113 protein-coding genes (2 of these 113 running past the window's edge) are annotated in these 112,356 nt (G+C 69.5%); 49 read left to right on the forward strand and 64 right to left on the reverse strand.

Features of this window, described 5'->3' with window-relative positions:
• Positions 1-351: the 5' portion of an MFS transporter gene (locus AOM45_RS09100; protein ID WP_030464962.1), read on the reverse strand. It extends 393 nt beyond the left edge of the window; the window shows 351 of its 744 coding nt (coding positions 1-351); the start codon lies at positions 349-351; the stop codon falls past the left edge of the window.
• Positions 352-539: 188 nt separating this feature from the next.
• Here AOM45_RS09100 and AOM45_RS09105 point away from each other — a divergent pair, with 188 nt between their 5' ends.
• The gene (locus AOM45_RS09105) at positions 540-1,340 is read left to right on the forward strand and encodes a S1 family peptidase (protein ID WP_030464963.1); all 801 of its coding nucleotides are present in this window, start codon (positions 540-542) and stop codon (positions 1,338-1,340) included.
• Between the two features lie 55 nt (positions 1,341-1,395).
• Here the strand turns inward: AOM45_RS09105 and AOM45_RS09110 are convergent, their stop codons facing one another.
• The 8 genes from AOM45_RS09110 to AOM45_RS09145 all read right to left on the reverse strand — a co-directional run bounded on the left by AOM45_RS09110 (position 1,396) and on the right by AOM45_RS09145 (position 8,758).
• Complete coding sequence (locus AOM45_RS09110) at positions 1,396-2,190, reverse strand: alpha/beta fold hydrolase (RefSeq protein WP_162185594.1); 795 nt, start codon at positions 2,188-2,190, stop codon at positions 1,396-1,398.
• Positions 2,191-2,300: 110 nt separating this feature from the next.
• A complete protein-coding gene (locus tag AOM45_RS09115) occupies positions 2,301-2,753 on the reverse strand; it encodes a MarR family winged helix-turn-helix transcriptional regulator (protein WP_063756951.1) in 453 nt (150 codons plus the stop codon).
• Positions 2,754-2,799: 46 nt separating this feature from the next.
• Entirely contained in the window at positions 2,800-3,408 is a 609-nt protein-coding gene (locus tag AOM45_RS09120) for a nucleotidyltransferase family protein (RefSeq protein WP_030464966.1), read from the reverse strand.
• A 278-nt stretch (positions 3,409-3,686) separates the two neighbouring features.
• Complete coding sequence (locus AOM45_RS09125; RefSeq protein ID WP_030464967.1) at positions 3,687-4,196, reverse strand: regulatory protein RecX; 510 nt, start codon at positions 4,194-4,196, stop codon at positions 3,687-3,689.
• Between the two features lie 13 nt (positions 4,197-4,209).
• A complete protein-coding gene (gene recA, locus AOM45_RS09130; protein ID WP_030464968.1) occupies positions 4,210-5,256 on the reverse strand; it encodes a recombinase RecA in 1,047 nt (348 codons plus the stop codon).
• A gap of 146 nt (positions 5,257-5,402) precedes the next feature.
• Positions 5,403-5,597 (reverse strand): DUF3046 domain-containing protein, encoded by a 195-nt coding sequence (locus AOM45_RS09135; RefSeq protein WP_030464969.1) that lies wholly within the window; start codon positions 5,595-5,597, stop codon positions 5,403-5,405.
• A 9-nt stretch (positions 5,598-5,606) separates the two neighbouring features.
• The gene (locus AOM45_RS09140; RefSeq protein WP_030464970.1) at positions 5,607-6,857 is read right to left on the reverse strand and encodes an MFS transporter; all 1,251 of its coding nucleotides are present in this window, start codon (positions 6,855-6,857) and stop codon (positions 5,607-5,609) included.
• A gap of 53 nt (positions 6,858-6,910) precedes the next feature.
• Positions 6,911-8,758: an Hsp70 family protein gene (locus tag AOM45_RS09145; RefSeq protein WP_030464971.1), complete on the reverse strand. Its 1,848-nt coding sequence runs from the start codon at positions 8,756-8,758 to the stop codon at positions 6,911-6,913.
• Positions 8,759-8,868: 110 nt separating this feature from the next.
• Between AOM45_RS09145 and AOM45_RS09150 the strand changes: the two genes are divergently transcribed.
• The gene (locus AOM45_RS09150) at positions 8,869-13,413 is read left to right on the forward strand and encodes an ATP-dependent helicase (protein WP_035908840.1); all 4,545 of its coding nucleotides are present in this window, start codon (positions 8,869-8,871) and stop codon (positions 13,411-13,413) included.
• Positions 13,414-13,694: 281 nt separating this feature from the next.
• Here the strand turns inward: AOM45_RS09150 and AOM45_RS09155 are convergent, their stop codons facing one another.
• The 4 genes from AOM45_RS09155 to AOM45_RS09170 all read right to left on the reverse strand — a co-directional run bounded on the left by AOM45_RS09155 (position 13,695) and on the right by AOM45_RS09170 (position 16,462).
• Entirely contained in the window at positions 13,695-14,681 is a 987-nt protein-coding gene (locus AOM45_RS09155) for a 1-aminocyclopropane-1-carboxylate deaminase (RefSeq protein WP_156093536.1), read from the reverse strand.
• Positions 14,678-15,313 carry a GntR family transcriptional regulator gene (locus tag AOM45_RS09160; RefSeq protein WP_030464974.1) on the reverse strand — a complete coding sequence of 212 codons (636 nt, stop codon included), beginning with the start codon at positions 15,311-15,313 and terminating at the stop codon, positions 14,678-14,680. The genes AOM45_RS09155 and AOM45_RS09160 overlap by 4 nt, the downstream gene beginning before the upstream one ends.
• Positions 15,314-15,416: 103 nt before the next feature.
• Positions 15,417-15,941 carry a GNAT family N-acetyltransferase gene (locus AOM45_RS09165; RefSeq protein WP_051782750.1) on the reverse strand — a complete coding sequence of 175 codons (525 nt, stop codon included), beginning with the start codon at positions 15,939-15,941 and terminating at the stop codon, positions 15,417-15,419.
• 32 nt (positions 15,942-15,973) lie between these two features.
• Entirely contained in the window at positions 15,974-16,462 is a 489-nt protein-coding gene (locus AOM45_RS09170) for a YbaK/EbsC family protein (protein WP_030464976.1), read from the reverse strand.
• A 203-nt stretch (positions 16,463-16,665) separates the two neighbouring features.
• Between AOM45_RS09170 and AOM45_RS09175 the strand changes: the two genes are divergently transcribed.
• Together AOM45_RS09175 and AOM45_RS09180 are read left to right on the forward strand one after the other, a co-directional pair.
• Complete coding sequence (locus AOM45_RS09175) at positions 16,666-17,070, forward strand: SAV_6107 family HEPN domain-containing protein (RefSeq protein WP_035908895.1); 405 nt, start codon at positions 16,666-16,668, stop codon at positions 17,068-17,070.
• Positions 17,067-17,813, forward strand: coding sequence for a maleylpyruvate isomerase N-terminal domain-containing protein (locus AOM45_RS09180; RefSeq protein ID WP_030464978.1), 747 nt, complete (start codon positions 17,067-17,069; stop codon positions 17,811-17,813). Before AOM45_RS09175 ends, AOM45_RS09180 begins: the two co-directional genes overlap by 4 nt.
• On the opposite strand, the gene AOM45_RS09185 is transcribed toward AOM45_RS09180, so the two are convergent.
• On the reverse strand, positions 17,790-19,367 hold the full coding sequence (locus AOM45_RS09185) for an alkaline phosphatase D family protein (protein WP_030464979.1): 1,578 nt from the start codon (positions 19,365-19,367) through the stop codon (positions 17,790-17,792). The two genes, AOM45_RS09180 and AOM45_RS09185, sit on opposite strands and share 24 nt — an antisense overlap.
• A 24-nt stretch (positions 19,368-19,391) precedes the next feature.
• On the opposite strand from AOM45_RS09185, the gene AOM45_RS09190 reads away from it, so the two are divergent.
• Positions 19,392-19,886 carry a VOC family protein gene (locus tag AOM45_RS09190; protein WP_051782714.1) on the forward strand — a complete coding sequence of 165 codons (495 nt, stop codon included), beginning with the start codon at positions 19,392-19,394 and terminating at the stop codon, positions 19,884-19,886.
• Positions 19,887-20,299: 413 nt separating this feature from the next.
• Here AOM45_RS09190 and AOM45_RS09195 read toward each other — a convergent pair whose 3' ends face one another.
• Positions 20,300-21,952, reverse strand: coding sequence for a DUF885 domain-containing protein (locus tag AOM45_RS09195; protein WP_030464981.1), 1,653 nt, complete (start codon positions 21,950-21,952; stop codon positions 20,300-20,302).
• 108 nt (positions 21,953-22,060) lie between these two features.
• Here AOM45_RS09195 and AOM45_RS09200 point away from each other — a divergent pair, with 108 nt between their 5' ends.
• Positions 22,061-22,714: a DUF3153 domain-containing protein gene (locus AOM45_RS09200; RefSeq protein WP_081901814.1), complete on the forward strand. Its 654-nt coding sequence runs from the start codon at positions 22,061-22,063 to the stop codon at positions 22,712-22,714.
• Here AOM45_RS09200 and metF read toward each other — a convergent pair.
• Positions 22,711-23,592: a methylenetetrahydrofolate reductase [NAD(P)H] gene (gene metF, locus AOM45_RS09205; RefSeq protein WP_030464983.1), complete on the reverse strand. Its 882-nt coding sequence runs from the start codon at positions 23,590-23,592 to the stop codon at positions 22,711-22,713. The two genes, AOM45_RS09200 and metF, sit on opposite strands and share 4 nt — an antisense overlap.
• 68 nt (positions 23,593-23,660) lie before the next feature.
• On the opposite strand from metF, the gene AOM45_RS09210 reads away from it, so the two are divergent.
• The 3 genes from AOM45_RS09210 (at position 23,661) to AOM45_RS09220 (ending at position 27,289) form a co-directional block, all read left to right on the forward strand.
• Positions 23,661-24,764 carry a polyprenyl synthetase family protein gene (locus tag AOM45_RS09210; protein ID WP_081901789.1) on the forward strand — a complete coding sequence of 368 codons (1,104 nt, stop codon included), beginning with the start codon at positions 23,661-23,663 and terminating at the stop codon, positions 24,762-24,764.
• A 204-nt stretch (positions 24,765-24,968) separates the two neighbouring features.
• Positions 24,969-26,417, forward strand: a complete 1,449-nt coding sequence (gene mptB, locus AOM45_RS09215) for a polyprenol phosphomannose-dependent alpha 1,6 mannosyltransferase MptB (protein WP_030464985.1) — start codon at positions 24,969-24,971, stop codon at positions 26,415-26,417.
• A gap of 11 nt (positions 26,418-26,428) precedes the next feature.
• On the forward strand, positions 26,429-27,289 hold the full coding sequence (locus AOM45_RS09220) for a phytoene/squalene synthase family protein (RefSeq protein WP_236703255.1): 861 nt from the start codon (positions 26,429-26,431) through the stop codon (positions 27,287-27,289).
• An 8-nt stretch (positions 27,290-27,297) separates the two neighbouring features.
• On the opposite strand, the gene AOM45_RS09225 is transcribed toward AOM45_RS09220, so the two are convergent.
• Both AOM45_RS09225 and AOM45_RS09230 read right to left on the reverse strand, forming a co-directional pair.
• Entirely contained in the window at positions 27,298-27,699 is a 402-nt protein-coding gene (locus AOM45_RS09225) for a hypothetical protein (RefSeq protein ID WP_156093538.1), read from the reverse strand.
• A gap of 69 nt (positions 27,700-27,768) precedes the next feature.
• Positions 27,769-28,134: an Rv2175c family DNA-binding protein gene (locus AOM45_RS09230; protein ID WP_030464988.1), complete on the reverse strand. Its 366-nt coding sequence runs from the start codon at positions 28,132-28,134 to the stop codon at positions 27,769-27,771.
• Between the two features lie 77 nt (positions 28,135-28,211).
• Between AOM45_RS09230 and pknB the strand changes: the two genes are divergently transcribed.
• Positions 28,212-30,239, forward strand: a complete 2,028-nt coding sequence (gene pknB / locus AOM45_RS09235; RefSeq protein ID WP_030464989.1) for a Stk1 family PASTA domain-containing Ser/Thr kinase — start codon at positions 28,212-28,214, stop codon at positions 30,237-30,239.
• A 73-nt stretch (positions 30,240-30,312) separates the two neighbouring features.
• On the opposite strand, the gene AOM45_RS09240 is transcribed toward pknB, so the two are convergent.
• Positions 30,313-31,701: a class II 3-deoxy-7-phosphoheptulonate synthase gene (locus tag AOM45_RS09240; protein ID WP_030464990.1), complete on the reverse strand. Its 1,389-nt coding sequence runs from the start codon at positions 31,699-31,701 to the stop codon at positions 30,313-30,315.
• A gap of 157 nt (positions 31,702-31,858) precedes the next feature.
• Between AOM45_RS09240 and AOM45_RS09245 the strand changes: the two genes are divergently transcribed.
• Complete coding sequence (locus AOM45_RS09245; protein ID WP_030464991.1) at positions 31,859-32,866, forward strand: DUF2891 domain-containing protein; 1,008 nt, start codon at positions 31,859-31,861, stop codon at positions 32,864-32,866.
• 252 nt (positions 32,867-33,118) lie between these two features.
• Here the strand turns inward: AOM45_RS09245 and AOM45_RS09250 are convergent, their stop codons facing one another.
• From AOM45_RS09250 to AOM45_RS09260, 3 genes are all read right to left on the reverse strand, one after another.
• Positions 33,119-34,147, reverse strand: coding sequence for a 6-phosphofructokinase (locus AOM45_RS09250; protein WP_030464992.1), 1,029 nt, complete (start codon positions 34,145-34,147; stop codon positions 33,119-33,121).
• A gap of 76 nt (positions 34,148-34,223) precedes the next feature.
• Positions 34,224-34,736 carry a polyadenylate-specific 3'-exoribonuclease AS gene (locus tag AOM45_RS09255; protein WP_030464993.1) on the reverse strand — a complete coding sequence of 171 codons (513 nt, stop codon included), beginning with the start codon at positions 34,734-34,736 and terminating at the stop codon, positions 34,224-34,226.
• A gap of 22 nt (positions 34,737-34,758) precedes the next feature.
• Complete coding sequence (locus AOM45_RS09260; RefSeq protein WP_030464994.1) at positions 34,759-35,493, reverse strand: lysophospholipid acyltransferase family protein; 735 nt, start codon at positions 35,491-35,493, stop codon at positions 34,759-34,761.
• Positions 35,494-35,668: 175 nt separating this feature from the next.
• On the opposite strand from AOM45_RS09260, the gene AOM45_RS09265 reads away from it, so the two are divergent.
• Together AOM45_RS09265 and AOM45_RS09270 are read left to right on the forward strand one after the other, a co-directional pair.
• The gene (locus tag AOM45_RS09265; RefSeq protein ID WP_236703257.1) at positions 35,669-36,163 is read left to right on the forward strand and encodes a hypothetical protein; all 495 of its coding nucleotides are present in this window, start codon (positions 35,669-35,671) and stop codon (positions 36,161-36,163) included.
• A gap of 445 nt (positions 36,164-36,608) precedes the next feature.
• Positions 36,609-38,303: a M16 family metallopeptidase gene (locus tag AOM45_RS09270; protein WP_035908848.1), complete on the forward strand. Its 1,695-nt coding sequence runs from the start codon at positions 36,609-36,611 to the stop codon at positions 38,301-38,303.
• A 128-nt stretch (positions 38,304-38,431) separates the two neighbouring features.
• Here the strand turns inward: AOM45_RS09270 and AOM45_RS09275 are convergent, their stop codons facing one another.
• Genes AOM45_RS09275 through AOM45_RS09305 form a run of 7 tightly spaced genes read right to left on the reverse strand, consistent with a single transcriptional unit; the run spans position 38,432 to position 42,949 of the window.
• Positions 38,432-38,662, reverse strand: coding sequence for a hypervirulence associated TUDOR domain-containing protein (locus AOM45_RS09275; protein ID WP_030464997.1), 231 nt, complete (start codon positions 38,660-38,662; stop codon positions 38,432-38,434).
• 53 nt (positions 38,663-38,715) lie between these two features.
• Positions 38,716-39,675, reverse strand: coding sequence for an ROK family glucokinase (locus AOM45_RS09280; RefSeq protein WP_030464998.1), 960 nt, complete (start codon positions 39,673-39,675; stop codon positions 38,716-38,718).
• A gap of 14 nt (positions 39,676-39,689) precedes the next feature.
• On the reverse strand, positions 39,690-40,055 hold the full coding sequence (locus tag AOM45_RS09285; RefSeq protein ID WP_030464999.1) for a hypothetical protein: 366 nt from the start codon (positions 40,053-40,055) through the stop codon (positions 39,690-39,692).
• A 26-nt stretch (positions 40,056-40,081) separates the two neighbouring features.
• Positions 40,082-41,290 carry an ArsA family ATPase gene (locus tag AOM45_RS09290; protein WP_030465000.1) on the reverse strand — a complete coding sequence of 403 codons (1,209 nt, stop codon included), beginning with the start codon at positions 41,288-41,290 and terminating at the stop codon, positions 40,082-40,084.
• Positions 41,287-41,727, reverse strand: a complete 441-nt coding sequence (locus tag AOM45_RS09295) for an SRPBCC family protein (RefSeq protein ID WP_030465001.1) — start codon at positions 41,725-41,727, stop codon at positions 41,287-41,289. Before AOM45_RS09295 ends, AOM45_RS09290 begins: the two co-directional genes overlap by 4 nt.
• A gap of 22 nt (positions 41,728-41,749) precedes the next feature.
• Positions 41,750-42,538 carry a metallophosphoesterase family protein gene (locus tag AOM45_RS09300; protein ID WP_030465002.1) on the reverse strand — a complete coding sequence of 263 codons (789 nt, stop codon included), beginning with the start codon at positions 42,536-42,538 and terminating at the stop codon, positions 41,750-41,752.
• A gap of 30 nt (positions 42,539-42,568) precedes the next feature.
• On the reverse strand, positions 42,569-42,949 hold the full coding sequence (locus AOM45_RS09305; protein ID WP_030465003.1) for a hypothetical protein: 381 nt from the start codon (positions 42,947-42,949) through the stop codon (positions 42,569-42,571).
• A 98-nt stretch (positions 42,950-43,047) separates the two neighbouring features.
• Here AOM45_RS09305 and AOM45_RS09310 point away from each other — a divergent pair, with 98 nt between their 5' ends.
• Complete coding sequence (locus tag AOM45_RS09310; RefSeq protein ID WP_030465004.1) at positions 43,048-44,844, forward strand: AMP-dependent synthetase/ligase; 1,797 nt, start codon at positions 43,048-43,050, stop codon at positions 44,842-44,844.
• A 248-nt stretch (positions 44,845-45,092) separates the two neighbouring features.
• A complete protein-coding gene (locus AOM45_RS09315; protein ID WP_051782716.1) occupies positions 45,093-47,969 on the forward strand; it encodes an AfsR/SARP family transcriptional regulator in 2,877 nt (958 codons plus the stop codon).
• Positions 47,970-48,014: 45 nt separating this feature from the next.
• On the opposite strand, the gene AOM45_RS09320 is transcribed toward AOM45_RS09315, so the two are convergent.
• The 4 genes from AOM45_RS09320 to AOM45_RS09335 all read right to left on the reverse strand — a co-directional run bounded on the left by AOM45_RS09320 (position 48,015) and on the right by AOM45_RS09335 (position 52,307).
• A complete protein-coding gene (locus AOM45_RS09320; protein ID WP_030465006.1) occupies positions 48,015-49,118 on the reverse strand; it encodes a glycosyltransferase family 4 protein in 1,104 nt (367 codons plus the stop codon).
• A gap of 10 nt (positions 49,119-49,128) precedes the next feature.
• Positions 49,129-49,896, reverse strand: coding sequence for a hypothetical protein (locus tag AOM45_RS09325; protein ID WP_051782717.1), 768 nt, complete (start codon positions 49,894-49,896; stop codon positions 49,129-49,131).
• Between the two features lie 10 nt (positions 49,897-49,906).
• On the reverse strand, positions 49,907-50,911 hold the full coding sequence (locus tag AOM45_RS09330) for a C40 family peptidase (protein WP_035908850.1): 1,005 nt from the start codon (positions 50,909-50,911) through the stop codon (positions 49,907-49,909).
• Between the two features lie 64 nt (positions 50,912-50,975).
• Positions 50,976-52,307, reverse strand: coding sequence for an NYN domain-containing protein (locus tag AOM45_RS09335; RefSeq protein WP_051782718.1), 1,332 nt, complete (start codon positions 52,305-52,307; stop codon positions 50,976-50,978).
• Positions 52,308-52,490: 183 nt separating this feature from the next.
• Here AOM45_RS09335 and AOM45_RS09340 point away from each other — a divergent pair, with 183 nt between their 5' ends.
• Complete coding sequence (locus tag AOM45_RS09340; protein WP_030465010.1) at positions 52,491-54,191, forward strand: DEDD exonuclease domain-containing protein; 1,701 nt, start codon at positions 52,491-52,493, stop codon at positions 54,189-54,191.
• Positions 54,192-54,462: 271 nt separating this feature from the next.
• On the opposite strand, the gene AOM45_RS09345 is transcribed toward AOM45_RS09340, so the two are convergent.
• Positions 54,463-55,260, reverse strand: coding sequence for a dioxygenase family protein (locus AOM45_RS09345; RefSeq protein ID WP_051782720.1), 798 nt, complete (start codon positions 55,258-55,260; stop codon positions 54,463-54,465).
• Positions 55,261-55,399: 139 nt separating this feature from the next.
• On the opposite strand from AOM45_RS09345, the gene AOM45_RS09350 reads away from it, so the two are divergent.
• The gene (locus AOM45_RS09350) at positions 55,400-55,687 is read left to right on the forward strand and encodes an Lrp/AsnC family transcriptional regulator (protein ID WP_030465012.1); all 288 of its coding nucleotides are present in this window, start codon (positions 55,400-55,402) and stop codon (positions 55,685-55,687) included.
• A gap of 62 nt (positions 55,688-55,749) precedes the next feature.
• Here the strand turns inward: AOM45_RS09350 and qcrB are convergent, their stop codons facing one another.
• From qcrB to ctaE, 4 genes are all read right to left on the reverse strand, one after another.
• Complete coding sequence (gene qcrB, locus AOM45_RS09355) at positions 55,750-57,414, reverse strand: cytochrome bc1 complex cytochrome b subunit (RefSeq protein ID WP_030465013.1); 1,665 nt, start codon at positions 57,412-57,414, stop codon at positions 55,750-55,752.
• The gene (gene qcrA, locus AOM45_RS09360) at positions 57,411-58,535 is read right to left on the reverse strand and encodes a cytochrome bc1 complex Rieske iron-sulfur subunit (protein WP_030465014.1); all 1,125 of its coding nucleotides are present in this window, start codon (positions 58,533-58,535) and stop codon (positions 57,411-57,413) included. Before qcrA ends, qcrB begins: the two co-directional genes overlap by 4 nt.
• Entirely contained in the window at positions 58,532-59,344 is an 813-nt protein-coding gene (gene qcrC / locus AOM45_RS09365; RefSeq protein ID WP_030465015.1) for a cytochrome bc1 complex diheme cytochrome c subunit, read from the reverse strand. The genes qcrA and qcrC overlap by 4 nt, the downstream gene beginning before the upstream one ends.
• A 61-nt stretch (positions 59,345-59,405) precedes the next feature.
• On the reverse strand, positions 59,406-60,017 hold the full coding sequence (gene ctaE, locus AOM45_RS09370) for an aa3-type cytochrome oxidase subunit III (RefSeq protein WP_030465016.1): 612 nt from the start codon (positions 60,015-60,017) through the stop codon (positions 59,406-59,408).
• Positions 60,018-60,110: 93 nt separating this feature from the next.
• Between ctaE and AOM45_RS09375 the strand changes: the two genes are divergently transcribed.
• The 3 genes from AOM45_RS09375 (at position 60,111) to trpD (ending at position 62,050) form a co-directional block, all read left to right on the forward strand.
• Positions 60,111-60,524 carry a hypothetical protein gene (locus AOM45_RS09375; protein WP_030465017.1) on the forward strand — a complete coding sequence of 138 codons (414 nt, stop codon included), beginning with the start codon at positions 60,111-60,113 and terminating at the stop codon, positions 60,522-60,524.
• 65 nt (positions 60,525-60,589) lie between these two features.
• A complete protein-coding gene (locus AOM45_RS09380) occupies positions 60,590-61,000 on the forward strand; it encodes a hypothetical protein (protein WP_030465018.1) in 411 nt (136 codons plus the stop codon).
• A gap of 6 nt (positions 61,001-61,006) precedes the next feature.
• Positions 61,007-62,050 (forward strand): anthranilate phosphoribosyltransferase, encoded by a 1,044-nt coding sequence (gene trpD, locus AOM45_RS09385; protein WP_030465019.1) that lies wholly within the window; start codon positions 61,007-61,009, stop codon positions 62,048-62,050.
• Here trpD and AOM45_RS09390 read toward each other — a convergent pair.
• The gene (locus AOM45_RS09390) at positions 62,040-63,074 is read right to left on the reverse strand and encodes a pentapeptide repeat-containing protein (RefSeq protein ID WP_162185596.1); all 1,035 of its coding nucleotides are present in this window, start codon (positions 63,072-63,074) and stop codon (positions 62,040-62,042) included. The genes trpD and AOM45_RS09390 overlap by 11 nt on opposite strands.
• A gap of 248 nt (positions 63,075-63,322) precedes the next feature.
• Between AOM45_RS09390 and AOM45_RS09395 the strand changes: the two genes are divergently transcribed.
• The gene (locus AOM45_RS09395; RefSeq protein WP_030465021.1) at positions 63,323-64,018 is read left to right on the forward strand and encodes a lysophospholipid acyltransferase family protein; all 696 of its coding nucleotides are present in this window, start codon (positions 63,323-63,325) and stop codon (positions 64,016-64,018) included.
• Positions 64,019-64,211: 193 nt separating this feature from the next.
• Here AOM45_RS09395 and AOM45_RS09400 read toward each other — a convergent pair whose 3' ends face one another.
• A complete protein-coding gene (locus AOM45_RS09400; protein WP_030465022.1) occupies positions 64,212-64,628 on the reverse strand; it encodes a cytochrome c oxidase subunit 4 in 417 nt (138 codons plus the stop codon).
• A gap of 14 nt (positions 64,629-64,642) precedes the next feature.
• Positions 64,643-65,575, reverse strand: coding sequence for an aa3-type cytochrome oxidase subunit II (gene ctaC, locus AOM45_RS09405; RefSeq protein ID WP_030465023.1), 933 nt, complete (start codon positions 65,573-65,575; stop codon positions 64,643-64,645).
• A gap of 182 nt (positions 65,576-65,757) precedes the next feature.
• Between ctaC and asnB the strand changes: the two genes are divergently transcribed.
• Positions 65,758-67,686, forward strand: coding sequence for an asparagine synthase (glutamine-hydrolyzing) (gene asnB, locus AOM45_RS09410; protein ID WP_030465024.1), 1,929 nt, complete (start codon positions 65,758-65,760; stop codon positions 67,684-67,686).
• A gap of 34 nt (positions 67,687-67,720) precedes the next feature.
• Here the strand turns inward: asnB and AOM45_RS09415 are convergent, their stop codons facing one another.
• Positions 67,721-68,485: a class I SAM-dependent methyltransferase gene (locus AOM45_RS09415; RefSeq protein ID WP_030465025.1), complete on the reverse strand. Its 765-nt coding sequence runs from the start codon at positions 68,483-68,485 to the stop codon at positions 67,721-67,723.
• A gap of 28 nt (positions 68,486-68,513) precedes the next feature.
• A complete protein-coding gene (locus tag AOM45_RS09420; RefSeq protein ID WP_051782752.1) occupies positions 68,514-69,446 on the reverse strand; it encodes a carbohydrate kinase family protein in 933 nt (310 codons plus the stop codon).
• 158 nt (positions 69,447-69,604) lie between these two features.
• On the opposite strand from AOM45_RS09420, the gene AOM45_RS50660 reads away from it, so the two are divergent.
• Positions 69,605-69,778 carry a hypothetical protein gene (locus AOM45_RS50660; protein ID WP_156093539.1) on the forward strand — a complete coding sequence of 58 codons (174 nt, stop codon included), beginning with the start codon at positions 69,605-69,607 and terminating at the stop codon, positions 69,776-69,778.
• An 80-nt stretch (positions 69,779-69,858) separates the two neighbouring features.
• Here the strand turns inward: AOM45_RS50660 and AOM45_RS09425 are convergent, their stop codons facing one another.
• From AOM45_RS09425 to AOM45_RS09435, 3 genes are all read right to left on the reverse strand, one after another.
• Positions 69,859-70,227 (reverse strand): HesB/IscA family protein, encoded by a 369-nt coding sequence (locus AOM45_RS09425; RefSeq protein ID WP_030465027.1) that lies wholly within the window; start codon positions 70,225-70,227, stop codon positions 69,859-69,861.
• A gap of 159 nt (positions 70,228-70,386) precedes the next feature.
• Positions 70,387-70,734, reverse strand: a complete 348-nt coding sequence (locus tag AOM45_RS09430; protein WP_030465028.1) for a hypothetical protein — start codon at positions 70,732-70,734, stop codon at positions 70,387-70,389.
• Between the two features lie 40 nt (positions 70,735-70,774).
• The gene (locus AOM45_RS09435) at positions 70,775-71,821 is read right to left on the reverse strand and encodes a glycerate kinase family protein (RefSeq protein ID WP_030465029.1); all 1,047 of its coding nucleotides are present in this window, start codon (positions 71,819-71,821) and stop codon (positions 70,775-70,777) included.
• A gap of 43 nt (positions 71,822-71,864) precedes the next feature.
• Between AOM45_RS09435 and AOM45_RS09440 the strand changes: the two genes are divergently transcribed.
• The 3 genes from AOM45_RS09440 to AOM45_RS09450 are packed head-to-tail and all read left to right on the forward strand — an operon-like array spanning position 71,865 to position 74,153.
• Complete coding sequence (locus AOM45_RS09440) at positions 71,865-72,500, forward strand: DUF3043 domain-containing protein (protein WP_030465030.1); 636 nt, start codon at positions 71,865-71,867, stop codon at positions 72,498-72,500.
• Entirely contained in the window at positions 72,500-73,132 is a 633-nt protein-coding gene (locus tag AOM45_RS09445) for a class I SAM-dependent methyltransferase (protein ID WP_030465031.1), read from the forward strand. Before AOM45_RS09440 ends, AOM45_RS09445 begins: the two co-directional genes overlap by 1 nt.
• A gap of 34 nt (positions 73,133-73,166) precedes the next feature.
• On the forward strand, positions 73,167-74,153 hold the full coding sequence (locus AOM45_RS09450) for an aldo/keto reductase family protein (RefSeq protein WP_030465032.1): 987 nt from the start codon (positions 73,167-73,169) through the stop codon (positions 74,151-74,153).
• Positions 74,154-74,167: 14 nt separating this feature from the next.
• Here the strand turns inward: AOM45_RS09450 and AOM45_RS09455 are convergent, their stop codons facing one another.
• Positions 74,168-74,368, reverse strand: coding sequence for a hypothetical protein (locus AOM45_RS09455; protein ID WP_030465033.1), 201 nt, complete (start codon positions 74,366-74,368; stop codon positions 74,168-74,170).
• Between the two features lie 17 nt (positions 74,369-74,385).
• Between AOM45_RS09455 and cobU the strand changes: the two genes are divergently transcribed.
• The 3 genes from cobU (at position 74,386) to cobS (ending at position 76,780) form a co-directional block, all read left to right on the forward strand.
• A complete protein-coding gene (cobU, locus tag AOM45_RS09460; protein WP_030465034.1) occupies positions 74,386-74,925 on the forward strand; it encodes a bifunctional adenosylcobinamide kinase/adenosylcobinamide-phosphate guanylyltransferase in 540 nt (179 codons plus the stop codon).
• A gap of 25 nt (positions 74,926-74,950) precedes the next feature.
• The gene (gene cobT, locus AOM45_RS09465) at positions 74,951-75,994 is read left to right on the forward strand and encodes a nicotinate-nucleotide--dimethylbenzimidazole phosphoribosyltransferase (RefSeq protein WP_030465035.1); all 1,044 of its coding nucleotides are present in this window, start codon (positions 74,951-74,953) and stop codon (positions 75,992-75,994) included.
• 66 nt (positions 75,995-76,060) lie between these two features.
• Positions 76,061-76,780 carry an adenosylcobinamide-GDP ribazoletransferase gene (gene cobS, locus AOM45_RS09470; protein WP_236703259.1) on the forward strand — a complete coding sequence of 240 codons (720 nt, stop codon included), beginning with the start codon at positions 76,061-76,063 and terminating at the stop codon, positions 76,778-76,780.
• Here the strand turns inward: cobS and AOM45_RS09475 are convergent.
• Positions 76,777-77,865: a branched-chain amino acid aminotransferase gene (locus AOM45_RS09475; protein ID WP_030465037.1), complete on the reverse strand. Its 1,089-nt coding sequence runs from the start codon at positions 77,863-77,865 to the stop codon at positions 76,777-76,779. The two genes, cobS and AOM45_RS09475, sit on opposite strands and share 4 nt — an antisense overlap.
• 104 nt (positions 77,866-77,969) lie before the next feature.
• On the opposite strand from AOM45_RS09475, the gene AOM45_RS50665 reads away from it, so the two are divergent.
• Positions 77,970-78,239, forward strand: a complete 270-nt coding sequence (locus AOM45_RS50665; RefSeq protein WP_030465038.1) for a hypothetical protein — start codon at positions 77,970-77,972, stop codon at positions 78,237-78,239.
• On the opposite strand, the gene AOM45_RS09480 is transcribed toward AOM45_RS50665, so the two are convergent.
• Positions 78,178-79,425 carry an APC family permease gene (locus tag AOM45_RS09480; RefSeq protein ID WP_051782722.1) on the reverse strand — a complete coding sequence of 416 codons (1,248 nt, stop codon included), beginning with the start codon at positions 79,423-79,425 and terminating at the stop codon, positions 78,178-78,180. The two genes, AOM45_RS50665 and AOM45_RS09480, sit on opposite strands and share 62 nt — an antisense overlap.
• A gap of 201 nt (positions 79,426-79,626) precedes the next feature.
• On the opposite strand from AOM45_RS09480, the gene AOM45_RS09485 reads away from it, so the two are divergent.
• Both AOM45_RS09485 and AOM45_RS09490 read left to right on the forward strand, forming a co-directional pair.
• A complete protein-coding gene (locus tag AOM45_RS09485; RefSeq protein ID WP_030465040.1) occupies positions 79,627-81,099 on the forward strand; it encodes a leucyl aminopeptidase in 1,473 nt (490 codons plus the stop codon).
• A 391-nt stretch (positions 81,100-81,490) separates the two neighbouring features.
• Entirely contained in the window at positions 81,491-81,955 is a 465-nt protein-coding gene (locus AOM45_RS09490) for an OsmC family protein (RefSeq protein ID WP_030465041.1), read from the forward strand.
• On the opposite strand, the gene AOM45_RS09495 is transcribed toward AOM45_RS09490, so the two are convergent.
• A complete protein-coding gene (locus tag AOM45_RS09495) occupies positions 81,952-82,278 on the reverse strand; it encodes an oxidoreductase (protein WP_030465042.1) in 327 nt (108 codons plus the stop codon). The genes AOM45_RS09490 and AOM45_RS09495 overlap by 4 nt on opposite strands.
• 179 nt (positions 82,279-82,457) lie before the next feature.
• Here AOM45_RS09495 and lpdA point away from each other — a divergent pair, with 179 nt between their 5' ends.
• From lpdA to AOM45_RS09525, 6 genes are all read left to right on the forward strand, one after another.
• Positions 82,458-83,846, forward strand: a complete 1,389-nt coding sequence (lpdA, locus tag AOM45_RS09500) for a dihydrolipoyl dehydrogenase (RefSeq protein WP_236703261.1) — start codon at positions 82,458-82,460, stop codon at positions 83,844-83,846.
• Positions 83,847-83,896: 50 nt separating this feature from the next.
• A complete protein-coding gene (gene sucB, locus AOM45_RS09505) occupies positions 83,897-85,639 on the forward strand; it encodes a 2-oxoglutarate dehydrogenase, E2 component, dihydrolipoamide succinyltransferase (protein ID WP_030465044.1) in 1,743 nt (580 codons plus the stop codon).
• A 119-nt stretch (positions 85,640-85,758) separates the two neighbouring features.
• Positions 85,759-86,649, forward strand: coding sequence for a TIGR01777 family oxidoreductase (locus tag AOM45_RS09510; protein ID WP_030465045.1), 891 nt, complete (start codon positions 85,759-85,761; stop codon positions 86,647-86,649).
• Positions 86,646-87,224, forward strand: a complete 579-nt coding sequence (locus AOM45_RS09515) for a phosphatase PAP2 family protein (RefSeq protein WP_059362314.1) — start codon at positions 86,646-86,648, stop codon at positions 87,222-87,224. Before AOM45_RS09510 ends, AOM45_RS09515 begins: the two co-directional genes overlap by 4 nt.
• On the forward strand, positions 87,181-87,909 hold the full coding sequence (gene lipB, locus AOM45_RS09520) for a lipoyl(octanoyl) transferase LipB (RefSeq protein WP_030465047.1): 729 nt from the start codon (positions 87,181-87,183) through the stop codon (positions 87,907-87,909). Before AOM45_RS09515 ends, lipB begins: the two co-directional genes overlap by 44 nt.
• Before the next feature lie 174 nt (positions 87,910-88,083).
• Positions 88,084-88,482: a hypothetical protein gene (locus AOM45_RS09525; RefSeq protein WP_030465048.1), complete on the forward strand. Its 399-nt coding sequence runs from the start codon at positions 88,084-88,086 to the stop codon at positions 88,480-88,482.
• Between the two features lie 179 nt (positions 88,483-88,661).
• On the opposite strand, the gene AOM45_RS09530 is transcribed toward AOM45_RS09525, so the two are convergent.
• Genes AOM45_RS09530 through AOM45_RS09540 form a run of 3 tightly spaced genes read right to left on the reverse strand, consistent with a single transcriptional unit; the run spans position 88,662 to position 90,924 of the window.
• The gene (locus tag AOM45_RS09530; RefSeq protein WP_030465049.1) at positions 88,662-89,591 is read right to left on the reverse strand and encodes an LLM class F420-dependent oxidoreductase; all 930 of its coding nucleotides are present in this window, start codon (positions 89,589-89,591) and stop codon (positions 88,662-88,664) included.
• 47 nt (positions 89,592-89,638) lie between these two features.
• Positions 89,639-90,625: a CaiB/BaiF CoA transferase family protein gene (locus AOM45_RS09535; RefSeq protein WP_156093541.1), complete on the reverse strand. Its 987-nt coding sequence runs from the start codon at positions 90,623-90,625 to the stop codon at positions 89,639-89,641.
• Entirely contained in the window at positions 90,622-90,924 is a 303-nt protein-coding gene (locus AOM45_RS09540) for an antibiotic biosynthesis monooxygenase family protein (RefSeq protein ID WP_030465051.1), read from the reverse strand. Before AOM45_RS09540 ends, AOM45_RS09535 begins: the two co-directional genes overlap by 4 nt.
• Positions 90,925-91,012: 88 nt before the next feature.
• On the opposite strand from AOM45_RS09540, the gene AOM45_RS09545 reads away from it, so the two are divergent.
• Positions 91,013-91,789, forward strand: coding sequence for a cyclase family protein (locus AOM45_RS09545; protein WP_030465052.1), 777 nt, complete (start codon positions 91,013-91,015; stop codon positions 91,787-91,789).
• Positions 91,790-91,937: 148 nt separating this feature from the next.
• Here AOM45_RS09545 and AOM45_RS09550 read toward each other — a convergent pair whose 3' ends face one another.
• The 8 genes from AOM45_RS09550 to AOM45_RS09585 all read right to left on the reverse strand — a co-directional run bounded on the left by AOM45_RS09550 (position 91,938) and on the right by AOM45_RS09585 (position 98,519).
• A complete protein-coding gene (locus AOM45_RS09550) occupies positions 91,938-92,855 on the reverse strand; it encodes an acyltransferase domain-containing protein (protein WP_156093542.1) in 918 nt (305 codons plus the stop codon).
• Positions 92,856-92,918: 63 nt separating this feature from the next.
• On the reverse strand, positions 92,919-94,133 hold the full coding sequence (locus AOM45_RS09555) for a ketosynthase chain-length factor (RefSeq protein WP_030465054.1): 1,215 nt from the start codon (positions 94,131-94,133) through the stop codon (positions 92,919-92,921).
• Entirely contained in the window at positions 94,130-95,398 is a 1,269-nt protein-coding gene (locus tag AOM45_RS09560; RefSeq protein ID WP_030465055.1) for a beta-ketoacyl-[acyl-carrier-protein] synthase family protein, read from the reverse strand. The genes AOM45_RS09555 and AOM45_RS09560 overlap by 4 nt, the downstream gene beginning before the upstream one ends.
• The gene (locus AOM45_RS09565) at positions 95,395-96,102 is read right to left on the reverse strand and encodes a beta/alpha barrel domain-containing protein (protein ID WP_030465056.1); all 708 of its coding nucleotides are present in this window, start codon (positions 96,100-96,102) and stop codon (positions 95,395-95,397) included. Before AOM45_RS09565 ends, AOM45_RS09560 begins: the two co-directional genes overlap by 4 nt.
• Positions 96,103-96,126: 24 nt before the next feature.
• Entirely contained in the window at positions 96,127-96,333 is a 207-nt protein-coding gene (locus tag AOM45_RS09570; protein ID WP_030465057.1) for a hypothetical protein, read from the reverse strand.
• Positions 96,333-97,268: an aromatase/cyclase gene (locus AOM45_RS09575; RefSeq protein WP_030465058.1), complete on the reverse strand. Its 936-nt coding sequence runs from the start codon at positions 97,266-97,268 to the stop codon at positions 96,333-96,335. The genes AOM45_RS09570 and AOM45_RS09575 overlap by 1 nt, the downstream gene beginning before the upstream one ends.
• Before the next feature lie 33 nt (positions 97,269-97,301).
• Positions 97,302-97,553, reverse strand: coding sequence for an acyl carrier protein (locus tag AOM45_RS09580; protein WP_030465059.1), 252 nt, complete (start codon positions 97,551-97,553; stop codon positions 97,302-97,304).
• 159 nt (positions 97,554-97,712) lie between these two features.
• The gene (locus tag AOM45_RS09585; protein WP_030465060.1) at positions 97,713-98,519 is read right to left on the reverse strand and encodes an AfsR/SARP family transcriptional regulator; all 807 of its coding nucleotides are present in this window, start codon (positions 98,517-98,519) and stop codon (positions 97,713-97,715) included.
• 210 nt (positions 98,520-98,729) lie between these two features.
• Between AOM45_RS09585 and AOM45_RS09590 the strand changes: the two genes are divergently transcribed.
• From AOM45_RS09590 to AOM45_RS09605, 4 genes are all read left to right on the forward strand, one after another.
• Positions 98,730-98,912, forward strand: a complete 183-nt coding sequence (locus AOM45_RS09590) for a hypothetical protein (RefSeq protein ID WP_156093543.1) — start codon at positions 98,730-98,732, stop codon at positions 98,910-98,912.
• Entirely contained in the window at positions 98,909-101,161 is a 2,253-nt protein-coding gene (locus AOM45_RS09595) for a TOMM precursor leader peptide-binding protein (RefSeq protein ID WP_030465062.1), read from the forward strand. The genes AOM45_RS09590 and AOM45_RS09595 overlap by 4 nt, the downstream gene beginning before the upstream one ends.
• Positions 101,162-101,186: 25 nt before the next feature.
• Entirely contained in the window at positions 101,187-101,828 is a 642-nt protein-coding gene (locus AOM45_RS09600) for a hypothetical protein (RefSeq protein WP_030465063.1), read from the forward strand.
• Positions 101,829-101,957: 129 nt separating this feature from the next.
• Positions 101,958-104,186: a sensor histidine kinase gene (locus AOM45_RS09605; RefSeq protein WP_162185597.1), complete on the forward strand. Its 2,229-nt coding sequence runs from the start codon at positions 101,958-101,960 to the stop codon at positions 104,184-104,186.
• A gap of 248 nt (positions 104,187-104,434) precedes the next feature.
• On the opposite strand, the gene AOM45_RS09610 is transcribed toward AOM45_RS09605, so the two are convergent.
• Positions 104,435-105,040 carry a response regulator transcription factor gene (locus AOM45_RS09610; RefSeq protein ID WP_030465065.1) on the reverse strand — a complete coding sequence of 202 codons (606 nt, stop codon included), beginning with the start codon at positions 105,038-105,040 and terminating at the stop codon, positions 104,435-104,437.
• Positions 105,041-105,151: 111 nt separating this feature from the next.
• On the opposite strand from AOM45_RS09610, the gene wrbA reads away from it, so the two are divergent.
• From wrbA to AOM45_RS09640, 6 genes are all read left to right on the forward strand, one after another.
• Positions 105,152-105,739 carry an NAD(P)H:quinone oxidoreductase gene (wrbA, locus tag AOM45_RS09615; RefSeq protein WP_030465066.1) on the forward strand — a complete coding sequence of 196 codons (588 nt, stop codon included), beginning with the start codon at positions 105,152-105,154 and terminating at the stop codon, positions 105,737-105,739.
• Complete coding sequence (locus AOM45_RS09620; protein WP_030465067.1) at positions 105,740-106,762, forward strand: ketoacyl-ACP synthase III family protein; 1,023 nt, start codon at positions 105,740-105,742, stop codon at positions 106,760-106,762.
• Positions 106,763-106,841: 79 nt separating this feature from the next.
• A complete protein-coding gene (locus AOM45_RS09625) occupies positions 106,842-107,660 on the forward strand; it encodes an SDR family NAD(P)-dependent oxidoreductase (RefSeq protein ID WP_051782726.1) in 819 nt (272 codons plus the stop codon).
• Between the two features lie 41 nt (positions 107,661-107,701).
• The gene (locus AOM45_RS09630; protein WP_051782727.1) at positions 107,702-108,817 is read left to right on the forward strand and encodes a winged helix DNA-binding domain-containing protein; all 1,116 of its coding nucleotides are present in this window, start codon (positions 107,702-107,704) and stop codon (positions 108,815-108,817) included.
• Positions 108,814-109,875 (forward strand): winged helix DNA-binding domain-containing protein, encoded by a 1,062-nt coding sequence (locus AOM45_RS09635; RefSeq protein WP_035908859.1) that lies wholly within the window; start codon positions 108,814-108,816, stop codon positions 109,873-109,875. The genes AOM45_RS09630 and AOM45_RS09635 overlap by 4 nt, the downstream gene beginning before the upstream one ends.
• A 25-nt stretch (positions 109,876-109,900) precedes the next feature.
• A complete protein-coding gene (locus tag AOM45_RS09640; RefSeq protein WP_051782728.1) occupies positions 109,901-110,737 on the forward strand; it encodes an SMP-30/gluconolactonase/LRE family protein in 837 nt (278 codons plus the stop codon).
• A gap of 61 nt (positions 110,738-110,798) precedes the next feature.
• Here AOM45_RS09640 and AOM45_RS09645 read toward each other — a convergent pair whose 3' ends face one another.
• Positions 110,799-111,389, reverse strand: coding sequence for a malonic semialdehyde reductase (locus AOM45_RS09645; RefSeq protein WP_030465071.1), 591 nt, complete (start codon positions 111,387-111,389; stop codon positions 110,799-110,801).
• Positions 111,379-112,356, reverse strand: the 3' portion of a protein-coding gene (locus AOM45_RS09650; RefSeq protein WP_051782729.1) for a GMC family oxidoreductase. The gene runs 387 nt beyond the window's last position; the window shows 978 of its 1,365 coding nt (coding positions 388-1,365); the start codon falls outside the window, past its right edge; it ends in the stop codon at positions 111,379-111,381. Before AOM45_RS09650 ends, AOM45_RS09645 begins: the two co-directional genes overlap by 11 nt.

Below are 112,356 nucleotides of genomic sequence, written 5' to 3' on the forward strand. Positions count from 1 at the left end.
GGTTTCCCCTGCGGGCTTCCGAACCTCGCTGGTGCCCGCGCTGCCGTCGACGATCTTGTCGAGTTCCGCGACGGCGGACTGCTGCGCCAGCACCGTGAAGGCGATCGCCGCGACACAAAGCGCGACGCCGACGAGCGCCAGGATCTTGCGCGTGCCGAACAGCGCGATGACGCCGAGCACGAGACCGACGAACGCCGCGATGGCGGTGAGGTTGTTGAAGATGATGACCGGCGAGCCGACGACACCGACGATCCCGAGGATCAACGCGGTCCAGGCGAGCGCACCGAATTTCGCGGGCTTCTGCGGTGCGACCGGAGGAGGGGCGTAGGTGGGTTGCGTCGGGTAGGTCATCAGGGCTCCTGGCGGGTTGCGATGTGTGACCACGACGTCGATTGGTCCGCTTCACCCGTTAGCGCTACGACCTGGCCGTCACTCGATCGAGCTACCACCGACCTGTCAGCCGACTTCCGAAGGTAGCGAGACGGCTACGATCCGTACAGGCTTGGCGTTGGATGCCACCCCTGAAAGGAACCCTGCACATGGCACGACGACTCGTCGGAACCCTGCTCGCGGCGATCGCCGCACTCGGTGTGACGACGGCACCCGCACAGGCCGCCGTCGACTTCACCGGCATCGTAGCGCTCAACAACTGCTCGGGCTCACTGGTCCGCTTGCCGAGCTCGGCACCCGCGGACAAAGCGCTCGTGCTCACGAACGGGCACTGCGTCGAACTCATGAAGCCCGGCCAGGTGATCGTCAACCGATCGGTGACGCGCAGCTTCAGCCTGCTCAACAGCTCCGGCTCGAAGATCGCGACCCTGACCGGTACCAAGCTCGTCTACGCGACGATGACCGGCACCGACGCCGCGCTCTACCAGCTCAACAAGACCTACGGCGAGATCCAGCAGCAGCACGGAAGCCGCGCGCTGGAGCTGTCGGCTTCGCATCCCGTGGCCAGGACGGAGATCCGCGTCGTCTCCGGCTACTGGAAGCGGATCTACTCGTGCCAGATCGACGGCTTCGTCAACACTCTCAAGGAAGCCGACTGGACCTGGCGCGACTCGCTGCGCTACACGTCGTCGTGCAACACCATCGGCGGGACCTCAGGTTCGCCGATCATCGACAACGTGAGCGGCAAGGTCGTCGGCGTCAACAACACCGGCAACGAAAGCGGCGGCCGCTGCACGATGAACAACCCGTGCGAGGTCGACGCCGCCGGCAACGTCACGGTCCGCAAGGGCATCAACTACGGCCAGCAGACGTTCGACTTCGTCTCCTGCTTCGGTTCCGGCACGACGCTGAACCTGTCGCTGCCGGGCTGCAAGGTCGCGAAGCCCTGACGACGTGAAGGAATCCGGGACGCCCCTGCCCGCGTCCCGGATCCCTCGTCTTCCACTACCTCGCAGCGCGCACGATCAGGTCGGCCACGATCTCCGGCTTGGACACCGCCACGGAGTGCGAGGCGTCCGGTGCTTCGACGACCGCACGGGCGTGGGCGCGCTCGGCCATCCACTTCTGCGCGGCGACCGGGATGTTCTTGTCCTTGCCCGCCACCACGAAGTACGACGGGATGGTGTGCCACGCCGGGTCGCCGGCCTTCTCGGTCAGCGCGGTGTCGTTGACCGGCCGCTGGGTGGCCGCCGCCAGCGTCGCGTCCTTGCGGGAGACGTCGGCCGCGAACTGCTGCCAGTACTTGTCCTGCTCGATCACGAGGTCCTTGCTGCCGTCACCGATGTCGATGGTCGACAGGGTGTCGCCGAGGGTGCTGCCGGGGAACTTGTTCGACAGCTCGAGCGCACTCTCGCCCCTCTCCGGCGCGAACGCCGCGACGTAGACGAGCGACTTCACGTTCGGGTTCCCGAGCGCGGCCTCGGACTGGACCATGCCGCCGTAGGAGTGTCCGGCGAGGACGATCGGCCCGTCGATCGAGGCGAGGACCTTGCGCAGGTAGCTCGCGTCACCTGTGAGCGACCGCAGCGGGTTCGCCACCGCGACGACCGGGAATCCCTTGCGCTGTAGGCGTTCTACGACACCGTTCCAGCTTGATGCGTCCGCGAACGCGCCGTGCACCAGCACGATCGTCGGCTTCTTCGCACCGTGCTTGTCGTCCGAGGCACCGGCGCCCGACGGAACAACAGCAGCCAGCGCCATCAGGGTTCCGAAAAGGGCGAACACCTTACGAACTCGCATTGCTCTCTCACTCTCTCGTCAGGCACCGGGCTGGTGCATCGCGCTCGATTAGGTCGTGCACGATGTAAATTACCCGATGAGATACCTCGCACGCGATGTGTTTCAGGCCACTAGCGTTCGGCGCCGTGCTTCACGCGGTGAAGTGCCTTGCGCAGGACGGCGATCTCGTCGTTGGTCATGCCGAGCGCCTTGCCGAGCTGGTTGGTCATCTCGGCGCCGATCCACTGCAGGTCACGGCCCTTGTCGGTGAGCTGGACGAGCACGGAACGCTCGTCGTCGGGGTGCGTGACGCGCACCAGGAGCCCGCTCTTCTCCAGCCGTTTGATCAACGGCGACAGGGTGCTGTACTCGAGGTCGAGTTCGCGGACGAGCTCCCGGATCGGCCTCGAGTCCCGCTCCCAGAGCAGCAACATCACCAGGAACTGCGGGTAGGTGATGCCCGCCTTGTCCAGGATCGGGCGGTAGAAGCCGGTGACCGCTCGCGACGTCGTGTAGAGGTCGAAGCACAGCAGATCGGCGACCGTGGGAGTCACGGAGGACGGCGCGTCGGGAGTGGTGCTCACGACTTTCAGGCTACTCGGGGCGAACCACCCCAGTGGTGATGATCGGTCACGGGGCGTCGCCGGGCCACGGAAGCACGGTGAGTCCGGGCCACTGTTCGCGCCATCGTTGAGTCTTCGCCTCGTAGACGCCGCGCGGAGCGAGCACGGGATTGGGGCGGACGACGAGATTGAACACGTCGGCGAGGCCGTGCGGTGCGTAGATGCGCCACCGGCCGTTGCCGTCGACACGGATGCCGAGACAACAGGTGGTGGCCGCGAACGAGTCGATGGCCGCTTCGGTCGAGGTGTACGGCGCGCAGGGAATGCCGAAGTGGTCCTCGTACCAGAGGTGCACGCGGACCTCGTTGCGGATCTCGACGGCCGCCGGCAGGCCGTGGAAGGCGCGCTCACCTGCCTGGATGACCGCGTTCTCCGCGTCCCAGCCGAGATCGGAGTCGTCGAAGTAGAACAGGTCGTAATCTCTGATGCCCTCGGTCGGAGGTCGACCGGTCACCACGTTCCACACGGTCTGGAACACGCACCCGGCGGTCAGGTACCAGCCGGGAAGGTCGAGCTTCACGGCACGCGCCAAGACCTCCATCAGCGGCTCGTTGCGCGCGAGGGTCGCCCGGAACGCGGCGATCTGCGCGTCCAGCGGGAGGCGGCCGAACGACATGGGAGACAACGGTTTCACGACCGAAGCTCGTCGACAACCCATGCACCATCACCTGCCGCACGCAGGACCTCGCGACCACGCCCCGCCCGCAACACGCCGACCTGTTCGCCCTTCAAGAGGCGGCCGAACCGCGTGCCCCGCACCGGTTCTACGACCTAGGCTCACCCAGAACCCAAGCCCCACCACCAGCCACACACAGGACCTCGCGACCACGCGCCGCAACACGCCGACCCAGTCGCCCCACAAGAGGCAGCCGAACCGCACACCCGGCACCGGTCCTACGACCAGGGCTCGTCCAGAGCCGAAGCCTCGTCACCAGCCGCGCGCAACTCGTCGCGGACCACGCGGTACGCGAGCCCTTCCGCGTAACCCTTGCGCGCCAACGCCCCCACGAGACGACGGATCTTCGCCGTCTCGTCCACACCGGACATCGTGCGCAGCCGTTTGCGGACCAGCTCGCGCGCCTTCTCCTCCTCGGCCTCGCCGTCGACCGCGGCGACCGCCTCGGCCACCAGCTCGTCCGCGACGCCCTTGCGGCGCAGCTCCATGGCCAGGGCGCGGCGGCCCAGGCCGTTGTAGTTGTGCCGCGACTGCACCCACATCTCGGCGAACTGGGCGTCGTCGATCAGGCCGGCGCGGTCGAACTTGCCGAGCACGGACTCGGCCACGCCGGGACTGATTCCCTTGCGCAGCAACGCCTCGTTCAGCTCGTGTCGGGAACGGGCGCGGGCGGTGAGCAGCGCGTAACAGATGTCCCGTGCTTTGCGCTGCTCCTCAGCCTCGTCCAAACCTCACGACCTCTTAGAACTCGACGGGCGCGGCGGGAGCCGTCTCGTCGGCGTCGAGCGTGGCGCCGATGCCGAGCTTGTCCTTGATGCGCTTCTCGACCTCGTTCGCGATGTCCGGGTTGTCCAGCAGGAACTTGCGGGCGTTCTCCTTGCCCTGACCCAACTGGTCGCCCTCGTAGGTGTACCAGGCACCGGACTTGCGCAGGATGCCCTGGTCGACGCCCATGTCGATGAGCGAGCCCTCGCGGCTGATGCCCTTGCCGTAGAGGATGTCGAACTCGGCCTGCTTGAACGGCGGCGCGACCTTGTTCTTCACGACCTTGACCCTGGTGCGGTTGCCGACGGGCTCGCCGCCGTCCTTCAGGGTCTCGATGCGGCGCACGTCCAGACGCACGGAAGCGTAGAACTTCAGCGCCTTACCACCGGTCGTGGTCTCCGGGGAACCGAACATCACGCCGATCTTCTCGCGCAGCTGGTTGATGAAGATCGCGGTGGTGTTGGACGCGTTGAGCGCACCGGTGATCTTGCGCAGCGCCTGGCTCATCAGGCGGGCCTGCAGACCGACGTGGTTGTCACCCATCTCGCCCTCGATCTCGGCGCGCGGCACGAGGGCGGCGACCGAGTCGATGACCAGGATGTCGAGCGCGCCGGAGCGGACCAGCATGTCCGCGATCTCGAGCGCCTGCTCACCGGTGTCGGGCTGCGACACCAGCAGCGCGTCGGTGTCGACGCCCAGCTTCTTCGCGTACTCGGGGTCGAGCGCGTGCTCCGCGTCGATGAACGCGGCGATGCCTCCGTTGCGCTGCGCGTTCGCGACCGCGTGCAACGCGACGGTGGTCTTACCGGACGACTCCGGACCGTAGATCTCGACGACACGCCCCTTGGGCAGACCACCGATGCCGAGCGCCACGTCCAGCGCGATCGCACCGGTCGGGATGACCTCGATCGGGGCGCGGCCCTCTTCGCCGAGGCGCATCACGGAGCCCTTGCCGAACTGCTTGTCGATCTGCGCCAGGGCCAGCTCGAGCGCCTTGTCCCGGTCGGGTGCTGCGGGTGCCATCTTGGGTCCACCTTTTGTCGTCTGCCGTTGCTTCGTCATGTTGGACCTGACGCTACTGGCGGGGTCTGACAATTTTGCGAAGCCGGGGTCGGAGCCACTCTAGCCGAACACGTGTTCGAGCACACGTGACACTCCGAACGGCCAGCTCAGCGACGATTTTCAGGAACTTCGAACGCGTCGCAGACCGCCAGCCAGACTTCTTTGGCGCCGATTCCGGCCTCCAGCGCCTGGTCGGCGGTGCGTCCTCCCAGCGACGACAGCACGTGGTCGTGGGCGATCATCTCGGCCCTGACCTGGCCGAACTCCCCTGCCATGAGTTTGCGGAACATGGTGATGCGCACCCGCAGACCCTAACCAACGGTCCTGCGCAGCGACGCGAAGAGGCACACGACCAGCAGCGGCAGCGCGGTGAACCCGACGATCAGCCCGAGGGCCGCGTACGACCACGCCGTCACGACGATCCCGGACACCGCCCCTCCCACGGCGCCGCCGACGTTCATCACCAGGTCGGACAGTCCCTGCGCGGCCGGCCTGTCCTCCACCCGCACGGACTCCGTCAGCAGCGCCGACCCCGACACCAGTCCGGCCGACCAGCCGAATCCGAGCAGCGTCAGTCCCGCGGCGAGCTGCGGGGCGTCGTGCGACGGCGCCATCCCCGCGACCCCGGCCGCCGCCACCACCAGCGACGCGCCGATCGCGAGCACCGGCACGCGGCCAAGCCGGTCCGCCATCCACCCGAACAGGGGGCTCGCGGCGTACATCGCGGCGACGTGCAGGCTGATCACGACGCCGACCACGCGCAACGACGACCCCGCGTGGTTCATGTGCACCGGCGTCATCGACATCAGCCCGACCATCGCGGTGTGGCACAACATCACTCCAACGAGTGCAAGTCGTGCCATCGGCCCGAGGGACCCCCAGATCCGCAGACCACCGGGAGCACCCCCACCGGAACAGTGCGGAGATTCAACCGGTCGGGTGCTTTTCACGACGACCAGCGGGTCCGGCCGCAGTCCCAGCTGGATCACCAGCACGGCGACCCCGAGCACCGCGGCCGCCAGCAGGAACGGCCCCACGCCCACCGGCAGGCCCAGCGAGGCGGCCACCCGTCCGGCGGGATCGGCGAGGTTCGGACCGATGATCGCGCCGATCATGGCCGCCCACACCACACGGGAGAGTTCGCGCGCACGGCGTTGTGGATCCGCCAGATCCGTTGCGGCATAACGAGCCGCATAGTTCGCGCTGGAGGCCCCTCCGAACAGAAGGAGCCCTACCAACAACAACTGCCACGACCCCAGCGCCACGGCGACGGCGGCGACCAACGCGCCGAGCGCACCCATGCCGTAGCCGAGGATGAGCGCGGGACGACGCCCACGCCGTTGCGCGAGACGGGCTCCGGGCAGGGCGAGCACCGCGGCACCGGCGACGGCCGCGGTCTGCGCGAGGCCTCCCACGGCGTCGGAGCCGGACAGCGACGCGGCGATCAACGTGCTGATCGCGAGGCCGATCGTCACCGACGCGGCCCCCAGGACCTGGGTACCGGTCAGCACGCGAACGACCTTGCGCTGCACGCGTTCGACCTGCGGCGCGACGGTCACCATGATCGCGATGGTGGCACGCTTCGAAGGCGCGCCGACAGGTCCATCAGGGGTGGTTACTCACCCGGTTGAACGGACTTCTCGAAGAAATCGGCCATTTCGTCCGGCTTGAGCTCGTCGGCGTTCTCCTCGGCGGTCTTGGTGAGGATGCCGAACATGGGGCGTCCCTTGGCCGTGAACACCAGCACGCCGGTGCCGCTGGACGTGGCCGCGCGGTAGTTGCCCTCCAGGCCGTTGCCGGTCCAGTCGGCTTCGACGCGGTCGGTCTGGAACGACTTCGCGATGGCCTCGGCGTTGTTCTCGGCGCCGGTGACGCTGTCGGTGAGGATGTACTGGACCGCGTAGCCGTCGCGGATCGTGCAGCTCACGACCGTGCCCTTGATCTCCTCCATGCCGGTGATCTGCGCGGAGTCGGCTTTCTCGCAGCCACCGCCGTCCGGCACGTGGCCCGCGAGCTGGCGCAGGCACTTCGTGAAGCCCTGGCCGTCCTGCGTGACGTCGTTCTTGCACTCGTCCGCGCTGGGCAGGTTCGGGCGGTTGAACGCGAACACCGCGCCGATGACGACGGCCAGCACCACCACCGCGCCGCCGATGCCGAGGAGGACCTTCTTGTTGTCCTTCTTCGGCACCTGCTGCTGCGGGAAGTTCATCGGGTAGCTGCCGCTGACGTTCGGGTTCACCTGGTACGGCGCGGTGACCGGGTAGCTGCCGCTCGCCGAGTACGGCCCGCTCACGTTCGGGTTCGGGTACGAACCGCTGATCACGGGGTTCGGGCCGCTCACGTTCGGGTTGACCTGGTGCGGACCGCTCACGGCCGGGCTGACCGGCGCCGTCACGACCGTGGGCGGCTCGACGAACTTGGGCTTGTCGTCCTCGGCCTTGAGCGTGATCGTCGCCCGGTCCACGACCTGCGCGCCGGACGCGACGATCGTCTCCGGGTGGTCCGGGTTGGTCGGGACGATGCCGACCTTCTCCGCGATGACCTGCGCGACCAGCGGCATCCGGCAGGAGCCGCCGACGAGGTAGACGTGCTCGGGCGTGACGCCGGCCTTGCGGACGGTGGAGATGAGGAGCTCGGCGCTGCGGATCAGGCTCGGCCGGATCAACGCCTCCAGCTCGCCGCGCGTGACGACGACCTTCTCGAACGGCTCCGGCATCAGCACCTCGACCTGGGGCAGCTCGGAGAGGTCCTCCTTCGCGAGCCGCAGTTCCTCGCGCAGGCCGAGGCGGGCGCGGTGGTCGTCGACGGTGGCCGGGCGCAGCAACCGCTGCCAGCCGGCCGGGTCCTTGTGCGAGACGCTGCGGCCGATGTGTTCCAGCAGCGCCTGGTCGATGTCGAGTCCGCCGACGTCGCTGAGGCTGCCGTCGGCGAGGATGCGGTGCTCGGCGTCGAGCACGGAGACGTCGAACGTGTCGGCGCCGAAGTCGTAGACCGCGAGCGGGCGGCCGCCGCCGAGCGAGGCCACCGCGATGGCCTCCGGCACGGGCACCAGGTCACCGGTCATGCCCGCGAGCCTGGCCGAGGACAGCAGCTTGTTGCGCCTGCTCGGCCCCCACTCCGCGGGGTGCGTCAGACGGATCTCGTCGAGCTGTGCACCCTGCAGCAACGGCGTGACGGCTTCCATCACGCGCGCGTAGATCGCCGCGAGGGCGTCGTTGACCGGCAGGTTCTGCTCGCCGAGCTTGATCGTCGCCTTGTCGATGTGGCGCTTGGGGTTCGCCTCGTAGCGCGACGGGTCCTGGCGCGACCGCCGCTCCGTCTCCCTGCCGACGAGCAGGGTGCCGTCCTCGTCGAGGTAGACGGAGGAGGGCATGGTCGGCCCTCCGTCCACATCCACCACACCGTGGTCGGACAGCACCGCAACCGTGTTGGCGGTGCCCAGGTCGACGGACAGGACGCGCACCGTGCTCCCCTCGCAGGACGTACTCGGGTGATCGTGCCACAGCGGGCTTCGGCGGGTGCTCGGACCTGCGCAATCAGAAATTGTCAGACCCGCTTGTCATGATGGTCGCCATGGACGTGATGAAGGCATTCTCACCGGCGACCGAGCAGTGGTTCGCCGGGGCCTTCGCCGCGCCCACCCAGGCGCAGACAGGTGCGTGGGCGGCCGCGGCGGCGGGCGAACACGCGCTGGTCATCGCCCCGACGGGCTCGGGCAAGACGCTGGCCGCGTTCCTGTGGGCGCTCGACCGGCTGGCTTCTTCTCCGGTGCCGGCGGAGCCGAAACGACGGTGCAGAGTGCTTTACGTCTCGCCGTTGAAAGCGCTGGCGGTGGACGTCGAACGAAATCTTCGCGCGCCGCTCGCGGGAATTCGGCAGGCGGCACACCGGCTGGGTCTCACCGAGCCGTCGATCACCGTCGGCATGCGCACCGGCGACACCTCTCCGGAGGAGCGGCGGGCGTTCGGCCGCACACCTCCCGACGTGCTGGTGACGACGCCGGAGTCGTTGTTCCTGCTGCTCACGTCGTCGGCGCGCGAGTCGTTGCGCGGCGTGGAGACCGTGATCGTCGACGAGGTGCACGCGGTGGCGGGCACCAAACGCGGCGCGCACATGGCGTTGTCGCTCGAACGGCTGGACGCGCTGCTGGAACGGCCGGCGCAGCGGATCGGGCTGTCGGCGACCGTGCGGCCGGTCGAGGAGATCAGCACGTTCCTCTCCGGCGGCCGCCCGGTGTCGGTGGTGCAGCCGAAGACCCCCAAGACCATCCAGGTCGAGGTGGAGGTGCCGGTCGAGGACATGGCGACGCTCGGCCAGCCGACGGGTGAGGTGTCGGGTTCGGCGGCCGGAGCCGAGCAACGCACCTCGATCTGGCCGTCGGTCGAGGCACGGGTGCTGGAGCTCGTGCGGGCGCACCGGTCGACGATCGTCTTCGCGAACTCGCGGCGGCTCGCGGAACGGCTGACCGCGCGCCTGAACGAGCTCGCGGAAGAAGCTGTGGAACTGGAGTCCTTCCCCGCCGAGGCGATCGGTCAGTCGGGTCTCACGGTTCAGAAGTCCGCTTCCGTGGCCCGTGCGCACCACGGGTCGATGTCGCGGGAGCAGCGCACGGCGGTGGAGGAAGACCTGAAGTCCGGGCGGCTGCCGTGCGTCGTGGCGACGTCGTCGTTGGAGCTCGGCATCGACATGGGCTCGGTCGACCTGGTGGTGCAGGTGGAGGCGCCGCCGTCGGTCGCCTCGGGCCTGCAGCGCGTCGGCCGCGCCGGGCACCAGGTGGGCGCGGTGTCGCGGGGCGTGATGTTCCCGAAGTTCCGGGGCGACCTGGTGTCGTGCGCCGTGGTCGCGGAACGGATGCAGAACGGCGCGATCGAGGCCGTGAGGTTCCCTCGCAACCCGCTGGACGTGCTGGCGCAGCACGTCGTCGCGATGGTGGCGATGGAGACGTGGACGGTCGAGGAGCTGACGGCGCTGGTGCGGCGGGCGGCGCCGTTCGCGGGCCTGCCGGACTCGGCGCTGCACGCGGTGCTGGACATGCTGTCGGGCCGGTACCCGTCCGAGGAGTTCGGCGAGCTGCGGCCGCGCATCACGTGGGACCGGGTGAACTCCGAGCTGCGCGGGCGTCCGGGATCGCAACGGCTGGCGGTCACGTCCGGCGGCACGATCCCCGACCGCGGGCTGTTCGCCGTGATGACACCGCCGTCGGAAAACGGCCCCGGTTCCCGGGTCGGCGAGCTCGACGAGGAGATGGTGTACGAGTCGCGGGTCGGCGACACGTTCCTGCTGGGCACCTCGTCGTGGCGGGTCGAGGACATCACACACGATCGAGTGATCGTGGTGCCGGCGCCGGGTCAGCCCGCTCGGATGCCGTTCTGGAAGGGCGACGCGCCGGGCCGTCCGCTCGAACTCGGCCGTGCGATGGGCAAGTTCCTGCGCGAAGTGTCCACGATGGAGGACTCGGCTGCTCGGGAACGGGCGGCGTCGGCGGGGCTGGACGAGTGGGCGACGGACAACCTGCTCGCGTACCTGGGCGAGCAGCGGGAGGCGACGCGGCACGTCCCGAACGACAGAACCGTTCTGGTGGAACGGTTCCGCGACGAGCTCGGCGACTGGCGGCTCGTCGTGCACTCCCCGTTCGGTGCCCAGGTCAACGCGCCGTGGGCGTTGGCGATCGCCGCACGGCTGCGGGAACGCCGTGGCGTGGAGGTGCAGGCGGCGCACTCCGACGACGGCATCGTCCTGCGGCTGCCGGACGCGCTGGACCACGAGGGCCTGGAGGTGACGGCCGGCGCCGAGGACGTGCTGCTCGATCCCGACGAGGTCGAGCAGATCGTGGTGGCCGAGGTGGGTGGCTCGGCTTTGTTCGCGGCCCGGTTCCGCGAGTGCGCCGCCCGTTCGCTGCTGCTCCCCCGCCGTGATCCGAAACGGCGCACCCCGTTGTGGCAGCAGCGGCAACGCTCGGCGCAGCTGCTGTCGGTGGCCTCGAAGTACGAGCGCTTCCCGGTGGTGCTGGAAGCGATGCGCGAGTGCCTGCAGGACGTCTACGACGTGCCGGGCCTGCGCGAGCTGATGTCGGACGTCCGCGCGCGCCGGGTCCGCGTGGTCGAGGTGGAGACCCCGTCACCGTCGCCGTTCGCCCGCAGCCTGCTCTTCGGGTACGTGGGCATGTTCCTCTACGAGCTGGACGCTCCTCTGGCGGAACGCCGTGCGGCCGCGCTGTCGCTGGACTCGACGCTGCTCGCGGAGCTGCTCGGGTCCGAGGCGATCCGCGAGCTGCTCGACCCGGAGGTGGTGGCCGAGGTCGAACGCAGCCTGCAACGCCTGTCGGAGGACCGCCGGCCGCGGCACGCCGAGGACGCCGCGGACCTGTTGCGGTTCCTGGGAGATCTCTCCGACGCGGAGGCGCTCGAACGCGGTGTGCCCCGCGAGTGGCTGGACGAGCTGGTGGCTCAGCGCCGGGCGATCCGCGTCCGGATCGCCGGTGAGGAACGCACGATCGCGATCGAAGACGCGGGCCGGGTCCGTGACGCGCTCGGTGTCGCCCTCCCCGTGGGTGTGCCGGAGGCCTTCACCGAACCGGTGGCGGATCCGCTGGGCGACCTGCTGAGCCGCTACGCCCGCACCCACGGCCCGTTCGCCGCTTCCGAGCCGTCGGCTCGCTTCGGCCTGGGCGTGGCCGTGGTGACGGGTGTCCTGGAACGCATGGCGGCCACGGGTCGTCTGGTGCGCGGCGAGCTCCGTCCCGGCGGCACGCACACCGAGTACTGCGACGCGGACGTGCTGCGCCGCCTGCGTCGTGCCTCGCTGGCCCGGCTGCGGTCCGAGGTGGAGCCGGTCGAACCCGCGGCGCTGGGCCGTTTCCTGCCGCAGTGGCACGGGCTGGGCCGCCGGCTGCGGTCGGCTCCCACGGTCGACGACGTGTTCTCGGTGGTGGAACAGCTCGCGGGGGCGCCACTTCCGGCCAGTGCGCTCGAATCTCTGCTGTTCCCGTCGAGACTGCCGGGGTACTACCCGGCGCTGCTGGACGAGCTGACCGCGTCCGGCGAGGTGACCTGGACGGGGTGCGGCGCGCTGGCCGGTGGCGACGGCTGGATCGCGCTCGCCCCGACCGACGTGGCCGATCTGCTGCTGCCCGACCTGGTGCCGGAGTCGATTCCGGAGTCACCGCTGCACACCGCGGTCCTGGAGGCCCTGTCCGGCGGGGCGCTGTTCTTCCGCCAGGTGGTCGACCGGGTCTCGCTGTCCGTGGAGTGCACGGACGCCGAGGTCGTCGGCACGCTGTGGGATCTGGTGTGGGCGGGTCTGATCACGAACGACACGTTGGGACCGTTGCGCGCGCTGGTGTCCGGCGGCGGTGCGGCGCACAAACCTCGCCGCAGCGCGCCACGGGGCCGTTACGCCCGTCTGCGCGCGGCTCGTCCGGACATGCCTTCCCGCACGGGCCCGCCGACGGCGGCGGGTCGCTGGTCGCTGGCGGTGCGACCGGCGGAGGACCCGACCCGCCGCGCGCACGCCCGCGCCGAGGCTTTCCTGGAACGCCACGGCGTGCTGACCCGCGGCGCTCTCGACACCGAACGCGTGACCGGCGGGTTCAGCGGCGTCTACAAGGTGTTGCGGGCGATGGAGGAGTCGGGCCAGGTCATCCGCGGCTACGTCGTCGAGGGCCTGGGTGCCGCCCAGTTCGCGGCACGGGGCGCGGTGGACCGCCTGCGTGCGCTGTCACGCCCACCCGGTCAGCCCTCACAGTCCGACCAGGACGCCGTGGTCCTCGCCGCGGCCGACCCCGCCCAGCCGTACGGAGCCGCGCTGGCGTGGCCGGACCCGTTGGGCGAGGGCAAGCACCGCCCGGCCCGCAAAGCCGGCGCGCTGGCGGTGCTGGTCGACGGTGTCCCGGCGCTCTACGTGGAGAGAGGAGGCAAATCGCTGCTGTCGTTCACCGACGACGACCCGACCCTGCGCACCGCCGCGAACGCCCTGAGCCGCGCAGTCCGCGACGGCTGGCTGGGCCAGCTCGCGGTCCAGCGAGCCGACGGCGAGGTCGCGCTGACCTCACACCTCGCGACAGTGCTCCAGGAGGCGGGATTCCGTGCCACGCCAAAGGGTCTGCGCTTGCGGGCCTGAGCCCCGAACCGGTCCCGCGCCTCGCCGCCGACCACTGCGCACACCGCCTGTGCGCAGGGAGTGGTGCACCTGCACGGACGCGAGCGCCTTGGCCGACGGCGGAACCCCGCACCCCGCAACCACTGCCTGTGCCAAGACCGGAACCCGGCCTGAGCACGCACGCTCTACCAGCCCCGCCGCCGAACTCCCGTCACTCGACGGACGGCGGTCGCGCAACCGACCGCGAACCACGCCGCTCGCCGGACAGCAGGTCGACCGCCTCCGCCTGGGTCTCGCCGAGGCTAGGCGGGGAACAGGGAGCTGTAGGCGTTCAGCGCGGGCTGGCCACCGAGGTGGGCGTAGAGGACCGTGGAGTCACGGTCGATCTCTCCGGACGACACCAGGTGGATGAGGCCCGCGAGGGACTTGCCCTCGTAGACCGGGTCGGTGATCATGCCTTCGAGACTGGCGCCGAGACGCATGGCGTCCACCGTGGACTCGTCGGCGATGCCGTAGGTGCCCGCGTGGAACCGGTCGTCGAGGAGGATGTCCTCTTCGGACACCGTGACCTCGCGCAGTTTCGCCGTGTTGTGCGCGATGCGGGTGATCTGGTCGCGGGTCTCGGCGGGCTTGGCCGAGGCGTCGATGCCCAGCACACGGCGGTTGGGGTCGTCTGCGAAACCGGCGACCATGCCGGCCTGGGTGCTGCCGGTGACCGAGCAGACGATGATGGTGTCGAAGAAGACGCCGAGCTGGGCCTCCTGCTGGCGGACCTCGTCGGCCCACGTCGCGAAGCCCATGCCGCCCAGCGGGTGGTCGGAGGCGCCGGCGGGGATCGGGTAGGGCTTGCCGCCGCCCGCGCGGACCTCCTCGATCGCCTGTTCCCAGGCGGGTTTGACGCCGATGCCGAACTCGGCGTTCACCAGGCGGACGTCGGCTCCCATCATGCGGCTGAGCAGGATGTTGCCGACCCGGTCGCTGCCGACGTCGGTCCAGTCGACCCAGCTCTCCTGCACCAGCACGGCTTTCAGGCCGGCACGTGCCGCGGCCGCCGCGACCTGGCGGGTGTGGTTGGACTGGATGCCGCCGATCGACACCAGCGTGTCGCAGCCGGTGGCCAGCGCGTCGGCGACGAGGTACTCGAGCTTGCGGGTCTTGTTGCCGCCGTAGGCGAGACCGGAGTTGCAGTCCTCGCGCTTCGCCCAGACCGCGGCGCCGCCGAGGTGGGTCGTCAGGCGGTCCAGGCGGTGGACCGGCGAGGGGCCGAAAAGAAGCGGGAATCTGTTCACAGTTCGTCCTCCAGGGTGCTCCAGTTCTCGTCGACCAACGTCATGGCCAGAGCGTGGTCACCCTGCTCGCACGCCTCGATGATCTGCTGGTGCTGGGTGACGGAGTGGCGGGCGTTGGGCGAGGAGAAGCGGCTGTGCTCCGCCCTGCGGATCAGCGGGGTGAAGCGGTCGATGGTGGCGGTGATCGCGAAGTTGTCGCAGCGGTGGACGGCGACCGCGTGGAACTCGTCGTCCGCGGCCAGCGCGGCTTCGGCGTCGTTGGCGTCGAGCGCCTTCTTGAAGGCCTTGTTCGCGGCGCGCATCGCGGCGAAGTCCTCGGCCGTCAACGACTTCCGCTGGACGACAGTGCCGGTGGCGAGGGAGTGCATCGACTGCACGACGACGAGAGCGTCGCGCACTGGCTCCGACTCCAGCGCGGTGACACGGGTGTAGGCGTGCGGCTTGGTCTCGACGAGGCCCTCGTCGGTCAGCGTCGCGAGCGCCTCGCGCACCGGGGTGCGGGAGAGACCGAGCTTCTCCGCCAGTTCGACGTCCTTGATCGCGGTGCCCGGTTCCAGGTCGCCGCGCACGATCGCCGATCGGATCTCGGCCGCCGCCCGCTCCTTCAGTGACCCATATCCAATATATTGCATATTGGTGAGGGTAGGGCCGGGCTTCGATGAACGCAACAAGAAGTCCCAGGCCGCGTCGCGCGACCTGGGACTCAGGGGTTCTGGGTGTTGGAGCTTCCGGGCGTCAGACGGGGAGCGTGCGTCCGAGCACGGCGAACGGCCGCGGATCGCCGGTGAACTGGTAGTGCCGCAGCACGTCGACGAAACCGACGCGGCGGTACAGCTTCCACGCCTTGCTGGGGCCTTCGGGCGTGGACAGCAGCACGCGCGACGACGACACGCCTTCCATCAGCCGGCGCAAGAGGTCCTCACCGAGGCCGCGGCCTTGGGCTCGCGGCAACACGTGCAGTTCGGTGAGCTCGAAGTAGTCGGTGAGCCAGTCCTCGACGACGGTGGGCGGCGCGACGGCCATCAGCCCGCGCCGCACCTGTTCGTGCCACCACTGACCGGCGGCGCCGCGGTAGCCGTAGCCGATGCCGACGAGCTCGTCCTGCTCCCCCAGCGCGACCACGCAACGCCAGTCTTCGCGCATCATGTGCGCGAGCCACATCGGGGCGCGCTGCTCGACGGTGCCGGGCGGGTAGTTCATCGCGGTCACGTACAGCGCGAGCGCCTCGCCCAGTCGCACGTTGAGCTCCGCGGCGGTCATCTCGACGATGCGCTCCAGGCGCGGCGAGGCGGTCACGACGACACCACCGCCACGCGTCCGCCCGTCAGTGCCACCAGGTCCGCGAAGGTCGTGGGGTAGACGGCGTGCGGATGTCCCGCGGCCGCCCAGATCTCCGGGTAACCGGACAGCGCCTCGTCCACCACGGTCTCGATCGGCGCGGGATGCCCGACCGGCGACACACCGCCGATCACCTGGCCCGTGTGCTCGCGGACGAACTCGGGGTCGGCGCGCTTCACCGCGTCCGCGCCCACGAGCTCGGCGACCAGTGACGTGTCCGCCCGGTGCGCACCCGAGGTCAGCACCAGCAGCGGAGCCGCCGCGCCGTCGCGCACCGCCGCGAAGAGCAGGCTGTTCGCGATCGCGCCGACCTGCACTCCCACGGCTTCCGCAGCGGCCGCCGCGGTCCGCACGGCGTCCGGCAGCACGACGATGCGTTCGGCGGTGGCGGGTGGCAGGGCGTCCGCGACCTTGCGGATTCCGGGGTGTTCGAGCGCACTCACATCACCATCAGACCACGACTGGCGCCCACGTGGTGGGGCGGGTTGAGGAATCCATCGGCAGGGAGCTACGCTGAGAGGGACTCGAACATGTGTTCGAGTCGCACCATGCCTCGGAGGTGGGGTGGGGGAAGCACCCCACCTCCGAGAGCCGCCGGCTTCCCCTCGGCGGAGACGTCGTTCACCGACGCCACGAGGAGGCCGAGATGACTGCCATCGACTTCCCCATCCCGTTGCCACCCGCATCCGCGCTCGCGCTGCTGCAGCAGGCTCGCGACTCGCTCGCCGAGTCCGAACGCACGCCTGAGCCTCCGGAGCGGTTCGCCACCGCCTACCTCGCCGCTTTGCGTGCTGCCGCCGCGGTGCTCGCGTTGCGCGGACGGCCCCATCGCGGACGTTCGAAGCCGACCAGCGCCTGGGTGCTGCTCGCTTCGATCGCGCCGGAGATGAGCGAGTGGGCCACGTTCTTCGCGTCGTGGTCGTCCACGCGCGCCGCAGTGCTCGCCGGCATCACCAGACACGTCAACGCGCGCACGGCAGACGATCTGGTGCGTCAGACCGATCAGTTCGTCACGCTCGTCGGCCGCACGATGGACGAGGCGAGGCGGTGAACTCGCTCGACATCCTGCGTCGTGAGGCAGAAAAGCTCGCCATGTCCGCGTTCGGTCAGCCGCCGCACAAGGGCGTGCCCGCCTGTCCTGGGCTCAACCTCGGGGAGACCGTGCGGCACGTCGGCAGCGGCTACCGCAGGACGCTGGAGTGGATCAGGCTCGGCCGCGAACCCCAGGCCGGCGAATGGCAGGACCACCCGGAAGAGGGAGAAGACCCGCTGGAGTTCATGCGTTCGGGCGCGGAGGCCGCGCTCGAGGTGCTCAGCGCGCACGACGCGAACGAACCGTGCGCGACGTGGTGGCCCGACCAGCAGAACTACGGGTTCTGGCGGCGGCGGCTCGCGCACGAGACCACGGTGCACCGCATGGACGTCCAGGGCGCGGCGGGCATCGAGGTCGGCGCGGTCGCCGACGAGGTCGCGATCGACGGCGTCGACGAGGTGCTCGCGTTGTGGCTGGGGCACAAGCTGGACGTGCTCGGGGTCCGGGGTTCGCGTGAGAGCCTCGTCGCCGTCCAGGTCCAGGACCACGTGTGGCTCACGCGTTGCGGCCCTCACGGCGCGTCGGCGTGGCGCGTCGTCGCCCCGGAGGACGCCCACGTCGCCGATGCACAGGTGACCGCCGGTCCGATGACGATGTACCGCTGGTTGTGGGGACGGCTGCCCGACCGGATGGTCGAGGTGGTCGGCGATCACGACGCCATCGCGCAGCTGTGGGCGTTACTGCGGCTCGCGACCAAGTAGCACCGAGGCGGTTTCCGCACCCGTTGCCGACAGCAGGCGGTAGCGGGCGCGGCGGCCGTCGAGGTCCAGCAGCGCCACGGAGTTCCCGAAGTGCGGGCCGCTGATCTTGCGCCAGCGCATCAGGTCGTCCGGCACCCCGGCCAGCGTCGCGAGGCGGCGGAAGACCCACGCGGCGGCGCGGGACCACGACAGCCGGAACGCCGGTTCGAACACCTTGGGCGGCTCGTTGTGCACGGGCGAGCACACCAGCTGCGTCACCAAAGCCTTGGTGGGCCTGAGGAACTCAGCCTCGGCGACATAGCTGTGGTGAACGTCGCCGGAAAGCACGCACACCGTGGCGGAGCCGTTGTTCGCGGCTTTCTCGATCATGCGGGAGAGCCGGTCGAACGACTCGCGGAACGCCGGCCAGTGCTCGAGGTCGAGCGCCTGCCTGATCTTCTCCGCGGCCCGGCCCTGCCAGCCGGGCTTGCGCGCGCCGATCTCGTTGAGGGACTGGAAGTGGCTGAGCGCGTGCGGCATCAACCACGGCAGCGACGAGCCGATCAGCAGGTGGTCGAAGTCCCCTTCGGAGTTGCGTTCGATCCAGTCGAACTCCTCGTCGCTGACCATCTGCCGCTTGTCGTCTTCGAGAATGCGGCCACTGCGCGTGTCGACCATCAGCAGCCGGGCGCGCCCGAAGTCGCGGCGGTAGCTCCACCACGTGGACTTGCGGCCCGCCGCCTCCTTGTCCGCCTCCTCGGCGAACTCCTCCAGCAGCGGCAGCACATCCGCGCCGTGTGCCTTCACCTTGGCGTACAAGGGATCCTGGGCGAGCTCGTCCGGTCCGAGGTTGCCGAGGTGCTGGTACACCCAGTACGAGGAGATGGCACCGCGGATCCTGTCGCGCCACCAGGGTTTGCTCGCCATCTCCTTGCGCCACACGGCGGACGTGTTCCAGTCGTCGCGCACGTCGTGGTCGTCGAAGATCATCGACGTGGGCACGACCGACAGCAGCCAGCGGATCTCCGGGTCGCCCCAGGTCTCGTGGTAGAGGCGGGCGTACTCGGCGAAGTGCACGACCTCGCCGTCGGGCTCCCCGGTGCCGCGCCGGTGCTCGCCCCGGTGATCTGACAGCCACTGCTTGGTGGCCTCGGTGGGTTCGTCGGCGTAGACCTGGTCTCCCAACAGGATCAGCGCCTGCGGCCATTCCTCTTCGGGTGCGGTCATGAGCCGTTGCGCGAACGCGTCGAGAGCGTCGGGGCCAACGGGCTGGTGAGGTGCGGCGCGGCAGGACCCGAACGCGATCCGGCGCACGTCGCCGGTGCGGATGACCGGCTTGGGGAAGTCGCTGCCGACTTGTGGCCAGGCGGTTTCCCCGTCCAGCCGGACGTCGTACTCGGTGCGGGGACCGAGGTTCTCCAGCAGGACGAGCGCGAAGTGCTGGGCGCCGACCTGGAACGTTCGCGCTGTGTGCCCGGCGATCGTGACGTCGCACGGGGAGTCCGTCTCGACCCACACGGTCGCCGACGAGTCGTTGACATGTCTGAGGAGCGGTCCGAGCACCAGCTTCGCCACCCGCGAGACAGTACCCTCGCACGCGTGGAAATCACGTTCGACGCAGCCGATCCCTCCGCCCTGGCCGCGTTCTGGTCCGAGTTCGCCGGTGATGAGATCGAGCTGACGTTCGTGTGGAGCGACGCCCCGAAGATCGAGAAGAACCGGGTGCACATCGACCTGGCGTCGACATCACCGGAACACCAGGCGGACATCGTGGCGAGGGCGCTGAAGCTCGGCGCCGAGCACGCCGACGTAGGGCAGCGAGACGTGCCGTGGGTGGTGCTGCGCGATCCGCAGGGCAACGAGTTCTGCGTGCTGGAGCCGCGGCCCGAGTACACCGGCGTGATCGCGGCCGTGGTCGTCGACTCCCGTGATCCGCTGGCGTCGGCTCAGGCGACCGGGCACCCGGTGGTGCGCAGCGGTGACGGGTTCGCGTCGGTGCGGCCGGAGCCGGGACCGTGGCTCGAGTTCGTGCAAACGGACGACCCGGAGCCGATCACGAACCGCGTTCGCGTGCGGTGGGCCGACCCGAGCTGATATCCGATATATCAGTTATCCGGAGATCCGCACTTGGTAACGGGTCGCCAGCGCGGTGTTCCTTCCTCGTAGTAGCGCTTCCGCCCACTCAAGTCGTCGTACCGGGAGTGTTCGCGCTGGTGATCGACTTGGCGACCGGCGCCATCGCGCTGCCGGCCCGGCTGTTCTGCCTCGCAACGTGGACGGACGTCTTGACACCCTGAGGGCAACGCTCCGTCTTGGGATTCTGGGCACCCGTGCTCGCGTTCTACGCCCTGTCCGCCGGCTCATGTTCGGCCGCTTTTCAGGCTCACCCACCTCATCCAGCGCATCCTCTAACCAGTATCCGATATATCGGTTATGCAAAAGACGTTTGCGGACGACCGCAAACGTCTTTTGCATAAGGGTGGGTTATCGCAGGTCAGAGCGTTGCGTCAGAGTGCGGCGAGACGGTCCCGCAGCGTGTCGAGGCCCATCGAGCCCATTTCGAGGGCGTCCTTGTGGAACCGCTTGAGGTCGAAGTCGGCGCCCTTGCGGGCCCGCGCGTCCTCACGGGCGGCCAGCCACAGGCGCTCGCCGATCTTGTACGCCGGTGCCTGGCCCGGCCAGCCGAGGTAGCGGTCGATCTCGTCGCGGACGTGGGCGGGCTCCGACAGCGTCCGGGTCAGCATGAACTCCAGACCGAGCTCGGGGGTCCAGCGCTCACCGGGGTGGAAGCCGGTGCCAGCGGGGATCTCGAGCTCCAGGTGCATGCCGATGTCGATGATCACGCGAGCCGCGCGGAACAGGTGCGCGTCCAGCATGCCGAGCAGGTCGCCGTCGTCGTCGAGGTAGCCGAGCTCGCGCATGAGGCGTTCCGAGTACAGCGCCCAGCCCTCGCCGTGGCCCGACACCCAGCACATGAGGCGCTGGAAGTCGTTCAGCGTCGCCGACTGATATACCGCCGTCGCGCACTGGAGATGGTGACCCGGCACGCCCTCGTGGTAGACGGTCGACGTCTCGCGCCACGTCGGGAACACCGTCTTGCCCTCGGCGATCGACCACCACATGCGGCCGGGACGGGAGAAGTCGGCCGTCGGCGGCGTGTAGTAGGCGCCGACGCCGCCGCCGGGCGGTGCGATCCTGCACTCGAGGTTCATCAGCGCGTCGGGCAGGTCGAAGTGCACGTCGCGCAGGTCGAGCAGGGCCTTGTCGGACAGTTCCTGCATCCACGCCCTCAAGCCGTCCTGGCCGTGGACCTGGTAGCGCGGGTGCTCGTCGAGGAACGCCGCGGTCTCCGCCAGCGACGCACCGGGCTTCAGCCGCGCCGCGACCTCCTTCATCTCGGCCTCGATGCCGAGGAACTCCTCCCAGCCCCACGCGTAGGCCTCGGCCAGGTCGAGCCGCGACCCGGTGAAGTAACGCGAACCGAGGCGGTACCGCTCCTCGCCGACGGCGTCCTTCTCCGGCGCCTTCGGGGCCAGTGACGTGCGCAGGAACGAAGCGAAGTCGGCGTAGGCGGACGACGCGGCGGCGGCACCGGCGTCGAGCGTCGATCGCACCGAGCCGTCGACGTCGGCCGACGCGACGAACGAGGTGAAGAACGTCGACGCCCACACGTCGCACTGCTCGGCCACCTTGGTCACCTGGCGCAGCGCCGAGACCTGTCCGCGCGAAGCAGCGTGCGAGAGAGAGGCGCGCAGTCCGTCCAGAGCGGCGGGCACGGCCGAGAGACGACGTCCGATCGTGGCCCACTGTTCCGGCGTGTCGGCCGGCATCTGGTCGAAGATGTCGCGCACGGACTGGATCGGGCTCGCGATGACGTTGAGGGAGGACTCGGTGACGCCGGCTTCGTAGAGCTCGTGCTCGAGACCCGTTCGTTCCAGGAAAACGGCTCGCGCCGCTTCTTCCGAGGCATCCGCCGGTTGGGCCGCCGCGATGTCGGCGAGCGCGCGGACGGCGAGTTCGTCGCGCGCCGCGTGCCCTTCCGGCGAGAGGTCCGTCAGCTGGTCATCGGACCCCGCGAAGCCCAGGCTGGTGGCGGTGATCGGGTCCAGCGCCACGTAGTCGCTGACGAACTTGTTGCTGATGTCGTGCACGGATGGCATGTGCCGAGACGCTACCTCGCGCCCCTCGACGCCAAAAGGTAGTTAGTCAAGCTCACGACCAACGGAGGGGAACTGCGTCGTTTGGGTCGTGCTGGCAGGATGTCCGCCGTGCGTCGATCCCGGGCACTGCTGGTGCCGGTCTTCCTGCTGCTCACCCTGTTTTCGCTGAGCGGGTGCGTTCGCGTGTACGCGGCCATGGCCGTGTCGGACGACGACCGCATCTCGGGTGAGATCGTCGCGGCCACGCCGCCCACGCAGGACAACGATCCCGGCCCCCAGCTCAAGGTTCCGGCGGAGCTCGCGAGCCGCGTTACCACCAAGCCGTACCGCGTGGAGTCGTACGCGGGCACGCAGTTGTTCTTCAACGGTCTGTCGTTCGACGAGATGCGCACGCTGTCGATGGCGACGAGCTCGTCGAACAGCCGGTACAGCATGAACTTCCGCCGGTCGGGTGATCTTGTCACGCTCTCGGGGTCTGTCGACCTGACGCAGGTGCCCGTGGAACGCGCGGACATCCAGGTGAAGGTGAGCTTCCCCGGCAAGATCGTGAACACCAACGGCCGCGAGGAGGAGAACAACACCATCGCGTGGTCTCCGAAACCCGGTCAGGCGTCGATGCTCCAGGCCACCGTGCAGTACGCGGGCGAGAACTCCAGTTCGTTCCTGGGCTGGGCGCTGCTCGTCGCCGGCCTCACCGGCGGTGCCGCGCTGATCGTGGTCGTCCTCGCGCTCATCGCCCACAAGCGGAACGTGAACGTCTAGGCGCGAGCCACCAAACCCAGGCGCCCCAGCACTTCCCGCGTCGCCTTCGCCCTGTTCATCGTGTAGAAGTGCAGCGCGGGCACGCCCTCGTCGAGCAACCGCTGGCACATCTCGGTCGCGATGTCGATGCCGGTCGCGCGGAACCCCGCGACGTCGTCGGCGTACGGCTCCAGCCTGCGCGAGATCTCCACCGGCAGGTCGGCGCCGGACAGCTCCACGATCTTGGACAGGCCGCGCGGGGACAGCATCGGCATGATCCCGGGCAGGATCGCCGCGGAGCAGCCCGCGGCCGCCACCCGGTCGCGCATCCGCAGGAACGGCTCAGGCTCGTGGAACAGCTGCGCCACCGCGTAGTCCGCGCCCGCGTTGAGCTTGCGCAGCAGGAACTTCAGGTCGGTGTCGAGGTCGCCCGAGCGCGGGTGCCCGTACGGGAACGCCGCCACGCCCACGCAGAAGTCGCCGAGCTCGCGGACCAGCCGCACCAGCTCGTCGGCGTAGTTGAGGCCTTCCGGGTGCGCGACCCACTCGCCCATCGGGTCGCCCGGTGGGTCGCCGCGCAGCGCGAGGACGTTGCGCACGCCGATCGCCGCGTACCAGCCGATCACGTTGCGCAGCTCGGCCACCGAGTGGTCGACGGCGGTCAGGTGCGCGACCGGCAGCAGCGTCGTCTCCTGCGCGATGCGGCCGGTGGCGCGGATCGTGCGGTCCCGCCGCGACCCGCCGGCGCCGTAGGTGATCGACACGAACGCCGGGTCGAGGCCCTCCAGTTCGCGGACCGCCTTCCAGAGGATCTTCTCGTCCTCGGCGTCCCGCGGTGGCAGGAACTCCACCGAGAACTTGGGTGACTCCCCTTGGAGCCGCTCGACCACCGACGTCATGCGACCAACCCTAGTGGTATTTCCGATGGGTGAGACCTCCGCTCACGATGTGGTACGCGGGCCCCGCCATGCGGGTGGTCCGGGACACAGCGGACCATGGAGGTGTGTCCCACCACCCCATCGATGTTGCCCTGCCCCAGCACGTCGAAGAAGCGTTGACCACGTACCTGGCCTCCCGGCGCGCGTCCGGCGAGGCGATGGACCCGAGCTTCGCGAGCGCGGTGGACGCGCTCTCCGGTTTCGTGCTGGGCGGTGGCAAGCGCATCCGCCCGACCTACGCGTGGTGGGGCTGGCGCGCCGCGGGCGGTGATCCCGACGGCGAGCTCGCGGACGAGGTGCTCACGGCGGTCAGCTCGCTGGAGCTGATCCAGGCGTGCGCGCTCATCCACGACGACCTGATGGACGCCTCCTCGGTGCGCCGGGGCAAGCCGACCGTGCACATCGCGTTCGGCGCGCGGCACCGCGAGCAGGGCTGGCTCGGTTCGTCGGAGCGGTTCGGCATGTCGGCGGCCGTCCTGATCGGCGACATCGCGCTGGCGTGGGCGGACGACATGCTCTTCGCCGCCGGGCTGCCGCCCGAGGTGCTGCGCCGGATGAGCGAACCGTGGCGGGACATGCGCACCGAGATGCTGGCGGGTCAGTACCTCGACGTGCTGACGCAGGCGCGGGGTGACTCCTCCCCGGACGCGGCGCTGCGGATCGACCGGCTCAAGACCGCCGCGTACACCGTCGAACGGCCGTTGCACATGGGCGCGGCGATGGCGGGCGGCTCGCCCGAGCTGATCGACGGGCTACGGGCGTTCGGCGCCGACATCGGCGTCGCGTTCCAGCTGCGCGACGACCTGCTCGGCGTGTTCGGCGACCCCGAGATCACCGGCAAGCCCGCGGGCGACGACCTCGCCGAGGGCAAGCGCACGCTGCTCGTCGCACTCGGTATGCAGTTCGGCGCCGATATATTGGATATTGCTCTGGGCAAGCCGGATCTCGAGCTCGACACGGTCGAGGAGGTCCGCCGCACGCTGGTGAAGGTCGGCGCCGTCGACGCCGTCGAGGAGCGCATCGAGGAGCTGACGAAGAGCGCGCTGGCCGCCCTCGACGCGGCTCCCGTGGCCGAGCCGGCCGCCACCAAGCTGGCCGACCTCGCGATCAGCTCCACGAAGCGGACCTTCTGAAGTCGATCATGACCCCAGGGATGTCCCAGGGATGTCCCTGGGCCGGCGGCACGGTTTCTGAGAGTTGATTAACTCCTCGTGACCAGTGGGGCCGTTGCCTGCTGACGCTTCCGCGCCTTGTGCAACGATGTTCGGGCGATGGCAGCAACTCCGTCCCTCCCCCGCACGAGCTCCGAGGTCACTCCACAGGAGCTTCAACCAGTCGTGCGCACGAACACTTACGCCATCCCCATCCGCACGACCATGCTCGGCCTTCTCGGCGTCGCACTGGTCGCGCTCGGCGGCATGGGGGCGGGCGCGATCCTCGAGCGCGACCCGTTGCTCATCCAGGTCGGTCTGAGCTGGCTGCGCTACGGCCACGGCCGCGACCTCGCGAGCATGGTCCTGTACCTCGGCCTGGGCCTCGTGATCTGGGCGTGGGTGCGCCTGGGCAGGCTCGTGCGGTGGGGCGAGATCGGCGACTTCGCGGTCCTGGTCGCGGTGACGGTGTGGACGTTGCCACTGCTCTTCGCTCCGCCGTTGTTCAGCAAGGACATCTACAGCTACCTGGCGCAGGGCCAGCTCGCGCTGAGCGGCTACGACCCCTACACGGTCGGGCCCGCCGTGCTGCAGAGCACCCTCAGCGAGAACGTCAGCTGGGTCTGGCAGCACACGCCCGCACCGTACGGACCGCTCTTCATCCTCGTCGCCAAGGCGATCGTGTGGGCGACGGACGCGAGCGTCATCCTCGGCGTCGTCGCCATGCGGCTTTCGCTCGCGGGCGGGCTGGTGCTGCTGTGCTGGGCGCTGCCGGGTCTGAGCCGGCACCTGGGCGGCAAGTCCGCGGTCGCGCTGTGGCTCGTGGCGGCGAACCCGCTGCTGCTGATCCACCTGGTCGGCGGAGCGCACAACGACCTGCTGATGATCGGGCTGATGGCGGCCGGTGTGCTGCTCGTCCTCGACCACAGGCACGTGCTCGGCTTCGTGCTGCTCGCCCTGGCGTTCTCGGTGAAGGCGACGGCGGTCGTGATCGTGCCGTTCCTCGTCTGGATCTGGGCGGCCCGGCTCGAGGGCGACAAGCGGACCCAGTTCCGCAAGGCTCTGCTGCCCGGCCTGGCGGCGTTCCTCGGGACGTTCGTCGTGTGCACATTGATCGCCGGGGTGACCCTCGGCTGGATCCCCGCGCTGCGCAGCTCGTCGATGATCATCAACTGGCTGTCGATCCCGAGCGCGGTCGGCGACTTCGTGCGCATGGTCGTCAACTGGTTCGTCTACGTCGACGGCGGCATCTTCATCGGCGTCGCGCGGGCGCTCGGCTCGGTGGTGCTGATCTGGATCGCGTACACGCAGTGGTGGACGGCCCGCGACGGTGAGGTGCGCGACACCATCAAGCGCGGCGCGCTGACGATGCTGGCCGTGGCGCTGCTGTCCCCGGCGACGCTGCCGTGGTACTTCAGCTGGCCGCTGGCGCTCGCCGCCGGGTTCGCGTGGAGCACGGGCGCGCTCGTCGCGATGACGGTCGCGTCGGTGTTCCTGCTGCTGGTCACGTTCCCGAACGGCGACACGGCGCTGTACTCGTGGGGCTACCTGTTCTTCGCGCTGGTGGTGTCGGCGCTCGCGGCGCGGTCGCTGGTGAAGCCGGACCCGTTCGGCCTGTCCAGCCGCCACGAGTGAGGCTCGACCCCGTGAAACTGGGCGAAGCCTATGCCGTCTGCCGCCGGGTGAACGCCCGGTACGGCAAGACGTTCTTCCTGGCGACGACGCTGTTGCGCCCCGAGCAACGGCCGGCGGTGCACGCGCTGTACGCGTTCGCCCGCTGGGCCGACGAGATCGTCGACGCGGCCGGGGTCGAGGACAGGGCGGGTGAGCTCGACCGGCTGGAACGACTCCTCGAGAAGGCCCCGTCGAACCCGCTCCTGCACGCGCTGGCGGACACGACGCGGCGCTACGACATCGACCGGTCGCTGTTCACGGACTTCCTCGCGTCGATGCGGATGGACCTCGACGTCACCGAGTACGCCGACCTCGACGCGCTCGGCGTCTACATGCGCGGCTCGGCGGAGGTCATCGGCCTGCAGATGCTGCCGGTGCTCGGCACCGTCGTCCCCCGCGACGAGGCCGAACCGTACGCGGCACGGCTCGGGGTGGCGTTCCAGCTGACGAACTTCCTGCGCGACGTCGGCGAGGACCTCGACCGCGGCCGGGTCTACCTGCCGCAGGACGTCCTCGGCGCGCACGGCGTCGACCTCGACCTTTTGCAATGGTGTCGTCGTCATCGGCGCGCAAACGTGCGGTTGCAAAGGGCGCTCGACGACCTCGTCGCACACTCGTATGCGATATATCAGTCAGCTGAGCCGGGGATTGCGATGCTGTCGCCCTCGTCGAGGGCTTGTGTGCAGACCGCCTTCACCCTGTATCGCGACATCCTCGGACTCATAGGTCCGGAGGTGCTGTGGCGGCGGGTGGCGGTGTCGGGTTCGCGACGTCTCGCGGTGGCAGTGCCCGGCGCCGGCCGGGCACTGCTCGCACGTGCGATGGCGAGATGAGCCCCGCCTTAGATCACGACAACTCCGACGATGTTGGACGTCGCGGAGGCGTAGACGCTCGTGCCGGGGAAGTACAGGCGCAGGTCCGCGGACGCGTCGATGGTCAGCTTCGCGGTGAACGTCGAGTTCGGGGCGCACGACCTGGTGTAGATGTTCGTCCACGTCGACGCACCCACCCGGACCTGGGCGAACACGTCGAGACCCAGCGTGAGCTGACGCTCGCCGCCCTGGGCGCCGAGCTTGCCCTTGATCTGGAGCTGGTTGCCCTTCTTGACCTTGACCTTGGCGCCGCCCGCGTCGAGCTCCAGCGTCGTCGGCTTGGCGTGCACGGCCGGCGCGGCAGTGGCTGCGACCGGCGAGAGGAGCAGCCCGACGGCGGTGACGCCGGCGAGCAGAGTCTTGATGATCATGCCCACCAGTTCAGGGGTTCCAGGCGTCTCTCGCCTGCGGAGACGCCTGGAACCGCTGTATCGGGTGAACTAGAAGCCCATGGCTTGCGCGCGTCGCTTTACCTCACGCCCACGGTCTCCGCGCAATGCTTCGATCGGAGTGCCAGGGAGGCTCTCGTCCTCCGTGAAGAGCCAGCGCAGAATCTCGTCCGTGGAGAAGCCCTGGTCGCGCAGCACCGTGATGGTGCCGGGCAGACCCTTCACCACACCTCCGGCGGCGAGAAACGCTTCGGGAACGACGAGAACGCCGTCCCGCCGCTCGGCGAGCAGTTGCCCGTCGCGCAGCAGTTGGTGGACCCGGGTGACCGGCAGTCCCATTCGGGCCGCCACCTCCGGGAGAGGAAGAACCTCCAGGTCGGCAGCCAGTACATCCGCAGCGGCAGGAATCGCACTCACGGGGGTCACGATGCCATAACCGAACTGGGAACGCCCTTCCGCCAACCGGGTCATCCTGAGCTTTACCATCTCGCACTGTGGAGAGGTCGGTTTCGAACGTGATGGGTGGACTGCTCGAGCAGCGGTACCGGGTGGACGCCGTGCTCGCGCGCGGTGGCATGTCCACCGTCTATCGAGGTCGCGACACTCGCCTCGATCGCGATGTGGCCGTCAAGGTGATGGATCCGCACCTGACCGCCGACCCCGCTTTCGTCGCGCGCTTCGAACGGGAAGCACGCGCGGCCGCGCAGTTGCATCACCCGGCCGTGGTGTCCGTGCACGACCAGGGCGTCGACGGTGACCAGGTGTACCTGGTGATGGAGCTGATCGACGGTGGCAACCTCCGTGACCTGCTGAACCAGCGCGGCAAGCTCGCTCCCGCCGTCGCGTTGAGCGTCCTCGGGCCGGTGCTGTCGGCGTTGGGCGCCGCGCATCGGGCCGGGCTGGTGCACCGCGACGTCAAGCCGGAGAACGTGCTGATCGGGCCTGGTGGCCAAGTGAAGGTCGCGGACTTCGGACTCGCCCGTGCGATCGCGGAGAACGGCGTCACGAGCGACAGCGAGATCCTGGGCACCGTCGCCTACCTGTCACCCGAACAGGTGGAGACCGGGGCGGCGGACGCGCGCAGTGACGTCTACTCGGCCGGGATCGTGCTCTACGAGATGCTGGCGGGTCAGGCGCCCTATCGCGGCGAGACGCCCATCTCCGTGGCGTACCAGCACGTGAACTCGGACGTCCCGTCGATCCCGGAGATCCCGCTGGCGCTCGACACGCTGGTGCGCAAGGCGACGCGGCGCGACCCGTCACTGCGACCCGCGAACGCCGAGGCGTTCCTCATCGAGCTGGAGCGCGTTGGCGCGGAACTGGGGCTGACGCCGCAGCCGGTGCCCGTTCCCGGTTCGGCGCCCGAGAACGACAGGACGGTCGTCATGCGGCCGGTTCCCGTGTCGGTCGGCGCCACTCCCCCGTCGATCGCGGAGGCGACCAGGCCCGTCGTGCCGCCGCCGCCGATGTCCTCACCGATGTCGGGAGCCATGACCACGGTGCAGACCGGCCCGCCGACGCCGCCGCCGGGCATCGCCGGCACGCGGGCGATGCAACGGCCGGAGCAGCCCAGACGCCGTCCCGTGCAGAGGAAGCCGAAGGTCGACCCGGTCGAGGCGGAGCGCAAGCGCCGCAAGAAGCTCTTCATCATCTGGGGTTCCGTCGTCGCGGTGCTGGCGTTGATCGTCGGCCTGTTCTCCTGGTACCTCGGCGCGGGCCGCTGGACGGCGGTGCCCGCGGTGGTCGGGCAGACCGAGCAGAACGCGGCACAGTTGGTGCGCAACGCCGGTCTCACGACGCTGTACGAGAAGGTGCCGTCGAACGACGTGCCGAACGGTCAGGTCCTGCGCACCGAACCCGGTGAGGGTTCCGAGCTGCGCAAGGGCGAGCCCGTGAAACTCGTCGTCTCGCGAGGCAAGCCGGTGGTGCCGTTCGTCAACGTCGGTACCGAGGTGGACGTCGCCACCAAGGACATCGAGGCAGCGGGCCTGAAAGCGGCCAAGGACCCCTCGAAGGACGCGTTCCACGACACGGTGCCGATCGGCAAGGTCGTGGCTCTGGAACCGCGCGCCGGTACGGCACTCAACATCGACAGCCCGGTGATCCTCGTGCTCAGCAAGGGGCCGTCGCCGCGCACGCCGGTGCCGAACGTCGCGGGCAAGACGAAGGACGAGGCGTTCGCGGAGCTGCAGCGCGCCGGCCTGGAGCCGGTCGAGGCCACCGGTGACGACGCCGCTGAGAACGACCAGTCGCGCGTGGCGCGGACGGATCCGCCCGCGGGCACGGTGCTGGAGGGGGCGGGCAACAAGCGCGTCACCGTGTTCTTCCAGAACAACCGCGAGGTCGAGGTTCCCGACGTGACCCGGCAGAAGGTGCGCGAGGCCAAGGAGGAGCTCGAACGGGCCGGCCTGAGGGTGAAGGTCGAGTTCAACAAGAGCAACAACGCGACCGTCGTGAACCAGTCGATCCCGCCGCGCACCCGAGTGAAGCGCGGTACCGAGATCACGATCGTCGGTCTCTGACCAGGTAAAAGCGAAGGGCCCCGCGTTCTCGACGCGGGGCCCTTCGTTCTTCAGCTCGTCTTCAGGAAACCCGTCAGGACCGCAGCATCTCGGCGACGAGGAACGCGAGCTCGAGCGACTGCTGCGTGTTCAGGCGCGGGTCGCACGCCGTCTCGTAGCGGCCGGCGAGGTCGTCGTCGGAGATCTCCTGGGCGCCGCCGAGGCACTCGGTGACGTCCTCACCCGTGAGCTCGATGTGGATGCCGCCGGGGTGCGTGCCCAGGCGCCGGTGCACCTCGAAGAAGCCCTGGACCTCGTCGACGATCCGGTCGAAGTGCCGGGTCTTGTAGCCGGTGCTCGACTCGTGCGTGTTGCCGTGCATCGGGTCGCACTGCCAGATGACCTTGTGGCCGCTCGCCTCGACCTTCTCGACGATCGCGGGGAGCACGTCGCGCACCTTCTGGTTGCCCATGCGCGAGATGAGCGTCAGACGGCCCGGCTCGTTGCGCGGGTCGAGACGCTCGACGTACTCGACAGCCATCTCCGGCGACGTCGTCGGGCCGATCTTGAGACCGATCGGGTTCGCGAGCATCTCCGCGAACGCGATGTGCGCGCCGTCGAGCTGGCGGGTGCGCTCACCGATCCACACGAAGTGCGACGACAGGTCGTACAGCTTCGGCTGGTCACCGGTGGTGTCCAGGCGGAGCAGCGCGCGCTCGTAGTCCAGCAGCAGCGCCTCGTGCGAGGCGAAGATCTCCGTGCCGTGCAGCGACTGGTCGTTGACGCCGCACGCCGACATGAACCGCAGGCCGCGGTCGATCTCGCCGGCCAGGGCCTCGTAGCGCTCGCCGGCGGGCGAGGTGCGCACGAAGTCCCTGTTCCAGTCGTGCACGCGGTGCAGGTCGGCGAGACCCGCGCCGGTGAGCGCCCGCAGCAGGTTCATGGCCGCGCCGGCGTTGGCGTAGGCGCGGATCATGCGGCCGGGGTCGGGGATCCTGGCCTCGGGCGTGGCGACCAGGGAGTTGATGATGTCGCCGCGGTAGGACGGCAGGCCGAGGGCGTCGATGTTCGACGAACGCGGCTTGGCGTACTGGCCGGCGATGCGGCCGACCTTCACCACCGGCAGGCTCGCGCCGTAGGTCAGCACCACGGCCATTTGCAGCAGGGTCCGGATGTTCGCGCGGATGTGCGGCTCGGTGTTGTCCGCGAACGTCTCGGCGCAGTCACCGCCCTGCAGAAGAAACGCCTGCCCGTTCGCGACCTGCGCCAGTTGCGTGTGCAGCCGGTCGATCTCGGCGGGCACGGTGATCGGCGGCACGCTCTCGAGCACGGTCCGCACGCGACGCACCTGTTCGGCGTCGGGCCATTCGGGCTGCTGGGCAGCCGGGCGCGACAGGGCGTCGTCCAGGCGCTTGCGCATCTCGGGAGGCAGCGGCGGAAGCTCGGGAAGCGTGTCGATGGGCACGTCCACGGTCCAGTTCACGCTGCTCAGCTTAGTTGTTCCACACTGAGAGACCCGGCCGGGCCTGTCAGCTGTCAACGGGCCGTTGGCCTGCGCCTCGTCCGGCACGCGTGAAGTCTGTTACGTGTCAACTATCCGCCTCTGCCCTATTGAGACGCGGCCCTGCATGATGTGGGCCATGAACGCCACCCGATTGGATGACAGCACCGCGACCCGGCTGCTGGCCATCGCGATCGACAACATCCAACGCGACCACCCGGTGCACTGGACGCACGTGATCGACGGCGATCACCGGCTCGTGCCCCAGCGGGTGCTGCACCCGGTGTTCGCCGGGTCGTTCGACTGGCACTCGTGCGTGCACCAGACGTGGCTGGCCGTGCGGCTGCTGCGGCTGCGACCTGCGCTCTCGGGGGCCGACGCGGCCCGTGACGCGCTGGACAAACTCATCACGCACGACAACTGCGCCACCGAAGCCGCCTTCTTCGCCTCGCCCACGGGGCGGTACTGGGAGCGGCCGTACGGGTGGGCGTGGCTGCTGCTGCTCGACGCGGAACTGAGGAGCTCGGACCTGCCGTGGTCGGTGGCACCGATCGCGGACGTGCTGCGCGACCGGTGGCTGGAGTGGATCTCGGCGGCGCGGCTGCCGATCCGGACGGGCACGCACAGCAACACGGCGTTCGCGACCGGCCTGGTGTTCGATGCCGCCCAGGCGAACGGGGACACCGAGCTGGTCGAGGCGTGTACCGCCGCGGCACTGCGGTGGCATCGGGACGAGGCAGGGTACGGCGGCTTCGAACCGGACGCCGCGGACTTTCTCTCCCCGGCGCTGACGACGGCCGACCTGATGCGGCGCGCGCTGGGCACCGCGGAGTTCGGCGACTGGCTCGACGCGTACCTGCCGGACCTCGAGTCGGAACGGTGGCGCGTGCTGCGCGAGCCGTTTCCGGTCGACGACCCGAGCGACCCCTACGGCTCGCACCTGGCGGGGCTCGCCTTGTCGCGTGCCTGGAACTGGGAGGCGATCGCGGACTCGCTGCCGGACGGGCACCGGTACACCGGACTGGCGCGGACGGCTTCCGCGGCGCATCGCGAGGCAGGGTGGACGTACGTGTTCGGCGGGCACGGGTACATGGCCGACCACTGGCTCGGCACGTTCGGCGCCTACCTCGACGTGAAAGCCTTCTGACCTGCACTGATCGACCCTTGTGCAAAAGACGTTTGCGGACGTCCGCAAACGTCTTTTGCATAACTGATATATCGGTGCATGTTGCACCGCGCGATCGAGGCGGCTCGGCGGTCATGTGCGGCGATGTTGACGACGCCGTAGAGGCCATCAAGAGCCTGCTGGCTGCCCAGCAGGCTCAAGGTCGGCATACAAGCGAAATGCCGGGCGTCGACAGTGCGACACCCGGCATTCAGCGATCCAGTATCCGATATATCAAGCGCCGAAGAAGACCTCGGCCTCTTCGTAACGCTCGGTCGGAACCGTCTTGAGCTCGGCCGTCGCCTCGGACAGCTTCACGCGCACGATCTCGGTGCCGCGCAGCGCGACCATCACACCGAAGTCGCCATCGGCGACGGCGTCGACGGCGTTGAGGCCGAAGCGGGTCGCGAGCACGCGGTCGTACGCGGTCGGCGTGCCACCGCGCTGGATGTGGCCGAGGACCGCCGCGCGGGACTCCTTGCCCGTCCGGTCGGCGATCTCCTCCGCGAGCCACTGGCCGACGCCACCGAGGCGCACGTGGCCGAAGGCGTCGCGCTCGCCGGAGTGCAGCACCTCGGCGCCACCCTCGGGCATCGCGCCCTCGGCGACGACGATGATCGGCGCGAACTCGCGCTCGAAGCGGCGCTCGACCCACTCGACGACCTTGTCGACGCTGAAGGGGCGCTCCGGGACGAGGATGACGTTCGCGCCACCCGCGAGACCCGAGTGCAGCGCGATCCAGCCCGCGTGCCGGCCCATGACCTCGACGACGAGCGCACGGTGGTGCGACTCGGCCGTGGTGCGGAGGCGGTCGATGGCCTCGGTCGCGATGTGCACGGCCGTGTCGAAGCCGAACGTGTAGTCCGTGGCGCCGAGGTCGTTGTCGATCGTCTTCGGCACACCGACGACGCCGATGCCGTCATCGGTCAGGCGCTTGGCGACACCGAGGGTGTCCTCGCCGCCGATGGCGATCAGCGCGTCGATCTGGTTCTCCGCGATGACCTCGCGGATGCGGTCGACACCGCCCTCGACCTTGTACGGGTTCGTGCGCGACGAGCCCAGGATGGTGCCACCGCGGGTGAGGATGTCCTCGACGTCCGCGAGGCCGATCGGCTTGGTGAGGTTCTCGATCGGTCCCTGCCACCCGTTGCGGAACCCGACGATCTCCCAGCCGTGTGCCTTGATGCCCTTGCGGACCACGGCCCGGATCACGGCGTTCAGACCGGGGCAGTCACCACCGCCAGTGAGCACACCGATGCGCATCTGCTTGCCCAATCTCTCGTGTTCTGTGTCACTCAGACTTTCACGAGCTGTATCGGTGCAGCAACGCGGGTCTCACTTACCGGACGGGAAAACCGGTTTTCCGGCGGTGTTCCTCGATCACCTTCCACCGCGCGAGGTTGTGGCGCGCGTCGGCGAGGGCGTCGTGCGCGTCGACCGGCGGGGCCGGGAGCTTGGGGCGACCGACGTCGTCCCAACGCTGGCGCAGGTCCCGGGTGAACCGGGGCAGGGCACGCGGCAACGCGGGCATCGCGCCCCACAGCTGCGCCAGCGCGACGTGGTCGTAGGCGGCGAACCAGGCCCACAGCTCCACCTCGTCGCGGGCGGCGTTGCGGGCGCCGAGGAAGTCGAGCAGGTCCTCGCGGATGCGCGCCCTGCTGCGCCACGCCTTGTCGGACGGCAAGGGCAGCTGGTTGAGGACGTTCTGCCGCACCCACGGTCCCGCGCGCTCGGGATCGAACTCGGTGGACACGGCGTAGAACTCGCGGCCTTCCTCGTCGACCACACCGATCGACACGAGGTCGATCGTCACCCCGTCCTCGATGAACTCACAGTCGTAGAAGAACCGCACCGCGACACCCTAGGGGGTGCGGTCAGCCCGCCTTCGTCTCGGGCACCCGGTCGGCGGCCTTGCCCTGCTCGGGCACGCTCGTTGACTGTTCCTTCGCCTTCGCCGCGTAGACGTCGACGTACTCCTGGTCCGACAGCTCCATCAACGCGTACATGATCTCGTCGGTGATCGAGCGGAGCACGAACCTGTCGCCGGACAGGCCCTCGTAGCGGGAGAAGTCGAGCGGCTTGCCGATCTTGATGCGGATCGGGTACGGCTTCCACATCTTCGAGCCGATGGGGTTCGCCTTGTCCGTGCCGAACATCGCCACCGGGATCACGGGCGCGCCGGACTCCAGCGCGATCCACGCGACACCGACCTTGCCCTTGTACAGGCGGCCGTCAGGCGAACGCGTGCCCTCCGGGTAGATGCCGAGCAACTTGCCCTCGCGCACGATCCGCACGCCGGTGTCGAGCGCACCTTGCGCGGCGGACGCGCTGGACCGGTCGATCGGCACCTGGCCGACGCCGGAGAAGAACCACTTCTGCAGCCTGCCCTTGAGCCCCGTGCCGGTGAAGTACTCGATCTTGGCGGGGAAGGTGACCCGCCGGGACAGCATCAGCGGCAGGAAGAACGAGTCGGAGACGGCGAGGTGGTTGCTCGCCAGGATCGCGCCGCCCTCCTTGGGGATGTTCTCGGCGCCCTCGATGATCTTCGGCTGGAAGAACAGCCGGAGAATCGGTCCCAGGAGGACGTGCTTCATGATCCAGTACAGCACAGCGGGAAGCGCCTCCCTAGACACCGAACCTTGATCCCGGCAACCAGCCTACGGAGCCGACCGCATCTCACACAACGAATCCCTGGTTGGTGCGTCACGGCCAGACTGAGCCGACTGCCGTAACCCGCAACACATCCGCCCCGTGCAACGATGAGGGGTCAGAGGGTTGCGGCACATGGAGAGGCTCTGGATGAACGCCCGGCGCGACTCGACCGACGGCCCCGAGAACGTCGACGAGCTCTTTGCCGAGATCGTCGCGGGTCTCGAACGGGACGGGGTCGGCAAGGACTGGCTCGACCTCGACGAGGCGAGCCCACAAGGTGTGCACAGCAGCCTGCACGACGACTCCGGCGCACGCGACCAGATTCCCGACGACACGGCCCAGGAACTCGACGAAGAGCCCGAACGCCGAGATCGGGACGACGAGGACCACTACGTCCCGCCGGAGCCGCCGCCGTTCCCGGTGCTGCGCGCGTCCACCCTCGCCGCGCTCGGCCTGTTCGTGCTGGGCATCGTCCTGCTGGTCGCTCCGGGCCTCTTCGGACTGCAGCCGCGCATCGGCACTCCGCTGTCCCTCGTCGCGCTCTGCGCGGGTGTCGGCTGGCTGATCCTGCGCATGCGCAACACCCCTCCGCCGGACTCCGGATGGGACGACGGCGCCCAGGTGTGACACGTCACGTCCCGGTTGGTAACGGCGTGATAACGGCCACTCAAACCTTCAGATAACGATTCGGTCATGCCTACGGTGTCGGCATGGACCAGATGCAGCACCTGATGATGGCCCGCGCCATGGCGACCCTGGGCAAGAAGGACGCGGAGCGCGCCAAGCGTCGCCGCCCGCGCATCCTGCGCCTGCTCGGCCGCTAGTTCCCGGCCGTTCGAGCCGGGTGTTCGCGGCCGGCGAACAGACCCCGACACGCCCGCCGCGACGCCTCACCCCACGCAAGCCCGCCGCACCCCAGGTGCGGCGGGCTTCGGTGCGTTCGGGGCTCTTTGTCCCCCGACGAGACAGGTTGTTGTCGGCCGATCGGCCAATACTGACCCGCGGGGATGGTGGTCGATCACGCCGCCGGTCACGTTGGACGCATCAACCGCACTGACCTGGGGCAGGGACCATGATCCGACACACCGAGGTGGACGGCGTGCCCACCGTGATCGCACCGGCTCGCGGCCCGATGAGGGCGGGCCTGGTCTTCCGCGTCGGCATGGCCGACGAAACACTCTCCACCTCGGGCATCACCCATGTCGTCGAACACCTGGCGCTCAGCGGGTTCGCGCTGCCGGACTACCACGCCAACGGCAGAACCGAGATGGTCAACACCCACTTCTACGTGAAGGGGTCGGCCGACGAGGTCAGCACGTTCCTGACGAGCACGTGCGATGCGCTGACCTCGCTCCCGATCAACCGGCTCGAGACCGAGAAGACGATCGTGCGCACCGAGGCCGCGCGCCGGGGCAAAGCCGCCGACTGGGAGCACGTGGTCAAGCGTTACGGGGCGCAGGGCTACGGGCTGGCGAACGGCGACGACTTCGGAGTCGGCCTGCTGCAGGCGCGGGAGGTCGTCGAGTGGGCCGCGGACTGGTTCACGCGCGAGAATGCGGTGCTGTGGATCGCCGGTGACGACGTGCCCAAAGGACTGCGCCTGCGCCTTCCCGGCGGTGTCCGCCGCCCCGCGCCGCGCGCGACATCGATGCCGCCACTGCTGCCGGCCTACTTCCACAGCGACGACGGGCAGGTGTCGATGGACGCCGTCGTGCCGCGATCCACCACTGCCATCGTCCTGTCGACCGTCATCGAACGCCGGTTGTTCCAGACGCTGCGGCAGGAGCGCGGCGGGTCGTACCTGGCGACAGCCTCGTACCAGCCGCGCGACGCCGACTACGCGACCATCACCGCACTCGCCGACACGCTGCCGGAAAAGCAGGACGTGGTGGTCGACGGCTTCATCGAGGTGCTGATGGCGATGAAGGCGGGAGACATTCCCGCGGGCGACGTCAACGCGGCCAGGTCTCAGCTGAGGACGACTCTCACTGATCCCGACTTCGAAGCGGACTCAATGGTCACCACGGCCACCAATCTCCTCAACCGCGGGCGGTGCTCGACCGTGGAGGAGCTGCTCGCCGAGGCGGACGCCGTGACCCCCTCGGACGTCCACGAGGTCGCGGTCGAGGCGATGGCGTCGGCGCTGCTGCAGCTGCCGGCGGGGTATGAGGCGGACGAGGCCGGGTTCGCGCACATCTCGATGTACTCGCCGGTGGTGGTGGCTGGACGCCGGTACTCCACCTGCGAGCCCTCCGAACTGGGCCTCGTCATCGGCAACGCCGGTGTCAGCCTGATCTTCCCCGACGGCGCGTTCACGGTCCGATACGACGAGTGCGTCGCGATGGAGGCGTGGCCGCACGGCGCGCGCAGGCTGGTCGGCGCCGACGGCTGGGTCGTTCCCGTCAACACCAGACGCTTCGCCGTCGACCCGCGGGCGATCGCGGTGATCGACGCCGGCGTGCCCGCGTCGGTGGTGGTCTGGCGGCCACCGCTGCCAGAGGACACGGCCGAGGCGGTGGACACGGTGGCCCAGGCGCCGACGACCGAGCGGCGGCGGGGACGCGGCTGGCTGAGGACCACGGCCCGCGTGATCGCCTGGACGTTGTTCACCGGCTGGTTCCTGTTCGCGTTTCTCGCCACGGCGGGCATGGCCGCCAAAGACGACGCGACGGCCAGCAGCTGGATCGGAGTCGCCGTCGTCTGGTTCGTCGGCTGGCCGTTCAGCGCGCTGTTCCGCAGCCGCGGAAAGCTGCGAACCGCACCCTGAGCGACACCCCAGATTGCCCGCAGAACCGATATATCAGTTTCTGGCAACCGCTGACCTGCACCTTAGCAATGAGACTTTGGACTTCGTCCGCAAAAGAGTCGTTGCAAAGGGGTGGGCAGGGCGGCGGGTCAGTCGGTGGATGGAGGGTGGTGGCGGCGCAGGGCCTCGGGCTTGTGGACGGCGTCCCGGCCGCTCTTGGCGCTGCGCACCCGGTACTGCGGCTCCTCCTCCGAAGCCGTCACCTTGCGACCGGCGGCGTGCGTCTCGCTGGTGATCTCTCCGACGACCTCGCCGTGCGTGCGCGAGCCGTGGCTCGACCACTCGACCTCGTCGCCGGGCTCGTAGGAACGCTTCGTCATGGTCGCGGGATACCCCGCCGAGAAGCGTCAACCCGGCGAGGTGGCGTCAGCGATCAGGAGCGGCGCGAGCTGTTCTTCGCCAGGGACGCCGCCATCTCGCGGGCCAGCGTCGCCGCGCCCACGATGCCGGCGTCGTCGCCGAGCTGTGCGGTGCGGATCCTCGCCAGCGGCCGGTGCCCGGCACCGGTCACGACGGAGGCGTAGCGCTCGCGGGCGTCGTCGAGGAACAGCGGCGCCGACTCCGACACCCCTCCCCCGATGACGATCACCTCGGGGTCGTAGACGTCGGCAACCAGCGCCAAGCCCTCTCCCAGCCACCGGGCCAGGTCGGCCATCGCGCGCTTGGCCAGCGGGTCTCCGTCGCGGGCCGCGCCGGCCACCCGGCGTCCGGTCACCGCGCGGGAGTCACCGGCGGCCTCACGGGCCAGCACCGTCGACACGCCGGGGTGCTTGGCCAGCAGTTCGACCGCTGTGGCCGAGAGGGCCGTGCCGCTGCAGTAGCGCTCCCAGCAGCCGTTCTTGCCGCACGGGCAAGGGCGGCCGTCGGGCACGACGCGCAGGTGTCCCAGTTCGGGAGCCACGCCGTGGGCGCCGCGGAAGACCTCGCCGTTCAGCAGAAGCGCGGCGCCGATGCCCGTGCCGATGGCGACCAGCACGGCCGTGCGGGCGCCTCGTGCGGCACCGAAGCGGTGTTCGGCGAGGGCGGCGGCGTTCGCGTCGTGTTCCAGGACGACGGGCATGCCCAGGCGGTCGCTCATGCGGTCGGCCACGTCGGCATGCCGCCACGCCAGGTGGGGTGCGAAACGGACCGTGCGGCGGTCCGAGGCGATGAAGCCCGCCACGGCGAGACCGACGGCGTTCACGGCGTGCCGGGTCGCCACCTCCTCCACCGCGGCCACAATCGCGTCTTCCAGCGCGCGCTCGCCCGCCGGGGTCGGCGCGCGCGAGGTGTCCAGCACCGAGCCGCGCGCGTCCACGACACCAGCGCGGACGCTGGTGCCACCGATGTCCACTCCGGCGGTGATCACTAGTCGGTCTTCCTGACTACCTTGATGTGCTGTACGCGCTGGCCCGCGTCCGGAACGTCGTCAGAACTGTCCGAAGCTGGGCCCGCGGGCGGCGGTGGCGGCGGGGCACCCGGCTCCCGCAGAGCCGCGCGCAGCACCGCCACCAGGCCCGCCGCGTGTTCGGCGGCCTTGGCGGCGAGTTCCGAGCGGTCGCCGCGCAGCAGCGCGACGCCGTTGCACAACGGGCACCAGCCGCACGTCTCGGGCGTGTGCGAGCCGTCGCCCGCCTCGGCGACGCGCTGCAACCACGGCTGCATGCGCTCGGCGGCGGTGTCGATGAGCAGCCGCAGCTCCTCGGCGAGCTTGCCGGTGTTGTCCTGGGTCATCACAAGCTCCTGATCAACGCCCCGCGTCAACGCCACAGCGAGGGGTCCGGGCGGAACCCCACCGTGACGCCTCCCGAGTCCATTTCGGCGCCGGTCACGATGCAGCGCCTCAACAACGACGGCAGCGCCACGAGCCGGCGCCTGCCGTCGACGGTCAGCGCGAGGTCGTCGCCCACGCGCGCGAGGTCCAGCTCCGTGTCATCTGCCAGCGGCAACGCGATCCGCAGCGAGTATCGGGCGTCCAGACCTCGCCCGCTGCCCGACACCTCCAGCAACGACTCCGGAACCGCGGCACTCGGCAACGGGTCCTCGTCGCCGTACAGCTGCGCGGCGACCTCCAGCAGCGCCGGCACGCCCACGGGCTCCGACGCGCGGTGGTCGACCGTGCGGATCTCACCGATCCCGGTCAGCTCCGCCAGCACCGCGTCCTGCTCCTGCCGGCGGGTGCGCAGCCACGTGGCGGCGGCACCACGCGCGGCACCGGGCGACGGCACGAGCCGGTTCGCGATCACGCTGTCGACGTGGATTCCCTGCAACGCCAACGCGGTCAGCGTCCGCCGCGTCTCGGCGGCGACCACGCGTTCGGGCGTCAGCACGAGCCGCACCGAGCACCCCGACGGGTCGGCGAGCATCGTGCGCAACGCGTCCAGCCGCTCGGCGAGCCTGCTCAACGCGTCCGCCGTCGCGTCCCACTTCTCGACGGTCCCGGTCCCCGCGACCCCCGCCAGCAACCCGCGCACCACGCGCCGGTGCGTCGGGAAGAGCCGTTCGAGATATCCCGCGAACGCCTCGGGCAACGACAGCAGCCGCAACGTCTCCGCGGTCGGCCCGCAGTCGACGACCACGACCTCCCACGGTCCGGACGACGCGAGCCGCCGCACCTCCGCGAGCGCGAGGAGCTCCTCGACGCCCGGCAGCACGGTCAGCTCCTCGGCGTCGAGCTCGTCGACGCCCGCGCCCGCCAGCACGGTCCGCAGGTGGCCGCGCAGCTCACCCCAGGCCTCGTCGACGAGACCCCGGGGATCGATCTGGCACGCGAACAAGCCGCCTGATCCATCCACTTCGGACGGTTCGGCGGACAGACGCACGTCGAGCGCGTCGCCCAGCGAGTGCGCGGGATCGGTGGACACCACGAGCGCCTTGCGGCCGTGCGCGGCCAGCGAGGCGGCCGTGGCGGCCGACAGCGTCGTCTTTCCGACCCCGCCCTTGCCGGTGAAGAGCAGGACCCGGCTCAAGCCGCCTTCTCCGCGCGCTTCTTGAGCTCCTTGAGCGCGGTGTCGAGGATCAGCTTCTCGGCCTTGCGGCGGAACAGCCCGATCATCGGGATCACCAGCTGCACGGACAGCGTGTAGGTGACCTTGGTGCCGGTGCCGGACGGCGCCAGCACGTAGCTGCCGTGCTGCGCCTTCTGCATGGTGCCCTTGACGAGCTCCCACTTCACGGACAGACCGTCGGGGGCCCAGTCGTACTTCAGGGTGTACTCGTCCTTCACGGGACCCTGGTCGATCGCGAACCGCACCTGCTCGGCACGGCCGTCGTCGCGGGTGTCGAGGACCTCGACCTCTTTCATCCCGTTCGCCCAGTCCGGGTACGACGGGAAGTCCGCGATGATCGCCATGATCTTCTCAGGCGGAGCGTCGATGACGATGGACTGAGTGGACTCGTCGGCCATGACGGGCAGGTTACTCGCGTCTTTACCAGTTGAGGACGTGAGGCTTGCCGCTGCGCTGGAAGTGCCCGACGTTGACGCACTCGGTGTAGCCGACGCGCGCCCTCCGGGCCAACGGCTGGTGCACGTGCCCGAACACCGACCAGCGCGGGCGTTCGCGCACGATCTTGTCCAGCGCCGACCGGGAACCCCACTCGGGACGGCGCGCCACGACGTCGTACGTCAGTTCCGCGACCATCGGCGGGATGTGCGTGCACAGCACGTCGACCTGACCCATCCGGTCCAGCGCGGCCGCCATGTCCTCCTCCGTGCGCAGGTACGGGAACCACGGCGCGTTGGGGTTGCGGACCAGACCGGGCAACGCCAGCCCGCCACCCGCGAAACCGAACTTCAGCCCGCCGATCTCCGCCGCCTCGCCGTCGAGCACGTGCACCCCGTCGCCGGCGAACTGCGGCCACAGGTGCGGACTGTCCACATTGCCCGGTGTCGCGTACGTCGGCGCGGACATCGCGGCGAACAACGCGTGGTACTGCTCCAGCACCGCTTCTTCCACGACGGAACGGGCGTTCGCGAGACCGTCCCACAGAGACCGGATGAAGCTCGCCGTGTCCGCGCGCCTGGTGCCGCGCCGCAGCTCGGCGAAGATCCCGACCTTCTCGGGCCCGAAGACGCGCCCGAGGATTCCCTTGGAGTGGTCGTGGTAGTCGACGAAGTCGATCAGGTCGCCGAGCACGACGAGCGCGTCCGCCCCGTCACCGGCACGCGCCAGCGCCTCCGCGTTGCCGTGCACATCCGAGACCACGTGAACCCGCACGGTTCCAACCTAGTTCACGAATCGGCAAGATCACCCGTGCGGCGGGCAGCCAGGCGGACGACCGTCCTCCAGAGTCAGCTTGAGCCCCAGGGCGACGGACTTCGCGTCGAGCTGACGCCGTTGCACCTCACGTCGGGCGTCGCGCGGTGTGAGCGAGCCGGCGGGTGGATCAGCGCGGAGGAAGTAGTGCAGCACAGTGCCGTCGAGCATCGGCTCGAGCCAGATCTCCATCGTGCCGACGAGCGCGCCGCCGACGGTCCACCTCAGCCCCTCTTCACCGCGGTCGGCGTAGACGTCGAGCTCCAGATCCGGCCAGAACCCGCGCCACGACGAGGGCGCGGCGAAGGCTGCGGCGACCACGCTGGGTGGCACCGCCAGAAAAGTCTCGTCTACGACGTCCACGCTGGCCATGGGCTCAAAAGGTAACGGAAGGGCGTACCAACCTTTGTATCGCCGGAATCACACGCTAAGTTTCCCCACCAGTAACAAATCACCGTACGGAGGTTGACGTGCGCGAGTTCAGCGTCCCCGCCACCGCCGCAGTGGCTCCGGAGGAGAACCTCACCGACATGGTGTGGGCCAACGCGGAACGCTTCGGCAACGCCGTCAGCTTCCGCAGGCAGGTCGACGGCACCTGGGTGGACATCACGGCGCGTGATTTCGCCGCGCAGGTCATGGCTGTCGCCAAGGGCCTGGTCGCGGCTGGTCTCGAGCTGGGCGACCGGGTCGGCCTGGTCTCCAAGACGCGCTACGAGTGGTCGTTGCTCGACTTCGCCATCTGGGCGGCGGGCGGCGTCGTCGTGCCGATCTACGAGACGTCGTCGGCGGACCAGATCGAGTGGATCCTGTCCGACTCCGGCGCCAAGGCGGTCTTCGTCGAGGCGTCGTCGCACCGGGCGCTGGTCGACGAGGTCGTCGGCAAGCTGCCGGAGCTGCGCCACGTGTGGCAGATCGAGGGTTCGGCGGCCGCGGTCGACGAGCTCACCGCGCTGGGCGCCGAGATCACCGACGAGCAGGTGCACGAGCGCCGCGCGCAGGTGAAGGCCGACCAGACGGCCACGCTGGTCTACACGTCCGGCACCACGGGCCGCCCCAAGGGCTGCACGCTGACGCACCGCAACCTGCTGTCCGAGGTGCGGTCGGCGCTGTCGCGGTTCCCCGAGATCCTGACGGCGGGCAACTCACTGCTGCTGTTCCTGCCGCTCGCGCACATCCTGGCGCGCGCGCTCTACCTCGCGTGTGTGTACTCGCGTGCGACGCTGGGCCACACGGCGGACGTGAAGAACCTCGTCGAGGACCTCGGCCAGTTCCGGCCGACGTTCGTCGTCGCGGTGCCGCGCGTGTTCGAGAAGGTCTACAACGGCGCCAAGCAGAAGGCGCACGCCGGCGGCAAGGGCAAGATCTTCGATGCCGCCGAGGCCACGTCGGTCGCGTACAGCACGGCGCTCGACAACGGCGGTCCCGGCCTCGGCCTGCGGATCAAGCACGCGGTGTTCGACAAGCTGGTGTTCGCGAAGCTGCGCGGCGCACTGGGCGGCCGGGCGATCGCGGCGGTGTCCGGTGGCGCGCCGCTGGGCGACCGGCTGTCGCACTTCTTCCGCGGCGCGGGCATCCCGGTGTACGAGGGCTACGGCCTCACCGAGACCTCCGCGGCGGCGTGCGTGACGTTCAAGGGCCAGGAGAAGGTCGGCACGGTGGGCCTGCCGGTGCCGGGCACGTCGGTGCGGATCGCCGAGGACGGCGAGATCCTCATCAAGGGCGACATCGTGTTCACCGGCTACTGGAACAACGAGGCCGCCACCAAGGAAGCGCTCGAGGACGGCTGGTTCCACACCGGTGACATCGGCGAGCTCGACAGCGACGGCTTCCTGAAGATCACGGGCCGCAAGAAGGAGATCATCGTCACCGCCGGTGGCAAGAACGTCTCCCCCGCGCAGCTCGAGGACCGCATCCGGGCGCACCCCCTGATCTCGCAGTGCATGGTCGTGGGCGACAAGCAGCCGTTCATCGGCGCGCTGATCACGATCGACCCGGAGTTCTTCCCGTCGTGGAAGGAGTCGCACGGCAAGCCCGCGTCGGCCCAGGTGCCCGACCTGATCGAGGACGCCGACCTGCTGGCCGAGATCCAGGCCGTGGTGGACGAGGCGAACAAGTCGGTGTCGAAGGCGGAGGCGATCCGCAAGTTCCGGGTGCTGCCCGTGGACTTCACCGAGGCCGGTGGCGAGATGACGCCGTCGCTGAAGCTGAAGCGTTCGGTCGTGGCGACGACGTACTCGTCGGACATCGACGCCATCTACGCGAAGTAAGAGGGTGTGATGCGCGAAAGGCCCAGGAGCTGAGAGAGCTCCTGGGCCTTTCGACCCCCAGCGATCGTGATCCGCGAAGAGACTCCGCAGAACCCGAGAAGTTTGTTGCCCCGGCCCCCCGACCGGGACATGAAGAAGATTGCCGTACGTCGCTGACGTATCGCTGACGCGCCGATGTCACTCGGCGACAGCGCGCTAATAGGCTGTCCGGTAGACGGGGATCATCGGGTGCGCACGAGGGGACGGCAATGGCTTCGGGTCCGCAGTTCCGGCTGCTCGGCCCGATGGAAGTGCGCTTGGACGGTTCGGCGGTCGTGCTGCGCGCCGGCAAGCACCGGGCGCTGCTCGCGGCGTTGCTGCTGAGGCCGAACCGCGTCGTTCCCGTGACAGAACTGGTCGAGCACGTGTGGGGTCACGCGCCGCCTGCCCGCACGCGTGGCACGTTGCAGACGTACGTGATGCGGCTGCGGGCGGCGCTGGGTGATCCGTCGCTGATCCAGACCGCCGCCGACGGCTACCGCATGCGCGTCGACCCCCTGGCCGTGGACGCGCACAGGTTCGCCGACGCGGCTGCTCGCGGACGTCTCGCCGCCACCGCGGAAGACCTGGTCGCGGCCCGGAAAGCGTTTGCCGAGGCGTTGGAGCTGTGGCGCGGCCCGGTGCTGTCGGACGTGCCGTCGGAGACGCTGCACTCCGAGCACGCGCCACGGCTGACCGAGCTGCTGATGACCGTGCACGAGCAGCGGATCGACGTCGAGCTCGCGCTGGGCAACCACGCGGACCTGGTGCCGGAGCTGTTCGCGCTGACGCGGGACCACCCGTTGCGCGAACGGTTCTGGGCGCAGCTGATGCTCGCGCTGTACCGCAGCAGCAGGCAGGCGGAGGCGCTGGAGGCGTTCCGGCAGCTCGACCGGACGCTGGACGAGCAGCTCGGCATCGACCCGTCGGAGGAGCTGCGGTCGTTGCACCAGGCGATCCTCGTGGGGTCGCCGGAGCTCGCCGCGCCGGTGGTCTCCCGTGAGCCGGAACGCGCGCAGGTCTCGCCGATGCGGCTGCCGGACGACATCGCGGACTTCACCGGCCGCGCCTGGCACGTGGAACGGATCTCGGGCCTGATCACCGGCGGTGCGGTGCCGATCGTGACGCTGGCGGGGCAGCCGGGAGTGGGCAAGACGACGCTCGCGGTGCACACGGCGCACCTGTTGAAGGACCGGTTCCCGGACGGGCAGCTCTACGTCGACCTGCGCGGCTACGCCCTGGGGCCGCCCGCCGACGAGATCGACGTGCTGTCGCGGTTCCTGCGGGCGCTGGGGGTACCGCCGGACGAGATCCCGCCGGACGCGGACGAGCAGAGCACGATGCTGCGGTCGTTGCTGTCGGGCCGGCGGATGCTGCTGGTGCTCGACAACGCCTCCGCACCGGACCAGGTGCGGCCGCTGCTGCCGGGCACGGCGTCGTGCCGGGTGATCGTGACGTCGCGGGACGACCTGCGGGGACTGATCGCGATGAACGGCGCCCGCACGGTGCCGGTGGACGTGTTCGGTCCCGCGGAGTCGGCCGCGTTGCTCGAGAAGCTGCTCGGACCCGGTGACCACGCGGGGCTCGCGCAGCAGTGCGGGCACCTGCCGCTCGCGTTGCGGGTGGCGGCGGCGTACCTGGCCGGACGCGGGGACGTGACGATCTCCGGCTCCCCGATCGAGCTCGCCTACGCCGCGCTGCCGCCCGCACCGCAGCGGTTGTTCCGGCTGTTGTCCCTGGTACCGGGCCCGGACTTCACGCCAGAGGCGGCCTCGGCGCTGGCGGACGTGGACGCCGAGGGCCTGCTGACCGTGCTCGCGATCGCCAAGCTGGTCGTCACCGCCGGACCGGGGCGCTACCGGTTCCACGACGAGCTGGTGCGCTACGCCGCCGCGTTGCGCGAGGAGTGGGACAGCCCGGCCGAGCAGGAGGTGGCGTGGACGGCGCTGCTGAACCACTACCTGCGCGGCGTCGAACGCTGCGCCGAGCTGCTGTACCCCGGGATCGTGCGGCTGCCGACGTCCGCGTCCGGCCCGGCGCCGCGGATCTCGACGCCCGCGGAGGCCCTGGCGTGGCTCGACGCGGAACGGCCGAACCTCATCGCCGCCATCCGGGCCGCGGCCGAGCACGGTCCGGCCCCGATGGCGTGGCAGCTGGCCGACGCGTTGCGCGGGTACCTGTGGATCGGCCAGCACGTCGGCGAGTGGCTCGCGACGGCGCACCACGGGCTCCTGGCCGCGCAGGCGTCCGCGCACCGCCCGGCCGAGGCCGCGATGCACGCGAACCTCGGCACCCTGTACCTGCGGCTCGGCGAGTACGCGCGGTCGGTGGAGCACCACGACCACGCGATCGAGCTGTACCGGGAGCTGGGTGACAAGGACGCCGAGGCGAGCGTGCTGAACAACCTCAGCCTCGTGCACCGCCGGTCAGGAGAGCTGGGTGCCGCGAAGGACGCGCTGGTCCGGTGCCTGGAGATGCTGCGGTCGGCGGACAGCATGAGCATCGGCCTGCACAACCTCGGCCAGCTCGCCGTGGAGCTCGGCGAGATCGACGCCGCCGTCGACCACTTCGCCCAGGCGCTGGATCTGGCACCGAACGCCGACAGCCACACGTACCTCGGCATGGCGCTGCGCCTGCGGGGACGGGCGGACGAGGCGCGGGCGCACCTCGACCGTGCGCTGGAGCTCGGCAACGTGCCCGCCGGCGAGGCAGAGGCCCTGGAGAACCTCGCCGCGCTGGAGCTCGCTTCCGGTGACACGGAGGCGGCGGTGTCGCTGGCGTCACGGGCGCTGTCGCTGGTCGGCGACGGCGGGGACCAGCAGGTGGCGACGTCGGTGCGGATCACACTCGGCGAGATCCGGCGAGCCCGGTCGGAGTTCGACGACGCCGTCGCGCTGTTCGACCAGGCGCTCACGACGGCACGCCGGATCGGCTACGGCTCCGGCGAGGTCAGGGCGTTGATCGGCCTGGCCGTGGTGTGGCGGGACCTCTCCCGTGACGCCGACGTCGGTGAAGCCAAAGCTCGGGCGGCCGCGGACCAGGCTGTGCGACGCAGCGCCGAGCTGGGCCTGCGCGCGTTGGAGAACCGGGCACGCGATCTCGACTGATACATCGGATATCGGGCGTGCTGATATATCGGATATCAGTCGGTATCAGCCGATGAGGCCTTCGAGGCGGTGCGCGAGCTGGTCCCACCGCCAGTTCTCGCTCACCCACTCCCGGCCGGCGCGCCCCGTCTTGGCGGCCATCTCGGGATCGGCGAGCAGGGCGGCGACCCTGTCGGCGACGTCGGTGACCTCACGGCCGTCGACCACGTTGCCCGTGATGCCGTTCAGCACCGTCTCCGGGGCGCCGCCGGACCGTCCCGCGACCACGGGCAGTCCCGTCGCCGAGGCCTCCAGGTAGACGATGCCGAGCCCTTCGACGTCGAGGCCACGACCTCGGGTGCGGCACGGCATCGCGAAGACGTCACCGGCGTTGTAGTGCGCGGGCAGCTCCTCCCACGGCACCGAGCCGGTCAGCACGACGTCGCGGTTGCCGTCGGCGAGCCTCTCCAGCGTCTTCCGGTACGGCCCGCCGCCGACGATCAGCAGCGCGGCGTCCGGCACCGACCGCTGGATCAGCGGCAACGCGCGGATCAGGACGTCCTGGCCCTTGCGCGGCACCAGCCGTGACACGCACACGACCACCGGCCGGTCGCCGAGCCCGTACCTCCGCCGGATCTCGGCGCGCGCGGCGGGATCCGGGCGGTACAGGTCGGTGTCCACACCGGACGGAAGGTGTTCCAGCGCCGCCATCGGCCCGAACGCCGCCGCGAACCGCGAGCGGGTGTAGCGGCTCACGTACGTCACGACGTCCACACCGGACCCGATGGCCCGCAACGCCTGCCGCGCGACCGGCAGCATCGACCAGCCGACCTCGTGCCCGTGCGTGCACGCCACCGCGCGGCTGAGCCCGAGCGACGGCGCCAGCAACGCGAGCGGCGCCGCGGCCCCGAACCACGCGGCCTCACACGACTCGGCGCGCGCGATGTCGCGGGCGCGCGCGAGGACGTCCGGCGTCGGCAGCATCAGCGACGTGGGATGCCGCACCACGGGGAACGGCTGCGCGGCGTCGAACTCCTCGGCGCCCTTCCACTTCGGCGCGTACACGACGAGCGAGTCCGCGGGCAGCCGTGTGGCCAACGCGTGCAGGTAGGACTGGATGCCGCCGGGGCGCGGCGGGAAGTCGTTGGTCACCAGCAAGGTTCGGCGCACGAACCCAACGCTATCCGATGCTCGACCGCAGGAACTCGCGCCAGCCCGCCACGTCGACGGTGCCGGGCTCCACAACGGACATCGACGCGTGCTTGAGGAAGAAGTCCACGACACCGCGCTCCCCCAGCCGCGACTCGAGGTAGACCATGATCGAGTACGCCTGCTGGTAGGCCAGGTCGCGACCGGGACCACCGAAGTCCGCGGGCAGCGCGGAGACGTCGGCGGTGAGCAACGGCGCGGCCTGGCGCAGCGACAGCCCGAGCCCGTGGAACGCCACCCAGTCCGCGAACCCCTCCACGAGCCACAGCGGGGCCGAGTCCGAGGTCAGGTCCCGCGTCGCGACGTGCGTGATCTCGTGCCGCAGCAGCAACCGCAGCTCGATCTCCGACAACGGCGCCGCACGCGTCCGGTTGAGGACCACGCGCTGCCCCGCCCCGTCCCGGATCGCGATCCCGGCCATGTCCGCGAACGCCGGTCCGACGAGCGACACGAGCTCGGCGTCCGACGCCGGAACGACGACGTCGACCCGCTTCACCCAGCTGATATCCAATATATCGGCGACGTCGTGCACCGATCCGTCGAGCAGCCGCGACACCCGCGCCGCGAGCTCACCGTCGCAGGTGCTGCTGGTCACCGTGCCCGCCGCAACCGTCTGAACAGCCTCTTTGCAACGACGAGTTTCCGTCGGCTGCAACTCAACAGGTCGCATTGCAACGGTCAGGCCCAGCAGGAACGTCATGGCGACCGTGACCGCCAGCAACGTCCGGAGGTGCTTCACCGGCGCAACGCTAGCCCTCGATGCGCCGAATCACCGCGATGGGACCGATGGCGTCGATCGGGGCGATCTTCACCGGTTGGCCCTCCGTCGAGGCGTGCACCGCCCTCGCGTTGTCGACCGCCATGGCGACGTGTGACCGGCTCGAGTAGTAGACGATCAGATCGCCCGCACGGACGTCGCCGCGCGACACCACGCGTCCGACGCCGGCCTGTCCACCGGACGTGCGGGGGATCGTGACTCCGGCCGCCGCGTAGGCCTTCATCGTCAAGCCGGCGCAGTCCCACTGGTCGGGGCCGGTGGCGCCGTACCTGTACTCGTCGCCGCGGTGCGCCAACGCGAACGCCAGCGCCAGCCCCGCGGTACCGGCGGGCACGCTGACCGGCGAGCGGTCGCCCGGATCGCGCAGCTTCGTCACGACGGGGGCGGGCAGGCGCGCCAAGGCGGTCCGCACGTCCGCGATCTGCGCCTGCAACGCCTGGTTCCGTCCGTCCAGGTCGGCCTTGAGCTTCTCGGCAGCCGTGGTGGCCTCGGCGGCACGGGCGCGCGCGGTCTCCGCCACCTGATGCGCCTGACGGGCCTTCTCCACCGCACCGGAGAGCCGCGCCAGCGACTCGGCCCTGTCGGCGGCCAGCATCCGCATCATCTCCAGGCGGATGAGGAAGTCCTGCTGCGAGTCCGCCACGAGCAGTGCCGACAGCTGGTTGAACCGCGCGCCCTCGAACGACGCCTGGGTGATGAGGTCGACCTGGCCGCGGAACTCGAACTCGTCGGCTTTGGCCTGCCGTTCGATCTGCTGCGCTGCCCCGACGGTGACGTTCGCGCGTTCGAGCTCGGCGCGTCGCTGGACCAGATCCTCCTGCGCTCGCAGGACTTCCTCGTTGAGCTTCGTCGCCTGGGCCGTCAGCTCGGCGTACGCGCGCGCCGGATCAGCCGGTTGCGCTGCTAAGGACACGGCCGGCATGGCCGAGAAGAGCAGCACGACAACGACGACACCACGGGTGAGCTTGCGCGACATGAGCCGCCGATCCCCTTCGCCAGAACAAGACCGTCAAGATCGACGGCGTCAGGCTACCGGGTGATCAAACGCGCCCGAGACGGGCCAGCAACACGGCGGACGGCACCGGGTGCGCACCGCGACGACGCACCGAGTCCGCAACGGCGCGGTCCGACGTCACCACCACCACAGGGCGCCCTTCTGGCTCTGCGGTGACCAGCGCGCGGATCACGTCATCAGCCAGAACACCGGGGTCGCTGAAAAGCACACGCACGCCACGAGGGGCCGCTGCGGGCACAGCGACCACCCCCGCGCCGTCGAACACCAACGTCACTTCGGCACCCGTGCGTGCGGCCAGCACCGCCAGCTGATGCACGAGCCGGTCGCGCTGGTCCGACAACGACAGTTCCGGATAGCCGGTCTTCGTGACGTTGTAGCCGTCCACCACCAGGTGCACCGCCGGCAACGCCAGCAGTCGGTCCAGTGCCGCCGGGTCCTCCACTCGGCCCACGGCCCCCTGCGACGCGCTGGCGCCCCGCACGAGGTCGGCCGGACGCGGCCCGGTTCCGCCGAGGGCGAGCTCCCGGCGCAGGCCCGTGACGGCGCCGTCAAGAGTGTCCACGAGCAGCGCGAGCCGCACCTCGTCCGCCTGCCGAGCCTCCCGCGCGGACTGGCGGGCCACCTCGGCGTCCGCGATCGCCCGTTGCGCCTTGCCCCGCTCGGTCTCCGCCCGTTCCCGCTCGCGGTCGCGCTCGGCGGTGAGGCGCTTGACCTCCTCCGCGGCGCGTTCCTGGATCTTGTCCGCCGCGGCGGCTGCGGCCTCCGCGGCGTCCTTGGCCTCGCGCAGCTTCACGCCCTGCTCGCGCAACCGCTTGCGCAGGCGTTCCAGCTCGATCTCGGCATCCGCGCGGACGCGTTCGGCGGCACCGTCGAGCTGGCTGCGCTCGGACCGCAGCCGCTCCAGCTCGCTCTCCAGCCGTTCCGCGCGCACCACCGCGGCGTCCCGCTCGGCCCGCAGCGTCGCGTCGCCGACCCGCCGCGACACCAGCTCCACGTAGTGCGGGGCGACCTCGTCACCGGTCAGCACCGCCGCCGCGGCCGCCGTCACCGGGTCCGGCGAGGTCACCTCCAGCGTGGAGGGCCGGTTCTTGCGCAGCCACTCGACGACGGCGGTGCGGAAGTTCGCCGAGTCCCGCAGACCGGCCACGACCTGCGGGCCACCCAGCCTGGCACGTTTGGTCGGGGCGAACTTCGCCACCGGGCGCAGGTGCTGGGGCACGTCGACCTTCGCCATCTCGCCCAGGGCGTCCGCGCCCAGCTCGGCCAGTCTCACCCGCAACGGCTCCGGCAGGGCCGACCAGTCCACAGCGGACTCGCCTGCCTCCTCGGCAGGCTCGTCGAACTCGGGCTCGGGCATCGGGTCTGGCACCCCCACAGGCTAGAGCCCCCGCACCTGAGCAGCGCACGGACATCTCCGCCCTCCGGAACAACGATCTGGAAAAGATCACCCGTCCACCACACCAATGGAGCAACCGCAGGTCAGCAGGGCCGCGGAGATCACCTCCGAAAATTGTCAGACCCCGTCGCTAACGTCAGCCGCGTGACCGGACAACTGTCCTTCGACGAACTCGGGACGCCTCTGCGCGACACCACTTTCGTCGTCTTCGACCTGGAGACGACGGGTGGCAGCAACGACGAGGACGCCATCACCGAGATCGGCGCGGTGAAGGTGCGCGGCGGCGAGGTGCTCGGCGAGTTCGCGACGCTCGTCGACCCCGAGCGCGGCATCCCGCCGCAGGTGGCTCAGCTGACCGGGATCACGCAGCTGATGGTGACGGGCGCGCCGAGGCTGGAGACGGTGCTGCCCGCGTTCCTGGAGTTCGCGGCCGGGGCGGTGCTGGTGGCGCACAACTCGGGCTTCGACATCAGCTTCATGAAGGCGGCCTGCGAGCGGCACGGGTACCGGTGGCCGAAGCCGCCGGTGGTGTGCACGGTGAAGCTGGCGCGCCGCGTCCTGAGCCGCGACGAGGCGCCGTCGTGCCGGCTGTCGGCACTGTCGGACCTGTTCCACACGTCGACCCGCCCGACGCACCGCGCACTGGCCGACGCGCGTGCGACGGTCGAGGTGCTGCACGCGTTGCTGGAGCGCGTCGGCAACGTCGGCGTGCACTCGCTGGAGGAGCTGCTGGCGTACCTGCCGGAGGTGACGCCGGAACAGCGCCGCAAGCGGTCGCTCGCCGCCCACCTGCCGTCCACGCCGGGCGTGTACCTGTTCCGCGGCCCGAAGGAGGAGGTCCTCTACGTCGGCACGGCCTCGGACCTGAGACGTCGTGTGCGGCAGTACTTCACCGCCAGCGAGGGCAGACGCAGGCTGCGGGAGATGGTGGCGCTCGCGGTGCGCGTCGACGCCGTCGAGTGCGCCCACCCGCTGGAGGCCGAGGTGCGTGAGCTGCGGCTGCTCCGCGCGCACCGGCCCGCGTACAACAGGAGGTCGAAGAACCCGCACCACGCGTGGTGGCTGGTGCTGACCGACGAGCCGTTCCCGCGACTGTCGCTGGTCAGAACCCCGCGTGACGGCGCGCTGGGCCCGTTCCGCACCCGTCAGGCCGCCGAGTCGGTGGCCGACGCGCTGCTCGACGCCGTGCCGCTGCGCTCGTGCACGATCAAGATCCCGGCGACGAACCAGCGGGCCTCGCCCTGCGCGCTGGCCGAGCTGGGCCGCTGCCAGGCACCGTGCGCGGGCAGGCAGACGGTCGAGGAGTACGCCCCCGCGGTCGTCGCGGTGCGCGATCTGGTCGTCGGCCGCAGCGCCGACCCGTTACGCACCCTCATCACCCAGCTCGGCGGCCTGGCGTCGGCCGAGCGCTTCGAGGAGGCGGCGCGGCGACGCGACCGCCTGGCCGGCCTGGTCCGGTCACTGGACCGCGCCCAGCGCCTGGCCGCCCTCGCCGCACTGCCCCAGCTCGTGGCCGCCCGCCCGGACCGAGAGGGCGGCTGGGAGTTCTCGGTGGTGCGCTACGGCCGCCTGGCCTCGGCCGGTGTCGCCCGCCGCGGCACCCGTCCGATGCCGGTGGTCGACGCGCTCGTCGCCTCGGCGGAAACGGTCCTGCCGACGGCCGGTCCGCTGCGGGGTGCGCCACCGGAGGAGACGGGGGTGGTGCTGCGCTGGCTCGACCAGCCGGGCACGCGCCTGGTGTACGCGGACGAACCCTGGTCCTCGCCCGCCGGAGCCGCGGCGGCGTGGGTGCCGTGGGCGGAACAGGCGGCGGGCGCGCGCCCGCTTCACGACCGCTGGAACTGAGGCTCGTCGGGCCACCGGCGGCGCGTGGCCGTGATGCGAGCGAGATGCTGTGGCCACCGGCAAACCTGGCGCGTGGCCCGTGCCGGGCGCTCCGTCAGGCCACCAGCCTCGTGGGTGCCGTGGGCCGTGGCCGCAGGCAGGAAACTGGCCTTCACCCGTGCCAGGAATCACGCCAGGCCACCGGCGACGCGCGTGCCGTGGCGCGAACGAGCACCCGGCCGACCGCTGAAACCGCAACGGGCGCGGGCCCATGAGACCCGCGCCCGGTCCATCACGCCACCGGCGGCGGACCGCCAGGGCCTCCCGGTCCGGTCATGGCGTCGTCACCACCCACCTCGGTGTCGGAAAGATCGAGCCCGACGGTGAACGTCGCCGCATACCCGCGCCCACGTCGCGCAGGCCGCAGCAGCATCTGGTCACCGACACCATCGGCGCTGTAGATGCCGTCCTGCGCGTTGGTCGTGTCCGGTGCGCCCTTGGCCGCGTACGGCGCCACGGCCAGATAGCCCGCCTTGAACTCCTCGGTGAAGTAGAGCTGCGAGGTGAACTCGTACGGGTTGCCGTCCGCACCGCTCGTCTGGATCTTCAGGTGGATGTGGACGGTGCGCCCGCGGTACCAGCCGGGCAGGACCGTGGTGAACCGCGCCCACCCCGCCCGGTCGCTCACCTGGTAGCCGCGGAGGAAGTTGCGCCCGTCCGTGCCCTCCCTCGGCACGTCGGAGTAGAGGCCCGCCGCGTCGCAGTGCCAGATGTCGACCACCGCGTCCTTCAGAGGCGTGCACCGGCCGTCGGCGACCTGCAGCACCCGCAGGGCCAGCGTCAGCGTGGTCCCCTCGGACATCACGCCGTTCGACGTGTCCTGGCGGATGTCGGAGCGGTTCAGCCGGTCGTCGACGTAGTACGGGCCCTCCGTCATCTCCGGCCTGACGACGCAGTCCACGCAGTCGGCGGGTTCAGCGGCGGCGACACCGGTCGAACCGACCGCGAGCGCGACGCCGGACATGCCGAGAATCGCGAGAGCCTGCCGCCGGCCCAACACGCGGCCGACGAGCTCATCGTCGTTGTCCATCACATTCCTCACTGTTCGGGAACAGGTGACGACGGAACGTAATGAGCGAGCTTGTGCGTGACCCGTGCGGAGGCTGTGGCCGAGCTGTGGGAACCTACGGATGCTCGAGCCACCCGTGCACAGATCCGAGGAGGACGCCGTGGTCACCGCCATCGTGCTGATCCAGGCCGCTGCCGAACGCATTCCCGAGGCGGCGCAGGAGATCGCCGACATCGACGGAGTCACGGAGGTGTACTCCTGCGCCGGTGACGTCGACCTGATCGCGCTCGTGCGGGTCAGCAAGCACGAGGATCTCGCCGCGCTGGTGCCCGGCAAGATCAGCAAGGTCGCTGGCGTGCTGAACACCGACACGCACATCGCGTTCCGCAGCTACTCGAAGCGCGACGACGAGGCGGCTTTCTCGATCGGCCTGGACGACGCCCAGTAGGCACCGAACAGCGAAAGGCCCCCGTGAGTTCACGGGGGCCTTTCGCTTGTCTCAGCTGAAGGTCAGGCCTTCGGGTCGGACGGCTTGCCCGCGAGCTCGCCGGCCTTGTCCTCGGCGCTGATCTCCTCGGACGCGTGCGCCTTCTTGCGCGCGTTCTCCAGGGCCACGGTCTCCTCGACCGGGTCCGGCGACCACGTGCTGCCCGGGACCGGGTGACCGGCCGAGCCGAGCTTGTTCATCTTCTTCGGCACCGACGCGCCCTGGTAGGCCAGGGGCAGCGGGTGGCCGTGGTCGTCCACCGGGCCGAGCGGCTGGTGGATCTCGATGAACTCGCCGTGCGGCAGGCGCTTGATGATGCCGGTCTCGACACCGTGCTCCAGCACCTCGCGGTCACCGCGCTGCAGGCCGATGCAGATGCGGTAGGCCACGAAGTACGCGATCGGCGGCAGGATCAGCATGCCGATGCGGCCCATCCACGTCGTCAGGTTCAACGAGATGTCGAACTTGTACGCGAAGATGTCGTTGCCGCCCATGAGCAGCAGAACCATGAAGTACGTGATCGCCATCCAGCCGAGCGCGGTGCGGACGGGCACGTCACGCGGGCGCTGCAGCAGGTTGTGGTGCGCGTAGTCCTTGGTCATCTTGCGCTCGATCCACGGGTAGACCGCCGCGATGCCGGTCAGCAGCGGCAGACCGAGGATGAACGGCAGGAACGGCGCCGGGATCGTGTAGTTGCCCAGGTAGAACTCCCACGCGGGCCAGATGCGGACCAGGCCGTCGGTCCAGCCCATGTACCAGTCGGGCTGCGAGCCGGCGGAGACCTGCGCGGGGTTGTACGGGCCGAAGTTCCAGATCGGGTTGATCTGGAAGACGCCACCCATGATCGCGATGACACCGACGACGATGGCGAAGAAGCCGCCGCCCTTCGCGGCGAACACCGGCATGATGCGGACGCCGACGACGTTGGTCTCCTTGCGGCCCACGCCCGGGAACTGCGTGTGCTTCTGGTACCAGACCAGCGCGAGGTGCGCCGCGATCAGGCCGAGGATGATCGCCGGGATCAGCAGGATGTGGGCGGTGTAGAGCATCGGGATGATGTCCGTGCCGGGGAACTCCCCGCCGAACATCAGCCAGTTCAGCCACGTGCCGATGACCGGGAACGAGATCAGCAGCGCCGCCATGACGCGGAGGCCGGTGCCCGAGAGCAGGTCGTCCGGCAGCGAGTAGCCGAGGAAGCCCTCGATCGCGCCGAGCATGAACAGCACGATGCCGATGACCCAGTTGATCTCACGCGGCTTGCGGAACGCGCCGGTGAAGAAGATCCGGAACATGTGCACGACGATCGCGGCCATGAACAGCAGCGCCGCCCAGTGGTGCACCTGGCGGACGAACAGGCCACCGCGCGTCTCGAACGAGATGTCGAGCGTCGAGGCGAACGCACGCGACATCTCGATGCCGCGCAGGTTCTCGAAGGCACCGTTGTAGGTGACCTCGGTCATCGACGGGTCGAAGAACAGGGCGAGGTACGTGCCCGACAGCAACAACACGATGAAGCTGTAGAGCGCGATCTCACCGAGCAGGAACGACCAGTGCGTCGGGAAGACCTTGTTCAGCTGTTTGCGCAGGCCAGAGGCTGCGTGGTAGCGCTCGTCGGCAGCGTTGGCCGCCGCTCCGGCGACGCGCGCGGCCGCGTTGGCCGGCTTCGTCGGCGTGGTGATGGCACTCATGACTTCCGCTCCCAGAACGCCGGACCCACAGCCTCGATGAAGTCGCTGCGGGCAACCAAGTATCCCTCTTCGTCCACAGTGATCGGTAGCTGGGGAAGAGGACGGGTCGCCGGGCCGAACCGCGGCTTGGCGTACTCGAACACGTCGAACTGCGACTGGTGGCACGGGCAGAGCAGCAGACCGGTCTGCTGCTCGAACAGCGACGTCGGGCAACCCAGGTGCGTGCAGATCTTCGAGTAGGCGTACAGGTCGCCGTAGTTGAAGTCTTCCTGGCCGGCGCGCTTGGTGATCGCCTGGTTCGGGCGCATGCGGATGAGCATGACCGGCGCGTCGGCCCGCTTGAGGGCCGCGACCAGGGCGTGCTCGTCGTTGCGCTCGGACTCCCGGAACGGGAACACCGTCTCGAAACCGCCGGGCTCGACGTCCTCGGGACGCACCAGCGAGACCTCGTGGAAGTTGCCGGTGTGGCGGCGGAGGTAGACCTTCTCGCCCTTTTCGGCCTTCCAGCCGGTGTGCCACAGCGAGTTCTTGGTCTCGCTGTCCGAGTGCGGGTTCTTGATGAGCGCGCCCAGCGGGACGGCCGCCACGCCCAGACCCAGCACGCCGGCGCCGAGGCCGGCGGTGCGCTTGATCAGGCTGCGGCGGGCGATGCCGCTGCGCTCACCGGCGTCGGCGAGCTCCGCGACCAGCGTGGCGCGGTCGACCTCGGCCGACGGGCCGTCGTGGCGCTGCTGCACCGCGAGCTCGTCCGGGATGAACTTCTTGGTGTAGAGCAGCGCGCCCACGCCCAGGCCCACCACGGACAGGCCCAGGAACAGGCCGATCAGCGGGTTGTAGAGCATGTGCAGCAGGTGGCCGTCGGTGTGCGGGGCCTCGTACTGCCACGGCCAGAACAGGAACACGCCGAGGAACGCCAGACCCGACAGCGCGGAGATCATGAACCACAGCGCGACGACCCGCTGAGCGCGACGCTCGGCGCGGGTGCCGGGAACCGGCCACTTCTCCTCGTAGTGGACGAGCTCGACGCCGTCCATCTTCGTGCCGAGCTTGACGAGGTCGTCCCGGCTCATCTCCGCGAGCTCTGCCTCGGTGGGCAGCTCGACCGGCTTGTCGCCGCTCATGCCTTGGCTCCGATCCAGAGGGTCACGCCGATGAGCGCGGCGATACCCACGATGAACGCGATCAATCCCTCGGAGACGGGTCCGAACCCGCCCAGGGGGTTACCGCCGGAGTTGTTGTTTCCGTCGGTGACCGACTTGACGTACGCGATGATGTCTTTCTTCTCTTCCGGCGTGAGCTGGCGCTCGCCGAACTTCGGCATGTTCTGCGGGCCGGTCAGCATCGCCGTGTAGATCTGCTCCTCGGTCACGCCGTCGAGCGTCGGCGCGAACTTGCCGGACGACAGCGCGCCACCACGGCCCGTGAAGTTGTGGCAGCTGGCGCAGTTGAGGCGGAAGAGCTCGCCGCCGCGCGCCGGGTTGTCGCCGCGCAGGGCCTCACCGGACTCGGAGGGCTTCTTCGGGCCCTCGCCGCCGTTCGCGGTGATGTAGGCCATCAGCGCGTTGATCTCCTCGGGGGAGAGCTTCGACGGCTTGCGGATGGCCTGCGCCTCCTGCCGCGCCATGGGCATGCGGCCGGAGGAAGTCTGGAAGTAGACCGCGGCGTCACCGACGCCGATCAGGCTCGGCCCGCGGTCCTTGACGCCCTCGAGGGAGCTGCCGTGGCAGCTCAGGCAGGTGTTGAGGTAGATCTGCTCGCCCTGGCGGACCAGCGCGTCCTGCTGCTGCGCGTTGGCGGTCTGCGCCTGGGGCGCGAACGCAGCGAACAGCATGCCCGCGCTCAGCAGGGCGAAGCCCAGCGCGAGCAGGCCGGCGACCCGGCGGCGCAGCTTCGTGCGGGCGCCGCGAGGGCGTTTCGTAGTGGTGGTCATGGTGTGCGGCAACCCTTGCTGTCAGTTCGGGAGCTCGTGGCTTTGCTGTGTGCTGACTAGGTCAGGGCACGATGTAGATGACGGCGAACAGGCCGATCCACACGACGTCGACGAAGTGCCAGTAGTACGACACGACGATCGCCGAGGTGGCCTGTGCCGGCGTGAACTTGCTGAGCTTCGTCCGGATCAACAGGTAGACGAACGCGATCAGACCGCCGATGACGTGCAGGCCGTGGAAGCCCGTCGTCAGGTAGAAGACCGTCCCGTACGCCGAGGACGGGATGGTCGTTCCCTCGTGGACCAGGTGGTAGTACTCACCTGCCTGGCCGCCGACGAAGATCGCGCCCATGATCAGCGTCACGATGTACCAGCGACGCAGACCGAAGACGTCACCCCGCTCCGCCGCGAACACGCCCCACTGGCACGTGAAGGACGACGCCACCAGGATGATCGTGAAGAACGACGCATAGGGGACGTTGAGCTCAGTGGGCGCTGGAGGCCAATGCCCCGTGTCGTTCTGGGCCTTCACCGTGAAGAACATGGCGAAGAGGCCAGCGAAGAACATGAGCTCGCTGGACAGCCAGACGATCGTGCCGACGCTGACCATGTTCGGGCGGTTCAGCGAGTGCACGCGCTGGCCGATTGAAGGCGCTGCCGTGGTCACGCGCAGCATTATTGCCTGCGCTATTTCCGTCCGCCCATCGGGTCCTGGGCAGATCATGGGTCGGCTGGGTCACACAGCAGGTGATCGCGAGGAGATCAACGGATGGGTTTGCTGGGCCGATTGCGGGACATGCTGTCGAAACTCCTGGATCGACAGGACGAGCCGGTGCTGTCGATCGACGACCCCGGCCTCGTCGTGGTCGTCGAGGCGTTCGACATCGCGGAGGCCGATTCGGCCGCTCTGGCGCGGTCCCCGCAGTGGCGCGCGGACGAGCCCGCAGTGCTCCGGCACCACGTCCGCATCCCCGCTGACCAGGTAGAACGTGCGCGAGAGCTGCTGACTCCGGACGGCTGGGTGGTCGTCGCAGGTGATATATCGCATATCAGTCGGGTGCAGAAGCTGGACGCGCTGCACTGCGCCCAGGAGCGGTCGCGGATGGCCTCCCTGGCGCAACGGCTCGGCGGTGAGGCACTGGGGTGGGACGCCCTTCAACCACGGCCCGCGGCGGCCCGATAGCATCGCGGCGACCTTGGTCACTTTTCCCGAGGACCGCAGTCGGCGTCGCAGCGGAGGATCCAGAGATGAGCACGCAGACCACGAAGATCCTGGTGTTCAGCCACCGGCCCGAGGTGCGTGAGACGATCATCACTGCGGTCGGCCGCCGTCCCGCGCCGGACCTGCCGCGCGTCGACTTCGTCGAGGCCGGAGCGATCGCCGACGTCCTCTACGAGGTGGACAACGGCACCGTCGACCTGCTGATTCTCGACGGCGAGGCGCAGCCGACCGGTGGCATGGGCCTGTCCCGCCAGCTCAAGGACGAGATCACGAACTGCCCGCCCGTCGTCGTGGCGGTGCGCCGCAAGGACGACAGGTGGCTCGCGACCTGGTCCCAGGCCGACGCCGTGCTGGTGCACCCGCTCGACCCGCTGGCCGCCGCCGAGACCGTGGCAGAGGTGCTGCGGGGCTCGGCGTTGCCCGTCGTCAAGGGCTGATCGCCGATGCCGACTGAGCGCACCTGGCCGTCCCTGCTCAACAGACTGCTCGACGGCGTCGACCTGACCGCTGACGACACCGCCTGGGGCATGGACAGGGTGATGTCCGGCGAGGCGACCCCGGCGCAGGTGGCGGCGTTCATCGTCGCGCTGCGGGCCAAAGGCGAGACGCCGGAGGAGATCGACGGCCTCGCCACGATGATGCTCAACCACGCGCGCCGCTTCACGGTGGACGTGCGGGCGACCGACATCGTGGGCACCGGCGGCGACCATTCCGGTTCGGTGAACATTTCGACGATGGCCGCGATCGTCACGGCCGCCGCGGGCGTGCCCGTGGTGAAGCACGGCAACCGGGCGGCGTCGTCGCAGTGCGGCACGGCGGACGTGCTGGAGGCGCTCGGCGTCGCCATCGACCTGCCGCCGGAGGGCGTGCAGCAGACCGTGCGCGAGCTGGGCATCGGCTTCTGCTTCGCACCGGTGTTCCACCCCGGCTTCCGGCACGCGGGCCCGGTGCGGCGCGAGATCGGCATCCCGACCTCGTTCAACCTGCTCGGCCCGCTGACGAACCCCGCCCAGCCCACCGTGGGCCTCATCGGGTGCGCTCGGGCCGCCGCGGCCCCGCTGATCGCCGGCGTGTTCGCGCGACGCGGCAACACCGCGCTGGTGGTCAGGGGCGACGACGGCCTCGACGAGATCACCACGACCACGACGACGTCCGCGTGGCTCGCCCAGGACGGCGAGGTGCGCACGGAGACCATCGACCCGGCCGTGCTCGGCGTGAAGCCCGCGCGTGAGGAGGACCTGAAGGGCGGCGACGCGTCCGTCAACGCCCAGGTGGTCCGTGATCTCGTGGCAGGCAAGACCGGCTCGGTGCGCGACGCGGTGCTCGTGAACGCCGCCGGGGCCATCGCGGCGCACGGCGGGTTCTCCGGCGACCTGCACGCCGACCTGACGGCCGCGCTGGGCCGTGCGGCCGACGCGGTCGACTCGGGCAAGGCGGCGACGTTGCTGAGCCGCTGGGTGGAGCTCTCAGCGGCTCTCAAGGGCTAGGTCTCCAGGCTGGCTCTCCGGGGCTGGCTCTCCGAGGGCTGGGCAGGACCGCGGGCGCGGGCACGACCCGCGCCCAGCCGTTCGCCCCGCCCGCGACGTCGACCAGCCAGCCGGGCGGCCACGAGGGCTCGTACTGCCCGGATCGCTGGTGCGAGTTCGCCCACACGTCGTGCATCCGGGCGAAGGACGCGAAGGTCGCATCCTCGAAGACCGTGCTGTTCGTGTGGAACCTCGCTCCGTCGAACCACGCCACGTCGTCGAACCGCGTGCCCGTGAAGCGGACGTCACCGGTGAACTGCGCCAGTCCGAAGTTGGCGACGCCGCCGAACCTCGCCTCGCCGAAGCTGCAGCAGCCGAACTCGGCGCTGCCGAACTGGGCGTGCCCCGCGAAGTCCGTCTCGATGAAGATGGACTTGCCCCTGAACTTCGTGCAGCCGAAACGCACATGACCCGCGAACCTGGCTCGGTCGAACCACACGTGCGAGGCGAACTCCGCGCCGAGGAACCAGGCGTCGCCGTCGAACCGGGTCTCGATGAACTGCGCGAACGTCGTGAACCGCGTGTGGCCGAAGGACGCGTTGGTCTCGAACCGGGCGCCGTCGAACGTCACGTCCCCGAGAACGGCCTGGTCGAACGACGTCCTGCCGACGAACACCGCGCGCTCGAACTTCGCGGCGCCGATCTGGCACTCCTCGAGGTCCAGGTCGGTCAGGACCGCGCCGGTGAGGTCGATCGACACGTCCTGGGTCCCGGTTCGCAGCAGTGCCGCGAGCACTCGCTGGGCGACGAGCCGGACCTCTCGCTCGTGGCCGGGCCGGGGGTGGTCGTCGGACGGCAGGCGCAGGTAGTCGCACAGCTGGTCGGCCACCCGCTGGCGGTCCGCCGGGTGGTCCCGGGCGAGCCTCTCGAGCGACCGCAGCCCGCCCAGTCGCACGGTCGCGCTGTCCGACCCGAGCTGGTCGACGGCGCGGGCGTGATCGGCGGCCGGCGCGCCGGGCGTGCGGGACGCGGCGGTGCGGGACACGGCACGGAGTTTCGTCCGGAGACTCACCGGAACCGAGACCGTGATCCTGATCTGAGGGCCGTCCACCACGTGCGGAGCCGAATGATCGGCTGCGGGCCCCTGCTGCCGCTCCCTTTCGTCACGCGTCGTCGTCGCCGCGTGACGGTGCTCGCACGACCGCTGCATCGGTGTAGTCCGTGCGAGTGATGGCCCGGAGATGCGCACCACGTGGTAACGCGACAGCAATCGCCACCTGGAATGCTGGAGGCATGGTCCTCTACCCGGTGATGAAGCATGTCGTCGCGCGCGCAGCCCGTCTTGTCTACCGCCCGGTGGTGGACGGTCTGGAGAACATCCCCACCGACGGCCCCGTCATCCTGGCGGCCAACCACCTCAGCTTCATCGACAGCGTCGTGATCCCGATGGTCGTGCCGCGTCGCGTGTCGTTCCTCGCGAAGGCGGAGTACTTCACCGGCACCGGCGTGAAGGGCTCGCTGTCGCGCTGGTTCTTCTCATCTCTCGGTCACGTGCCGGTGCACCGCGGCAAGGGGCGTGACGCCCGTGCCGCGCTCGACACGGCAGCCGAGATCCTCGGTCGCGGCGAGGCTTTCGCGATCTACCCGGAGGGCACCCGCTCGCTCGACGGCAAGCTGCACCGCGGCCGCACGGGCGTTGCCCGCATGGCGCTCGAGTCCGGGGCGCCGGTCGTGCCCGTCGGCATCATCGGCACGGACAAGGTGCAGCCGGTCGGCAGCAAGTTCCCGAAGATCGTCCCGGTGACGGTCCGCTTCGGCGAGCCGCTCGACTTCAGCCGCTACGACGGCATGCAGGAGTCGCTGCCGGTGCTGCGCAGCGTCACCGACGAGATCATCTACCGCATCCTGGACCTGAGCGGTCAGGAGTACGTCGACGCGTACCAGAAGACGCCAGTGAAGGTTGCCGAGAAGGTGACCGCCGCCGCGTGAGGCTTCCGCCGCGCTCGTAGGACCTGAGACAGGCCCCTCCCCGACGGGAGGGGCCTTTTTCTGTGCCTGACTGATATCCAGTATGCGATGTATCACATGCTGGATATCACCACCCAGAGACAGACGCAGAAACGACCGAGGCCCCTCTCCGCGTGGGAGAGGGGCCTCGAAGCGATATCCGATATACGGGATATCAGTCGTGGTTGGGTCCGGTGTGGTACTCGAACACCAGGCCGCCGACCATGATCAGCACCAGGATGATGGCGATCACGAGCAGCCACACGTGCCAGAACGCCACCGCGACACCTGCGGTCGCCGCCGCGGCGGCGAGGCCGACCGGCCAGTACGAACCGGGGCTGAAGAAGCCCAGCTCACCGGCGCCGTCGGAGACCTCGGCCTCCGGGTTGTCCTCCGGCCGCACCTCGATGCGGCGGGCGACGAACCGGAAGTAGGTGCCGGAGATGAGGGCCAGACCACCGGTCAGCGCGAGCGCCACCGTGCCGGTGGGCTCGACGTGGCCGGTCGCCGCGTGCGTCCAGTAGCCGTACACAGCGGCCATCAGGAACGAGAAACCCATCACCAGGTCGAATACGCGAGCTTCGATCTTCATCGCGGGGCGTGTCCCTACTTCTGACCCGCGCCGGAGGCCTCACGGGCCGTCCGGTCGGTGTTGAACGGGGTGGTCTTGGTGGCCAGCGGCGTGCACAGCTCGCCACAGTTGACCTGCGAGAGCGCCTCGGCCGTGGTGTACGGCTTGCCCGTCTTGGAGTTGATCTCCTTGCGGAGCTCGATGTACTTGTCGAAGTCGGCCTCGTTCAGGGCCCTGACCTCGAAGTTCATCACCGCGTGGTACGAGCCGCAGAGCTCGGCGCAACGGCCGACGAACGCACCGGGACGGTCGATCTGGTCGATCTGGAAGACGTTGTCCTGGTTGTTCTTCTCCGGCTGCGGGAAGACATCGCGCTTGAAGTGGAACTCCGGCACGAAGAAGGAGTGGATGACGTCGGTCGAGCGCAGCGTGAACTGGATGCGCTTGTGCGCCGGCAGCACCAGGATCGGGACCTCGCCCGAGGTGCCGACCGTGCTGACCGCCTTGCCGTCCTCGGTCTTGTGCTCCGGGTACTGGAACTCCCAGTTCCACTGGAACGCGATGACGTCGACGTTCACGTCGGGCTTGCCCGACTTGTCCGTGACGTAGTTCTGCGTGACGGCGGTGAAGTAGAACAACACCGCCACGATCACCGTCGGCACGACGATGAGCACGATCTCCAGCGGGAGGTTGTACGCCGTCTGACGCGGCAGCTCCTCCGACTTCTTGCGGTGGAACACCACCGACCACAGGATCAGGCCCCACACGATGACGCCGACGACGAGCGCGGCGATCACGGACCAGGTCCAGAGCTCGCGCATCCTCTCGGCCTGCGGCGTGACGGCCACCGGCCAGCCGAAGCGCAGCACCTCGTCCGTGGAGCAACCGGTGGCCCCGATACCGACCAGGCCGACCAGCCCGGCGGTCTTCGCCAGCCGGGATGCCCTGGTGCCCTCCTTCAGGCCCACTGCTCGCCCGCCTCCTCGTTCACAACATCTGGCCGTGCCAACGGATCAAGCGGGAGCGTAGCCCAGCGCAACGGCGCTCACCCCTTGGGGGCACCGCCGCTGCGGTGCAGTTTCGGTCACACAGAGCCGCTTCGGCATACTGAGGTCTTCCCCCGTCGTATTTCTTGTGAGGTGCGAGACCTTTGTGCGGCCTGGCAGGACTTGTTTGCCCTAGCGAGAACGAGGCCGAGAGCGCACGCCCGGCTGTGGAGGCCGCGCTGCGCTGCATGCGGCACCGCGGCCCCGACGAGAGCGGCACCCGGCGGGTCGACGAGGTCGTGTTCGGCTTCAACCGCCTCGCCATCATCGACATCGAGCACTCCCACCAGCCGCTGACCTGGGGACCTCCCGAGTCGCCGAGCCGGTACACGATCAACTTCAACGGCGAGATCTACAACTACCTGGAGCTGCGCGCCGAGCTCACCGAGAAGCACGGGGCTGTCTTCCACACCGACGGCGACACCGAGACGATCGTCGCCGCGTACCACTACTTCGGCCCCGCGGCGATCACGCGCCTGCGCGGCATGTTCGCCTTCATGATCTGGGACTCCGAGCGCGGCATCGTGTTCGGCGGCAGGGACCCGTTCGGCATCAAGCCGCTGTACTACGCGAACGGCCCGAGGGGCGTCGCGTTCTCCAGTGAGAAGAAGATCCTGCTGGAGATCGCCCCGACGCTCGGCATCGAGCCGAAGATGAACGTCAGGGGCCTGCAGCACTACCTCACGCTCCAGTACGTGCCGGAGCCAGCCTCCCTGCACGACCAGATCTTCCGCGTGGAGTCCGGCCACTCGTTCACGATGGAGCCGGGCGGCGAGCCCGCGTTCGAGCGCTACTTCCCCGCGCACTTCAAGGTGCGCACGGTCCGCAGCGAGGCGGAGGCGGACGCGCTCTACGACGAGATCACGGCGGCGCTGCGCGACTCGGTCGCGAAGCACATGCGCGCGGACGTGACGGTCGGCTCGTTCCTGTCCGGCGGCATCGACTCGACGGTGGTCGCGGCGCTCGCCAAGGAGCACAACCCGGACCTGATCACGTTCACGACGGGCTTCGAGCGGCAGGGCTTCTCCGAGGTCGACGTGGCCGCGGAGTCGGCGGCGCTGATCGGCGTGAAGCACGTCGTCCGCACGGTCAGCGCGCAGGAGATGATGGACTCCCTGCCGCTGATCACCTGGTACCTCGACGACCCGGTGGCCGACCCGGCGCTGGTGCCGTTGTGGTTCATCGCCCGTGAGGCGCGTCAGCACGTGAAGGTCGTCCTGTCCGGTGAGGGCGCGGACGAGCTGTTCGGCGGGTACACGATCTACCGCGAGCCGTTGTCGCTGTCGGCGTTCGAGAAGGTGCCGGGCGCGCTGCGCAAGGCGATGGGCAAGGTCTCGACGAAGATCCCGCACGGCGTGCGCGGCAAGGACCTGCTGCGTCGTGGCGCGCTCACGCTGGAGGAGCGCTACTACGGCAACGCGCGGATCTTCCTGGACGACCACCTGCGCCAGGTGCTGCGCACGTACGACTCGAACGTGTCGCACATGGACGTCACGGCCCAGCCGTACCGGGAGTCGCAGAACTGGGACCCGGTGACGCGCATGCAGCACGTCGACCTGTTCACGTGGCTGCGCGGCGACATCCTGGTCAAGGCCGACAAGATGACCATGGCGAACTCGCTGGAGCTGCGCGTCCCGTTCCTGGACCCCGAGGTCTTCAAGATCGCCTCGCAGATCCCGAGCGAGCTGAAGATCACGCCGGACACGACGAAGTTCGCGTTGCGCAAGGCGATCCGCGACATCGTGCCGGCGCACGTGCTGAACCGCCGCAAGCTCGGCTTCCCGGTGCCGATCCGGCACTGGCTCAAGGACGAGATGCACGACTGGGCGGTCGACGTCGTGCGCGCGTCGCAGACGGACCAGTACATCGACAAGAACGCGGTGCTGCGGCTGATCGAGGAGCACCGCTCCGGGGTGCTGGACCACAGCCGCCGCATCTGGGCGCTGCTGGTGTTCATGATCTGGCACGGCATCTTCGTCGAGGGCCGGATCCAGCCGGTGGTGCCGGAGCCGCACTACCCGGTCAAGCTGTAGTTGACGGGCCCCTCTTCCGGAGGGGCCCTTCTTCTTATCGACGGCCCTGCGCGCTGCAGATCGCATACGAGCTGATGACGGTCTCCGGTGACGCCATCAGCCTCAGGAAGTGGTCGAACTCGTCGTCGGAGAACGGCAGCTTCTTGCGCACCTGACGTGCGCTCGTGGCGAGCAGACGGCAGCCCGGTGAGCCGCCCTCCCACTCCTGCACCTCGCGGGAGCCGCTCACGTCGTGCAGCCCGGTGTCGACCAGCGCCTTCTCGATGCGCGCGCCCCACGCCAGTTCCGCGCCGGCCTGTTCGAGCAACGTCAGCAGGGCGTTCTTCACCCGCATGATCAGCTTCGCGTCGTCCGGATCGGCTTTGAGCACTTCGAGCGGGAGGCAGTCGAACTCGTCGAGGACGAGCCAGCCGCCGGGACGCAGAGCGTCGCGCAGCTTGCGCAGGACGGCGTCGCGGGCGGGGAGGTGGAACAGCACCACGCGGGCGTGGACCAGGTCGAACGCGTTGCCCGGCAATATATTGGATACTACGTCGTGCTCCAGCACGGTGATGTTGTCGCGTTCTTCGAGCCGTGACACGTCGATGTCGGTGACCGTCACGTGCCCGGACGGCGCGACGACGTCGGCGAGCCAGGTCGCCACCGATCCGCCACCACCTCCGACTTCGAGGCAGCGCCAGCCGTCCGAGATGCCGAGCTGCTCGACGCGGGCGAAGGTGCCCGCGTCGAGCAGGGAGCTCAGCGCGTCGAACTGCGGATCGAGCAACTCACCGGTGTCGCCGAACAGGTACGTCCCCATTGTCCGATCATGGCAGGAGTGCGCCTGATCATGGCAGGACCGGGGCGATCTCCTCGGCGGCTTCTTCGCCGAACGCTCCACGAATGCGGGCGAGGGCCGACTCGCGCTCCAGCACCCACTCCTGCGTGCCGACGGTTTCGAGCACCTCGACGGCGATCAGCGAGCCGAGCTGAGCGGACCGCTCCAGGCCCAGGCCCGAGATCATGCCGGCGAGGAAGCCCGCGCGGAAGCCGTCGCCGACGCCGGTCGGGTCGGTCTTCGCGACCTCGGGAACCGCGGGGACGTGCAGCGAGAGGCCGTCGCGGTCGACGATCTCGAGGCCCTTGGCACCGAGGGTGGTGATGCGCCTGCCGACCCGCTCGAGGACGTCGGCCTCGGTCCAGCCGGTCTTCTGCAGCAGCAGTTCCCACTCGTAGTCGTTGCTGAAGAGGTACTCGGCGCCCTCGACGAACGCGCGCGCCTGCTCGCCGTCCATGCGGGCCAGCTGCTGCGACGGGTCGACGGCGAACTTGTAGCCGCGCTGACGGCACTCCTCGGCGTGCCGGAGCATCGCGGCGGGGTCGTCCGGGCTGATCACGACGAGCTCGAGGTTGTCGACGCGGTTCGCGATCGGCGCGAGCTCGATGTTGCGCGCCTCGGCCATCGCACCCGCGTAGAAGGAGGCGATCTGGCACATGTCGTCGTCCGTCGTGCAGACGAACCGCGCGGTGTGCGCGACCTCGGACACGTACACACCCGAGGTGTCGACACCGTGCCGCTCCAGCCACGAGCGGTAGTCGTCGAAGTCCTTGCCGACGGCGCCCACGAGCACGGGCCGCACGCCGAGCACGCCGAGGCCGAACGCGATGTTCGCGCCGATGCCACCGCGCCGTACTACGAGGTCGTCGACCAGGAAGCTCAACGACACACGGTCGAGACGCTCCGCGACCAGCTGGTCGGCGAAACGGCCCGGAAAGTGCATCAGATGGTCGGTCGCGATGCTGCCGCACACGGCTAGGGGCACGTCGGCTCCTCTTTCATTTGTTGCGCTACGTGACAAATCACCCGGACGAGTAACACAGTGAAGGCTACTGTTTGGTAGGGCTACCGCAGGTCAGACCGCAGACTTACGGTCTGGGCGTGACCATCCCTGAGGCGACCACGATGAGTGAGCTGATCGAGGACTGCGCGCAGCTCCCCTTCGCTCTGACGCACCCCGAACACCCCCTGCCGGCACCGCGCGCAGCCGCGCCCTGGCAGGTCGACGAGCGGTGCACCCACCAGGTCGAAGGCCTGGCCGAATACGGCGTCTGACCTTCTGACTCCGACCCCCGGACACAGCTCGAGGCCGCGTTCCCGTCGTGCGGGAACGCGGCCTCGCGCGTCTGTTCGCCTTAGTGGAACGAGTCGCCGCAGGCGCAGGACCCGCCGGCGTTCGGGTTGTCGATCGTGAAGCCCTGCTTCTCGATCGTGTCCACGAAGTCGATGACAGCGCCTTCGACGTAGGGCGCGCTCATGCGGTCAACGGCGACCTTCATGCCGTTGAAGTCGACCAGCGCGTCTCCGTCGAGCGAGCGCTCGTCGAAGAACAGCTGGTAGCGCAGACCAGCGCAACCGCCGGGCTGAACGGCGATGCGCAGGTGCATGTCGTCGCGGCCCTCCTGGTCGAGCAGCGCCTTGGCCTTGACGGCGGCCGCATCGGTCAGCGTCACGCCGTGGCTCGGCGCCTCGGAGGTCGAAGCGGCATCCTGAGCGGTCGTCATGGCTCTCCTAAGAGGTCCTTTGCGGGCGGTTCGCCCTTCAACAACACGGGCGTTCCCCGCTTTGTTCCACTCTCATGGTCCCACAACGCGAGGCCCTGTCGCCCCAAGTGGGCACTGTCACGTAGACCACCCTCAAGCCAACCGATATATCAGCGCGTCTCAGTCCTGGCGGCGGCGGACAGCGGGATGGATCTTCAGGTGGATCATCCGCTGCTCATCGCGGTGCTCGTCGAGACGGTCCGGCTCGACCATCAGCATCTCGCCGACCTGCTCGTCCGCCCACCCCTTCGCCCGAGCAGCGTCGATGAAGGCCGCCTCCGACTGGGCCGCCACGATCCGGGCGCCGAAGATCTCGTGGAACCAGATCTCCATCACGTCGTCCGGCGGCACCGCACCCCGTTGCACCGCGAAGTTCAGCGCCACCAGCTGGTTCGGCTTGAGCATCACCGCGCTCTCTTCGCCGAACACTTCCTCCAGCCACGCGTCAACGCGCGCGCTCCGATCCATTCCCATCAGACCCCCAGTGCTGACGTAACGACTACACCTTCTAACGCGACCACTGGCGGGCCACGTGCTGGGCCGTTGCAATGAGACTTTTGCGGGCGTCCGCAATCGACTTTTGCACAGAGCCCACGTGGTCGGACACCGAGTAGGCCTCCTGCACGCCCGCGGCGGCCATCTCGCGGCGGCCGACGCTCACCTGGCCGGCGATGGCGACGCAGGGGATGCCGCGTTCGGCGGCGCCGGCCGCGACGGCGGTGATGAGCTTGCCGCGCAGGGACTGCCAGTCGAAGCTGCCTTCGCCGGTGACGACGACGTCGGCGTCGTCGAGGGCGGCGTCGAGGCCGGTCAGTTCACGAACGAGGCCGGCGCCCGACTTCACCGTCGCGCCCATTGAGAGCAGTGCGGCGCCCAGGCCGCCTGCCGCTCCCGCACCTGGTACATCGGATACGGGTGTCAGGACGTCCATCGCTGCGAGCTTCGCTTCGAGGCGTTCGACGGCTTCCGGGGACGCGCCCTTCTGCGAGCCGAACGTGCGCGCGGCGCCGTGTGGGCCGAGGAGCGGGTTCTCGACGTCGGACGCGGCGATGAGCGATATATCAGTCAGGTCCACGCCCGCTTCGGCTAGCGCGGCGAGCATGCCGGCGCCGCCGTCGGTCGTGCCCGAGCCGCCGAGTCCGACCGTGATGACATCGTTGTCAGCCGTCGCTGCCGCGATGAGTTCGCCGACGCCTCGCGTTGTCGCCGTTTCACAGGACTCCGGGCGCAGTTCCGCCGGGATGAGGTGGAGTCCGCACGCTTCGGCGGACTCGATGTAGGCCACACGCCGGTCGTCTGCGTGCACACTGAGCCAGCGGGCTTCGACGGGCTTGCCGAGCGGGCCCGTGACGGTGATATATCGGATATCGGCTGCGCCACCAGCCGACAGGGCGGCGTGCAGGACGTCCACGAAACCGGGGCCGCCGTCGGCCAGCGGACGTTCGACGACGACGTCGTCGGGCTTGGCCTCGCGCCAGCCGGTGGCGATGGCGTCGGCGGCCTCGCGGGCGGTCAGGGTGCCGCCGAAGCAGTCCGGAGCGATGAGTACGCGCACCTCGCGAAAGGTACAGAAGACCCGCTGCCCTACCCTGGTGTCCGTGAGGTTCCTGCGCCGCAATTCCGCCGACACCGTCGCTGAGGCTCCCGAGTCCGGAGCCGAGCTCGCCGAGCCGCTCGACAGGGGGCGCACCGCGGGCAAGGGCAAAGCGACGCCGAAGCGGCGCGAGGCTCAGGGCAGGCGCACCGGTCCGGTTCCGCCTCCTCCCCGCACGCAGCGCGAGGCGTTCAAGCGCATGCGCGGCAACAAGGTGAGCAAGGAAGAGCGCCGTGCCGCGGCCGTCGAGCGCCGTCAGCGCATGATGGCGGGCGACGACAAGTACCTGCTGCCGCGCGACCGCGGTCCCGTGAAGGCCTACATCCGGGACCTGGTCGACTCTCGCCGCAACCTCATGGGCCTGTTCATGCCGCTCGCGATCCTGGTGTTCGTGGCGCTGCTGACGCCGTCGCTCGCCGTGCAGCGGTACGCGACGCTGGCGACGACGTTCATGCTGATCGCGATGGTCATCGAGGGGCTCATCCTCGGCCGGATCGTCACGCGGAAGGTCCGGGCGAAGTTCCCGAACGAGCCGATCAAGGGCCTCTCGATCGGCTGGTACTCGTTCATCCGCGCGAGTCAGATCCGCAAGCTCCGCGTGCCCAAGCCACGCGTGAAGCCGGGCGACGCCATCAAGTAGTGCGCGAGAAGCAACGCAAGCTTCAGCTGCCGGAGAAGCTGCGGTGGAACCACAACGAGTGGTACCGCCGCTGGCTGCTCCGGCAGTTGCCGTCCCAGGTCGGGTCGGCACTGGACGTGGGCTGCGGGCTCGGTGATCTCGCCCGGTCGATCAGGGCCGACGAGGTCACCGCGATCGACGCCAGCGCCCGCATGATCGAACGCGCCAGGGCGACCAGCGAGAAGGTCCGCTGGATCCACGGCGACGTGCTCACCCACGACCTGGGGCGCTACAACGTCGTCACCGCCGAGGCGAGCCTGCACCACCTGCCGTTGCGCGAGGGCCTCACCAGGCTCGCCGGGCTGACGAAGCCGGGTGGTCTGCTGATCGTCGTCGGGCTGTACCTGACGGCGACGCGCGCCGATCACGCGATGGAGCTCGTCACGCTGCCGGCGAACGCGCTGGTCGGCATCGCGAAGGCCATCAACGGCACCGGCGGCAAGCCGCACGACACCGAGATGCCGATGGTGATGACCGCTCCGACGCTTCCGGAGATCCGCGCGGCGGCAGCGGAGATCGTTCCCGGTGCGCGCATCCGGCGGCACCTGTTCTGGCGGTATTCGCTGGTCTGGCGCGCACCCGAAGTTCATTAGCAGTACGAACGATTTCGGTTTAAGCTCCGATGTCATGAAGTTCCGTCGACTCGGCCGCAGCGGCCTGTCCATCAGCGAGATCTCGTACGGCAACTGGCTCACCCACGGTTCCCAGGTCGAGGAAGAGCAGGCACACGCCTGTGTGAAGGCGGCACTCGAGTCGGGGATCACCACCTTCGACACCGCCGACGTCTACGCCAACACCGCCGCGGAGTCGGTGCTCGGCCGGGCGCTCAAGGGTGAGCGGCGCGAGTCGCTCGAGATCCTGACCAAGGTCTACTGGCCGACCGGTCCGGGCGGCCCCAACGACCGCGGACTGGGTCGCAAGCACATCCTGGAGTCGGCCAACGCGTCGCTCGAGCGCCTGCAGACCGACTACGTCGACCTGTACCAGGCCCACCGGTTCGACTACAGCGTTCCGCTGGAAGAGACGATGCTGGCGTTCGCCGACCTCGTCCGCCAGGGCAAGGTCCTCTACGTCGGCGTCTCGGAGTGGACCGCCGAGCAGATCGCGCGCGGTGCCGCACTGGCCCGCGAGCTGCAGATCCCGTTCGTGTCGCACCAGCCGCAGTACTCGATGCTGTGGCGCGTCATCGAGCCGCAGGTCATTCCGACCTGCGAGCGCGAGGGCCTGAGCCAGATCGTCTTCTCCCCCGTCGCGCAGGGCATCCTGACCGGCAAGTACCTGCCGGGCGCCGACGTGCCGGAGGGCTCGCGTCTCGCCGACGCGCGCGGTTCGCAGATGATCTCCCGCTGGATGCGTGACGACGTGCTGAACGCCGTCCAGCAGCTCAAGCCGATCGCCGAGGAAGCCGGCATCACGATGGCGCAGCTCGCCGTCGCGTGGGTGCTCAAGAACCCGAACGTCGCGTCCGCGATCATCGGCGCCTCGCGCCCGGAGCAGGTCTACGAGAACGTGAAGGCAGTCGACGTCGAGCTCGACGACGACGTGCTCAAGCAGATCGACAACGTCCTCGAAGGCGTCATCACCGACGACCCGCGCCTCACCGCGCAGGGGTAGTCAGGCAGGGCTGGTCAGACTGCGGGGTGCAGGCTCATCGGGCCGTACACCTCGGATTCCGCACGAAGCAGCGTGACCTGCTCGACCCCGGCGTCGAGCAGGTCACGCCACTCGGCGCTGAACCACTCCTCGGCCTCGGTCTGCCCGGTGAACATCACATCCGGCCCCGCGACGTCGCGTCCCTGTGCATCCTGGTAGCGCCAGCGGAACTCCATGAGACGAAGGCTAACTCTTGTCATCCAGGACGCTCGTGCTCGGCGGAGCGCGTTCAGGCAAGTCAGCGCACGCAGAAGGCCTGCTCACCGAGGCGACCGTGACTTACGTCGCAACGGCGAGCAGGTATCCCGACGATCCGGACTGGGACGCGCGCATCGCTCTCCACGTCGCGCGTCGTCCGTCCACTTGGCACACGGTCGAGGCGTCGGCGCCTCCCGACCTGCCCGCGTTGCTCACCGCGACCTCCTACGACGACCCTCCGATCCTGGTCGACGACCTGTCGACCTGGCTGGTCGGCGTGCTGGACGCCGCCGACGCCTGGGAGGGCAACGGCGCTGACGCGATCGACCGCCACGTCGACGAGCTCGTGCGCTCGGTCGCCACGTGCCGGACGCGGCTGGTGCTGGTGACCGCGGAGGTCGGCCTCGGCGTCATCCCCTCGACGCGCTCAGGCAGACTCTTCCGCGATCACCTCGGTGCGCTCAACGCGCGCGTCGCCGAGGTGTGCGACGAGGTGACGCTGCTCGTCGCGGGCATCCCGCTGAAACTGCGTTGATCGAGGACAGGGATAAGGAGCTGCGGTGAGCACCGAGTTTCCGCCGGTTGAACCGCCGGACGAGACCGTTCTGCGCGAGGCCGAGGCCCGGCACGCGGTGCTGACCAAGCCGGTCGGCTCGCTCGGACGGCTCGAGGAGCTGGGCAACTGGATCGCGGCCTGCCAGGGCGTCGTGCCGCCGAAGCCGTTCGTGCGGCCGCGAGTCGTCGTGTTCGCGGGCGACCACGGCGTCACCGCGCAGGGCGTGTCGGCGTATCCGAGCGAGGTGACCGGCCAGATGGTCGCGAACTTCCTGACCGGCGGCGCCGCGGTGAACGTGCTCGCGCAGGTCGCGGGTGCCACGGTCCGCGTGGTCGACATGGCGGTCGACGCGGACACCCCGGAGGCGGTCAGCGCGCACAAGGTGCGGCGGTCGTCCGGGTCGATCGACCGCGAGGACGCGCTGACCCGTGAGGAGTGCGAGCGCGCGATCGCGGCGGGCCGCGCCATCGCCGACGAGGAGGTCGACGCGGGCGCCGACGTGCTCGTCGCGGGCGACATGGGCATCGGCAACACGACGCCGGCCGCCGTGCTGATCGGTTCGCTGACCGGTTCGGAGCCGGTCGCGGTCGTCGGCCGCGGCACGGGCATCGACGACCAGGCGTGGATGCGCAAGACGGCGGCGATCCGGGACGCGCTGCGCCGGGCTCGCCTGGTGATCAGCGACCCGGTCGCGCTGCTGGCGACCGCCGGTGGTGCCGACCTGGCCGCGATGGCCGGGTTCCTGGCGCAGGCCGCTGTCCGGCGGACTCCCGTGGTGCTCGACGGCGTCGTCGTCGGTGCGGCCGCTGTCGTCGCGGAGGAGCTGGCGCCAGGTGCGCGCGAGTGGTGGGTGGCCGGGCACCAGTCGGTGGAGCCCGCGCACGCGATCGCGCTCGGGCACCTGAACCTGAAGCCGCTGCTGGAGTTCGAGATGCGGCTCGGTGAGGGTTCCGGTGCGGTGGCGGCGCTGCCGTTGCTGATCGCGGCGGTGAAGGTGCTCGCCGAGATGGCGACCTTCGAGAGCGCCGGGGTCACCAGCAAGGAATGAAGCTTGTCCTGTCCTTGAACTGGCCCTGCCCTTTGAAACTGGCCCTGCTTTGAAACCGGCCCTGCTTTGAAACTGGCACTGCCCTTGAAGCTGGCCCTGTCGTGGCTGACCGTTCTGCCGTTGCGCGTCGACGAGGTCGATCGCAAGGCGGCAGGACGGGCCATTGCACACACGCCGATTGTCGGCGTTCTGCTCGGCGCCTTCGTCGTCGGCGTGCTCGAGTTGTTGGCTGTATGCGATATATCGCCGCTGGTGGCCGGATTCCTGGCCGTCGGCGTCGTCGCACTGGCCACACGCGGTATGCACCTCGACGGTCTGGCGGATACCGCAGACGGTCTGGGGTGTTACGGGCCGCCGGAGCGAGCGCTGCAGGTCATGAAGGACGGCGGCGCCGGGCCGTTCGGTGTCGTCACGCTGATCGTGGTGCTGGGCGCGCAGGCCGCCGCCCTCCCCCACGCCCACTGGGGCGTCGTTGTCCTCGCGTTCGCGACGAGCCGGGCCGCTTTCGGTGTCTGCTGTATGCAGAATGTGCCCGCCGCACGTCCCGAGGGGCTGGGAGCGCTGGTCGCCGGTACACAGCATCCAATGCTGGTCCTCGGCACGTGGCTGGTGCTTGCCGCTGCGGCGGTTCCGCTCGGGTGGCGGGCGGTCGTCGCCGTCGTTGTCGCGTTCGGACTCACGTGGGGGCTCGTGAAGCACACCGGAAAGCGTTTCGGCGGCATCACCGGTGATGTGCTCGGTTCTGCCGCCGAAATCGCGCTTCTGGCCGTTCTCGTGATCGCTTAACCCAGGGTCGTCATCCAGCCGTGGGAGTCGGCGACGTGGCCGTGCTGGAGGCCGGTCAGGCGCTCGCGCAGCTTCATCGTCACCGAGCCGGTACCGCCGTCGGCGATGTCGAACTCGCCACCGGCGTGCTTGACGTGGCCGACCGGCGTGATGACCGCCGCCGTGCCGCAGGCGAAGACCTCGGTGAGCTCACCGGAGGCGTTGGCCTTCTCCCACTCGTCGGTCGAGATGCGGCGCTCCTCCACGGACAGGCCGAGGTCGGAGGCGAGCTGCAGCAGCGAGCTCCGGGTGATGCCGGGCAGCAGCGTGCCGGTCAGCTCGGGCGTGACGACCTTGTCGCCGAAGACGAAGAACAGGTTCATCCCGCCCATCTCCTCGACCCAGCGGCGTTCCACCGCGTCGAGCCAGACGACCTGGTCGCAGCCCTTCTCGGCGGCCTGCGCCTGCGCCACGAGGGACGCGGCGTAGTTGCCGGCGAACTTGGCGGCGCCGGTGCCACCGGGAGCGGCGCGGACGTACTCGGTCGAGAGCCACACGCTCACCGGGCGGACGCCGCCCGCGAAGTACGAGCCGGCGGGGGAGGCGATCAGCACGTAGAGGTACTCGGACGCGGGTCGCACGCCGAGGCCCTTCTCCGTGGAGATCATGAACGGCCGCAGGTAGAGGGACTCCTCCTCGGCCGACGGCACCCAGCGGCTGTCGACCGCGAGGATCTGCCGCACGGACTCCAGGAAGAGCTCGTCGGGGAGTTCGGGCATCGCCATGCGGCGGGCCGAGGCTCGGAAGCGCTCGGCGTTGGCCTCAGGGCGGAAGGACGCGATCGAACCGTCGGGCTGCCGGTAGGCCTTGAGCCCTTCGAAGATCGCCTGGCCGTAGTGCAGCACCATTGCCGCGGGGTCCAGTGCGAGGGTGGAGTACGGGCCGACTTCAGCGTCGTGCCAGCCCTTCTCGCGGTTCCAGCGGATCGTCACCATGTGGTCGGTGAAGTGCTGCCCGAAGCCCGGCTTGGCAAGTACCTCCGCTACGCGCTCCGGGGTCGCCGGGTGCGGGTGGGGAGTCCGGGTGAAAGGCAACGCGCTCGTCATGTGAGCACGGTAACCCGCTGGTCGGGATACGGAAAATCGTCTTCTCAAAACTCGGACGTCCTACTAGTTCGCAGTGTCTGACGCAGTGACTAGAGTGCCCTCCCATGACCGAGCCGGAACGATCTTCAACGGGTGCCGACGTCCGCACCGTCTTACAGGCCGCGCTGCTCGTTCTGGGCACCGGGATGACCCTTCTCGACGGCTGGGTGCTCGGAGGAGTCGGCGGTGTGGTGGGCGCGGTGTTCGCGGCCGCGATCTTCCTGGTCTGCTACTGGGCCATCACCAAGGAGAAGCCGTCCAACAACGGACGCGTCATCGGCCTTGCGGTGTGTGTTGGCGTGACGCTGCTCGTTTTCCTTTCAGTGACGCTCTGAGCGACGCCGTCAGGCCGATGAGGCCTGTGCCCGCGCCCAGTCCCGCCAGGGAGATCAGCAACGCGGGCACCGGCGTGCTCATCGCGAGCAGCACCGACAGTCCGAGGCCGAGACAGGCGGTGCGCATGGGCCACGTGCGGTCGTTCTGCAGCAGCACGCGGGCCGACGCGTTCGTGAAGGCGTAGTAGAACAACGTCGCGCACGCCGCCACACCCAGCGCCGTCGCCATCGGCATGAGTACGACGGCGAGCGCGCAGCCGACGACCACGACGAGCGACAGCGCGCCGGACTTGAGGCGCGTCGGCAGGTCGCCGTCCTCGACGAGTCCGGTCAGCGTGCGATGTGCCGACGCGAGAACGAAGTGCAGCGCGGCCACACCGGCCACCGCCGCGGCGATCTGCACGAGCGGCACCAACGCGGACGCGTCCGCCGCGGCGAGCGCGTCTCGCAGCGGTGCGGGCGACAAGGCGAGGCGCGCGCTGCCGAGCTGACGCAGCACACCTGCGCCCACGGCCAGATAGACCACGAAGGACAGTCCGATCAGGACTGGGATCGCGACCTTCAACATGGACGGTGAGTGCTGCTGCTCACCGCGGTGCGGGGCGGTGATGCGTTCAAAACCGGTGAACGCCATGAACATCAGGGCCGCGACCCCGACGAGCTCGTTGACCGTGCCCGTCTCCCCCGCCGACGGCACCGGCGGGATCGAGAAGCTCGACGCGACGACGAGCGCCAGCACGCCGAGGACCACCAGCGACACCAGGACGCTGACGCCGGCGGTGAAGCGGAAACCGACCGCGCCGAGCAGCGCCGTGGCCACGACGAGGGCCAGCGCGCCGATCACCGGCTGGTCCGGCACCACGTACGCGCCGAACATCAACGCCACCGCAGCCGCCATCGCGCACCGGCCGAGGAGGTGGGCGCTCGCCGTCATCCGTGCGGGCCACACGCCGAGCTGCGCGCGCACGTATCCGTAACCGCCCCCGACGTCCGGGTAGGCGCGGGACTGGTCGGCGGTCGAGAAAGCCGAGCACAGCGCGGCGAACGCGGAGATGGCCAGCGCCGGGAGCAGCCACCAGCCCGCAAGACCTGCGGCAGGGGCGAATCCGGCGAAGACCCCCGCTCCGAGCACCGCGGGAAGACCGAGCGCGACCGTGACAACGATCTCGCGTGGCTTGTGGGTCACCGGTACACATTCGCAGATGCGGCATCCGGCCGTAACCACCCGGTCGACTGATACGTGAAACGGGCGAATCGCCACCGTGCGCAACTGTCAACGTCACGGATTGCGTCGAACGTGGCGGGGCACGGCGTTGGTGGACGAACGGACCTTTAGCATGGGTCACGATTCCGAGCACCCTCTGCACGCACAACCCTGGAGCAGCACGTGACAGCCCCGAAGCTGGCCCTCACCGAAGGTGAACTGAGCACCACCGCCGCGGACGCAGTCGTCGTGGGCACCCTGCAGGGTGCGGACGGTCTGGAGCTCGCGCCCGGTGCCGAAGCTGTCAACGCCGCGTTCGACGGCGCGCTGCTCGACGTGCTCGGCACCCTCCGCGCGTCCGGCAAGGCCGACGAGCTCGTGAAGGTGCCGACCTTCGGCAAGCTGGCCGCGCCGCTGGTGCTGGCCGTCGGCCTCGGCAAGACCGCGGGTGAGGAGCAGGTGCGCCGCGCGTCCGGTGTCGCCGCCCGCGCGCTGGCCGGCAAGAAGCGCGCGGTGAACACGCTCGCCTCCCTGCACCTGGTCGCCGCGGCCGAGGGCGCGCTGCTCGGCGCCTACTCGTTCACCGAGTACAAGTCGGAGAAGGGTGAGGGCGCGGTCGCGAAGGTCGACCTCGTCGCCGCTTCGTCCAAGGAGAACAAGGCCGCGCTGAAGGCCGCCGTCGCGATCTCCGAGGCCGTCGCGATCACGCGCGACTTCGTGAACACGCCGCCGAACGACCTTTATCCCGGCTCGTTCGCCGACCGCGCCGCGAAGCTCGCCACGGCCGCTGGTCTCGACGTCGAGGTGCTCGACGAGAAGGCGCTGAAGAAGCAGGGCTTCGGCGGCATCCTGGGCGTCGGCGGCGGTTCCGCGCGTCAGCCGCGCCTGGTGCGGATCTCCTACAAGGGCGCCAAGGCCGTCAAGAAGGTCGCGCTCGTCGGCAAGGGCATCACGTTCGACACCGGCGGCATCTCGATCAAGCCGGCGCTGGGCATGGACGAGATGACCTCCGACATGGCCGGTGCCGCCGCGATCGTCGCGACCATGGTGCTCGCCGCGAAGCTCAAGTACCCGCTGGAGATCACCGCGTCGATCCCGATGGCGGAGAACATGCCGTCCGGTGACGCCTACCGCCCCGGCGACGTGCTGACCATGTACGGCGGCAAGACCGTCGAGGTGCTCAACACCGACGCCGAGGGCCGCCTGATCCTGTCCGACGCCATCGTGCGCGCGTGCGAGGACGGCCCGGACTACCTGATCGAGACCGCGACGCTGACGGGCGCGCAGGTCGTCGCGCTGGGCAAGCGCACCTCGGGCGTCATGGGCTCGGACGAGTTCCGCGACCGGGTGGCCGCGATCGGCAACGCCGTCGGTGAGTCGGCCTGGGCGATGCCGCTGCCGGAGGAGCTGCGGGCGGACCTCGACTCCCGCCTGGCGGACCTGGCGAACGTGACCGGGCACCGCTGGGGCGGCATGCTCGCGGCCGGCCTGTTCCTGCGCGAGTTCGTGGCCGAGGGCGTGCAGTGGGCGCACATCGACATCGCGGGCCCGGCGTACCACACGGGCGGCGCGTACGGGTACACGACGAAGGGCGGCACGGGCGTTCCGGTGCGGACTATCGCGGCCGTGCTGGCGGACATCGCCGCCAACGGCTGAGTCATCGCCGCCAACGGCCGAGTCACATCTCTTTCACGCGGGCGGAGTCCTTTCGGGGACTCCGCCCGTTCTATTTCCGACGCCCGCGAACACGTTCCCAAAACCAATATATCAGTTTTCCCGACGCCAACTGCCGCCTCGCCGCACGGGCCTGACGACGGCGCGCGCTGCCTCCGCCACCCCTCCTCCGACGCCGCAGCAGGCCACGCCCGCAGGGCCTTTGCAACGAGTCTTTTGCGGACGAAGTCCAAAGAGTCATTGCTAAGAGGCAGGTCAGGGTGGGCGTGGGACTGATATATCGGTTGGGGGCGGCGCGAACGGGTGGCGGCTGAACGGAGACGTGCGTGTCTCGGGGCTAGGTGGGACGGCCCGGTGAGAGGAGGATTTCCACATGGGGACGCATCAGTACGAGGTCGATGTCGTGTGGACCGGAAACACCGGTAGCGGGACTTCCGGGTACAAGGCGTATGAACGCGCGCACGAAGTTCTGGCCGAGGGCAAAGAGACGATTCTCGGGTCATCGGATCCGTCGTTCCGGGGTGACCGCAGCCGGTACAACCCCGAGGAGTTGCTCGTCGCCTCGCTGTCGCAGTGCCACATGCTCTGGTACCTGCACCTGGCGTCGGTCAACGGCGTCGTCGTCACCGACTACCGCGACCACGCCACCGGCACGATGGCCGAGCACCCCGACGGGTCCGGGCGGTTCACCGAGGTGACGCTGAACCCCGTCGTGTCCGTCGCCGATCCCGGGACCAGGGAGACGGCTCAGGCGTTGCACGAGAAAGCGCACTCGATGTGCTTCATCGCGGCGAGCGTCAATTTCCCCGTCCGGCACGAACCGACGGTGAAGGGCTAGAGATCTCCGGCGGCTTTTTTGCGCGCGGTGTAGTCGCGCATGCGCTTCGGGTAACCCACGATGCCGGCGTCGTAGATCGGCATGCCGAGTTTGCGGGCGAACGAGCGCGCGGCGTCCGGGGAGGCGACGCGGCGACGGGTCCACTCGCCGTCGTGAGCGATCAGAACCACAGTGGTTTCGGTCACCGTGGTCTTCGGCTCCACATAGGCCTCGACGCCCTGGCGGCTCGCCGCCCAGTGTTCGAGGTGGCTCGTGTCCTGGTTGGAGGCGGTTCGCAGCACACCTGGGCGCGGCTTCCTGCGAAAACGATCGAACAACCCCATCGAGCACCTCCAGCGCTTCCCTCCACCATGGTGCCAGGTAGGGGTGTTATGAGTGGGTGAATGATCAGTTTCGGGCGTGGTGGCCCATGCCGGATCACCATGCTCGGAGAACTAGTGACAAGATGGCCGCGTACCTCGCGCGCACCCGCGCGTAGTAAGTAATCCCGAGGAGATCCGAAGTGACTTCGCCGGAACTGGAGTCGGCCACCAGCGCCGATCTCGTCATCCTCGGCGGTGGATCGGGTGGCTACGCCTGCGCGTTCCGCGCGGCCGAGCTCGGCCTGTCCGTCGTCCTGGTCGAGAAGGACAAGCTGGGTGGCACCTGCCTGCACCGCGGTTGCATCCCGACCAAGGCGCTGCTGCACGCGGCCGAGGTCGCGGACAACGCCCGCGAAGGCGACCAGTTCGGTGTGAAGAGCTCGCTCGAGGGCATCGACATCGCCGGCGTCAACTCGTACAAGGACGGCGTGATCTCGCGTCTCTACAAGGGACTGCAGGGTCTGGCGAAGGCCAACAAGGTCACGTTCGTCGAGGGCGCGGGCACGTTCGTCGGCCCGAACACCGTCGAGGTGAACGGCCGGCGCTACGTCGGCAAGAACGTCGTCCTCGCGACGGGTTCGTACGCGCGGAGCCTCCCCGGCCTGGAGATCGGCGGCCGGGTCATCACCAGCGACCAGGCGCTCAACCTGGACTTCATCCCGGAGAAGGTCGTCGTCCTGGGCGGCGGCGTCATCGGTGTGGAGTTCGCGAGCGTGTGGCGTTCGTTCGGCGCGGACGTGACCATCGTCGAGGCGCTGCCCCGCCTGGTGCCCGCCGAGGACGAGTACGCGTCCAAGCAGCTCGAGCGCGCGTTCCGCAAGCGCGGCATCAAGTTCAAGACCGGTGTGAAGTTCACCGGCGCCACGCAGACCGACTCGGGCGTGTCCATCACGCTGGAGAACGGCGACGTCCTCGACGCCGACCTGCTGCTGGTCGCGGTCGGCCGCGGCCCGAACACCGCGGGTCACGGCTACGAGGAGGCCGGCGTCCAGATCGACCGCGGGTTCGTCATCACCGACGAGCGTCTGCGCACGAACCTGCCGAACGTCTACGCGGTCGGCGACATCGTGCCGGGCCTGCAGCTCGCGCACCGCGGTTTCCAGCAGGGCATCTTCGTGGCCGAGGAGATCGCGGGCCAGAACCCGAAGGTGATCGACGAGGCGGGCATCCCGCGCGTCACCTACTGCAAGCCCGAGGTCGCCTCCGTCGGTCTCTCCGAGGCCGCGGCCAAGGAGAAGTACGGCTCCGCCGAGGTGTTCATCTACGACCTCGCGGGCAACGGCAAGAGCCAGATCCTCAAGACCTCCGGTGGCGTGAAGCTCGTGAAGGCTCCCGACGGCCCCGTCGTCGGCGTCACCATGGTCGGCGAGCGCGTCGGCGAGCTCATCGGTGAGGCCCAGCTGATCTACAGCTGGGAGGCTTACCCGGAGGACGTGGCTCCGCTGATCCACGCCCACCCGACCCAGACTGAAGCCCTCGGCGAGGCCTTCCTCGCCCTGGCCGGCAAGCCGCTGCACGTGCACGGCTGACCGTTCCCCATCCAAGTCAGCCACACGAGAGCACGAGGAGTCAGCGAACAATGGCCTTCTCCGTCCAGATGCCCGCACTCGGTGAGAGCGTCACCGAGGGCACGGTCACCCGGTGGTTGAAGCAGGAAGGCGACCGGGTGGAGGTGGACGAGCCGTTGCTCGAGGTGTCCACCGACAAGGTCGACACCGAGATCCCGTCCCCGGCGGCGGGCGTCCTGCAGAAGATCGTCGCGCAGGAGGACGACACCGTCGAGGTCGGCGGCGAGCTCGCCGTCATCGGCGACGGTGACGGTGGCGGCGCCGAAAGCGCCCCCGCACCGGCTCCCGCCCAGGAGTCCGCGCCCGAACCCCAGGAAACGTCACAGCAGACGCAGCCGTCCGCCGCGCCCGCCGAGACCGTGCAGGAAGCCGCCCCGGCTGCGGCCCCGGCCCAGTCCGGTGGTTCGGCCGAGGGCACCGACGTGACCATGCCCGCGCTCGGCGAGTCCGTCACCGAGGGCACCGTCACCCGCTGGCTGAAGCAGGTCGGCGACAGCGTCGAGGTCGACGAGCCGCTGCTCGAGGTCTCGACCGACAAGGTCGACACCGAGATCCCGTCGCCGGTCGCGGGCACGCTGCTCGAGATCACCGCGGGTGAGGACGAGACCGTCGAGGTCGGCGGCAAGCTCGCCGTCATCGGTTCGGGCAGCCCGGCTCCGGCCGCTGCTCCCGCTCCGGCTCCGGCGCCCGCTCCCCAGCAGGCCGCACCGGCACCGGCTCCCGCGCCTGCCCCGGCCCCCGCTCCGCAGGCCGCGCCGGCCCCCGCCCCGCAGGCTCCGGCGCCCGCCGCACCGTCCTCTTCGGACGACGCGAACGGCACGCCGTACGTCACTCCGCTCGTGCGCAAGCTCGCGTCGGAGAACGGCATCGACCTGGGCTCGCTGAAGGGCACCGGCGTCGGTGGCCGCATCCGCAAGCAGGACGTGCTCGCGGCCGTCGAGGCCAAGAAGGCCCCGGCTCCGGCGCCCGCCGCTGCCCCGGCCGCTCCGGCTGCTCGCACCGCCGCCCCGGCCGCGGTCGACAACTCGGGCAAGCGCGGCACCGTGCAGAAGCTCCCGCGTCTGCGCCAGATCGTCGCGCAGCGCACGCGTGAGTCGCTGCAGATGTCGGCCCAGCTCACCCAGGTGTTCGAGGTCGACGTCACCAAGATCGCCCGCCTGCGCAACCAGGCGAAGAAGGCGTTCGAGGCTCGTGAGGGCGCGAAGCTCACGTTCCTGCCGTTCTTCGCCAAGGCCGCCATCGAGGCGCTCAAGGCCCACCCGGTGCTCAACGCGTCGATCGACGAGGAGCGCAAGGAGGTCACCTACCACGGTGCCGAGCACCTCGGTCTGGCGATCGACACGGAGCGCGGCCTGCTCAACGCCGTGATCCACAACGCCGGTGACCTGAACCTGTCGGGCATCGCCCACAAGATCAGTGACCTGGCCGCGCGCGCCCGCTCGAACAAGCTCACCCCGGACGAGCTCACGGGTGGCACGTTCTCGCTGACGAACCTGGGCAGCAACGGCGCGCTCTTCGACACCCCGATCATCCAGCAGCCGCAGGTCGGCATCCTGGGCGTCGGCGTGGTGAAGAAGCGTGCGGTCGTCATCACCGACGAGAACGGTGACGACACCATCGCGATCCGCTCGATGATGTACCTCGCGCTCACCTACGACCACCGCCTGGTCGACGGTGCGGACGCGGGCCGCTTCCTCACGACGGTCAAGAACCGTCTCGAGGAAGGCGCGTTCGAGGCCGACCTCGGCCTCTGATATATCGGATATTGCTTCGAAGGCCACCCCGGTTCGCCGGGGTGGCCTTCGGCACATTCGGCACCCTTGCGCCCGGCTCCTGCTGTGCAGGCGATGGTTGAGTGCGGAACGATCTAGGCATGCGAGTTGTCATCGCGGGATCGTCGGGCCTGATCGGAACAAGCCTCGTGGCGTCGATGCGCGCCGCCGGTCACGAAGTGCTGAGGCTGGTGCGCCGCAAGGCCGCCGCGCCGGACGAACGCGGCTGGGACCCGTACGCCGGGCGCATCGACGACGGCACGTTCGACGGCGTCGACGCCGTCGTCAACCTGTGCGGCGCGGGCATCGGCGACAAGCGGTGGGACGACGCGCGCAAGCAGGTGCTGCACGACAGCCGCGTCGTGCCGGCCGAGGTGCTGTCGGCGGCGGTCGTCGAGCACGGCGTGCCGGTGCTGGTGAACTCGTCCGGCGCCCACTTCTACGGAGACACCGGGACGCGGCTCGCGGACGAGAGCGCGCCCGGCGGGCACACGTTCATGTCGCGGCTCACCCAGGACTGGGAGGCGGCGACCTCGGTGGCGCAGGAAGGCGGCGTGCGGGTCGTGCTCATGCGCACCGCTGTCGTCATCTCACCGTCCGGTGGTGTGTTCGGCCGGCTGAAGCCGGTGTTCCAGTTCTTCCTGGGCGGCAAGCTCGGGACGGGTGAGCAGTTCTTCCCGTGGGTGTCGCTGGACGACGTCGTGTCCGCGTACCGGTTCGTCGTCGAACACGACGACATCCGCGGGCCCGTGAACGTCGCCGGACCGACGCCGGTGACGAACGCCGAGTTCACCAAGGCCGTCGGCACGGCGCTGAGCCGGCCGACGCCGTGGGTGGTGCCGGCGTTCGCGTTGAAGACGTTGCTCGGCGGCGAGATGGCGCAGGAGCTGCTGTTGAGCGGGCCGGGGCTCACGCCGAAGGTGCTGGAGAGCCACGGCTTCCACTTCATGCATCCCGCACTGCCGGCCGCACTGAGCGCGGCGGTGGCATGACTCGTGCAGTCGCCGCTCTCCTGGTGATCTCCTGGATCCTGCTCGGCATGCCGGAGGTCACCGGGCTCGACGTGTGGGTGCACGACGTGATGCCACGGCCGGAATGGCTGCGAACGACTGCATACATCGTGGGCCTGGTCCTCGGGCCGACGATCGGGTGGGGCTTCGCGGCGGTGCTGTTCGTGCTCGCGTGGCGGCGGCGGGATCTGCGGTTGTGGAAGGCGTTGGCGTTGCACGCGCTGTGCTGCGCGACGTTGCTGACGCGCTGGCTGTTCGATCGTGTACGGCCGATTGAATACCATCTGCCGAGCTATCCCAGCGGGCACACGGTCGCCGTCGCGTCGGTCGGGTTCACGATGGTCGTGCTGGCGAAACGGGGCGTCCTGTGGGCCACGTTGGCGGTGCTCGTGGCCGGGTTCGCCAGGGTCGTGCTGGAGATGCACTGGGTCACCGACGTCATCGGCGCGGTGCTGGGTGTGACGGGCGTTGGTCTCGTGGCCGCACTGCTTCTGGGGTTGGTAACGTCGGGTCGTGAACTCGTGCCGCACCTCGTCAGACCCCGTCGTCGTCCGTGAGCTGGGGCTCATCGACTACATGGCGGCGTGGGACCTCCAGAAGGAGATCGCGGACGAGCGAGCCAAGAGCACCGGTCCCGACACGCTGCTGTTGCTCGAGCACCCGCCCGTCTACACCTGCGGCAGGCGCACTCTCGACGAGGAACGGCCGCGCGGTGGCGACACCCCGGTCATCGACGTCGACCGCGGCGGCAAGATCACCTGGCACGGCCCCGGTCAGCTGGTCGGCTACCCGATCGTCGGACTGGCCGAGCCGATCGACGTCGTGCAGTACGTGCGCCGCATCGAGCAAGGCCTGATCGACGTGTGCGACCAGCTCGGCGTGCACACCGGCCGGGTCGAGGGCCGCAGCGGCGTGTGGCTTCCCGCCGACGACCGCGGTCCGGAGCGCAAGGTCGCCGCCATCGGCATCCGCGTGCAGCGCGGCGTGACCATGCACGGCTTCGAGATCAACTGCAACGCGAGCCTCGACGCGTTCGGCGACATCATCCCGTGCGGCATCAAGGACGCGGGTGTCGCTTCGCTCTCGCACGAGCTCGGCCGGGACGTCACCGTGGCCGAGGTGCTGCCGCTCGCCCGTGACGCTGTGCTCGCGGCGCTGGAGGGAACTCTCCCCCTGACGGACCGCACTTTGGCCCGCAGTGGCCCCGTCGCTCCCGGTATCACCTTCGCTAGCATTCCGTAGCCCCGCGGCGGGGAACTGCGGGATTTCGGAGGAGGGTGCGTCGTGAGGCTTTCTCGACGCCAGGTGTTCACGGCTGCCGGTATCGCGGCGATCACGTCATTCGGTGCTTCATCTGGTGCGGCGGCGGCACCAGGAGAAGTCCCCGGAGATGTCCTAGGAGATGTCACCGCACCGGTGCGCACGTGGAGTGGCGAGATCCAGGTCAGCGACTGGGAGCAGTACTACCTCGGGCTCGACGGCGGGGCGCACCAGAAGGCGCTGACCGCATTCGGTATCCCGCATCAGGACGGCGTTCGCGCCGACGAGCCGTACCTGATGGTGCCGGTCGAGTCCGTCCGGCGGGCCGCGCTCGAGTTCGGTGACCACGCGGCTGCCGACGTGTTGCGCGACCGCTTCCAGCTCGACTCGCCGTCCATGCTCGGGCGCGGACTGAAGCTGGTGCTCGGACAGGACGGGCTGGAGCAGCGCTACCTCGACGACCCGGCGCTCCAGCTGCGGTACATCGGATATCGGCGGCCCTTCGCGAAGCACGTGATGCCGATGCCGGCTGCTGTTCGCAAAGCGCTCGTCTGACCCTCGATATCCAGCGTCACGCCGAGCAAGCGTCGCACCACGACCTCACGGCGGAGTACGCGGCGCTCGGATACACCAGTATCCAATATATCGGCGCCCCCCTTAGCAACGAGTCTTTTGACTTCGTCCGCAAAAGACTCGTTGCAAAGGGCAGGCGGTGTGTCGGCGGTGGCGATATATCAGAACTGGGGCGCTACGTCCGAGGCGATCTCGGTGATGTGGTCGAGGTCGGCCAGGTCGAGGATCTGCAGGTAGACGCGCTGCACGCCGGTCGCGTCACGCCAGGCGCCGATGCGGTCGACGATCTCGGCGGGGCTGCCGCACAGGCCGTTCTGCTTGAGCTCGTCGACCTCGCGGCCGATCACGGCGGCGCGGCGGGCGACATCGGCGTCGGTGCGGCCGACGCACGCGACCAGAGCGACCGAGCGGGTGATCTCGCGCGGGTCGCGGCCCATCTCGGCGCAGGCTGCGTCGACGCGGGCGTACTGCTCCACGGCGGCGTCGAGGCCGACGAACGGCAGGTTGAACTCGGTGGCGTACGTCGCGGCCAGCGCCGGGGTCCGACGCGCGCCCATGCCGCCGATCAGCACCGGGACGCGTTCCTGCGCGGGCTTGGGCAGCGCCGGTGAGTCGGTCAGGGTGTAGTGCTTGCCCTCGAACGAGAACGTGCCGCCGACCGGGGTCTCCCACAGGCCGGTGATGATCGCGAGCTGCTCCTCGTAGCGCTCGAACCGGGCTCCCAGCGTCGGGAACGGGATCCCGTACGCGGTGTGCTCGGCCTCGTACCAACCAGCGCCGATGCCGAACTCGACCCGGCCGCCGGACATCTGGTCGACCTGGGCGACGCTGATGGCGAGCGGGCCGGGGTACCGGAACGTCGCGGCCGTCATCAGCGTGCCCAGGCGGATCGTCGTCGTGTCGCGGGCGAGTCCGGCGAACGTGATCCACGGGTCCGTCGGGCCGGGCAGTCCGTCGACCGACCCCATCTTGAGGTAGTGGTCGGAGCGGAAGAAAGCGCCGTACCCGGCGTCCTCGGCGGTCCTGGCCACGCGGAGCAGGTCGTCGTAGCTCGCCCCCTGCTGGGGCTCGGTGAAGATGCGCAGTTCCACGACGAAGAACTTAGTCGTGCGAACGATGTCAGGCCCAGTTGAGACAGCTACCCGAACCGCGGGGCGGGGGCGGCGGCACCGTCCGAGGTGAAGACGCCGCGCGCTACGAGATGCGGGTGCGAAACAGCTTCTTCCAGCGTCAGCACCGGGGTCACGCAGGCGTCGGTGTCACCGAACACCTCCGCCCACTCGTCCCGCGTGCGACTCAGGAACGCCTCCGCGAACACCTTGCGCAGCAACGGCCACGAGGCGCGGTCCATCTGCTCCGGCAGGTCGGAGAGCCCCAGGCCGGCCACCAGCAACGCGTAGAACTGCGGCTCCAGCGACCCGACGGCGACCGAACGACCGTCCAGGCACTCGTAGATCGCGTAGAACGGGCACCCGCCGTCGAGCAGGTTCGCGTCCGGCGCGTCCTCCCACACCGACTGCGCCTTCATCGACCAGATCATCTGCGCCAGCGACGCCACACCGTCGACGATCGCCGCGTCGACGACCTGGCCGCGGCCGGTGCGCTGCCGTTCCCACAACGCCGCCAGCACACCCAGCACCAGGTACAGCGATCCGCCGCCGAAGTCGCCGACGAGGTTCAGCGGCGGCTTGCCGATCGCGTGCAGCACACCGGTCACCGACAGGTAGTTGATGTCGTGCCCCGCCCGCTGAGCCAACGGTCCGGACTGCCCCCACCCGGTCATCCGCGCGTAGATCAGACCGGGGTTGACGGCCAGGCAGTCGGAAGGGCCGAGACCGAGCCGTTCCAGCACACCGGGACGGAAGCCCTCGATCACCACGTCGGCGGACGCGATCAGCGACAGCACCGAGGCACGGCCGTCGGCGGACTTCAGGTCCGCCGACACCGAACGCCTGCCGCGCAACAGGAAGTCGCGGGAGGCGTCCGGCACCACGGACAGCCCGCCGGACGGACGCTCGACGCGCACGACCTCCGCGCCGAGGTCCGCGAGCAGCATCGCACCGTGCGGACCGGGCCCGATGCCACCGAACTCGACGACGAGAAGACCTTCCAGAGGAGCCATCAGGCTTCACCAGAAGATTCGAACGAGAGACGCGGGGCGAAGATCGCACCGGACGACTCGGCCAGACCGCGCATCGCCTTGGCGTGGTTGCCGAAGTCCGGGTGCGCCAACGCGGCGCGCAGAGCGTCGGCGCTCTCCCACAACGCGATGTTGACGTACGAGGCCGGGTCGTCGAGCTGGCGCGACAGCGTGTACTTGATCAGGCCCGGTTGCGCCCGCAGGAACGCCGCCGTCTCGTCGAAGGCCTTCTCGAACTCCTCGGGGTCACCGGTGAGCGTGAAGCGGTTGACGAACGTGATCATGGCCCCTCCAGAAACGGTGTCAGCTGAGGAAAACCATGCACACCGCGTCTTGAGACGTGCTCAAGGAACGCCCGCCAGGCTCAGCACCATGCGCATCATCGATCTGTCTTCCCACATTGACGCATCCGCGTACGAAGCGGACCCGGTGACGCACGAGGTGCTCACGGCCGCCCAGGGTGCCGAACACATGGCCGAGCAGCTCAAGGCACGGCTGGGCATCGAGTTCGACGTGTCCGTGCTGCGGGACTCTGAGTTCCTCACGCTGGACCGGATCAGCCTCACCTCCCACACCGGCACGCACGTGGACGCCCCGAGCCACTACGGCTCGAAAACCACGTACGGCAACGGAATTCCGCGCCACATCGACGAGATGCCGCTGGAGTGGTTCCACAACCCCGGCGTGAAGCTCGACGTCCGCGGCCACGGCACCGGCGTCATCGGCCCGGACGTCCTCGAAAAGGAGTTCGCCCGCATCGGCTACACGCCGAAGCCCATGGACGTCGTCATCCTCGACACCGGCGCCGCCGAGCACGCGGGCACCCAGACCTACTTCACCGACTACACCGGCCTCGACGGCCCGGCCACGAACCTGTTGCTGGACCTCGGGGTCAAGGTGATCGGCACCGACGCGTTCAGCCTCGACGCACCGTTCCCCGACATCGTCAAGCGGTACCTCACGACCAAGGACGAGAGCGTGCTGTGGCCCGCGCACTTCGCCGGCCGCGACCGCGAGTACTGCCAGATCGAACGCCTCAGCAACCTGGAGGCGTTGCCGGACTTCGGTTTCACCGTCGTCGCGTTCCCGGTCAAGATCAAGGGTGCCGGCGCAGGCTGGACCAGGGCCGTCGCCCTGCTCGACGACTAGCTCTCAAGTGAGAGCTGAATCACCAAACCTACCGTGAAAGCCATGGACAGCAACGAGCCACCCGAGAACGAAGACCACATCGTCCGCGGCATCGACTAGAAGCCGCCAAAGGGCCGCCCTCCCGGAGAGGGCGGCCCTTTTATACCTCCTAGACCAGCCGAGCCCGAGCCGCCTCAACGGAATCGGACGCGTCCAGCAACGGCATCACCTGGGAAGCACCGTGCCGCACGGCCTTCGTGCGACGCGCGAACGACGTCAGCGTCTGCCCCGGCCCTGCCTCCACCAGCAGCACGTCGTACATCGCCAGCAGGTCGTTCAGCGCCGGTCCGAAGTAGACGGCGTCGGTCAGTTGCCGCGTCCAGAACCGCGGCGACAGCGCGTCCTGCGGAGTCATCAACGTGCCCGTGTAACCGGAGTACACGGGCATCCGGGGTACGGAAGGCGAGACGTTCCACGCCGCCAGCGCCTCGTCCACGGCGGGCTGCATCGCCGGGCTGTGGAACGGCGTGGTGGCGGGCACGGTCACCACGACGAACTCGTCCGCCTCCAACCGCGCGCGAACCGCGGCCAGCGGTTCATCCGATCCCGCCAGCATCGTCTGCCGGGCGGAGTTCACCGCCGCGATCGCCACGTCGCCTTCCAGGTACGGCATCAGCTCCGCCTCGGACGCCGCCACCGCCAGCATCCCGCCGGACGGGATCGACACGGCCGACACCACCCGGTCTCGCACCAGCGAAACGGCGTCCTCCAACGAGAAAACGCCCGCCAGCGTCGCCGCGACGACCTCGCCGGCGGAGTGCCCGATCAACGCGACGGGCTTGACGCCCCACGACAGGACCATGCGCCCCAGCGCGTAGTCGAGCGCGAACAGCAACGGCTGCGCGCGGGACACGTGGTCGACGTCGGCCCCGGACAACCAGTCGTCACAGGCGACCGAGCCGACCTCGCCGAACAGCTCGAACACCTCGTCGACCACCGAGGTGAACACGGCGTCCGTGCCGTACAGGGACGCCGCCATCCGCGGGTACTGCGACCCCTGCCCGGGAAACATCAGTGCTACGTCCACAAGAAGCCTCCATAAAGCGACAGGGGCCGCGAGGAAGACCTCACGACCCCTGTGCGGGTGACATCACCTGTACTCGCGAACCACCATGGCGGAGTTGAAGCCGCCCTTGCCGCGCCCGAGCACCAGAGCGGCCTTCACCTTGCCGTGCCGCGCCTCGTTCATCACGAGGTCGATCTCGTACTCCGGCACGGGGTTCTCGACGTTGACGGTCGGCGGGATCGCGCTCCAGTAGATGGAGAGGATCGCCGACGCCACGTCCAGGGACCCGCCACCGGCGAACAGGCGGCCCGTCATGGTCTTCGGGGCCGTCACCGGCACGCCGAACGGCCCGAAGATGCCCTTGATCGCCTCGGCCTCCGCCTTGTCGAGCTCGGGAATCCCCGCCGCGTCGGCGAACACGACGTCGATCTCCGAGGCGTCCATGCCGGCGTCGCGCAACGCCAGCTCGGCCGCCCGCTTCAGCCCCGGCTCCCGCGAGGGCATCCGCGAGTCGAACGTCGAGGCGTACCCGACGATCTCGCCGTAGACGCGGGTGCCGGGACGCTCGGCCGCCGACTCCGGCGTCTCCAGCACCATGATCGCGCCGCCCTCACCGCAGACGTACCCGGAGGCGTCGCGGTCGAACGGCAGGTAGGCCCGACGCGGGTTGTTGTTGCGGGACAACGAACCCGATGCCTGGTGCGCCACCCACGCCCACGGGCACAGCGAGGAGTCCATGCCGCCGGTCAGCGCGAGCTTGACGCCCTTGCGCAGCTGACGGCGGGCGTGCCCGATGGAGTCGATGCCACCGGCCTGCTCGGACACCACCACCGCACCCGGACCGCGCGTGCCGTGGCGGATCGAGATCTGGCCGGTGTTGACCGCGTAGAACCACGCGAACGACTGGTACGCCGAGACGTACTCCGGCCCCTGGTGCCACAGCTTCTGCAGCTCCCGCTGACCGAACTCGTACCCGCCCGCCGTCGCCGCGGTGATCACCGCGATGTCGGTGTCCGGGATGTCGTTCGGCTGCACACCCGCGCCGCGCAACGCCCAGTCCGTGCCCACCAGCGTCAACCGCGTCATGTGGTCCGTCTGCGGCAGCAGCCGGCCCTGCAGGTGCCGGCCTGCCTCGAAGCCCGGCACCTCACCGGCGATCTTCGCCCAGTAGTTGGCACTGTCGAACCGGGTGATCGGCTTGATCGCCGCCTCACCGTGCAGGGTCGCCCGCCAGTACGCGGTCGGCCCCAGCCCGTTCGGCGACGCGATGCCGATTCCCGTCACCACCGCCCGAGTCACCGGCCTGCCCCTTCCACCTTCTTGAGCACCATGGCGCTCTGGAATCCACCGAAACCACTGCCCACAGTCAGCACCGTGTTCACCTTCGCCTCCCGCGCGACCAGCGGCACGTAGTCCAGGTCGCACTCGGGGTCCGGCTCGTGCAGGTTCGCCGTCGGCGGGATGAGGCCCTCCTCGAACGCCAGCAACGAGCCGACGATCTCGAGCGACCCGATCGCGCCGAGCGAGTGCCCGATCATCGATTTGAAGCCCGACACCGGCGTCTTGTAGGCGTGCGCGCCCAACGAGCGCTTGAACGCCGCCGTCTCGTGCAGGTCGTTCTGCTTGGTGCCCGACCCGTGCGCGTTGATGTAGCCGACGTCCGTGGCGTCCGAACGCGCCTGCTTCAACGCGATGTTGATGGCGTCCGACATCTCGATGCCCTCGGGGTGCAGGCCCGTCATGTGGTAGGCGTTGCACCGCGAGGCGAAGCCGGCGACCTCACCGTAGATGTGCGCACCGCGGGCGCGGGCGTGCTCCAGCTCCTCGAGCACGATGATCGCGCACCCCTCGCCGAGGACCAGACCGTCGCGGGTCTTGTCGAACGGGCGGCAGGCCGTCGTCGGGTCGTCGTTGCGGGTGCTGGACGCACGGATCACGTCGAAGCACACCACGGTGATCGGCGAGAGCGGGGCCTCGGTGCCGCCGGTGACGACGACGTCCGCACTGCCCTCCATGATCAGCTCGGCGGCGTAGCCCACCGAGTCGAGACCGGAGGTGCAGCCCGTGGAGACCACGGAGACCGGGCCTTCCGCGCCGACCGTCCACGCCAGCTCCGTCGCCATCGAGGACGGCGTGAAGTAGTCGTAGAGGTGCGGAACGGCGTAGGACTGGTCGACCTCCCAGTACTTGCCCCGGTCGGAGCCGACGATGAACTCGCGCTCCAGCGAGGTCGTGCAGCCGACCGCGGTGCCGAGCGAGACACCGATGCGGCCGGGGTCGAGCTGGTCGAACTCGATGCCCGAGTCGGCCAGAGCCTCACGACCGGCCACGACGGCGAACTGCGCCGCGCGGTCGAGCCGCCGGATCTCCTGCGGCGTCAGGCCTTCGCGCACTGGGTCGAAGTCCGCTTCACCAGCCATGCGCGAGCGGTACGGAGACGCGTCGAAGTGCGTGATGATGCGAGTCGCCGTACGCCCTTCGGACAGCAGTTTCCAATACGCCTTCGTTCCGATGCCACCAGGTGCGACCACGCCCACCCCGGTGATGACGGCGCGACGACTCATCGGACACCTCCAATCGCCTTCTGTGCGGACACGGTCTGCTCCAATCTCGGACAGGGCACGGGAGCGACACCTGTTTCTGCCGGTTGAACCGATGGTGAAACGGCCCGATCGAGGCCACCTCGAACGACGGCGTAGAACCCCTGTACGAGTCCAGCCCCCGCATCCGCGGCGAACAACTGCAACGCCTCGGAGCCGTCGTGACAACCAAAACCAAGAGGCACACCGGTTTCCGCAACCACCTCGACGATCTCGCCGATCTGGTCGGGCCACAGCCCGCCCGCTGTGTCGTGCAGCAACACGGTTTCCGCCCCCGCCTCCGCGACCGTCAGCACGACCTCCAAAGCGTGTTCGGGGTCGACCAGCCAGCCGTCGAAGAAGTCCCGCGCCTCGACGATCACTCGCCGTCCGGCGCGCACGAGTTGACGCACGGCGTCCCGGACCACCGGGATGCCGTGCCCTTGAACAACCACCGTCACCGCCGAGGTCTCCGCGGCGAGCAGCGAGGTGAGGTCCTCGGCACCGCCGGACGCGACGAGGATGGCGGCGCGCAACCGGAGTTCCAGAGCGGCACGGTGGTAGAACCACCGCCCCGGCCGGCCTCCGTCGACGAACGCGACGCCGAGCGCGTCGAGGCGCCGCGCCGCGACCAGTCTGTCCGAAATGGACAAACCAGTGCGGCGCAGCGAGATGTCGTACAGCTCCATCCAGAACCCCCGCGCTTCACCCGGCTAGAAGCCGCTCAGCAGTACGCGGGAAGCCTCGATCTCGTAAGCACAGGGCGCCACCTCAGAAGGGCATCCCTTGCGCTCGTGCTCGACCGCGGCCTTCTCCAGGTACATGGAGACCACGTACAGCCCGTTGCGACCCGCGGCACGGGCCGCGGCGGTCAGCAGGTCCACGCCGGCCAACGCCATCGCCCACCACCCCCGGACCATCAGCCGTTCTCGGCGAACTCCTTGGCGTGCCGCAACGTCGTGAGGCTGTTCGTGCCCAACGCGTGGCGGATCAGTTCCCTGGCGCGCTCGATCGTCCCGTCCGGGCCGAGCACCTCGGTGACGACCTCGGGACGGATGACGACGGTGTGGTGCGAGGTCGCCTCGACACCCGCCTCGATGCCGTCACCGATGTCCCGCAACGTCCACCGGCCGACGTGCGCCGCCATGATCGGCGGCGTCCTGGTCTGCTTGTAGACGATCGTGTCGTGCGGAGTGCAGACCCGCACCGAGTGCGTCGTGTGGATCGAGCCGTCCGGGCTGCGCGTGTCCATCTCCATGGACTGCACCCCCGTCACGGCCTCGGTGAGGTCGAGCCGGGCGACGTGCGGCAGCCGCTGCGGCCACAGGTCCGACCGGTACAGGAACTCGTACACGTCCTTGCGGGTCGCGTGGATCGTGATGCTGTCGGAGAACGACAGCACGTACTTGTCGTAGTCGTCGCCGAGCTCGGCGGCGCGCTTGAGCGCCGCGAGCTCGGCGTCGCTGTTGTTGTTCACGGCCTTCAGGACCAGCTCGACCGCTTCCGGCTGCGCGGTGGTGAAGTGGTGCAGCAGGTCGACGCGCGTCGCCGAGTCGGCGATCGGCACGATCCGCCACTCCCCTCCCATCGACTTCACCGGCGCCGCCGAACGCTCCTGCTCGAACTTGACGTGCAGGTTCGCCGAGTCCAGCTCACGGCGAGACGTCCACGTGCGCACGTCACCGTTGGCGAAGGCGTGCAGCCGCAGCCGCTCGGTCGACCCGTCGGTCTCGAACACCTCGGCGTGCACCGTGGGCCCGAAGGTGTACGGCCAGCGCGTCACGTCCGCGATCAGGTCGTACACCACCTTGGCGGGGGCACCGATCATGACCGTGTGCGTGGTGGTGTGCGTCATGTCCCCGTGTCTCCGTTCTCGGCTCGCCGGCGGTCAGGCCGCGAGGTCGCCGTTGACCTTGGCCAGCAGTTCGCGCGGGGTCTCGATGTCCGCGAGCTCGTCGTCGCCGACACCGACGCCGTACCGGCGCTTGATCAGCGCCACCGTCTCCAGCAGGGCCAGCGAGTCGAAGCCCAGCTCGAGGAACGGAGTGTCGAGAATGTCCTGGCCGGCCTTGAACGAGTCGTCCTCGCCGGCGGCCTCGTTGAGAATCTCCTTGAGACCCTCGATGGTCAGTGCGCTCACGGCTTCTTCCTTTCCTCACCTGGGCGTTTCCGCTCGCCCACACAGCGAGGTTGCCAGGGCGCACTGGTAGTCCGGTGGAGGTTTCCTCGAACGAAGTCGTTGCCGCACAACGAAAAACGGCCCCGCGCCACAGTGTGGCGGGGGCCGCTCGAAAACAGGTCAGGCCAGAAGCCCTTGCAGTTGACGGGCTTCCGCGCGGTCGAGCCGCGGGTCCGACGTGACGATCGCGTGCTGCAGCTGCTGCAGGCGTGCCGAGGGCTCGACGCCGAGCTCGTCGACGAGCGTGCGCCGCAACGCCCGGAACGCGTCCAGCGCCTGCCACTGCCGACCCGCCCGGAACAACGAGATCATGTACTGGGCACACAGGTGCTCGTTCATCGGGTGCTGCACGGTCAGCACGGCGAGCTCGCTCAGCAACGACTTGTGCTTGCCCAGCCGCATGTCCGCCTCGATGCGCGTCTCCAGCACACCGAGCCGTGCCTCCTCCAGGCGCACCACTTCGACGCCCAGCGGCATGCCGGGGCGGACGTCCACGACGGCGGGCCCGCGCCACATCTCCAGCGCCGACCGCAGCAGCCGGGACGCGGCCGCGAAGTCGTCGGCGTCGTAGGCGTTCTGGCCGGCACGGGCGAGGCGCTCGAACTCGTGCACGTCGACGGCCTCCTCCGGCACGTCGAGCAGGTAGCCGCCGTACCGGGTGACGAGCACCTCCTTGGCGCCGTTCTCCGACGTGGCCAGCGCGTCGCCGATCAGCCGGCGCAGCTGCAGGATGTAGGTCTGCAACGTGGTGCGCGCGCTGCGCGGCGGGCGGTCGTCCCACAGCTCCTCGACCAGGGTCGGCACGGACACCACCGAGCCGGAGTGCAGGGCGAGCAGCGCCAGGATCTGCCTCGGCTTGGCCGCTGTCGGCGTCACCGAGCGACCGTTCACCTTGGCCTCGACCGGCCCCAGGACCTTGATCTGCATCGCCGTCCCTCCTTCTGCTCGAACCATTGGATCAGTGTGATCCGCCGGTCGGGAGGGCGTTAGTGCGTCAGCCATCGATGTCAGGTGAGTTCTCCCCGGTGCGGGTATGAGAACTTCATACCGGGGCGCATTAGCCGGTAACTACCGGTCCATTACCGCTGGTCGGCACGATTACCCACGTCAATCGAACCGCAAACATCGGAGATGCGCATGTACCCCACCGTCACCGTGGAGCACCTTGCTTCGGTCGCCGCCGACGACTCCGACGACATGAAGATCTACGAGTTCGACCGTGAAGCCACGATGGACTGGACTACGTGGATCGTCCCCAGCTGCGGCTGGACCTCGCCCGGTGACCGCTTCCAGGTCCAAGAAGAGGTCCTCGCGGCATGAGACACGACCTGGGCGAGCAACGCATCGGGTTCAAACGGCACCTCCGCCCGCAGATCGTGCGAGGTGAGGCCGTCTACCTGTTCGGGGAGTCCGGGGTCACGGCGATCGCGGGCAGCCACGTCGAGTCGCTGGCGCCGTTGCTCGACGGCACCCGCGACCTGGCCGCACTGCTGCGCGACGCCCCCACCGGCCTGACCGCCGACAAGGTGCGGAGCATGCTCACCAGGCTCGCCGCGGCGGGGCTGATCGGCAGCCGCGGCGCGGAGGACTGCTCGCCCGCGGCGGAGGCCTCGCTCGCGTACTGGGACGCGGCGGGGGTCGACCCGTCGGACGCGGTGGCGGCGACAACGGCGTCGCTCGTCTCCGTGGTCGCGATCGGCGGCATCGATCGCGACGCGCTCGTGGAAGCCCTGCACCGCAACGGACTGACGGTCACCTCGGGGAGTGGTGACCTCACGGTCGTGGCGTGCGAGGACTACCTGGCGCCTGAGCTCCGCGACGTCGACGCGACCCACCGGGCGGCCGGCACCCCGTGGTTGCTGGTCAAGCCGGTCGGCGCGCAGGTGTGCGTGGGCCCGTTCTTCACCCCCGGCGACGGCCCGTGCTGGCGGTGCCTCGCCACCAGGCTCTCCGCGAACCGCAAGGCGGAGGCCCACGTGCGGGCGCGGTGCGGACAACGTGGTCCCGCGCCGCGCCCGGTGATCGGCCTGCCGTCGTTGCGGGCGACGGCGCTCGACCTCGCGTCGGTCGAGGCGACGAAGTGGCTCGCCGGAATCCGGCACGAGGCGCAGCGGTCGATCTGGAACTACGACAGTCTCACCATGAAGGTCACGCAGCACGAGGTGCGGCAGCGTCCGCAGTGCTCCGGCTGCGGCGCCCCGGGGATTGTGGCGCGCAGGGCGTTCAAGCCGGTCGAGCTCACGAGCCGGGTGAAGCGGTCCTGCGAGGGTGGCGGCCACCGGTCGTCCTCACCGCAGGAGGTACTCGACACGTACCGGCACCTCATCGGGCCTGTCACGGGCGTGGTGAGGGAGATCCGCCGCAACGAGTGCGGGCCCGCGTTCTTCAACTCGTTCATGTCCGGCTCGAACGTCGCCGCCGCGGGCGAGGGCGTCGAGGGGCTGCGGTCGTCGCTGCGGGCCGACACCGGGGGCAAGGGCGTGACGCCGCTCGACGCCCAGGTCGGCGCGCTGTGCGAGGCCGTGGAACGACGCAGCGGCACGTGGTTCGGCGAAGAGGCCAGGGTGAGCGCCAGCTACGCCTCGCTCAGCGACGTCGCGATCCACCCCGGCAGCGTGCAGCAGTACCACCCGCGCCAGTTCGCCGGCCGCGAGGAGTGGAACGCGGCCCACTCGGCGTTCCAGCACGTCACCGCCCCGTTCGACGAGAACGAGGTGATGGACTGGAGCCCGCTGTGGTCGCTCACCGAACGACGTCACAAGTTCCTGCCGACCGGCATGCTCTACTTCGGCGCCCCCTGCCCGCCGAGCGTCACGTCGGACTCGAACGGCTGCGCCGCCGGAAGCAGCCTGGAAGACGCTGTGCTGCAAGGACTTCTGGAGCTGATCGAACGCGACTCGGTCGCCATCTGGTGGTACAACCGCACACCGGTGCCGGGGGTGGACCTCGACTCGTTCCACGACGCGTGGATCGACGAGTGCCGCGAGGTGCACGCGGGTCTCGGCCGCGAGCTGTGGCTGCTCGACGTGACCGCCGACCTCGGCGTGCCGGTGATGGTCGCTCTTTCCCGCCGCACCAACGGATCCCGCGACGACATCATGCTCGGCTGCGGTGCGCACCTGGACCCGCGGATCGCCGCACGCCGGGCGCTCACCGAGCTGAACCAGTGCATGCCGATGGTCTGCGGGCAGGTCCGGCTGGACGCGCTCGACGTCGACACGCGGAACTGGTTCGAGCACACCCGCCTCGACGAGCAGCCGTGGCTGGCCCCCGACCCCGCCGAGCCGCCGCGCAACGTGTTCCACCACGGCTACCGGCACCGGCGCGACCTCGCCGACGACATCCGGGCGATCCAGGACACGCTGGAGGCCCGCGGGCTGGAGCTGCTGGTGCTCGACCAGACCAGGCCGGACATCGGTCTTCCCGTGGTCCGCGTGGTCGTGCCGGGACTGCGGCACTTCTGGTCGAGGTTCGCTCAAGGGCGCCTCTACGACGTCCCGGTACAACTGGGGCGCCTGGACCGGCCCCGCCGGTACGAGGAGCTCAACCCGATCCCGTTGTTCATGTGACCCACCTGCCCGGAGCGGAGGCGCCGTGGTGCCCACCCAGTCGCACATCCCCACGGGACGCCCGCTGTGGTCGTTGCTCGAGGACGCCTTCATCGACGAGGGCGCCGAGCACCTGACCGTCCACGGCAGGTGGGGCGCGATCAAGCTCGCCGACCCGAGCCCCATCGTGCGGGAGGCGTTGCACCGCATGAGCCTCGGCCCGGTCGCGCTCGAGAACATCTCCGCGCTGCACGAGAACTTCGTGCGCTGGAAGACCGGCAGCGGGCCGTGCCTCGTGTGGCGCAGGCTCAAGAACACGCTCGACCAGCTGGGAGGTTGCGTCGTGCCGTCGCTCGGGCTCGACGACGGCGCCGGGCCGATCCTGTCGGTCGTGGCGGTGACCGGTGACGCCGTGTTCACGTTGCCGCACGTCGAGGACGACGAGATCGTCTCCACGCGGCCGGGCACCGAGATCGAGCGGCTGAACGGCGACCAGGCGCTGACGTGCCCTGGCCGGCAGTACCAGGTGATCCTGCACAGCGCGCCCGCGACGGAGATCGCGAAGACGTTGCTCGACAGCGACACCACGATCGCGCAGATCGCGGAGTCGTTGCAGGTCAGCAGGACGCTGGTCGCGGATGTCGTCGCCTATCTCGCCGGTGCGCAGCTCGTCGCCGCGAGGTGTTGAGACGTCGCCATGTTGCTCCGATCGAGGATCGCGAAACACGAGACTTCCCAGGAAGCGCCCGTATCATGGCCGCGTCCCGACCCTCGCGTGGGAGCTGCTGCTGTGACAGTGCGACAGGAACGCTCATCGGTGTCCCGTCGCTTGGCGTACGTCGTCATCACCGTGGTGTTCGCCAACTACCTCGGCAACGCCTTGATCTTCGTCCTGCAGGCCGGCGCGACGCCCGCGCGGATCGTGGGCGCGCTGGCCTGTCTGCTCTCGATCGGGTTCCTGCAGCTGCGGGTGTTCTCCCGGCCGAGCGCGAACCTGAGGTCCGGCAAGGCGTACCTGGCGCTGGGTGCGATGGCGTTGCTGGTGTTCGCGCCGGTGCCGTTCTTCGGCTACGCGTGGGGCGGCATGCCCGGTTTTCTCGCGGGCAGCGCACTGCTGGTGCTGCCCGGCCGCGTGCGGTGGTTCGTGTTCGTCGGGGTGGCGGTGGCCAACGCCGCGACCAAGTTCACTCCCGGCATCTCGCTCGGCGTGCTGGCCTACTCCGCGGCGGCGACACTGGTCGCGGGCCTGGTCGTCTACGGCCTGTCGCGGCTGCCGTCGCAGGTCTACCAGCTCGAGACCGCCCGGTCGGAGCTCGCCGACCTCGCGGTGTCGCAGGAGCGGTTGCGGTTCGCCCGCGACGTGCACGACCTGCTCGGGTTCAGCCTGTCCGCGATCACGCTCAAGGTGGAGCTCGCCCGCAAGCTGATCGGCGACCACACCGACCGCGCCGTGCGCGAGCTGACGGAGATCCTCGGCATCGCGCGTGAGGCGTTGACGGACGTTCGTGCGGTCGCGTCGAGCTATCGCGAGCTGTCGCTGACCGACGAGATCAACTCGGCGCGGTCCGTGCTCACCGCCGCCGGCGTGGCGGCCACGATCGAGGCGGACCACGCCGAACTCTCGCCGCGCTCCCGGACCGTGCTGGCGACCGTGCTGCGCGAGGGCGTGACGAACCTGCTGCGGCACAGCAACGCCACCCGCTGCTCGATCACCGTCAGCGGCAGGGGCAGGACGGTGTCGATCGACATCGTCAACGACGGCAGCCCCGCCGAGGTGAGCACGGACCACGGCAGCGGCCTCACGAACCTCGCCACGCGCACCAGCGCCATCGGCGGATCGCTGCTCGCGAAAGCCTCCCCGGACGGCACCTACCAGCTGCGCGCCGAGGTACCGGCCGATCCGGCACCCGAGCAGCCCACCAGCCGTCCCCGCCTGATCGGCCCGTCGATCCCGACTACGTTCGCGCAGGTGCTGCTGACCGCGGTGGTGATCGGGTACGGCGTGATGGCGACGGCGCTCGCCACGTACAGCGTCCCGATCGGGTCGGCCGCGTTCGCCTCCTCCGCCGTGAGCAGCGCTCTGATCGCCCTGCTGGTGCTGGGTGTCGTGAGCCATCCGCGGGTGCGGACCAACCCCGCGCTCGGTTACGCGGCGCTGGCGGGACTGGCGGTCTGCGTCTACGTGCCGCAGTTCGTGTTCCACAACCCGAACCTCGGCGGTGTGCCGGGCTTCCTCGCCGGTTCCGCGGCGCTGATCCTGCCGCGGTGGTCCGGCTGGGTCGGGTTCGTGGCCGTCGTCGCCGGGCAGGGCGTCATCCAGGCGGCGTTCGGCTTTCCCACGAACGACATCGCGTACGGCGTGATGGCCACGATGAACCACGGCCTGGTGCTGTACGCGTTGACGCGGCTGCGGTCCATGGTGATCGAGCTGCACGAGGCGCGGGAGGAGCTCGCGACGGCGGCGGTGACGCAGGAACGGCTGCGGTTCGCGCGCGACCTGCACGACCTGCTCGGCTACAGCCTGTCCGCGATCACGTTGAAGAGCGAGCTCACCCACCGGCTGGTCACGATCGACCCCGACCGCGCCCGCCAGGAGCTCACCGAGGTTCTCGACATCTCCCGGCAGGCGCTCGCGGACGTGCGGTCGGTGGCGTCGAGCTACCGCGAGCTGTCGCTGAACGAGGAGACCCAGTCCGCGCAGGCGTTGCTGTCCGCGGCCGACATCGACGTGACGATGCGGATCGACGAGTGCACCGAGCTGCCCACGGACGTGCGGGTGACGCTCGCGACGGTGCTGCGGGAGGGCGTGACGAACCTGCTGCGGCACAGCAAGGCGGAGCGCTGCGAGATCGTGCTGTGCAGCTCACCGCAGCGGGTGACGATGGACATCATCAACGACGGCGTGCCCTCGTCGGACCGGGACTCGCGCAGCGGCAGCGGCATCGGGAACCTGACGACCCGCGTGTGCGCGCTCGGGGGCAGCCTCGACGCCGGGCCGACGCCGGAGCGGACGTTCCGGCTGCACGCGGAGATCCCGCTGGGTTAGGTCCTGCGTCGGGGCCGAACAGAACTGCGGGGCCGATCAGAACTGCAGGCTCCACTTGTCGAGGAACCCGGTGTCCTGACGAAGTGCGCGTTCACCCACACGAACCTCACCAGCCCCATTTTTGCGCACGCGGGGAGCTTTCGTACTCCAGGAGCGCACGGAAGGGCCCCGCGTGCGAGTTGGCAGGGCGAGGTGCGCGTCGTGCTGGGAGCCGCTCCACGTCGAACGAAGCGACTTCGTTGCACGCGTCAGATCCAGCCCGCTTCCTCGGCGATGCGGATCGCGTCCACCCGGTTGCGGCCGTTCAGCTTGGTGATGATCGTCGTCATGTAGTTGCGCACCGTCCCGGTCGACAACGACAGCGCGACCGCGATCTCCGGTGCGTCCGACCCGGCCGCGGCCAGGCGCAGCACCTCCAGCTCGCGGTCCGTCAGCGGGCACTCGCCCCGGTCCCACGCGGCGAGCGCCAGCTGCGCGTCGACCACCCGCTTGCCCGCGGCCACGTCGCGGATCGCGTCGGCGAGCTGGCCGGGCGGAGCGTCCTTGAGCAGGAAGCCGTCCACGCGGGCCGCCAGCGCCTTGCGCAACGTGCCGGGCCTGCCGAGCGACGTGAGCATCAGCGTGCGGACCGACGGCAGCGTCTCGCGGATCTTCGCGGCCGCGGTGAGGCCGTCGAGGATCGGCAGGTCGATGTCGATCACCGCGACGTCCGGCATCAGCTGCTTCGCCGTGGGCACGATCTTGTCCCCCGAGCTCACCTCGGCGACGACCTCGATGTCCGGTTCGAGGTTGAGCAGCGCGATGAGGGCACCGCGCACCATGTGCATGTCCTCGGCCAGCAGAACCCTGATCATCGCGCCCCTCCGGCCGACACAATATCGCCCGGCGTTCAGGCCGCGCTCGACGCCGCGTCGAGGTGTACCGGCAACGGTGGTGGGGACCTGCCTTGCGAAAGGGATCCCGCCATGGAACGCAGCGTCAACGTCACCGTCGTCTACTACTCGTCCACCGGGACGATCCACCGCATCGCCACCGAGATCGCCGAGACGGCGGAGAAGGCGGGTGCCGAGGTCAGGCTCGTCAAGGCGGCCGAGCTCGCGCCGCGTGCCGCCGTGGAATCACGGCAGGCGTGGGCGGACCACCTCGCCGCGACCCAGGACGTTCCGGTCGCTTCGGTCGAGGACGTCCTGTGGGCCGACGCCGTGCTGTTCGGGACGCCCACCCGGTTCGGCAACATGTCCGCGCAGCTCAAGCAGTTCATCGACACGCTCGGGCCCGCGTGGTTCCAGGGCCGGCTGGTGCACAAGGTGTACAGCGCTTTCACGTCGGGCGGCAGCACGCACGGCGGCATGGAGACCACCCTGGTCTCGATCTACAACATGGTGTGCCACTTCGGCGGGATCATCGTGCCGCCGGGGCTCAACGAGAACCCGTACGGCACCTCTCACGTGCTCGGCTCTGACAACAAGCCCGTGGGCGAGATCGCGTTGCAGTCCGCCCGTGTGCAGGCCGAACGGGTCGTGCGCGTCGCCCGTGCGCTGAAGGAGGTCTGAGTGCGCGTCGACGGCATCTACGTGCGGGGCAACGGGATCCGCCTGCCCGCCACGCTGAACGTGCAGGACGCCATCGACTCCGGCGAGTGCGAACCGAAGCTGGTGGCGCGCACGGACGTCACGAGCGTCGCGTACTCCCCCGACGAGTCGGCCGCCGAGATGGGTGTTCGCGCGGCCCAGCAGGCACTCGCGCGCGCCGGCAGCACCGGCGAGGACGTCGAGCTGATCCTGCACGCCACGACCTACCACCAGGGCCAGGACCTGTGGCCCGTCGGCAGCTACATCCAGCGCGAGACCGTCCGCAACAGCTGCCTGGCGCTGGAGATCAGGCAGATGTCCAACGGTGGCATGGCCGCGCTGGACCTCGCCGTGCGGTACCTGAGCCCTGGCCGGGACGCGCTGCTGACCACGGCCGACCGGTTCTGCCTGCCGGGCATCGACCGGTGGCGCACCGATCCCGGAACCCCTTACGCGGACGGGGCGAGCGCTGTCGTGCTGTCGCGGCGCGGCGGGTACGCGCGGTTGCTCTCCTTGGCCATCAACGCGGATTCGGACCTGGAGCCGTTGCACCGCGGTGACGAACCGATGGGGCTCGCGCCGTTCTCGCACCGCATGCCGGTGGACTTCGAGGCCGCCAAGCACGCGTTCGCGAAGAAGTTCGGACTTTCCTTCGGCATCAACAGGGCCAACGCCGGCCAGGCGGCCGCGGTCGAGGAAGCGCTGGCCGACGCGGACATGAAGCTCGGCGACGCCGACTGGGTGGTGCTGCCGCACTTCGGCAGGCGCCGGCTGGACGTGAACTACCTGCGGCCCTACGACATCGACCCCGCGCGGACGACGTGGGAGTGGAGCCGCACGGTCGGGCACCTCGGCGCGGGCGACCAGTTCGCGGGACTCGGCCACCTCGTCGACACCGGCAGGGCCCGTCCTGGGCAGCGGGTTGTGCTGTTCGGCGTCGGCGCTGGCTACAGCTGGGGCTGCGCGGTCGTGGAGATCGACGCGAAGCCGTCCTGGGCGGCCTGAGCGCGGTTCAAGCGGGATCCCAGAGGGTTTTGGCTGGATGTAGGCGACACCCGGTGGCTTTTCGAAAGGAACTCAGACCATGTCCGACCAGCCGTTTGAAGGCCAGCGAGTCGTCGTCACCGGTGGTGGCACCGGAATCGGCAAGCACGCGGCCGTCGAGTTCGCGAAGCTCGGCGCAGCGAGCGTGATCATCACCGGCCGCCGCAAGGAGCGGCTGGACGAGGTCGCCGAGCTGCACCCGAACATCGTCCCGGTCGCCGCGGACGTCACCACGGCCGAGGGCGCGCAGGCCGTCGCCGTCGCCGTGGAGACCAACGGCGGCAAGCTGGACGTGCTCGTGCACAACGCCGGAATCTTCCGCAACACGCTCGCCGAGTACTTCGACGAGAAAGCCAGCAACGAGCTGCTCAACATCAACCTGCTCGGCCCGGTCCGCCTCACCGGCGCGCTGTACCAGTACCTTTCCAAGCCGGGCGGCAACATCGTCTTCGTCTCGTCGGTCGCGGGCCACAACCCCGAGCCCGGTGCCGCCCTGTACGCGGCCAGCAAGGCCGGCATGCACAGCCTCACCCTGACGTGGGCCCGCGAGCTCGCACCGCTGGGCATCCGGGTCAACGCCGTCGCCCCGGCCGGCGTGCGCACCGAGGTCTACGCGGCCAACGGCCTCAACGACCAGGAGACCGACGCGATCTTCGCGACGCTGGCGGACATCATGCCGCTGGGCCGCACCGGCACGGTCGAGGACATCACGCCGTGGATCACGCTGCTCGCGAGCCCCGCCAGCTCCTGGGTCACCGGCCAGATCATCACGATCGACGGCGGCCAGGACCTCACGGCGGGCACCGACCACCTGTTCATGTCGTGGTTCCGCTCCCGCCTCGAAGGCGACGCGGCCTGATCCGCACACCTCACCAGAGCGGTCGTCACCGGTAACCTCCGGTGACGGCCGCATTCACGCGTTTGACCCGAAAGGCCACCACCGTGCTCGACCGCCGCGCGATCAACCGGGCAACTCTCGCGCGCCAACTCCTGCTGCGACGCCACGACATGGGCGTGCTCGAAGCCACCGAGCAGCTCGTCGGGTTGCAGGCGCAGCTGCCGTTCCCGCCCTACATCGGCTTGCAGGCGCGCCTTGAGGACTTCGACCGCGACGAGCTGGCGAAGCTCATCCTGGACCGGCAGATCGTGCGGTCGTCGCTCATGCGCTACACCATGCACCTCGTGACCACGCCGGACCTGTTGTGGCTGCGGCCGTTGCTCCAGCCTGTGCTCGACCGCGCGCAGAAAGGCTTCTTCGGCCGTGAGACCCAGGGCATGGACCTCGGCGAGATCGCCGCGCACGGCCGCAAGCTGCTGAACGGCAAGGCGCTCACCCAGGTCCAGTTGCGCGAGGCGATGAGCGAGAGGTTCCCCGGCCGCGATCCGTTGTCGCTGGCCTATTCCGTGCAGTACCTCGTGCCGCTGGTGCACGTGCCGCCGTGGGGCAAGGGCGGTTCGGTGCCGTCGACGCTCGCAGAACCGTTCCTCGACGGGAAGTTCGCCGCCCAGGCCGATCCTCGACGGCTGGTGCGCCGGTACCTCGCCGCGTTCGGTCCCGCGACCGTCAAGGACCTCCAGGCGTTCAGCGGGCTCACGTTCATGGCCAAGGTGTTCAAGGAGATGAGCGACGAGCTCGAGGTCCTCATCACGGACACCGGCCAGGAGCTCTACGACCTGCCGGGCGCCCCGCGGCCGGACGGCGACACGCCGGCGCCCATCAGGTTCCTGCCCGAGTACGACAACCTGATGGTGTCGCACTTCGACCGCAGCCGCGTGATGGACGACGACATCCGCAAGAGGGTCTGCGTGGGCGCGGGCATCGCGGCGACGTTGCTGGTCGACGGGTTCGTGCGCGGGATCTGGAAGCTCAAGGAGCAGAAGAAGACCGCGACGCTGACGCTCACCCTGTTCCAGCCCTTGTCCAAAAAGGACTTCAAGGCGGTCGAGAAGGAAGCCGACGGGGTGCTGCGGTTCGCCGCCCCGGACGCGACGACGCGGGAGCTCGTGGTCGAGTGAAGCTCAGCGCACGGGAGCTCAACCGGGCACTGCTGGCCCGGCAGTTCCTCCTGGAACGCACCGAGAAGACCCCTCTGCAGGTCGTGGAACACCTGGTGGGCATGCAGTCCCAGGTTCCGCTGTCGCCTTATGTGGGCCTGTGGTCGCGTGTCAGCGGTTTTCAGCCCGCCGACCTCGCGGGCACCCTGGAGAGCCGCGAAACGGTCCGCATCGTGCTGATGAGGGGCACCATCCACCTCGTGAGCGCCCGCGACGCACTTCTGTTGCGGCCGTTGCTGAAACCGGTGCTGGACCGCACGAACTTCACCGGCCACAACGGGAAGCAGATCGAGGGCGTCGACCCTTCCGAACTCGCACAACGCGGCCGGGAACTGCTCGAGGAAGAACCGCGCACGCGGGAGGACCTCGGCAAGCTGCTGAAAGAGCGCTGGCCGGACCACCAGGCGACCGCGCTGGCCTACGCGGTGCAACTGCTCGTGCCGCTCGTCCAGCTCCCGCCACGGGGCGTCTGGGGCGTCGCGCAGGGCCGTGGGGCGCACGCCACCCTGAACACCTGGCTGGGCGCCGAGTCCCTGCCGGAACCGTCGATCACCGAGGTGGTTTCCCGCTACCTCAGTGCGTTCGGCCCGGCGAGCGTCCAGGACGTGCAGACATGGTCGGGCCTCACGAGGTTGTCCGAGGTGGTCGAACGGTTGCCGCTGCGCAGGTTCAGCGACGAGAACGGCCGCACGCTCTTCGACCACGAGGACGCGCCGAGGCCGGACGAGGACACCCCTGCGCCCGTGAGGTTCCTGCCCGAGTTCGACAACATCGCGCTGTCGCACGCCGACCGCACGAGGATCATCTCCCCCGGCTTCAACGGTTCGTCGACACGGGGCAGCTTCACCGTCGACGGGTTCGTGAGCGGCACCTGGAAGATCCAGCGCAGGACGTTGTCGATCGCGCCGTACCAGCGGCTGCTCAAGCGCGACGTCGCCGCGGTCGAGGCCGAGGGGCGCCGGCTGCTGGAGTTCACCGCACCCGAGACCGAGCACGCCGTGGTGTTCGAGCAAACTTAGAGCCCGCTGCGGTTCTCTTGCCGGTATGACGACGATCGCGCTGCCGGACGGATTCCGGCCAGAGTCGATGACGATCGGGCCCGGTCCGTTCGCGTACTTCGGTTCGCTGGCCGACGGGTCCATCTACCGCGCGGACCTGATCACCGGTGAGGGCAAGGTGATCCACCCCGGCCCCGGCACCGCGGCGGCCGGGGTGAAGATCGACCGCAGGGGCCGCCTGTTCATCGCGGGCGGTTTCGCCGGCGACGCCCACGTGATCCACGCCGCCTCCGGGGCCACGCTGGCGTCCTACCCGCTCGCGGGCCTGGTCAACGACTTCGCCCTCACCCCCACCGCCGCGTGGGCCACCGACTCGGTCATCCCGGTGCTGTGGAAGCTGCCGCTGGGCGGCAACGGCGAGCTGCCGGAACCGGAGCAGGTCGAACGGGTCGAGCTCAGCGGAGACATCGAGTACCTCGAAGAAGGCTTCAACGCCAACGGGATCTGCCGCACCCCGGACGGCACGGCGTTGCTCGTCAACCAGTCCAACACCGGCGGACTGTTCCACGTGGACACCGCCACCGGCCGCGCCACGAGCGTCGACCTCGGTGGTGAGGACCTGATGGACTGCGACGGCATGGTGCTCGACGGCGACCTGCTGTACGTGGCGATGGGCGTGCGCAACGAGGTCGTGCTCGTGCGGCTCAACCACGAGGGCACGGTCGGCAAGGTGCTGCGGCGGGTCAGCGACCCGCGGTTCGACATCCCCAGCTCGCTGGCGCTGCACGACGACCTGCTGTACGTGATCAACGGCAGGTTCACCACGGAGGCCACGCCGGAGACGTCGTACACGTCGGTGGCGATCCCTCGGCCCAGGCCCTGAAACGCTCCGACAAGAGCAAGAGGCCCCAGCCGGCTGGCTGGGGCCTCTCTCGTTCGGCAGATCAGGCGGCGGACACGACCTCGTCGTACTCCAACCGCGGCGACCGCGGCCACCAGGCGTTCTCACCGGGCTTGCCGATGTTCATCACCAGCAGCACCTTCTGCTTGCCGTCCGGGAAGAACTCGCGGTTGACGGCCTCGGCGTCGAACCCGATCATCGGCCCCGCGCACAGCCCGGCCGCGCGGATGCCGAGCAGGAAGTACGCGGCCTGCATCGTGCCGTTCTGGATCGCCGACGCCTCGCGGATCGCCGGGTCCGCGAACATGTCCTTGGCCTCGGGGAAGTGCGGGAACACGCGGGGCATCAGCTCGTGGAACTCGAGGTCCGCCGCCAGGATCGCGACCAGCGGGGCCTGGGCGACCTTGGCGCCGTTCGGTCCGTACATCGTCTTGACCAGGCGCTCGCGGGCGTCGTCGGAGCGAATCAGCACGATGCGCAGCGGCTGCTGGTTCATCGACGTCGGCGCGTACTTGACCAGGTCGTAGATGGCCTGCACGGTCTCGTCGGACACCGGTTCGGACGAGAACGTGTTGGCGGTGCGGGCTTCCCGGAACAACAGGTCCTGGGCAGCGGCGTCCAGCTCAAGCGACATGGCGCGTCTCCTCGATCAGTACCGCGGAGATGCGCTCCGCGAGCATCATGGTGGGCAGGTTCGTGTTGGCGGCAGGCACTTCCGGCATGACCGACGCGTCGGCGACCCACAGTCCGTCCACTCCGAGCACCTGTCCGTCCGGCGACACGACGGAACCCATCGCGCACGTGCCGACCGCGTGGTGGTAAGTGCCGGTGTTCGCGAAGATCCACCGGTCCAGCGCCTGGTCGTCGGACTCCTCGGCCGGCGGGCTGTTGAGCGGCGGGCCGTCGATCTCCTCCGCGAACGGCTTGGTGCCGATCAGGCGCAGCAGGTCGCGCACGCCGGACCTCATCAACGCTCTGTCCTCGTAGGACCGCAGCAGGCCGAGGTCGATGTGCGGCGCGTCCGTCGGGTCGGCCGACCGCAGCCACACCCTGCCGCGCGAGGAGGGCTTGAGCAGCGCCACCGAGATGATCAGGTTCGCACCGGTCGTCTCGGCGGGCGACGGCGCGCCCGGCAGGAACTGCAATCCGGAGGAAGTCGTCGCGACGGCCTGGTAGAGCGCGGGACCGCGGCCCATCAGCTTCACGGTGACGAGCGGGTGGTCCTGCAACCCCTGTCCCACCGGCAGATCGGCCACCACCGAGATGCCCAGCGCCGACAACGCCGTGGCGGGGCCGACACCGGACCGCATCAGCACGGCGGGCGAACCGTACGCCCCCGCGGCGACGACGACCGTCGGGGCGGACACCGTCTCACCACCGAGCAGCACCACGCCGACCGCACGGCCGTCGCGGATGAGCACCTTGCACACCAACGAGTTCGGCCGGATCGTCAGGTTCTCCCTGGACCGCGCGGCCGCGAGGTAGGTGACCGCGGTGCTCTGCCGCACACCGCCGACCTCGTTCAACGGGCACGGCCCCGCGCCGACCGCACCCGGCGCGTTGTGGTCCTCGATCCGTTCAAGGCCCAGCGAAACCGCGGT

The organism is Lentzea aerocolonigenes (genome assembly GCF_000974445.1).
Lineage (GTDB): Bacteria > Actinomycetota > Actinomycetes > Mycobacteriales > Pseudonocardiaceae > Lentzea > Lentzea aerocolonigenes.

Coding starts and splice junctions, on each gene's coding strand:
- AOM45_RS09345 (WP_051782720.1), bottom strand. CDS start 55,260: ATGGACAACGACGATGAGCTCGTCGGCCGCGTGTTGGGCCGGCGGCAG.
- metF (WP_030464983.1), bottom strand. CDS start 23,592: ATGACGTCGGTGGTCGAGCGGCTCCAAGGGGAGTCACCCAAGTTCTCG.
- AOM45_RS09590 (WP_156093543.1), top strand. CDS start 98,730: ATGTACCCCACCGTCACCGTGGAGCACCTTGCTTCGGTCGCCGCCGAC.
- AOM45_RS09160 (WP_030464974.1), bottom strand. CDS start 15,313: ATGCAATATATTGGATATGGGTCACTGAAGGAGCGGGCGGCGGCCGAG.
- AOM45_RS09400 (WP_030465022.1), bottom strand. CDS start 64,628: ATGAAGATCGAAGCTCGCGTATTCGACCTGGTGATGGGTTTCTCGTTC.
- AOM45_RS09315 (WP_051782716.1), top strand. CDS start 45,093: ATGGCTTCGGGTCCGCAGTTCCGGCTGCTCGGCCCGATGGAAGTGCGC.
- qcrC (WP_030465015.1), bottom strand. CDS start 59,344: ATGACCACCACTACGAAACGCCCTCGCGGCGCCCGCACGAAGCTGCGC.
- AOM45_RS09560 (WP_030465055.1), bottom strand. CDS start 95,398: ATGAGTCGTCGCGCCGTCATCACCGGGGTGGGCGTGGTCGCACCTGGT.
- trpD (WP_030465019.1), top strand. CDS start 61,007: ATGCCGACTGAGCGCACCTGGCCGTCCCTGCTCAACAGACTGCTCGAC.
- AOM45_RS09210 (WP_081901789.1), top strand. CDS start 23,661: ATGCGGGTGGTCCGGGACACAGCGGACCATGGAGGTGTGTCCCACCAC.
- AOM45_RS09510 (WP_030465045.1), top strand. CDS start 85,759: ATGCGAGTTGTCATCGCGGGATCGTCGGGCCTGATCGGAACAAGCCTC.
- AOM45_RS09195 (WP_030464981.1), bottom strand. CDS start 21,952: ATGCCATCCGTGCACGACATCAGCAACAAGTTCGTCAGCGACTACGTG.
- AOM45_RS09105 (WP_030464963.1), top strand. CDS start 540: ATGGCACGACGACTCGTCGGAACCCTGCTCGCGGCGATCGCCGCACTC.
- AOM45_RS09495 (WP_030465042.1), bottom strand. CDS start 82,278: ATGGGGTTGTTCGATCGTTTTCGCAGGAAGCCGCGCCCAGGTGTGCTG.
- qcrB (WP_030465013.1), bottom strand. CDS start 57,414: ATGAGTGCCATCACCACGCCGACGAAGCCGGCCAACGCGGCCGCGCGC.
- AOM45_RS09515 (WP_059362314.1), top strand. CDS start 86,646: ATGACTCGTGCAGTCGCCGCTCTCCTGGTGATCTCCTGGATCCTGCTC.
- AOM45_RS09285 (WP_030464999.1), bottom strand. CDS start 40,055: ATGACCCAGGACAACACCGGCAAGCTCGCCGAGGAGCTGCGGCTGCTC.
- AOM45_RS09610 (WP_030465065.1), bottom strand. CDS start 105,040: ATGATCAGGGTTCTGCTGGCCGAGGACATGCACATGGTGCGCGGTGCC.
- AOM45_RS09175 (WP_035908895.1), top strand. CDS start 16,666: ATGACTGCCATCGACTTCCCCATCCCGTTGCCACCCGCATCCGCGCTC.
- AOM45_RS09335 (WP_051782718.1), bottom strand. CDS start 52,307: ATGCCCGAGCCCGAGTTCGACGAGCCTGCCGAGGAGGCAGGCGAGTCC.
- AOM45_RS09625 (WP_051782726.1), top strand. CDS start 106,842: ATGTCCGACCAGCCGTTTGAAGGCCAGCGAGTCGTCGTCACCGGTGGT.
- AOM45_RS09110 (WP_162185594.1), bottom strand. CDS start 2,190: ATGCGAGTTCGTAAGGTGTTCGCCCTTTTCGGAACCCTGATGGCGCTG.
- wrbA (WP_030465066.1), top strand. CDS start 105,152: ATGGAACGCAGCGTCAACGTCACCGTCGTCTACTACTCGTCCACCGGG.
- AOM45_RS50665 (WP_030465038.1), top strand. CDS start 77,970: ATGACCGAGCCGGAACGATCTTCAACGGGTGCCGACGTCCGCACCGTC.
- sucB (WP_030465044.1), top strand. CDS start 83,897: ATGGCCTTCTCCGTCCAGATGCCCGCACTCGGTGAGAGCGTCACCGAG.
- AOM45_RS09640 (WP_051782728.1), top strand. CDS start 109,901: ATGACGACGATCGCGCTGCCGGACGGATTCCGGCCAGAGTCGATGACG.
- AOM45_RS09305 (WP_030465003.1), bottom strand. CDS start 42,949: ATGGCCAGCGTGGACGTCGTAGACGAGACTTTTCTGGCGGTGCCACCC.
- AOM45_RS09330 (WP_035908850.1), bottom strand. CDS start 50,911: ATGTCGCGCAAGCTCACCCGTGGTGTCGTCGTTGTCGTGCTGCTCTTC.
- AOM45_RS09570 (WP_030465057.1), bottom strand. CDS start 96,333: ATGGTCCGGGGGTGGTGGGCGATGGCGTTGGCCGGCGTGGACCTGCTG.
- AOM45_RS09490 (WP_030465041.1), top strand. CDS start 81,491: ATGGGGACGCATCAGTACGAGGTCGATGTCGTGTGGACCGGAAACACC.
- AOM45_RS09645 (WP_030465071.1), bottom strand. CDS start 111,389: ATGTCGCTTGAGCTGGACGCCGCTGCCCAGGACCTGTTGTTCCGGGAA.
- AOM45_RS09120 (WP_030464966.1), bottom strand. CDS start 3,408: ATGTCGTTCGGCCGCCTCCCGCTGGACGCGCAGATCGCCGCGTTCCGG.
- AOM45_RS09375 (WP_030465017.1), top strand. CDS start 60,111: ATGGGTTTGCTGGGCCGATTGCGGGACATGCTGTCGAAACTCCTGGAT.
- recA (WP_030464968.1), bottom strand. CDS start 5,256: ATGGCACCCGCAGCACCCGACCGGGACAAGGCGCTCGAGCTGGCCCTG.
- AOM45_RS09540 (WP_030465051.1), bottom strand. CDS start 90,924: ATGATCACGTTCGTCAACCGCTTCACGCTCACCGGTGACCCCGAGGAG.
- AOM45_RS09225 (WP_156093538.1), bottom strand. CDS start 27,699: ATGATCATCAAGACTCTGCTCGCCGGCGTCACCGCCGTCGGGCTGCTC.
- AOM45_RS09395 (WP_030465021.1), top strand. CDS start 63,323: ATGGTCCTCTACCCGGTGATGAAGCATGTCGTCGCGCGCGCAGCCCGT.
- AOM45_RS09585 (WP_030465060.1), bottom strand. CDS start 98,519: ATGCAGATCAAGGTCCTGGGGCCGGTCGAGGCCAAGGTGAACGGTCGC.
- AOM45_RS09270 (WP_035908848.1), top strand. CDS start 36,609: ATGATCCGACACACCGAGGTGGACGGCGTGCCCACCGTGATCGCACCG.
- AOM45_RS09545 (WP_030465052.1), top strand. CDS start 91,013: ATGCGCATCATCGATCTGTCTTCCCACATTGACGCATCCGCGTACGAA.
- AOM45_RS09415 (WP_030465025.1), bottom strand. CDS start 68,485: ATGGGGACGTACCTGTTCGGCGACACCGGTGAGTTGCTCGATCCGCAG.
- AOM45_RS09275 (WP_030464997.1), bottom strand. CDS start 38,662: ATGACGAAGCGTTCCTACGAGCCCGGCGACGAGGTCGAGTGGTCGAGC.
- AOM45_RS09455 (WP_030465033.1), bottom strand. CDS start 74,368: ATGGAGTTCCGCTGGCGCTACCAGGATGCACAGGGACGCGACGTCGCG.
- AOM45_RS09150 (WP_035908840.1), top strand. CDS start 8,869: ATGGACGTGATGAAGGCATTCTCACCGGCGACCGAGCAGTGGTTCGCC.
- AOM45_RS09245 (WP_030464991.1), top strand. CDS start 31,859: ATGAACGCCACCCGATTGGATGACAGCACCGCGACCCGGCTGCTGGCC.
- AOM45_RS09575 (WP_030465058.1), bottom strand. CDS start 97,268: ATGACGCACACCACCACGCACACGGTCATGATCGGTGCCCCCGCCAAG.
- ctaE (WP_030465016.1), bottom strand. CDS start 60,017: ATGCTGCGCGTGACCACGGCAGCGCCTTCAATCGGCCAGCGCGTGCAC.
- AOM45_RS09165 (WP_051782750.1), bottom strand. CDS start 15,941: ATGACCGCCGCGGAGCTCAACGTGCGACTGGGCGAGGCGCTCGCGCTG.
- AOM45_RS09425 (WP_030465027.1), bottom strand. CDS start 70,227: ATGACGACCGCTCAGGATGCCGCTTCGACCTCCGAGGCGCCGAGCCAC.
- AOM45_RS09565 (WP_030465056.1), bottom strand. CDS start 96,102: ATGGAGCTGTACGACATCTCGCTGCGCCGCACTGGTTTGTCCATTTCG.
- AOM45_RS09295 (WP_030465001.1), bottom strand. CDS start 41,727: ATGGCCGACGAGTCCACTCAGTCCATCGTCATCGACGCTCCGCCTGAG.
- AOM45_RS09140 (WP_030464970.1), bottom strand. CDS start 6,857: ATGGTGACCGTCGCGCCGCAGGTCGAACGCGTGCAGCGCAAGGTCGTT.
- AOM45_RS09595 (WP_030465062.1), top strand. CDS start 98,909: ATGAGACACGACCTGGGCGAGCAACGCATCGGGTTCAAACGGCACCTC.
- AOM45_RS09265 (WP_236703257.1), top strand. CDS start 35,669: ATGGAGAGGCTCTGGATGAACGCCCGGCGCGACTCGACCGACGGCCCC.
- AOM45_RS09420 (WP_051782752.1), bottom strand. CDS start 69,446: ATGCACTTTCCGGGCCGTTTCGCCGACCAGCTGGTCGCGGAGCGTCTC.
- qcrA (WP_030465014.1), bottom strand. CDS start 58,535: ATGAGCGGCGACAAGCCGGTCGAGCTGCCCACCGAGGCAGAGCTCGCG.
- AOM45_RS09450 (WP_030465032.1), top strand. CDS start 73,167: ATGAAGTTCCGTCGACTCGGCCGCAGCGGCCTGTCCATCAGCGAGATC.
- AOM45_RS09380 (WP_030465018.1), top strand. CDS start 60,590: ATGAGCACGCAGACCACGAAGATCCTGGTGTTCAGCCACCGGCCCGAG.
- AOM45_RS09250 (WP_030464992.1), bottom strand. CDS start 34,147: ATGCGCATCGGTGTGCTCACTGGCGGTGGTGACTGCCCCGGTCTGAAC.
- AOM45_RS09430 (WP_030465028.1), bottom strand. CDS start 70,734: ATGGATCGGAGCGCGCGCGTTGACGCGTGGCTGGAGGAAGTGTTCGGC.
- AOM45_RS09475 (WP_030465037.1), bottom strand. CDS start 77,865: ATGACGAGCGCGTTGCCTTTCACCCGGACTCCCCACCCGCACCCGGCG.